The organism is Symbiopectobacterium sp. (assembly GCF_047692315.1).
GTDB lineage: Bacteria > Pseudomonadota > Gammaproteobacteria > Enterobacterales > Enterobacteriaceae > Symbiopectobacterium.
The window spans coordinates 1-85604 of the sequence record NZ_JBLLJS010000001.1 but is presented as its reverse complement, the minus strand read 5'-3'; the positions used below and the strand labels follow the sequence as shown (position 1 = coordinate 85604).

Genomic DNA, 85604 nt, shown 5'->3' with positions numbered 1-85604 from the left:
AACCAGAGAACCAGAGAACCAGAGAACCAGAGAACCAGAGAACCAGAGAACCAGAGAACCAGAGAACCAGAGAACCAGAGAACCAGAGAACCAGAGAACCAGAGAACCAGAGAACCAGAGAACCAGAGAACCAGAGCGTTCAATGTGACCAAAAGCTGGGGTTTCCTGCCCTGCCAGCAGTCGTAGCAGTCGTGTTTTTCCGCTGCCGTTACGCCCCACCAAACCGCACAATGAGCCATGAGCACTCCTGAATGAAATCAATAACCATCCCCGATAACGCATTCGCGTTACAAGGATCCGAATTCATCAGTCGTGTTTGTTCATTTTCAGTATGCGCTCCGGTGAGACGAGAAGTTCACCGCTACAAAGGTTAACTGACCCCAAGATCTGTCTCAAGGTTATTTTTTATCTCGTTGAGTAAGCAGATAGAAATCACAACAGGCAGTCATTCATATACGTCGCCCTATACGCAAAAAACCCCGCCAAAGCGGGGTTTTGTTGTGAGTGAAGTCGACCGATAAGCCGGGTTCTGTCGTGGACAGTCATTCATCTAGGCCAGTACTCACGCACTGGCTCAAGCAGCCTACCCGGGTTCAGTACGGGCCGTACCATGTGAACCCCTATTTGGCCTTGCTCCGGGTGGAGTTTACCGTGCCGCGAACGGTTACCCGCCGCGCGGTGCGCTCTTACCGCACCCTTTCACCCTTACCTGATCCCGCTTACGCGGGCCATCGGCGGTTTGCTCTCTGTTGCACTGGTCGTAGGTTTTCCCCTCCCAGGAGTTACCTGGCACCCTGCCCTATGGAGCCCGGACTTTCCTCCCCTCCACTCGTCTCCCCCGAAAGGGACAACAATGAAGCGGCGACTGTCTGGTCAACTCCGGCGCGAATGATAGGCGAATTAGCGCTGATTGTCATCCTCTGCGTCGTCATCCGCCTCATTTTGCGCCAGCGCATAACGATACAGGGCGTTCTTCTTCACGCCGTGGATTTCTGCCGCCAGCGCCGCCGCCTTTTTCAGTGGCAATTCAGCGCGCAACAGTTCCAGGGTGCGCAGCGCTTCCGCTGATAGCACACTCTCATCCGACTGAAAGCCTTCCACAATCAGCACCATCTCGCCCTTGCGGCGATTTTCGTCCTCTTTCACCCAGGCCAGCAGTTCCCCCACAGGGGCCCCCTGAATCGACTCCCAGGTTTTGGTCAGCTCGCGCGCCAACACCACATAGCGCGATTCCCCCAGCACCATTGCCAGATCGGCCAGGCTGTCAATCAAACGGTGGGTGGATTCGTAGAAAATCAGCGTGCGTGTCTCTTCAGACAGTTGCAGTAGACGGTCCTGACGCGCTTTGGTTTTAGCGGGCAGAAACCCTTCGTAACAAAAACGATCCGAAGCGATACCCGCCGCCGATAGCGCCGTGATCGCCGCGCACGGGCCCGGCAGTGGCACCACGCGCACCCCCGCTTCACGACAGCGGCGCACCAGATGGTAGCCGGGATCGTTAATCAGCGGCGTACCCGCATCGGATACCAGCGCAATGGATTGCCCTTGCTGGAGCTTCGCCAGCAGTTGCTCCGCCTTTTGTTGCTCATTGTGATCGTGCAGTGCGAACAACCGCGCACTGATGGCAAAATGTTGCAATAGCAAGCCGGTATGGCGCGTATCCTCAGCGGCAACCACATCCACCCCACGGAGTACGCTCAGCGCACGTTCTGTGATATCGCCCAGATTGCCAATTGGCGTTGGCACAATGTAAAGCATGGATGCAGAAATGTCTGCTTGTTGTTCATGATTCATTGTTTCATCCGGGTTGCCGATTTAATATTGAGCATCTTTATAAAAAAACCACAGGATACAGTATGCTTCCCAATCATTTCGTCCGTTCGCAAACAGGGCGTGTCGCCTCTGTTTTATTCGCGGCGCTGCTTCTTGCGGGATGTCCAGGCCAGGCGCCACAGCCGCCTTCACCTGATGTTCAAGGTCAGGCCGGAGCCTCCTCTTACTACTACCTGCAACAAATGGAGCAAAGCCGAGATAATAACAAGGCTGGCTGGCAATTACTTGCGATTCGTGCCCTTATTCAGGAAGGAAAGCTCCCCCAGGCAACTGAGCAGTTCAACGCGTTGCCTGCACAGTTGGCGCAACCACAACAGCGTGAGCAACAACTGCTGAAAGCAGAAATTGCTGCGGCCAACAATGACAGCAACGGGACGGCTGCCGCACTGCAAGGACTTGACGCCAGCGCCCTCTCGGCCGATCAGCAGGCTCGTTACTATCAGGCACAAATTAACGCCCATCAGGGCCAGCCGTCTGCTGACCTGCTGCGCGCCTATATCGCGCAAGAGCCGCAGCTTAAAGGCGACGAGCATCAAAAGAATATCGATCAGACCTGGGTTGCCCTGACACAAATGTCCCCGCAGGCAGCCAGCAGCGTTCTGATTAACGCCAATGAAAACGTGCTGGCCGGGTGGATGGACTTACTCACTACCTACCAGAACAACCGTGAATCGAGCGATCAGTTGAAATCCGCACTGAGCGACTGGCAAACGCGTTATCCGCGCCACCCGGCGGCGCAAACACCGCGAAAAGCGGTCAGGCCAGCATGACGTATAACGCACCTGCCGATAGCACCTCAGCGACGGCAGATAACGGTGCAGCAACGTCAACCAATGCCCCCTATGCCACGCCTGCCAGCGTATCACCGGCACCGGCGGCCATACCTGAAGCCGCCAGCGGCGTGTCAGTGAAAGTCTACGATACCACGTCACAACCCGTAGCCAATCTGGTGGCGCAAGCACAGCGTGACGGCGCATCGATCATCGTCGGGCCACTGCTGAAAAACGACGTAGAGCAGCTCGCCAGTCAACAAACCACCGTGAACATTTTGGCGCTCAATCAGCCGGAGCATGTGTAAAACACCCCGAACATGTGCTTTTTTGCCCTATCACCGGAAGATGAAGCGCGCGATGCTGCGCAATTTATCCACCGTCAAGGCAAACAGCAGCCGCTACTGCTGGTACCGCGCGGCGTCTTGGGCGATCGCGTCATCAATGCATTTGCCCAAGCCTGGCAGGGCCAGGGCGGCAATACGCTGCTGCAACAACGCTTTGGCAATACGGCAGAGCTGAAACAGGCCATCAACAGCGGGGCAGGGCTGAGCCTGAACGGTCAGCCAGTCAACGTGATGTACTCAGCAGCATAACCGGGCACCACCATTGGCGGATTAACCATCCCGACACAGGTTGAGCCGACCATCAGCACCAGCGGCAGCGGCAATGTCGACGCCGTCTACATTCTGGAGACGCCGGATGAACTGGCACTGATTAAACCGATGATCGATATGCGCACCACCTCGCAGTCACGCCCTGCCCTGTACGCCAGCTCGCGTAGCTTCCAGGCAGGGCTGGGGCCGGATTTCCGTCTTGAAATGGAAGGGCTCCAGTTCAGTGAAATTCCTTTGCTGGCAGGCAGCAACCCTGCGCTGATGCAACAGGTCACCAGCCAGTTCAAGAATGACTACTCGCTGGTGCGTCTCTACGCCATGGGGATGGATGCCTGGGTGCTGGCGAATCACTTTACCGATTTGCGTCAAGGATCTGGCCAGCAAATCGCGGGGGCGACCGGGACGTTAACCGCCACCGCCGATTGCGTTATCAATCGCCAATTAACCTGGCTGCAATATCGTCAGGGCCAGTTGGTGCCCGTTCCCTGAACCGACGAACGACAGGCACCCACTATGAACAACAAGCCCGGCACTATCTGGAACAGCACGCCGGGCTGACGTTCGTTGCCGCCAACGTGAGTTACCGCGGCGGTGAGCTGGATTTGATTATGCGGGATGGGAACACCTGGGTCTTTGTCGAGGTACGTTACCGCAAATAATGCAAAATTTGGTTCAGCCGCAGAGAGTGTGACGCCCCGCAAGCAACAACGGTTACGGCTTGCGGCCGCTCTGTGGTTGGCGCAGCGGCAGCAGAGTTTTGACACGGCGAGCTGCCGATTCGATATACTGGCCATTACTGGCGCACACCATGATTGGTTGCCAAACGCCTTTGGCGCGTAGACACCGCACCTGAACGGTGTAATTGTCAGAAAAAAGATCGCTTTTGCTCAATGGATCGCTTGGAAAATAGGTTAACGCAACGTGCTGGATAGAATAAAAGTCTGTTTCACCGAAAGTATTCAAACACAAATCGCCGCAGCGGAAGCCCTGCCCGATGCGATCGCCAGAGCAGCCACTGCACTGGTGCACTCATTACTCAACGGTAACAAAATCCTGTGCTGTGGCAATGGGACCTCCGCCGCTAACGCACAGCATTTTGCCGCCAGCATGATCAATCGCTTTAAAGCAGAACGCCCCAGTTTACCGGCGATTGCACTAAATGCGGATAATGTGGTCTTAACCGCGATAGCGAACGATCGCCTGCATGAAGAAGTGTATGCAAAACAGGTGCGTGCATTGGGGCAAGCGGGAGATATTTTGCTGGCGATCTCTACTCGGGGCAACAGCCGCGATATCGTGAAAGCGGTGGAAGCGGCAGTGACGCGTGATATGACGATTGTCGCCCTGACTGGCTACGACGGCGGGGAATTGGCAGGTCTGCTTGGCCCGCAAGACGTTGAAATTCGTATACCTTCGCACCGCAGTACGCGCGTGCAAGAGGTGCACATGCTGACGGTTAATTGCCTGTGCGATTTGATTGATAATTCCCTTTTTCCACACCAGAACGATTAAGGAGCACCCCCATGAGGATATGTTCTGCATTTGCCGTGCTGTCTATCGCCCTGTTGCTACAAGGCTGTATTGGCGTCGCTGCCGTTGGCGGTGCCGTTGCAACCAAGACTGCGACCGACCCACGCACGGTAGGCACGCAGGTGGATGATGGTACATTGGAAGTCCGTGTCTCCAACGCCATCAGCAAAGACCAGCAGTTGTCCAAAGAGGCGCGCATCGTTGCTACAGCCTATCAGGGCAAGGTGCTGCTGACCGGCCAGGCACCCACCACCGATCTGGCCAGCCGAGCCAAACAGATCGCCATGGGGGTAGACGGTGCCACAGAAGTTTATAACGAAATCCGTAAGGGTACGCCGGTCTCAATGGGTACCGCCTCCATGGATACCTGGATCACCACCAAAGTCCGCTCCCAGTTGCTTGCCACCGATACGGTGAAGTCATCCAACGTGAAAGTGACGACAGAAAACGGTGAAGTTTTCCTCCTCGGTCTGGTCACTCAGCGTGAAGGACGTTCTGCGGCAGAGATCGCCAGCAAAGTGAGTGGCGTTAAGCACGTAACCACTGCCTTCACCTATCTGGAATAGTCGTATTCCCGGTAAGAAAAAGGGCGCCGAGGCGCCCTTTTTCATTCTGCAACACAACCGAATTATGCGCCAGACGCGCTTGCCAGCGAAGAGAGCAGCCAAACGTCACGCCGCGTCTCCTGACCAATCTCGCCGCCCACATCCTGCTTGTCACGCGTCATCCCCAACAGGAAGGTGGAAAATCCCGCTTCTTCAATGCGATTGCGGTAACGCGTATTGCCCTTGGCCTCATCGACCCTGAGCATCAAGGGAATTAACCGCGCGCTTTTCTGATCGAACGATTTGTAAGGCCAGCGGTCATCTTTATCCAGATAGGGGGCCAGGAAATTAAAGGCATTCGCGATACCGCTGCCCTGCGGCGTGCGATAACGCCACAGATCTTCGCTCACCTTATCTGCCAGTATCGCCATATTGGTAATGGCTTGCAGGTTGAAATAGCTGTAGTGGAAGGAGCGAGTACGGGAAAGCTCTTCCGGCTGTGCGCCGTCATCTTGGATCTGATGATTCAGCTTGGTGCGTTGCAGCGCCGCTATCGCAGAGACGACGTCTTTTTTATCGAGATACCAGGCGATACCGGCCACCTGTGCAGCGTACCAGCTACCGTGGTTGTTCTTCGCTTCCGATTCCCGTTTCGCCAGCTTGCTGGCCTGTAACCACTCCAGATACGCCGTCATCCACTCATGCATCTGTGCGTCATCCTCTTTTGTCCATCCCTTGTAATCGCGCAGCATAATGAGCGCATCGACAATACGGGTGGAGAAGTAACGCCCGTCAAGCACCCCCGCACCGCGTCCCGGCGCAATACCGGGTACGCCCTAAGCAAAATCAAGATTGGGGTTCATACGGGTTTCAGGATTGAGGAACCAGGTGCGAATCAGTGAAACGGCCTTATCGGCATAGGCGGCGTTATCGGAGAAGTACCAGGCCAACGTCAGTGTGTAAACCTGCTCGGTAAAATCCTCCAATCGAACGCCGTCGATGTCATCACTCTTGCTGACGGGGTTTATAACGCCGTCACGGCGCACCCAAGGCAATCCATTAGATTTATCGGGCCACCAGTAGACGCTGAGGCTCATATAATCGTGTTTAGAGCCACTGGGTGGCGTCATTCCCTTTTCCGTCACACTGGGATTCGGTTTGTTGAGCGCTTTTTCTGCCTGAGCGATAAGTTCGGTGTAAGCAAGCCGCGTTTGGGGTTTCTCCGAACCCTGTCGCAGTTGCTGCTTGACCGTCATCAGAACCGATTGCTGAAGAAAGGCATAAGGACCATCACGACGTTCCTGTGCCTGTGCCTGTGCCTGTGCCTGTGCCTGCATCACGACACCGCCAATAACCCACAACATCAGCGCACATACGCTTGCCAGCCTGTTAAACATCCCCACCTGCATAACTTCCCCTTTCGACGATAGTCAGACTCACGAATGGCAAAGGCCAAATCAGCCTTCAACGCAGCCCGTTAGTCCGCAGAAACTTTTCGCCCCCTATCTGGGACATTTGACGCAATATCCACTGCTGGCGTTGGCTCACATAGCGTGAAGGCGCATTAACCCGAAAGCGAATCGGGTTTGGCAGCACCGCCGCCAGCAGCGCCTCTTCACCCGCCGTCAAACGACTCGCGGGTTTGTTGAAGAAATGCTTCGCCGCCTGCTGTACGCCAAAAATGCCCGGTCCAAACTCCACAATGTTCAAATAGACCGTCAAAATACGCCGTTTGGTCCATACCAGCTCAACGCCCACCGTAATACCGGCTTCCAGACCTTTACGTAGCCAACTGCGTCCATCCCACAGGAAGAGGTTTTTCACCATTTGCTGTGAGAGCGTCGAACCACCACGCACCCGTGCGCCATCGCGTTCATTGTGCGCCAGCGCGGCCCGGATGGCAGCCATATCAAACCCGGCGTACTCCGGAAATTTTTGATCTTCTGCGGCGATCACCGCCAGCGCCATCACGGGCGCGATCTCATCCATCGGCACCCAGCTTGAGCGCGCAACGTAGGAGAAGTCGCCGCTCTGCCATGACGGCAGAAAACGGCACTGGCACAAACGCAAACAACACAATCCCGGCCAGCCACAGGCCAAGCACCGAGAAAACACCGCGTATCACCCAACGTTTTATTCCGGGGATCACACCGCGTTTTCTGCTACCCCATCTCATTCGGTAAAGCCCAAAACACGTTCAACCAGTTTATCAATGCCTTTGGCCGCTTCGCTAATGGAGTTCGCCAACATGTAGGCAGGCGTCGTCACCACTTTGTGTTGTGCATCAACGACAATATTATCCACCGGGCAAACAATGTGCATGCCACCCATCTCTTCTATGCATTCTGCGGTATCAATATCATTACCAATTGTAACTCTCACCGGTTCACCCAGCAGTTTCGGCAACAGCGCCGGGGCGATACAAATAAAGCCAATTGGTTTATTTTGCTTATAAATTTCTTGTGTGAGTAATGCCAATGATTCGTCAACCTGACACGCCGCGCCTTCGGTAGCGAAATCATTTAAATTCTTCGCCGCACCAAAACTGCCGGGAACAATCAACGCATCCGGTTGGTTGGCGTCGGCCTGGGACAAAGGCTGGATTTTTCCGCGGGCGATGCGCGCAGACTCCACTAAAATATTGCGATTTTCATGAGTTACCTCACCCGTCAGATGACAAATCACATGAAATTGTGGTTTATCTGGCGCAAAGCATATTGCCTGCGCACCCGCGCGACCGACGGCAAGCAGCGTCAGCACTGCTTCGTGAATTTCGGCGCCATCATAGACGCCGCAACCGCTCAGAACGATGCCGACTCGTTTCATCATATTTTCCTTCATTTCATTACATCAACTAATTGATTTTTTGATTGACAAACACTAATCTACATCACACATTTTAATGATTCTTGTAACAAAGATTTCTGCATTTGCTATTTTGTTGCTTGAACGGTTCGTCACCTTACGATGTTGCGAATACTCGCACCTGCTAACTGAAACTGCTGATAATTATCAAGCAGGTGCATAGTTTCCCTAGTGTTGGCGCATAATTCGCGCACCCCGGCCTCGGTCGGGGTCATTTTTTTTTAGGCTCCCGAAAAATCCGTCTCGCCCTCAGCCCATCCTGTTTACACAGCAAAAAATGCATTGGGCTCGCACGTGCCCGCTATTTGCGGGCACGTTTCTCCTGTTCCGCCACCCAGGCTTTCAACACGTCAATATCGTGCTGCCAGTCGTGCTTCAGCTCGTCAATCCACTCCTGCACGTTATCCCACCAGGCTGGCAGCGTCGTGGTCTGGATTTGCTGCGCCACCTGTTGCAAATGGCGCAACCCGACAGAACCTGCGGCACCTTTGATTTTGTGTCCCTCTTCCGCGATGCCTTTCTGATCGCGCGCCGTCATGTTGGAATCCAGCACGGCAAGGTAGCCCGGCATCATCTGCTCAAACATGGCAAGACTCTGATGAATCAGCGACGGCCCGACCAGATCCAGATATTGTTGCAACATGGGAATATCAAGCAACGCTTCTCGAACCGGTTCCTGTACAGCGTCATCCGTCACATCCTGCTCGGGTTCATCCTGATAGTCCCAATATTGTTTGATAACAGCGGTTAACGCAGGCACCGCCAGCGGCTTGCTCAGCACATCGTCCATGCCCGCATCGAGATACTCTTTTTTATCTCGCAACACGTTAGCCGTTAAGGCAATCAGCGGCGGCAGATCTTGCCCGGCGTATTTTTTGCGCAGCTCACGCGCCACGTCCAGCCCGGTCATATCCGGTAGTTGGATATCCAACAGCACCAGATCGAACTCGTCCGGATCGAACATCGTCAGCGCTTCCTGCCCGGTCATCGCCACTTCCACGCTGCTGCCCAGCTTCTCCAACACAGAACGCGCCACCACCACGTTCAGCTCGATGTCTTCCACCAGCAGCACGTTGAGCGCGGGTAACGGTAACTCATCCTCTCCGCCGACTATCACCTCATCTTCCAGCGCAGGGGCAGTGACGGTAAGCGTAAAGCAAGAACCTTTGCCCTGCGTGCTGGTGACATGAATATCGCCGCCCATGTTCTGCGCCAGACGCTTGGACACCGCCAGGCCAATGCCGGTACCGGTCGCCGGTTTACCGCCATGTTTGTCTTTTACCTGATAGTACATGGCGAAGATTTTCTCCAACTCATCTTCGGGAATGCCCATGCCCGAGTCTTCGACATCAAAGCGCAACTGGCTACCCGAGTCATGCCAGACACGCACCACGATGTTCCCTTTCTGAGTAAACTTCGCCGCGTTGCTGAGCAGGTTCCACAGGATTTGGCGCAGACGCGTGCCGTCAGTAATCACTCGCTGTGGCAACGGTGGATGCTGCTCAACGACCAGCTGCAACCCTTTCGGCTGCGCCAGCAGGCCACCAAGATTTTCCAAATCCGCCAGGAAGCCAATAAAATCAATGGGCTGATTATCCAACTGCACCTTACGGCGCTCCTGTTTGTCCATCTCGATCACGTCATTAAAAATATTGCCCAACGTGATAGCGCTGACATGCAGGGTTTTGAGGTATTTTTCTTGTTCCGCATCAAGGTGGGTGTCGAGCAGGATGCGACTAAGGCCAACAATGCCATTAAGCGGCGTACGAAGCTCGTGGCTGATCGTTGAGATAAAAGTGGTCTTCTCCCTGCTGGCGTTCTCTAACGCGTCCTGATAGCGCTTACGCTCGGTTATATCGCGTCCAAAACCCATCAGCCCATGTCGTTTGCCCATTCTGTCGTAGAAAGGCACCTTACGCAGCTCAAAACAGGCTTTACGCCCGTCGGGATAGACCAGCCACTGTTCATAAGTGAGCGACACGTTGTGACGGAAAACTTTCTCATCCGTTTCCATCACTTTTTCCGCTACATCGGGCGTGTAAACGTCTTTTGGAGTCAGGCCAACCAGTTGCTTCTGACTGCGTCCCAACAACAGCTCCATGGCGCGGTTACAGCCGGAGAACTCTTTATTTTCATTATGGTAGTAAACCAGATCCGGCGAGACATCAAGGAACGATCGTAACAATGCCGATTGCTGCTCCAGCTCCACCTGCGCCTGTTCGCGTCCGGCGATCTCCTCTTTCAACTTGCTTAGCATCATCAGGCGCGCCTCTTCCGCTTTTTCGCGATCGGCAATCTCCTGATTGAGCTGGGCGATATTGCCCTTTAGCTGCTCGTTCAGCGTCTGGTCGCGCAGGCGCATCTCCTCAAGCTTCGCCACCAGCTTGGACAGGCGTTGGCGCGACTCCTCCAACTGATCTACCACCACGGAGAGGAAATAGACCGCCCAGGGGGTGATGAACAGGCCGAAAAATACCGAACATACCACATCGATGTCTTCAACCTTGCCGGTCAGCAGCAGCGTCACTGCTATCTGCACGACCATCGCCAGCAGCACCAGCACCGAGGCCAGCAACAATGAAAAACGCACCAGCCCGAGCTTTACCATCAAATCGACGTAGTACTGCGCCAACAACCGGATCTGCTTCATAAAGAATTCCCTTGGATATCCATCGCGCCATCATAACGTAAAACGCCGCATTATGCGGTGAGACAATCACCACAACACGTTCACGTTACCCGAGGATAACCGGTTGATATGGCTGACCGAGCGCAGAGCCTTGCACCCCGTGTGCCTGAAGGTATAAATCCAGCTCGATCATCCCGGTCCAGCGGTTTTCGCACCATAGCGGCGCCAGCAGCGTTGGGCGCCGGGCACTGGCAGAAATGCGGTGGAACACCACCTGCGGCGGTGTATGGCGAATCATTTCGCCCGCCGTGGCGACATAAGTTTCCAGCGGCAATTCATTGAGTCGCCCGGCACGCCAGGCCTTGGCCATGATACTGCCGTCAACGATGTGCAGCGGGTGAAGCTTGATGCCCTCAACGCCGGTGTCCACCACGCGTTGCAGCGTCGTCATGCAGTGATCGGCATTCTCACCGGGCAACCCGACAATCAGGTGGCAGCAGACGCGCAGGCCGCGCTAGTGTGCACGCTTCACCGTTTCCTGATAGCAGGCGAAGTCATGCCCGCGATTGATGCGGTGCAGCGTTTTATCCCAGGCGCTCTGTAGGCCCAGCTCTAGCCATACCTCATACCCTTGCGCATGGTAGCCCGCCAACAGATCCAATACGCTGTCCGGTACACAATCGGGGGCGCATTCCCACGCACAGCCCCACAATCTCCGCTTGTTGCAAGGCTTCCTGATAAAGCCGGTCCAGCATCTGCACTTCACCGTAGGTGCTGGTATAGGCCTGAAAATAGGCCAGATAGCGCTTGGCGCGATTGACCTTGCCCGCCTGCGTGTTCAGTTGCTGTGCGATGCTTTGGCGCCTGCATGGCTTCATCGGTAAAAGAGGCCACATTACAGAACGTGCAACCGCCACGCACGAGCGTGCCATCCCTGTTTGGGCAGTTAAATCCGCCGTGCAGCGTCAGCTTGTGAATCTTTTCCCTATAACGACGTTGCAAATCCCCGCCGAACATATTGATTAATTTTTGCAATTGCATATTCTAACCTACCCCCCGAGGGAAAGCAGACTACCCTTCTCTTCCTGCGTTCGCGATGACCGCGATCAATCACGCACATCCCAATGAAATGAATTTTTATTCGCTTTTAGTGAAAATAAACTCACATTCACACTGATTAAAGTTTCTAATCCCTTACGCGCGCTTCATGAAAAAAAGATGAAGCATTACTTAAAAAGAGTTTCATTAAATATAAAAGTGGATATATACAGCAGAATATTCTATAATGTTAAGAGATAACGCAGCAGGGTGACGAGATGTTCACGCTTTTGCATAGTGATACAGCTCACACTTCATTCGGCAGCCAATGTGCGGCCCAACGGAGTTTTTTCAAAAAAATCATTTATTTTCATAATCATAACTAAAAACCATCCCTTAATCGCACATTTTGCATTGATATTTGACCTGAACTGGCTTTCTCACTAATTTGGGAGTCCGCTGGAAGCTTTCCCGACGAGTCCGCGACTCGTCATATTTTATGCAGTTAGAAAAGAAAGACTCCCTCTTAAAGCAAGTCATAGTCCACTTGTAAGACCGTCACGAGAGGCCGAAGAGAAGAGAACGGCAGAATGCGCGACCCCGTCATCCGCCATCGTTCAACGCCACGGTGCCGAACGAAGTAGGTTGTGAGAGTCACACAGAGCCTGGGGAGGTTCACTGAGATATGTTGTACGATGCATCCCAAGAGAGAGACAACTGTGGTTTCGGATTAATCGCCCATATAGAAGGTGAACCGAGCCATAAGGTCGTGCGTACTGCGATTCACGCACTGGCCCGCATGCAGCACCGTGGCGCGATCCTTGCTGACGGCAAGACCGGCGACGGCTGCGGCTTGTTATTACAAAAACCCGATCGTTTCTACCGACTGGTGGCCGAAGAGCACGGCTGGCGGTTGGCGAAGAACTACGCTGTGGGCATGATGTTCCTGAATCAGGACGAAGATCTGGCCCGCGCGTCGCGTCGCATTGTGGAAGAAGAGCTGCAAAATGAAACCTTGTCCGTGCTGGGATGGCGTGAAGTGCCCACCAATCCGGACATACTCGGTGAAATCGCTCTCTCCTCGCTGCCGCGCATTGAACAGATTTTTGTCAACGCCCCGGCGGGATGGCTGCTGCGCGATATGGCACGCCGCCTGTTCATGGCGCGCCGCCGTATCGAAAAGCGTATTCAGGATAAAGAGTTCTACGTTTGTAGCTTCTCCAACCTGATCAACATCTATAAAGGTCTGTGTATGCCGGCGGATCTGCCGCGTTTTTACCTGGACCTGGCGGACTTACGTCTGGAATCAGCCATCTGCCTGTTCCACCAACGTTTCTCCACCAATACTGTGCCGCGTTGGCCGCTGGCGCAGCCGTTCCGCTATCTGGCGCACAACGGCGAAATCAACACCATCGCCGGTAACCGTCAATGGGCACGGGCGCGTGCGTACAAATTCAAAACGCCGCTGATCCCCGATCTGCAAGACGCCGCGCCGTTCGTCAACGAAACCGGCTCTGACTCCAGCTCGCTGGATAACATGCTGGAACTGTTCCTGAGCGGCGGGATGGATATCGTGCGCGCCATGCGCTTGCTGGTGCCGCCAGCCTGGCAGAACAACCCGGACATGGACCCGGAACTGCGTTCGTTCTTTGACTTCAACTCCATGCACATGGAGCCGTGGGATGGCCCGGCGGGCATCGTAATGTCCGATGGCCGCTATGCGGCCTGTAACCTGGACCGTAACGGCCTGCGTCCGGCGCGCTATGTCATTACCAAAGACAAGTTGATCACCTGCGCCTCCGAAGTGGGAATTTGGGATTATCAGCCGGATGAAGTGGTGGAAAAAGGCCGCGTTGGCCCCGGCGAACTGATGGTTATCGATACCCTCGAAGGCCGCATTCTGCACTCCAACGAAACCGATAACGATCTTAAAAGCCGCCACCCGTATAAAGAGTGGATGGAAAGAAACGTTAAGCGTCTGGTGCCGTTCGAAGAGCTGCCGGACGATCAGGTCGGCAGCCGCAAGCTGGATGACAACCTGCTGGAAACTTACCAGAAGCAGTTCGGCTACAGCAGTGAAGAGCTGGACCAAATCCTGCGCGTACTGGGTGAAAACGGTCAGGAAGCGACCGGTTCAATGGGGGACGACACCCCGTTTGCCGTGCTCTCCAGCCGCCCACGTATCATTTACGACTATTTCCGTCAGCAGTTTGCACAAGTAACTAACCCGCCCATCGACCCGCTGCGTGAAGCACACGTGATGTCATTGGCGACCTGTATTGGCCGCGAAATGAACGTATTTTGTGAAGCTGAAGGCCAGGCGCACCGCTTGAGCTTCAAGTCGCCGATCCTGCTGTACTCTGACTTTACCCAGCTGTTAGCGCAAGATCAGCAGCACTACCGCGCTGAAACGCTGGATCTGACCTTCGATCCGCGCGAGAAATCGTTGCAGCAAACCGTTGAAGCACTGTGTGAAGAAGCTGAGCGCAAAGTGCGTGAAGGGGCCGTGTTGCTGGTTCTTTCGGATCGCGCCATTAGCGAACACCGTTTGCCGGTTCCGGCACCGATGGCAGTGGGTGCCATTCAGCATCGTCTGGTAGAAAAGAGCCTGCGCTGCGACGCCAACCTGATTGTCGAAACCGCCAGCGCCCGCGACCCGCATCACTTTGCTGTGCTGCTCGGCTTCGGCGCTACGGCTATCTATCCGTATCTGGCGTATGAGTCATTGGCACGACTGGTGGATAACCACACCATTGAGAAGCCCTACTGCACCGTAATGCTCAACTACCGCAACGGCATCAACAAAGGGCTGTACAAGATCATGTCCAAAATGGGCATTTCTACGGTTGCGTCGTACCGTTGCTCCAAGCTGTTTGAAGCGGTGGGCCTGCACCAAGAGGTGTCAGCACTCAGCCTCCACGGCGTGGTGAGCCGCATCGGCGGGGCTAACTTCAGCGATTTCGAGCAGGATCTGCAAAACCTGGCAAAACGCGCCTGGCTGAAGCGTAAAACGCTGGAACAGGGCGGCCTGCTGAAGTTCGTGTACGGCGGGGAATACCACGCCTACAACCCGGATGTGGTCAATACCTTGCAACAAGCCGTGAAAAGCGGTGAGTACAGCGACTACCAGCAGTACGCCAAACACGTCAACGAGCGCCCTGTCGCAACGCTGCGCGACCTCCTGGCGATTAAACCGCAGGGAGGCGCAGCTATCCCGGTTGATGACGTTGAGCCCTCCAGCGAGCTGTTTAAACGCTTTGACACGGCGGCCATGTCTATCGGTGCGTTGAGCCCGGAAGCCCATGAGTCGCTGGCAGAAGCGATGAACACGCTGGGCGGCTACTCCAACTCCGGCGAAGGCGGTGAAGACCCTGCGCGTTACGGCACCAACAAAGTGTCACGTATCAAGCAGGTGGCATCGGGTCGCTTCGGTGTCACACCGGCCTATCTGGTCAACGCCGATGTGATTCAGATTAAAGTGGCACAAGGGGCCAAGCCGGGTGAAGGCGGTCAGTTGCCGGGTGATAAGGTTACGCCCTACATCGCCAGACTGCGCTACTCAGTGCCGGGTGTGACGCTGATTTCGCCACCGCCGCATCATGATATTTACTCTATCGAAGATTTGGCTCAGCTGATTTTCGACCTGAAACAGATCAACCCAAAAGCGATGATCTCGGTCAAGCTGGTTTCCGAACCGGGCGTAGGCACCATCGCCACCGGCGTTGCCAAAGCTTATGCCGACCTGATCACCATCGCCGGTTACGACGGCGGCACCGGTGCCAGCCCGCTGACCTCGGTGAAATACGCCGGTTGTCCGTGGGAGCTGGGGCTGGTGGAAACCCAGCAGGCGCTGGTCGCTAACGGTTTGCGCCACAAAATTCGCCTGCAAGTGGATGGCGGGCTGAAAACCGGCGTTGATATTATCAAAGCGGCGATTCTGGGTGCAGAAAGCTTCGGCTTTGGTACTGGCCCGATGGTGGCGCTCGGCTGTAAATACCTGCGTATTTGCCACCTGAACAACTGCGCCACCGGCGTTGCGACGCAGGACGACAAGCTGCGCCGCGATCACTACCACGGCCTGCCAGAACGCGTGATCAACTACTTCAACTTCATCGCGCGGGAAACCCGCGAGCTGATGGCGGAACTGGGTATCAGCAAACTTGTGGAGCTGATTGGTCGTACCGACCTGCTGGTGGAGTTGGATGGGTTCACCGCCAAACAGAACAAACTGGATCTCTCTGCGTTTCTGCAAACCGCGCAGCCGCAGCCGGGTAAAGCGCTGTACTGCACCGAGAGCAACCCGCCGTTCGATGAAGGTTTATTGAACAAGGCGCTGCTGTCTCAGGCACAGCCGCACATCGCGGCGAAACAGAGCAAAGCGCTCTACTTTGATATCCGCAATACCGATCGTTCCGTCGGCGCAACGCTGTCCGGTGCCATCGCCGCTCAGCACGGCGATCAAGGGCTGGCAAGCGATCCGATCAAAGCCAACTTCTCCGGCACCGCCGGACAGAGCTTTGGCGTATGGAATGCTGGCGGCGTCGAACTGACGCTGACCGGGGATGCCAACGACTATGTGGGCAAAGGTATGGCAGGCGGCTGCATCTCCGTGCACCCGCCGGTCGGCTCCGCGTTCCGCAGCCATGAGGCGAGCATTATCGGCAACACCTGTCTGTACGGTGCGACCGGCGGCAAGCTGTTTGCCGCCGGTCGCGCAGGCGAACGTTTCGGCGTGCGTAACTCCGGTGCCATCACCGTTGTGGAAGGCGTAGGCGACAACGGCTGTGAATACATGACGGGCGGTATCGTCTGCGTGCTGGGCCGCACCGGCGTCAACTTTGGCTCGGGCATGACCGGCGGTTTCGCCTACGTGCTGGATGAAGACGGCGAGTTCCGCAAACGCGTCAACCCTGAGCTGGTGGAAGTGCTGTCGGTCGACGATCTGGCGATTCACGAAGAGCACCTGCGCGGCCTGATTACCGAGCACGTGCAACACACGGGCTCGCAACGCGGTGAAGAGATTCTCGCTAACTGGCCGGTCTGGGCATCGCGTTTCGCACTGGTGAAACCCAAGTCGAGTGATGTGAAGGCATTATTAGGGCATCGTAGTCGTTCCGCAGCCGAATTGCGGGTTCAGGCGCAGTAAGAGGGCATTATGAGTCAGAACGTTTATCAATTTATCGACTTACAGCGTGTTGATCCGCCGAAGAAGCCGTTAAAAATTCGCAAAATCGAGTTCGTAGAAATCTACGAACCCTTTTCCGAAAGCCAATCCAAGGCGCAGGCAGACCGCTGCCTCGCCTGCGGTAATCCCTATTGCGAATGGAAGTGCCCGGTACATAACTACATTCCCAACTGGCTGAAACTAGCGAACGAAGGGCGCATTATCGAAGCGGCTGAGCTGTCACACCAGACCAACAGTCTGCCAGAAGTGTGCGGCCGCGTTTGCCCGCAGGACAGACTGTGCGAAGGTTCCTGTACGATCAATGCGGAGTTCGGCGCGGTCACTATCGGCAATATCGAACGCTATATCAATGATAAAGCGATCGAAATGGGATGGAAGCCGAACCTGTCACACGTGAAACCCACCGGCAAGCGTGTCGCCATCGTGGGTGCAGGCCCGGCGGGCCTGGCCTGTGCCGACGTGCTGGCGCGTAACGGTGTACAGGCTGTGGTGTTCGATCGCCATCCTGAAATCGGCGGTTTGCTGACCTTCGGTATTCCGGCATTCAAGCTGGAAAAAGAGGTGATGATCAAGCGCCGTGAAATCTTCAGTGAGATGGGCATCGAGTTCCAGCTCAACACCGAGATTGGCAAAGACATCGCGCTGGAGACGCTGCTCGCCGACTACGACGCGGTATTCCTGGGTGTCGGAACCTATCAATCCATGCGCGGCGGGTTGGAAAATGAGGACGCACCGGGCGTGTATGACGCACTGCCGTTCCTGATTGCCAACACTAAGCAGTTGATGGGCTTTGAAAACGCACCGGATGAACCCTATACCGACATGAGCGGCAAGCGCGTGGTGGTACTGGGTGGCGGCGATACCGCGATGGACTGCGTGCGTACCTCGTTGCGCCATGGCGCAACGCACGTTACCTGTGCCTACCGTCGTGATGAAGTCAACATGCCTGGCTCCAAACGTGAAGTGAAAAACGCACGCGAAGAGGGCGTGGAATTTCTGTTCAACCTACAACCGCTCAGCATCGAAATTAACGGTGCCGGTAAAGCCTGTGGCGTAAGAATGGCGCGCACCGAACTGGGTGCACCGGATGCTAACGGCCGTCGTCGTCCTGAAATCGTCGAAGGTTCCGAGCATGTGCTGGAAGCAGACGCGGTAATCATGGCGTTTGGTTTCCGCCCGCACAAGATGGACTGGCTGGCGAAACACGGCGTGGAACTGGATAGCCAGGGCCGCATCGTGGCGCCCGAGCAGAGCGAAAGCGCTTTCAAGACCAGCAACCCGAAAATCTTCGCTGGTGGCGATGCGGTGCGCGGTTCCGATCTGGTGGTGACCGCCATCGCAGAAGGCCGCAAGGCTGCAGATGGCATCATGAATTATCTGGAAGTGTAATCGGCAACGATAATCAATTAAGGCGGCGCAAGCCGCCTTTTTCTTGAGCGCAATATGCTGATAGCTCAACTGCCGTTGAATTGCTCAAGAATGTCCTGCTCCGTCAGCATGGGGGTTCGCTGAGCGAAATCATAAAAACCCGGTTTGCTTTCAACATAAATCTGGCTCACCAACCGTTTGCGATCGTCAGGGAATATCCCCGCAGACAGCTCATACGTCTGCGTTTCCAGCAACAGGTAATAGAGATGCGTGCCGCAAACCCGGCAGAAGGTACGTTCGGCCCATTCCGACGAACAGTAATGCGTGACATTCTCTTCCCCATGCATAACAAGCCCTTGCTTGCACTCTACGGCCAACAGCGGCCCGCCACTCCATTGGCGGCACATGTTGCAATGGCATACGCTAACATCATGCACGCATTCCCCCGGCACCTCGATAGTCACTGCGCCGCATAGGCACTGGCCTTTGGCCACCTTCATTACTGCCTCCTGCTGCAATCGGTTGAACACTCTTTTTTGCCATAAAAAAGGGGCAAAGCCCACGTTTGCCCCTTTTCTGTGAATATGGTTATTTCACCACGCGCAGCGATGGTCGCCCACCGCGCGGGGCCGGTGGCGGATCGTCATCAGGCGGATTCGCGTCTGTCACGTTATCTTGCTGCCCGTTATCCACAACCGACATCACCACCCCGGGCGTCAATGCTTCACCCTGCGCATCCGTCAGGTTATCCAGCTCATAGGCTGGTTCCGGCTCAAACATGGTGCCAGCGCCATTCTCACGGGCGTATATGGCCAGCACCGCAGCCATAGGTACATAGACCTGACGCGGCACACCACCAAAGCGAGCGTTGAAACGCACACTGTCATCCGCCAACTCCAGGCCGCCCACAGCGCGCTGCGCGATGTTAAGTACTATCTGCCCGTCACGGGCGAACTCCATTGGCACCATCACGCCCGGCAGCGATACATCAACCACCAAATGCGGCGTTAATTGATTATCCAGCAGCCAATCATAAAAAGCCCGCAACAGATACGGACGGCGCGGAGATAGTTGAGACAACGCCATACTGATTTAACCTCGGGTGTGCAAACGGATTTCACGCTCAGCTTCGGTCAAGGATGCCAAAAAGGCATCACGCTCGAAGACGCGCGTCATGTAACCTTTCAGCTCTTTCGCGCCTGCACCGGTCAATTCGATGCCCAGCAGGGGTAACCGCCACAGCAGCGGTGCCAGATAGCAATCGACCAGGCTGAACTCTTCGCTCATGAAATAAGGCGCTTCATTGAACACTGGCGCAACGGCCAGCAACTCTTCGCGCAGTTGTTTACGAGCAGCATCCGCTTCTTGCGCATTCCCCTGCATGATTTTTTTCAGGAGGGAATACCAATCAGATTCGATACGGTGCATCATCAGGCGGCTGGTGCCACGAGCGACCGGATAAACCGGCATCAACGGAGGATGGGGGAAACGCTCATCCAGATATTCCATGATGATACGGGACTCATAAAGCGTCAGTTCACGATCGACTAACGTCGGAACAGAACCGTACGGATTGAGGTCAATAAGATCCTGCGGCAGGTTATCCATATCCACCTGCTCAATCTCGACACTCACGCCCTTTTCCGCCAAAACAATGCGAACCTGATGGCTAAAAATGTCGGACGGACCAGAAAACAGCGTCATCACCGAACGTTTGTTGGCAGCGACAGCCATGAAAACCTCCAAGTTTATCGAGAAATACGACTAATAACTAAACGGCGCTATCCTGCATAGCCCGGACTCACTGTACGTGAATGTCCACAAGAAAAACGTCTGGCGGCATCAACATTCGGGAAAATTACCGGCTGGCATACAGGCACAAAATCGGCAAACAGTTTATCAGATTTTGTGCGTTCTGTGGGGAAAGAAGCGCAATTTCATTGTTAACAATCAGAAAAATAAGATTATTTTTTCATCTTGAAGCATAAAATACAGGCAGAACGAGGTACAGAACACGCGCGTAAGGCAAAAAACCCGGTGTTCGCACCGGGTTTCTTAAGTTGATTTGCAGCGATAAACGCCAGAAATTAACGTTTGGAGTACTGCGGACGGCGACGTGCTTTACGCAGACCAACTTTCTTACGTTCAACTTCACGTGCGTCACGAGTAACGAAGCCCGCTTTACGCAGTTCAGAACGCAGAGACTCGTCATACTCCATCAGCGCACGGGTGATACCATGACGAATGGCACCCGCTTGACCGGAAATACCACCACCTTTAACGGTGATGTACAGATCCAGTTTGCCAACCATGTCGACCAGTTCCAGCGGCTGACGAACTACCATGCGGGCAGTTTCGCGACCGAAGTACTGTTCCAGGCTGCGCTGGTTGATAACGATGTTACCGTTGCCTGGTTTGATGAACACGCGAGCGGCGGAGCTTTTGCGGCGACCAGTGCCGTAGTATTGATTTTCAGCCATTGCCTATAATCCCGATTAAATGTCCAGAACTTGCGGTTGCTGTGCCGCGTGGTTGTGCTCGTTACCTGCGTAAACTTTCAGTTTACGGTACATAGCACGACCCAGCGGGCCCTTCGGCAGCATGCCTTTAACCGCGATTTCAATCACACGCTCAGGACGGCGGGCAATTATCTCTTCAAAGGTCGCTTGCTTGATACCACCGATGTGGCCGGTGTGGTGATAGTAAATCTTGTCGTTACGCTTGTTGCCGGTTACAGCAACTTTGTCAGCGTTCAGAACGATGATGTAATCACCGGTATCGACGTGCGGGGTGTATTCCGCTTTATGCTTACCACGCAGACGGCGAGCCAGTTCAGTAGCCAGGCGGCCCAGAGTTTTACCAGTCGCGTCAACAACATACCAGTCGCGTTTGACGGTTTCTGGTTTAGCTGTAAAAGTTTTCATTAAAAGCTTACCCAATTTAAGTTACACGTTGGTGAATACCCAAACACTTCAATAAGTTCAGAAATAAAGTGTCGAGGTTCACACGGCATCTAGTCCAGCAAACCTACCCCTTCGAATAGCCATGCCGGCGCGATTAACGTTTCGGGAAAAAAACGTTGTTGTAACGTGGGGTCGTAATATTATAGAGAAATCGATAGCAAAGATCGACCCCTTTTCCACTGAGCGCGCGATAAATTACCCGCCGGCCACTTAAGCAAGGTGCGGCTGGCTCAGATATTCTTCACTTTGCATCTCTTGCAGACGTGACGGGCAGCGCTGATATTCGAATTTCAGGTGCTCGCCCTGATAAAGCTCGAACATCGACGTTTGTGCCGCAATCACCAGCTTGACCCGCCGCTCGTAGAACTCATCCACCAGCGCCATAAATCGACGTGCCGCATTTTCCTCCTTTGTTCCCATCACTGTCACATTGTGCAACAGTACTGTGTGATAAAGGCGCGACAGCGCGATGTAGTCATTCTGGCTGCGCGCATCAACACACAGCGTGGCAAAATCGACAGCCAGCACGCCATCACCGGCACTGAGCGTCGGCAAAGGCCGGTGATTAACCTCCAGCACCGGCCCCAGCGCGGCGAATGCCCGGCCAGACAAGCGCGAGAACATCTGGCGCATCGCGGTTTCTGTCTCGGATGACAGCGGTGTCAGGTAAAGGTGCGCCTGCGTTAGCGTGCGCAGACGGTAATCGATACCGGCATCCACATTACGCACCTCGCAGTACTGCTTGATCAGATCGATGGCCGGCAAGAAACGGCTACGTTGCAAGCCGTTACGATAGAGGTTATCCGGAGGGATGTTCGAGGTGGCCACCAACGTGACCCCGCGGGCGAACAAGGCACGCAGCAGTTCCGCCAGCAACATAGCATCGGTGATATCCGTGACGAAAAACTCATCAAAACACAGCACATCAGTCTGCGCCTTGAACCCATCAGCCACCTGCTCCAAGGGATTCGGCTGCCCCTGTAGCTGATTCAGTTCCTCATGCACACGCAGCATAAAACGGTGGAAATGCAGACGCAGCTTACGTTCTGTTGGCAGGCTCTGATAAAACAGATCCATCAGCCAGGTTTTACCCCGCCCAACGCCGCCCCACATATAAAGCCCCTGCACTGGCGTCGCGGGCGTTTTATCCGCCAGTCCCAGCCAGTGTCGCCAGCGGGTAAGCCGCCCGACAGAGGGAGTGTCCTGCGTCGTTGCACGCGCCATCAGAGTCTGATAAATGCCTTGTAGCGCGCTAACCGTTTGCAGTTGAACGTCATCAGGCTGATACTCTCCCGCAGCCACTGCCTGTCGATAGTGTGCCAATGGCCCAGCAAGCGGCAGGGTTGTCGGTTGTATCATCTCTGGTTCTCCATTCATCCGTCATTTCCCGAAAAAAGTTAGTCGTGTTTTATCGCCCGTTACCGGCGATTCGCTCCGCGATCGTCGCATTTTTCCATGATATCACCTGAAAGAGATCCCAATTACCTTACAGCGTCGCGTTTCGGGGCTCCACTCGGGCGGCGTTAGCGGTTATAGTGGCTATTATGAAGTGAAAAAACCCTACGGGACAACGACGTCGAAAGAGGTGTCTTTATGACTTGGGAGTATGCGCTAATAGGATTAGTTGTCGGCATCATCATCGGTGCTGTCGCCATGCGCTTTGGCAACCGTACACTGCGGCAGCAGCAAGCGCTGCAAAGCGAGTTGGAAAAGAGCAAAACGGAACTGGAAACCTACCGTCAGGAGTTGGTGGGTCACTTTGCGCGTAGCACCGAACTGCTGGATAACATGGCGAAAGATTATCGCCAGCTGTATCAACATATGGCGAAAAGCTCCAGCAACTTGCTGCCCGATTTGCCAGTACAGGAAAACCCGTTCCGCTATCGTTTAACCGAAGCGGAAGCCGACAACGATCAAGCACCGGTGGATATGCCACCACGCGATTATTCAGACGGCGCATCCGGACTGCTGCGCGGCGAACGCCCTCTGCGCAAATAATCACTCTGTTCTCTCCTGCGTGAAGGGCAAAATCCTTCACGCAGCTTACGCCCTGTATTTCCCTTCCCTGAACAGCTTTGACGATAGTTACACTCCCTTGACGAAAGAACAGTGAACTTTACACGTTATTCGCTGGTCGACTCTTCACCAGCCGTTTAAGTTTATATATCATCATTTTATTCATAATTGACATTCTGTCGATGGTTCGCAGGTTGTGAGAGATAACTTCAAATGAAGAAAAAATCATTATTATTCAGCGCACTGGCAGTAAGCATGAGTCTCGCATTGTCATCGCTTCCTGCTGCGCACGCCGCCCTGCCCGCCGTAGTGGAGGGTCAACAGTTACCCAGTCTGGCACCGATGTTGGAAAAGGTGCTGCCTGCGGTGGTCAGCGTGCATGTGGAAGGTACGCAAACACAGCGCCGACGCGTGCCAGAAGAATTCAAATTCTTCTTTGGCCCGAATGCCCCTTCGGGAAAACAAAACAGTCGCCCCTTTGAAGGCCTCGGTTCCGGCGTGATTATTGATGCCGCTAAAGGGTATGTCCTGACCAATAATCACGTTATCAACAACGCAGACAAAATTCGCGTACAGTTGAATGACAGCCGGGAATATGAGGCTAAACTGCTCGGTCGCGATGAGCAAAGCGACATCGCGCTGCTGCAACTGAACGATGCCAAGAATCTGCAAGAAGTTAAAATGGCGGATTCTGACCAACTGCGCGTCGGGGATTTCGCCGTTGCCGTCGGTAACCCGTTCGGTCTCGGCCAAACGGCCACCTCAGGCATCATCTCTGCGCTGGGTCGTAGCGGCCTGAATCTGGAAGGGTTGGAAAACTTTATCCAGACCGATGCCTCCATCAACCGGGGTAACTCCGGCGGTGCGCTGGTGAACCTTAAAGGTGAGCTGATCGGGATTAACACCGCGATTCTGGCACCGGGTGGCGGTAACATCGGTATCGGTTTTGCCATTCCCAGCAACATGGCGCAAAACCTGGCGCAGCAACTTATCGAATTCGGTGAAGTAAAACGCGGCCTGTTAGGTATCAAAGGCAGCGAAATGACCGCTGACATGGCGAAAGCCTTCAAGGTGGAAGCGCAACGCGGTGCCTTTGTCAGCGAAGTGTTACCGAAATCCGCGGCGGCCAAGGCGGGAATCAAGGCTGGTGATGTGCTGACATCGCTGGACGGTAAACCCATCAATAGCTTTACTGAACTGCGTGCCAAAATCGGCACCACAGCGCCGGGTAAAACGGTGAAGATTGTCCTGCTGCGCGAAGGCAAACCGCTGGAGCTCTCCGTGGTTCTCGATAACAACACCTCTGCCGCCGCCAGCGCGGAGAGCCTCTCTCCGGCCTTGCAGGGCGCATCGCTGGCGAACGGCCAGACCCAAGATGGCAGCAAAGGGGTACAGATCGAAGAAGTCACCAAAGACACACCGGCAGCACAAGTGGGCTTGCAGAAGGGCGACATCATTATCGGCGTTAACCGTGAGCGGGTAGAAAACATCACCCAGTTGCGCAAAATTCTGGAAAGCAAACCCAGCGTGCTGGCGCTGAACGTGGTACGTGGCGAAGAAACGATTTACTTGCTGTTGCGCTAAACGAGATATTGCTTCAATACCATAAAATCGGACACGGTACATGCCGTGTCCGGTAAACTCATGTTATCCTCCGTCTACCTATCCATTTCCCTGTACGTTTTATGCTCGCAAAACTCTTTCGCTCCGCCATTATTGGTGTGATCGTGGCTGGAATTCTGCTCGCGATCATGCCGTTGCTACGGTCAAATACCGCACTGTTTCCTGCCTCACACAGTATACAGAGCGAAGATGCGCCGCTGAGCTACAATCAGGCCGTTCGCCGCGCCGCACCTGCGGTGGTTAACGTCTATAGCCGAGAATCGACCAGCGAGAACAACGGGGAACTGAATATTCGCCTGCTCGGCTCTGGCGTAATCATGAGCGAAAAAGGGTATGTGCTTACTAATAATCACGTGATCAACAATATCGCGCAGTTGGTTATCTCATTACAGGACGGCCGCGTCTATGAGGCAAGCGTGATCGGCACGGACAAGCTGACCGATCTGGCCGTGGTGAAAGTGGAAGCCTCTAATCTGCCCGTTATCACCATTAACGAGAAACGCACCGCTCATATCGGCGATGTGGTACTGGCTATCGGTAACCCTTATAACCTGGGACAAACCGTCACCCAAGGCATTATCAGCGCCACCGGACGTGTGGGATTGAGCCTGATGGATGGTTCTGGCTCCAGCTTTGGCGGGCGGCAAAACTTTCTGCAAACGGATGCCTCTATCAACCACGGCAACTCTGGCGGTGCGCTGGTCAACACGCTGGGCGAACTGGTCGGCATCAACACCCTGACCTTTGATAAAGGCAGCGACGGAGAAACACCGGAAGGCATTGGTTTCGCCATCCCGGTAGCGCTGGCAACCAAGGTGATGGGAAAACTGATTCGTGATGGTCGCGTGATTCGCGGCTATATCGGCATTAACGGTGCACAGGCGGAAGGCTTGTCACCCAATAGCACGCTGGATGGCAATAAACGCTTGCAAGGCGTGATCGTGATGAATGTTGAACCTGGTGGCCCGGCAGACAAAGGTGGCATGAAAAAAGGCGACGTGCTGCTTACCATGAACAACAAGCCCGCCGTCTCCGTCATTGAAACCATAGATCAAGTGGCTGAAATTCGCCCAGGTACAGCAGTTCCGGTCGCGATTCGCCACGGCGATCAGGAGATGATGCTATCGGTAACGATTCAGGAGTTTCCGGAGAGTTAACGTTGCCAGTATGAGCAGCATCACTGCTGCTCATACTGAAACATGATTATGCGTCGTTGCCGCTCACACGTTCGATGTTCGCACCCAGCCCACGCAGTTTGTCTTCAATGCGCTCATAACCACGATCGATGTGGTAGATACGATCGACGAGGGTTGTACCTTCTGCGATACAGCCCGCCAACACCAGGCTGGCAGAGGCACGCAAATCGGTTGCCATCACCTGAGCACCAGAAAGGGTAGCAACGCCGTGGCAGATCACGGTGTTGCTCTCAATCTCTGCCTGCACCCCCATACGAATCAGCTCCGGCACGTGCATAAAGCGGTTTTCAAAGATGGTTTCAGTGATAACACCGGTGCCTTCTGCTACCAGATTCAACAAGCTGAACTGGGCTTGCATATCGGTAGGGAAACCGGGATGCGGAGACGTACGCACGGTAACCGCTTTTGGCCGTTTGCCATGCATATCCAGGCTGATCCAGTCTTCACCCACTTCGATATCGGCACCTGCATCTCGCAATTTCGCCAACACGGCATCCAGCGTATCCGGGCGAGTGTTACGGCACACAATGCTGCCCCGCGATACGGCAGCAGCCACCAGGAACGTGCCGGTTTCAATACGGTCCGGCAGCACGCGGTAAACGCCGCCACCCAGGCGCTCAACGCCCTCGATAACGATCTTGTCGCTGCCCGCACCGGTAATTTTTGCCCCCATCGCGTTCAGGAAGCCCGCCGTATCAACAATTTCCGGCTCACGCGCGGCATTTTCGATAATGGTGGTGCCTTCTGCCAGCGTTGCCGCCGTCATGATGGTGACGGTCGCCCCGACGCTGACTTTATCCATGACGATGTGCGCGCCCTGCAAACGTCCGTCAACAGTGGCTTTGACATAGCCCTCTTCCAGCACGATCTTGGCACCAAGCTGTTCCAGCCCGGTAATATGCAAATCAACCGGGCGCGCGCCAATCGCGCAACCGCCGGGCAGTGAAACCTGACCCTGACCGAAACGCGCCACCAGCGGCCCCAATGCCCAGATGGAGGCACGCATGGTTTTCACCAGATCGTAAGGTGCGCAGAACACGTTAACGTCACGGGCATCCACATGCACCGAGCCATTACGCGTCACACGAGCCCCTAACTGGCTGAGCAACTTCATCGTGGTGTCGATATCACGCAGCTTGGGAACATTTTGGATTTCTACCGGCGCTTCCGCCAGCAGGGCCGCAAACAGGATGGGCAGGGCGGCATTTTTCGCCCCGGAGATGGTGACTTCACCAGTAAGCCGGGTAGGACCCTGCACACGAAATTTATCCATAGTTAAAGGTTCTCAGCTTGCTAAAAGTATTTCAGGACGCACTGCTATCGCTTAAAAACCGTTCAGCTTGCGATCGCGCTGCCATTCTTCCGGTGTATAGGCCTTGATGGAAAGCGCATGAATGCGGTTGTCCGCAATGTACTCCATCAAGGGCGCGTATACGGTCTGCTGCTGCTTGACACGACGCATACCCGCAAAAATATCCCCCACGGCGACGACCTGAAAGTGGCTGCCATCGCCCGTTACATGGACTTCTTGCAGTGCCAATGCCTTCATCAGCACCTCTTTGATCTCGTTATTTTCCATCGCTCTCGATTCTGTGTTCAGGGGGAGGATTATCAGCCGTGTATCTTAGATGAATACGCCGTTTTCTTAAACAAGGAAATCCCTCTTCGCAGGTGCAAAGAGGGCGGTTTGAAGCTATGCGCAGGAAAGGTAAAGGAAAAATCAAACGACGGGAATAATGTCGTTGAGATTGTAAAGCGCTATCAGCGTTTTTACCCGCTCACTGGCGCCAACAATCGTAAAGGATGCCTGAGAAGTGCTCTGCTGCTGGTAGAGGTGTGTGAGCAATGCCAATCCGGCCGAATCAACCCGCTCCAGCGCGGAGATATCCAACGCGTGCTTGCCCGCTAACAGCGCCTCACGCTGCTGCCAAAACGGCAACAGCGAATCACGATCCAAATCGCCGGACAGCGCCAGCGTCGTGTCTTGCGACGTCCAGCGCAGCGCCTCAGCCATTTTTCTGCTCCAGCGTAATCGGCTGACGCGCGGAGGCTTCCAGCTGTTTTGTCAACCCATCAACGCCTTGCTGACGGAGAATGGCGGCCCATTCGTTTTGCTTGGTAGTGATCATGCTCACCCCTTCAGCGATCATGTCATAGGCCTGCCAGTTACCGGTTTGGCTGTTTTTACGCCATTGGAAATCCAGACGCACCGGCGGTCGGCCGCCATTGTCGATAATCGTCACGCGGATAGGAATGATGTCAGCGCTACCCAACGGTTGCTCAGGTTGAATCTGGTAGTTTTGTCCATGGTAGAGCGCCAACGCCTGACCATAGGCCTGCGCCAAATAGGCTTCAAACGCCTTGAAATAGGCATCACGCTGCGCCGGAGTGGCTTCTTTATAGTAGCGACCCAGCACCAGCGCACCCGCATAGCGAATCTGAACATACGGCAACAGCTCTTCTTGCACGATTTGGCGCAAGTAGTTCGGATCCTGTTTGATACTCGGCTGATCGTTTTTCAAACGTGTGAAGGTTTTTTCCGCTGCATCATTCATCAAGCGGTAAGGGTTGGTTTGATCCACCGCGTTGGCGAAAGGTGCCACAACCAGCAGTGCCACCATCAGTAAACGTTTTAACATGCGGATGTCCTCTTGATTATTGTGCTGCGGCCGGCGCGGAGGCAGACGGCGCTGGTGTCAATGCCGACTCATTTTGCGGCACAGGCTCCGTATTTTCCGTATTGTCAGTGCTATCGCCCCCGCTCTTATATAGGAACTGGCCAATTAAGTCCTCCAGCACCATAGCGGATTTAGTATCCTGGATCACACCGCCATCGGCGAGAATCTTGGTTCCCATCTCTTCATCTTCAAAACCGATATTCAGCGCCAGATACTGCTCCCCGAGCAATCCGGAAGTGCGGATTGCCAGCGAACTGGTGTCAGGAATATGGTCATAGCGGCGTTGGATATCCATGGCAACGCGCGGCAGGTAGGTCTTCGTGTCCAACGAAATATCTGCAACGCGACCGATCACGACACCACCGACTTTTATCGGAGAGCGCGCTTTCAGGCCGCCGATATTGTCAAACTTGGCATACAGCCGATAAGTCTGTTCACTGCCGATAGACTTCACGTCGGCGACTTTCAAACAGAGAAAAATAATGGCGCCCAGGGCGATTAACATGAATACGCCAACCCAGATTTTACTTCGCTTCGTTTGCATCGACTCAGTTCCCAAACATCAGTGCTGTCAGCACAAAATCCAATCCCAATACCGCCAATGACGAGTGTACCACCGTGCGGGTCGTCGCGCGGCTGATCCCCTCTGAGGTCGGGATCGCATCACAGCCATTAAACAACGCAATCCAGGTCACGGTAATCGCGAATACCACACTTTTAATCACGCAGTTCAGCAAATCCTTGCGCCATTCGACCGCGCCCTGCATCGCTGACCAGAAGAAGCCATCGTCGATGCCCTTCCAGCTAACCCCAACCAACGCGCCGCCCCAGATGCCAACCGCTACGAAGATAATCGTCAGCAGCGGCATGCTGATAAGACCCGCCCAAAAACGTGGCGCAACCACGCGCCGCAACGGGTCCACCGCCATCATCTCCATACTGGAGAGCTGCTCAGTGGCTTTCATCAGGCCGATCTCCGCCGTCAGGGCCGATCCCGCGCGACCAGCAAACAACAGCGCCGTCACTACCGGCCCCAGCTCGCGCAGCAAAGAAAGCGCCACCATCATGCCCAGGCTGGCCTCGGCGCTGTAGGTGGTCAACACAAGATACCCTTGCAGCCCCAGCACCATACCGATAAAGAGACCAGACACCAGGATGATCAATAACGACTGAACCCCGACGCTGTGCAGTTGCTTGAGCAGCAGCGGCCCTTGTTTGCGCAGTTCAGGGCGGCCGACCAGAGCATTAAACAACATGAAACCGGCACGACCGAAGGCAGCACCGGTCCGGATTCCCTGGCGTCCAAACGACGCCAATGCTTCTCGTAGCATGAATTGATTAACTCCCGGAGCCTAACAGGCTGGTTTTATAGTCACCAGCAGGAAAGCGAAACGGTACGGGGCCATCGGCAATACCGTCAATAAATTGCCGCACCCGAGGGTCGGTGTTGGCGCGCAGCTCTGCCGCCGAGCCGTGCGCGACAATGTGCTGATCGGCAACGATATAGGCATAATCCGCGATGCTGAGCACTTCCGGCACATCATGAGAGACCACAATGCACGTGACGTCTAGTGCATGGTTCAATTCGTCGATCAGTTTGACCAGCACGCCCATGGTGATCGGATCCTGACCGACAAAGGGTTCATCGAACATGATCATTTGTGGATCGAGCGCGATGGCGCGGGCCAGTGCGGCACGGCGAGCCATCCCACCCGAGAGCTCAGAGGGCATCAGATTGGCCGCGCCGCGCAACCCCACAGCTTCCAGTTTCATCAGCACCGTGCTGCGCAACAGCGCTTCTGGCAGTTGGGTATGTTCACGCAGCGGCCAGGCTACGTTCTCAAATACGGTAAGATCGGTGAACAGCGCACCCGACTGGAACAACATGCTCATCTTTTTGCGCACGTCATACAGCCGGGAACGGGAGAGCGTTGGCACATTCTCTCCGTCAAACCAGATCTCTCCACTGTCCGGTTGGAGCTGGCCGCCAATCAGGCGCAGCAGCGTGGTTTTACCAATACCGGAGGGCCCCATAATGGCGGTCACCTTGCCTTTGGGTACGGTTAATGAAACATCGGTGAAAATGGGCCGCTCGCCACGCGAAAAATTGAGCCCACGAATTTCAACCAGATTAGTAGCATCATGGTTCATGCGATCTTTTCCTTCACTCACTCCCCTTGACGATCGTCGCTGTTATACGTGTATGACGTGCAACGACCGTTGCATTTCCTATCAAGCTTAACGGCAGGTTTCAGGCAAAGCCCGAGTTTTACAAAATATTACCGACAATTCTTACCGAAAAGGGCGGGATCCGGCTGTCATAAGTTTTACTTTTTCTGCCCAGACAGTCAAAATTACTCCTCTACGATGCAATGCAATTTTTGCTCGACATTCGTCCGCGCACCGGTTTGATGCCTAACGAACCGGTGATTATACCTCAATAAAGGACGCTGCATGCTTTTTGCGATAGTTCTCCTGGTTATTGGCTTATTTCTTTTGGTTTATGGCACTGATCGTTTGGTCTATGGCGCAGCCGTTCTTGCCCGCGTGTGGGGCATTTCTCCTTTGATTATCGGCGTGATGATTGTTGGCATTGGCACGTCGCTGCCAGAGTTGGCCGTGTCGGTGACCACTGGGCTGAACCAGCAAACGGACATGGCTGTCGGTAATGTATTAGGTTCGAATATCGCGAATATCTTGTTGATCCTCGTCAGTGCGGCCCTAATCCGCCCGTTGACCTTCCGCTCCGATCTGCTGCGCCGTGAACTGATCCCCATGCTATTGATCACGCTGCTCAGCGGCGGGGTGCTTTACAATGGCTATCTCAGTCGGCTTGATGGCGTCATTCTTCTCGCGGCGGCGGGCGCCTGGATCGTGCTCATGCTGCGTATGGTGCGCCAGGCGCAGCAAGATGGCAGCGACAGCCTGACACGCGAGCAGTTGGCGGAGTTGCCGCAACGGTAACCAAACGGTTGCCGTGCTCTGGCTGCTGCTGGGGTTGATTATTCTGCCGATGGCAGCGCGTATCGTGATTGATAATGCAACCGTGATTGCACGCCATTTCGCCATTGATGAGTTGACCATCGGGTTGACGGTGCTGGCGATCGGCACCAGCCTGCCAGAGTTGGCCACCGCCATCGTGGGCACGCTGAGGACGATATCGCGCTGGGTAACCTGATTGGTTCAAACGTCTTTAATCTGGTTATCGTACTTGGCGTCCCGGCGTTGCTTTCTCCCGGTGCAGTGAATCCTTTGGCATTTCAACGCGATTACGGCGTAATGCTGGGCGCCAGTCTGCTGCTCTGCCTGCGGAAAAAACGCCATATCGGACAAGGTGCCGGAGCGCTGTTACTGTGTATGTTTATCGCTTACCTTGCGACGCTATTTTTGCTGTACTAGCGGCGCACGACTCGTTTCATTGGATAACCCAAATAGTCAGGATTAACAGTTATGTCCAACGTTGAACAACAGCCCGATTTCGATTTTCAACAGGCGGGAAGACACGTTCTCGCCATCGAACGCGACGGGTTGGCCCATCTGGACCAGTATATCGATGACAACTTCTCCCGTGCTTGTCGCACCATGTTCCATTGCCAAGGCAAAGTGGTGGTGATGGGAATGGGGAAATCCGGGCACATCGGCTGCAAGATGGCGGCGACATTCGCCAGCACCGGCACGCCCTCCTTTTTTGTCCATCCGGGCGAGGCCAGTCACGGCGACCTCGGTATGATCACCACACAGGATATCGTGATCGCCATATCCAATTCGGGTGAATCCAATGAAATTCTGGCGTTAATTCCGGTGCTTAAACGCCTGGGCGTATTTCTGATTTGCATCACCAGCAACCCGGAAAGCACCATGGGCAAAGCGGCGGATATTCACCTCTGCGTCCACATGCCGCAAGAAGCCTGTCCGTTGGGGCTCGCCCCTACGTCCAGCACCACGGCCACGCTGGTGATGGGCGATGCGCTTGCCGTCGCCTTGCTACAGGCGCGGGGCTTTACCGCCGAAGATTTTGCCCTTTCTCACCCCGGTGGCGCACTGGGTCGCAAACTTTTGCTGCGCGTAGCAGATATCATGCATACCGGAGACGAGATCCCTCACGTTACGCGGGATGCCTCGCTGCGTGACGCACTCGTGGAGATCACGCGCAAAAGTTTTGGTATGACCGTGATTTGCACGCCGGACATGGTGATCGAAGGCATCTTTACCGACGGCGACTTGCGCCGCATCTTTGATATGCAGATCAACCTGAACGATGCTCGTATCGCCGATCTGATGACGGCAGGCGGCATTCGGGTGACGCCCAATACGCTGGCCGTGGATGCGTTGAATCTGATGCAATCGCGTCATATTACATCGCTACTGGTAGCACAAGGCGATCGGCTGGTCGGCATTGTCCATATGCATGATATGCTGCGCGCTGGCGTGGTGTAACGGTAGACGGGATCGCCGTTCTGGCAATCCCTGATTAATGGTGACATCAAGGATATGTGTTTATGAGTAACCCCCCGGCGCACACCGCCACCTGCTACGGCCCCATCGCTAATCGGGTGTTGGAGAAGGCACAAACCATCAAACTGCTGATTTGCGATGTTGACGGCGTGCTCTCCGACGGCCTGATCTACATGGGCAATCAAGGGGAAGAGCTGAAGGCATTTAACGTGCGCGACGGTTATGGTATCCTCTGTCTGTTAACGTCCGGCATCGAGGTCGCTATCATCACCGGACGTTCCGCGCCATTGGTGGAGGACCGTTGTCGCACGCTGGGTATCACCCACCTTTATCAGGGACAGTCAGATAAGGTTTTGGCCTTCCGCGAACTGTTAGATACACTGTCGCTTTGCGGCGAACAGGTTGCTTATATTGGCGACGATTTGATTGACTGGCCGGTGATGGCACAAGTGGGCCTCAGCGTGGCCGTGGCAGACGCACATCCCCTGCTGCTGCCCAAGGCAGACTACGTGACCAGGATCCCCGGCGGGCGTGGTGCCGTGCGCGAGTTATGCGAGCTTATCCTGCTGGCGCAGGGTAAGCTGGACGAAGCCAAAGGGCTATCGATATGAGTACATCATTACGATGAGTTTGCTACCACCATGAGTACGTTTTTATTATGAATAAGACGAAGCGCTGGCTAACCGCGCTATTGGCGCTCATTGTGTTGATTCTGATTGGCTGGAACCTGACAGATCAGGACAGCGCGCCGCAAACCGAAACGCAGGACAACGCGGGGCCGACCTACACCAGCGATGAAACCACCACGCGCGTGTACAACCCGCAGGGTGGCCTGAACTATCGGCTCGTGGCGCAAAAAGTGGAGTATTTTAACGCGGAACAGCTCACCTGGTTTACGGCGCCTGTCGCTACGCTGTTTAACGAACAGGGTATCGCCACCTGGTCGGTGCAAGCCGACCGTGCCAAGCTGACCAAGGATAAAATGTTGTTCTTATATGGGCACGTAGAAGTCAACAGTCTGACCAATGACTCACAATTACGGCAGATAAAAACCGATAATGCGCAAGTTAACCTGGTGACACAGGATATCACTTCCGATGACGAGGTGACGCTGTACGGAGCCAGTTTCCTCTCCAATGGGATGAAAATGCGCGGCAATTTGCGTAACAAAACTGCCGAATTGATTGAAAAGGTAAAAACCTCTTATGAAATTCAACACCAATAATGCCTGGCGTCGCGCCGCCATCGCCAGCGCGCTGTTAGCGGCAAGCCTGCCTGCGCTTGCTGTGACAGGCGATACCAGTCAACCGATTCACATTGATTCCGCACAGCAGTCATTGGACATGCAAGGCAATACCGTGACCTTTACCGGCAACGTGGTGGTCAAGCAAGGGACGATTGAAGTGAAGGCCGAGAAGGTCGTGGTCACGCGCCCGCAAGGGTCGCAGGGTCAGGAAGTGATCGAAGCCTTTGGTAATCCAGTCACTTTCTACCAAATGCAAGATAACGGCAAACCGGTAAAAGGGCGCGCGCAAAAGGTTCGCTATGAACTGGCTCAGGATAAGATAACCCTGACGGGCAACGCTTATCTGGAACAGTTGGACAGCAACGTTAAGGGCGATCGCATCACCTATCTGGTGAAGCTGCAGCAGATGGAGGCGGTGAGCGATAAAGGCGGACGCGTGACGACCGTGCTGGTGCCCTCGCAGTTGCAAGACAAGAACGGTAAGGCCACCGCGCCATCGTCCCAAAAAGCAAAGCCGCAACCACAGGCAACTGAATAACCTATGGCAACATTAATCGCAGAAAACCTGGCCAAGGCCTATAAAGGCCGTCGTGTGGTCGAAAACGTAAGCTTAACGGTCAACTCCGGTGAAATCGTCGGGTTGCTCGGGCCGAATGGTGCGGGAAAAACCACGACATTTTATATTGTTGTCGGCATTGTCCAGCGCGATTCCGGGCGGATCGAGATTGATGATGAAGAGATAAGCCTGCTGCCGTTACATGAGCGTGCCTGCCGTGGTATTGGCTATCTGCCGCAGGAGGCTTCCATTTTTCGCCGTTTGAGCGTTTACGACAACCTGATGGCGGTGTTGCAGATTCGCCAAGACCTGACGCCGGAGCAGCAGGACGATCGCGCCAATGAGTTAATGGAAGAATTCCATATTATTCATTTACGCGATAGTCTGGGACAATCCCTGTCCGGCGGCGAACGTCGTCGCGTAGAGATCGCTCGCGCACTGGCGGCCAATCCCAAATTTATTTTGTTGGATGAGCCGTTTGCCGGTGTCGATCCGATTTCGGTGCTCGACATAAAAAAAATCATTGGGCACCTGCGCGACAGCGGCCTGGGCGTGCTGATTACTGATCACAACGTGCGTGAAACGTTGGACGTGTGTGAACGCGCCTATATCGTCAGCCAGGGGCAGCTGATTTCCCACGGTTCACCCAGCGAAATCCTGGCGGATGAGCAGGTGAAACGCGTCTATCTGGGCGAAGGCTTCCGACTTTGATACTGTAACGTTTGCAATGGGCGTTACATTTAAGGGAAAGTGACACGAGTTATGAAGCAAGGTTTGCAACTCAGGCTAAGTCAACAACTGGCCATGACGCCACAACTTCAGCAAGAGATCCAACAGGCGCTGGAAAGCAACCCGTTGCTTGAACAAACCGACAGCCACGATGAAATCGATGCTCAGGAAACGAGCGACAGTGAATCACTAGATACACGCGAAGCCCTTGAACAAAAAGACATGCCGGAAGAACTGCCGCTGGACGCCACCTGGGATGAAATCTACTCCGCAGGCACGCCCTCAGGCACCGGCACTGACTACCGCGATGAAGAACTGCCTGTCTATCAGGGTGAAACCACGCAAACGTTGCAGGATTACCTGATGTGGCAGGTGGAGAGTTGACGCCTTTTCTGACACCGATGCGGCCATCGCCACGTCGATTGTGGATTCGGTAGACACCACTGGCTATCTGACCGTTCCGCTGGAAGACATTCTCGAGAGCATCGGCGGCGACGAAGTGACGCTGGAAGAGGTGGAAGCGGTGCTAAAACGCGTGCAGCGTTTTGACCCGGTCGGCGTGGCAGCGCGTGATTTGCGCGATTGTATGCAAATCCAGCTTTCTCAGTTTGCGCCAGAAACGCCGTGGCTGGCGGAAGCAAAGCTTATCACCGACAGCGTGCCACGTCTGCAAGTCAACCAGCAATACGCCGCACTGGGCCACAGCGCACGTAATGACAGCGCCAGCCAGTTTATCCGCAGCCACTTGCAAGAGGCGCGCTGGCTGATAAAAAGTCTGGAGAGCCGCAACGATACGCTGCTCAAGGTCACGCGCTACATTGTGGAACAACAGCAGGATTTCTTTGAGAAGGGTGAAGAGGTTATGAAACCCATGGCGCTGGCGGATATCGCCCAGGCCGTGGACATGCATGAATCCACCATCATCACACGTCACAACCCAGAAATTTCTTCACAGCCCACGCGGCATTTTCGAACTAAAATATTTCTTCTCCAGCCATGTAAATACCGACAGCGGCGGTGAGGTATCTTCAACCGCAATTCGGGCGCTGGTGAAAAAATTGATCGCGGCGGAAAACCCGGGCAAACCCTTGAGCGACAGCAAACTGACGACGCAGCTCGCCGATCAGGGGATCATTGTCGCGCGGCGTACCGTTGCAAAGTACCGAGAGTCTTTATCCATCCCGCCGTCAAACCAGCGTAAGCAGTTGGTTTGATTTCTACAGAGAAGGAAGACGCTATGCAGCTGAATATCACCGGACACCACATCGAAATCACGCCCGCATTACGCGAGTTCGTTAACACAAAATTTGCCAAGCTGGAGCAATACTTTGATCGTATCAACCAGATCAACGTGGTGCTCAAGGTGGAGAAAGTGGAGCAGATTGCCGATGCTACTCTGTTCGTCAACGGCGGTGAACTGCATGCCACATCCGAATCTGAAGATATGTATGCCGCCATCGATCTGCTGATCGACAAACTGGCGCGTCAGTTAAATAAACACAAGGACAAACTCAAACAGCACTGATCGTCATCTCCGCCTCCGGGCGCAGGGAAATACTCCTCTGGCATACCGCCAGAGGAGTGAAGAGATGAGCGGGCCGTTAAGTGAACACAACATGAATAACGATCCCATTTTGCAACTCAGCGCCGTATTACGCCAAGAGTGCACCCGTAGCGCCGTTCATTGCCAAAGCAAGAAACGGGCGCTGGAAATCATCAGCGAATTGGCGGCCAGGCAGTTGAACCTCCCGACACCTTTGATCTTCGAGGCATTATTGACGCGTGAGAGAATGGGCAGCACCGGTATTGGCGGCGGTATCGCCATTCCGCACGGCAAACTCGACGATGATAATGCGTTGGGTGCAACCGGGGTCTTTATCCAGCTTGAACAACCAATTTCCTTTGATACCATTGATAATCAAGGCGTAGACTTGCTTTTTGCCTTGCTGGTTCCCGCAGAACAATGTAAAACCCATCTACATACGCTATCGCTTGTTGCCAAACGTCTGGCTGACAAAAGCGTTTGCCGGCGTTTACGGGCGGCACAGAGTGATGAAGAACTCTACCAAATCATGATGGAAGGGGATTGATTCCCCGCAGAAAACGCGCCGGATTCAAACATTCGCGCCAGGATTTGCGTCACACAGGTGAGTCATACTGTCAGGGTATAACAGAGAAAGGCAATAGCCGGAGGGGAGTCGTCGGATGGTGCTGATGATTGTCAGTGGTCGCTCAGGTTCAGGAAAATCTGTGGCCCTGCACACCCTGGAAGACATGGGGTTTTATTGCGTAGATAACCTGCCCGTCGTGTTATTGCCGGAACTGGCAAACACGTTGGCACAACGCGACATTTCGGCAGCGGTCAGTATTGACGTACGCAATATGCCGGAATCGCCGGAAATCTTCGAGCACGCCATGGATCAGCTGCCGCCAAGCTTTGCGCCGCAGCTCCTGTTTCTGGACGCCGATCGCAATACCCTGATTCGCCGCTACAGCGATACGCGCCGTTTACACCCGCTTTCCAGCAAAAACCTGTCACTAGAGAGTGCCATCGACGAAGAGAACGATCTGCTGGAGCCGTTGCGTTCTCGCGCCGATCTGATCATCGATACCTCAGAAATGTCGGTGCATGAACTGGCAGAAATGTTGCGTACCCGGCTGTTGGGCAAACGCGAGCGTGAACTGACCATGGTGTTCGAATCCTTTGGTTACAAGCACGGTATTCCTATCGATGCCGATTACGTGTTCGACGTGCGTTTCCTACCGAACCCCCATTGGGATCCCAAATTACGTCCGATGACCGGGCTGGACAAACCGGTTGCGGCGTTCCTCGATCGTCATACAGAAGTGCATAATTTTATCTACCAGACACGCAGCTATCTGGAACTGTGGCTGCCAATGCTGGAGACCAACAACCGCAGCTACCTGACGGTCGCCATTGGTTGCACTGGCGGCAAACACCGTTCGGTCTATGCGGCTGAGCAACTGGCTGATTATTTCCGCTCACTCGGTAAGAACGTACAATCCCGCCACCGCACGCTGGAAAAACGCAAATCAAATAATGGCGGTCAAACATACGGTTATCGTCAAAAATAAACTGGGCATGCACGCCCGGCCGGCGATGAAACTGTTTGAACTGGTACAGAGCTTCGATGCCGAAGTGATGCTGCGCAACGAAAGCGGCGTTGAGGCTGAAGCCAGCAGCGTGATCGCCATGATCATGCTGGATTCCGCCCAGGGTAAGCACATTGAAGTGGAGGCCAGCAGCCCGGATGAAGCTGCCGCACTGGCCGCTGTGGTTGAGCTGTTTGAAGCCGGGTTTGACGAAGAGTAACGCGAGACAATAATCCCAAAAATCAACAATGCCATAGGTAATAACGTTGCCTTATGGTATAACTTCGTTACAAGTTATCCCTCATTTTTATCAACACCCCCGCGTCGCTGGCGCGAGGGTGTTGCTTTATAAATGCGGTTCACTTTTTCTCTTGATATTGTTTTTTCATATAAGCAGCACGTGTTTATATCCCTATGAAACCTTGGTCTTATTGCCATGACGTCACGATGTTACCGTCATGGCTTTATCAGGGTTATGTTTTACCAACCTACTGGAGAGGAGTATGACGAAACCTAACCTGACTATCAGCGAGCTGGATGCGGAACGCCTGGATCGGCTGTTGGAACAACCCGCGTTTGCGGGCACACTGATTGTACAAGCGTTGAATGAGGAGCTGGAATCGTGCCGAGATTTTGCCCTCAGAGGAAATCCCGTCAGATGTCGTTACCATGAACAGTCGGGTATGCTTTCGCGATTTAAACACTAACGAAGAGCACACCCGAACACTGGTTTATCCTGCCGCCATGCAAGACAGCAAGGAACAACTTTCCGTGATGGCGCCGCTCGGCGCAGCCCTGCTGGGTCTGCGCGTAGGAAATACCATCACCTAGCAATTGCATAACGGTACAGAAACTCGCGTAGAAGTACTGGAATTGCTCTATCAGCCTGAGGCCGCTGGCGAATATCATCGCTAAGCACGCGCCCACTGCCCTGATTTCAGGGCAGTAATGTCTCCTTCAGAACGGCCACAATAACGACCAGCTCGTCAGTTTATCCGCCAGACCCTGCCACCAAACGCGTGATATCAGATGACTAGCCTTCCTGCGAGGCTCGGTGAGAGATTCCCCTTTTGCCGTTAAGGACTCCCAGGCAGCCCAGCGTACATCAAAGACAAAATCCCGCTGCATCACGTCGCGCAATATCATCAGGCTACGCGGATCCGACTCAGCGCACAATTGTGCCACCAGCGCCAGCCGCTTGCGAAAATCCGTTTTATCCTGCGCCAATCGCTGCGCGAGCTCGGCATCAAACGCGCTGCCGGGCATTGGCATTCCCTGTTTCCTCGACATTCCGTTGTCTAACCTGGCCGTCAGATTATATTCCGGCGATCTTCATACTGGGCAACAGCGCCGAACCACACTGGATATTGCTGCGGGTTTCAATGTCATCCCCCAGAGTCACAATGTCGCGTAGCATAGTTTTCAGGTTACCGGCGATGGTGATTTCACTCACCGGATACTGAATTTCACCATTCTCCACCCAGAATCCTGACGCCCCGCGAGAATAATCGCCGGTAACCGCGCTAACCCCTTGCCCCATCAGCTCGGTGACCAGCAACCCTTTATCCATCTGCTTGAGCATCTGTTTGAAATTCAGTCCCTGACCCGCAATACGCCAGTTGTGGATACCACCGGCGTGACCCGTGCTCTTCATGCCAAGTTTACGCGCCGCGTAGCTGGTCAACAGCCAGGTTTGCAGCACGCCATCTTTAACGATTTCTCGCTGCGCGGTACGTACCCCTTCACTGTCGAACGGGGTAGACGCCAGCCCTTTACGCAGATGTGGCAGTTCTTCGATGGTGAGCCATTCCGGCAGAATCTGCTGGCCCAGTTTATCGAGCAGGAAGGTCGATTTACGGTACACATTGCCACCGCTGATAGCGCCCACCAGATGGCCGAACAGGCCGGTGGCCACTTCTGCGACAAACATCACCGGTGCCCCCATGGTGGGAAGCTTACGCGGCGACAGGCGCGACAGCGTGCGGCGTGCGCACTCTTCCCCTACCCACTCCGGGCTTTGCAAATCGTCCAGCGCGCGCCCTACCGTGTAAGCGTAATCACGCTCCATATCGCCGTTCACTTCGGCAATCACGCAGCTCGACATGGAGTGACGGCTCGACAGATAGCTTTGCAGCAGGCCGTGGCTGTTGCCAAATACTTTGATACCGTAGTGGCTGTTGAAACTGCCGCCTTCGGTATTGGTGATGCGCGCATCTGCTTTTAGCGCCGCCTGCTCGGCGCGTGCGGCCAGTTCAATGCCTTTTTCCGCATCCAACGTGGCCGGGTGAAACAGGTCAAGATCGGGCGCATCGAACGCCAGCAGTTCTTTTTCTGCCGGGCCAGAAAAGGGATCGGGCGAGGTGTAACGGGCAATATCCAGCGCAGCCTGCACGGTGCGGGCAATGGCCACCGGGCTCAGATCGGTCGATGACGCACTGCCTTTACGCTGCTGATGGTATACGGTAATCCCCAACGCGCCATCGCTGTTAAACTCCACATTTTCAACCTCGCCGTAGCGCGTACTGACGCTGATCCCTGTGGTTTTGGAAATGGCCACCTCTGCCGCATCTGAACCGGCACGAGCCAGCTCCAACGCCTGTGCGACTGCCTGCTCCAATGCTTTACGCTGTTCTGCAACCTGAGTGATTATTGTCATCGTTCTGCCATACTGAGTTAAAAGCCGTTCAGAAGCCGGGAAATGGAGTCTGCCTTGCCCCGCTTCTGTGCCTAAAGGTGTATGCTTGAGTCTAACAGGATATCAGGATATCAGGATATCAGGATAATTTCGCAAAAAGCCCAAACCTGTTAGGATCGGCGTCTTTTTTATGGCGTTAACCGCGTCACATGCCCGAACTGTTACGGAAAGAGATGATGAATAAACACCCTGAAGAGTGGCTGGACGACGTACTGGACCCGCACGCCGAAGATGATGAGATCATCTGGGTCAGCAAAAGTGAAATCAAACGCGATGCGGAAGCGCTGAAAGATCTCGGCGTTGAGCTGATTGAGCTCGGCAAAAATGCTCTGGAGCGCATCCCAATGGATGACGATCTGCGTGCGGCTATCGAACTGGCACAGCGCATCAAAAAAGAGGGCCGTCGCCGTCAGGTGCAACTGATCGGTAAACTGCTGCGCGCCCGCGATCCAGAGCCGATTAAAATCGCGCTGGACAAGCTGAAGAACCGCCACAATCAGCAGGTTGCCCTGTTTCACAAACTGGAACAGCTGCGCGACAGGCTGATTGAGGAAGGGGATGATGCGATCCCGGATATTCTGGCACTTTATCCGACCGCTGACCGCCAGCAGTTGCGTTCACTGGTGCGCAATGCGCAAAAAGAGAAAGCCGCCAACAAGCCACCCAAGTCTTACCGCCAGATTTTTCAATATCTGCGCGAGCTGGCTGAAGAGCAGGCTTGATCGCCCCGTGGTGGAGTCGACGTCAGTGTTACTCCATCAGCGCATGCTGATAGCGGTGCAGTATCTCCGTGATACGACCGACCTACCGATCTCCGGCGCGATCTGGCGCTGGCGTAGCGCAACCTGATACTCATCCAGTGTAGTCAGTAACTGGGTAAAAGCATGGCGTCGACGGATATCCCGGCGCGCCTCGCTGACCTGCTCTGCCGCCTGACGAATACGGCGGTGAAACGCCGAAAGTTCAGTGTCCATAGGAAGAACCAGTTGTCGCATACGCTGATGCAGAATAATCAGCGACAACGCCAGACGATATTTGGCGATATCGTTAGGGAATAGGGTCAGCAGCAAATAGAGCTGCTGATAAAGCGCAGGCAAATGGTTCTCACGCCGTTTGGTCGGGTTGGTGGTCAAGGCCGATACCGCACTGTAAACAAAGCGGTTAAGCAGCTCCTGCCCGGTACGGGCACGCGAATTATCGCGAATCAACAAGATCACCAGCCACGCCAGCAGGCAACCGATAATCTGCCCGATCGCGCTATCCAGAAAGTGGCTGAGATTAAACGTCATCGGGTTATCCAGCACCAGAATATTGATGGTGCTGGCCAGCGCGCCCAGAGATCCCATGCGCCGTTTTTGCACCTCAATGCCAATAACAAAGGCCATAATGCCCAGGCTGAGGCACAGCAACAACATACTTTGCTGCGTGGACGGCAGCACAAGCATGAACAACAGCGATCCCAACGGCAAGGCATAGACCGTTCCGACCAGGAAATCGACCGCCATGCGTTTCGGGTTAGGCAGGCGCATCGCCAACGCCGTCACCACGGCAATCATCACCATACAGGCGCTGCCTGATGTCCAGCCGGTGATAAGCCAAAATAAACACCCCACCGCTGTCGCAACCCCGGTACGCCAGCCGTTGATCATCGCGTGATGGCGCTCAGCCGACGCCGCTTTTACCATCACCTCATCGAGCAACAAATCGCCCTCAACCTGCGTCAAGCGGGCGTTGGTCTGAATCCCTTTTGCCAGCAGCAGATAGCACGTCGCGGCAGCCACCCAGCCAATCAGCGTCGGCGGCACACTCTGGCGCTCCCCCGCCGCAATGGCGTGGCGCAGCTGTTTCACCCGCTTACGCACATCTGCCATGGATTCTACCGGCGCATCAATCAGCAGCGCCAGACTGGTTCTTAGCGGCTCGGGTTTATCCTGTAATACCAGATAGGTTTCACACGCTTGAGTAATCAAGGTAAAAGATTGCGCCAGCAGCGCCTTGATGCGGCGATGACTATTTTGCCAACGTGCCGATTCCAGCAACAGTGGGTTGCCCATGCTGCCCAGTGCGGTACTTTTACGCACCGGCAGCGTCAATCTCTTCACGCGTTGCGCCACGGATGCACATTTGCAGCAAGTGATAGTGATCCAGCATCAGCCCTTCCAGACTGCTGTCGATATGCTGCTTGATAGAGCGCGGCGTGAACAGCAAATCGGCCACAATCGCACAGACGATGCCCAGGACAATTTCACTACAGCGCTCAACGGCGAATTGCGGCGTCAACAATGGCGCACTCTGGGTAGAGACGATAATGATTAATGCGGTATAACCCGCCAGACCCCATACGTAGGCATTTTCCACTTTCACCAGCGATGACACCCAGGTGCAGAATCCCGCCCAAATGCAGCACAGCAGCATCACCACGGGCGCACGAATGGTAGCGATAATAATCACCAGCGCACCGATACAACCGATAAAGGTGCCTACAATGCGTAATATCCCGCGATGCCGAATCGCCCCAGAAAAGGGATCACTACCCGCAGCGAAAGCTGGGCCTGCCGCGACAATAGCCACAGTGAGCACTGACCAACGTGGCGTTTCCAACTGAAAGTGAAAACCGAGAAACAGCGACAGCACTACGGCAAAGCTGAGCTTGCAGGCAAAGCGTCAGTGGGGAAAAGCAGGCATTTTCATCATGGCCTCGCCTTAGCCAAACTCACGCAGCCGATAGAGCAAACGAATCAACGGTGAAGGCTGCTTGTTTTGCGGGGCGTCTGCCTGCGTGATCACCACGGTCGCCGTGGTGCCCGCCGGATAAGGAGTATCACGCTGTTGATCCAGCTGGAGCCTCACCGGCACGCGCTGTGCCAGTCGCCCCCATTCCAGATTAGCATCCACGGTCGCCAACCCTTTGCTGTCTACGTTGGCGCTGCTGTTGGTGATCGCCACCTCCACGCTGTCGACCGTGCCGTAGAACAGTTGATCGCTGCCGAGCGGCGTGATCTCGACCCGATCGCCGGGATGAACACTCGCCAGCTTGGTCTCTTTCATATAGGCCACCAGATAGAACGAGCCCTTTTTCACCAGCGCCACAGCCGTTGCACCGCGTGTGATGTATTCACCACGCTGCACGTTGAGGTTGGTTACCCATCCGTCTGCCGGTGCGCGGATCACGGTACGTTCCAGATCCAGCTTCGCCAGTACCAGCGTTGCTTGTGCCTTGGCTAACTGATGCTGCGCGGTTTCCAGCGCGCTGCCAGACTGATCGATAGCTTCTTGCGACATCGCCTGTACGCCGAGGCGCGTACGCCGTCCGGACTCGCGCCGTTTTTCATTCACCAGCGCCAGATAGTAATCCACATCTGCCTGTGCCTCCTGAAAACGGGGCGGGTCGATAACGAAAAGCACATCGCCTTTTTTACCTGCTGATTGTCATGCACCAGCACTTCGGTCAGCAGCCCGCTGACATCAGGCGCAATCGCCACGACATCCGCGCTGAATTTTGCATCTCGCGTCCAGGGTGATTCGGTGTAGAACGCCCAGACGCGCAGCAGCGCAACGGCAGCCAGCAACAGCACGCACAGCGTGATACCCACACGCAGCAGCTTTTTCGTTATCAGCGTGACGAAAGGAAATTTTATAGCAAGGGTTTTCACATTGACCTCAAAGGGAGCAGCGAAAGATCAGATAAAACAGGCAGCAAAACAGTGCGGTATTGAATAGCGCCGGATGCCATACCACGTCATAGATGCCAGTGGGCTGCAAAACACGGTTCAGCACAAAAAACAGCGCCAGCGATACCAGCAGCACGAAGAATACGGGCGGGAATGACAGGCCAAACAGCACCATAACCGGGAGTGAACTCATCCTCTTTTCCTTTTCATTTCAATTGACGAATAAACGATACCGACCGCGTCGCCGTAGACACAGGCATGAGGGTTCATTACCAACGACGACACCAGCCTGTCAGCCATCAAAGCTAAAAGGCATGAAGGGCGTTACACAGATCAAGAGAGATTGCAGGTTGTTTAGTAGAAACGAACGCGACCTGTTACCTAACGGAAACAAGCACAGCGCTGTACACACGCAAGGATAATTTGCCACTCAAAGTGCAACTCTGCATCAATTATATGACGGAGTATTTTAAGAACGTTGCACAGATTTATCAAAGTCATAGAGAAGAGACGCTGGGGAAATTATCATTAACACAAGCATGGTTTAATCTGAAAGTAAAATCCGGTATAGATTATTTTCACTTCGCCCTCGTTATAGTGAAGTTTATTTAACTGGGGGTTCTTATGACAACAGCATTGAATATTTCAGGGAATTGGTTTTCAAGAACGATTACACTTAATGAAATAGAAGGGATAAAAAATGCCAAAAATTCAAATGAAATAAAAAGCCTTTGGGGTAAGATTGCAGACTGGTTTTGTGGAACCGATAAAGAAAATGCCAAAAAGGCTTTATTTGAACTGATAAACAATGATGATACCAATATAAAAATCGACGCGTTTAAAGGCGCATTCACCTATACCAGAACTGCGATAAATGATACCTCGTTTACCGTCAATCTGTCTATTAGCGCCTTGCTATCCACTGGAGAGATCGCTACAGAGGGAAAAACCGTCAGCCTGAATGATCACATCACGACGTTCACTCCAGAATATTTTATCGAGCGCGATATTCATCTGGAACAAGTAAAAAAAGACATACCAAGAAGTGAGATATATTTTTGTCATGACGCGATCAATCATGAACGTATCACAGTTGACATGCCGCCACAGATTGTTAATAACATATCAGAAGAACAGAGAAAATCGTTAAATGTTGCACTCTCTTAAATTGGCGTTATCGATATCAAAAACCAAATTAACCACCACGCAAAAGAGATGTCGCTGCTCGGTGATCCAAATAAAAAATTATATCTTTCCTTAGAGAGCCAAGGAAAAGTCACCGTCGAAATACATATAATTAAAAACCTTGATACTGAAAAACACCAGGTTTATCAAGCAATGTGTCCTGAATCTAAATATCCCTGTCTATACGCAAAAGCCCGTATTGATATCGACATAAACGGCAATTGCAATATCTCTGACATTATCCTCTCACACCCGGGAATTGAGTAGTCACCGTCACGCGTTTTCATAGCAGCATGACGGTGGGGGGCGCGGGCTTACGCCATGCCCCCCACCGTCATGCTGTCCAGTTTCAGCGTCGGTTGTCCAACCCCTACCGGCAGGCTTTGGCCCTCTTTGCCACACACGCCAACGCCTTTATCCAGCGCCAGATCGTTACCCACCATGGATATCTGCTGCATCGCTTCGATGCCGGAGCCAATCAGGGTTGCCCCTTTAACTGGCGCGGTGACTTTGCCATTCTCAATCAGATAGGCTTCGGAGGTTGAGAACACAAACTTGCCGGAAGTGATATCCACCTGACCGCCGCCAAAGTTTGGCGCATAAAGACCGTATTCTACGCTGGCGATAATCTCTTCCGGCGTCGATTTGCCTGCCAACATGTAGGTGTTGGTCATGCGCGGCATCGGCAAATGGGCATAAGACTCGCGCCGACCATTACCGGTGGGTGCAACGCCCATCAAACGCGCGTTGAGCTTGTCCTGCATGTAGCCTTTCAGCACGCCGTTCTCAATCAACACGTTGTACTGCCCGGCCACACCTTCGTCATCCATCGCCAGAGAACCGCGGCGTCCTTCCAGCGTGCCGTCATCTACCACGGAGCAGAGTTCAGAGGCCACCAGTTTGCCCATCTGCCCGCTGAATACCGACGTGCCACGGCGGTTAAAATCCCCTTCCAGCCCGTGCCCGACGGCTTCATGCAGCAATACGCCCGGCCAACCCGCGCCCAGCACCACCGGCATGGTACCCGCAGGCGCGGCAACAGCGGAAAGGTTGACCAGCGCCATGCGCACCGCCTCTTTCGCCCAGGCTTCCACCCGCGCTTCGCCATCCACGACTTGCCAGAAGTAGTCGTAACCCACACGCGCCCCGCCGCCGCTCGCACCACGTTCACGCTTTCCATCCTGCTCGACCAGCACGCTAATCGACAAGCGCACCAGCGGGCGCACATCGGCTGCCAGCGTGCCATCCGTTGCCGCCACCAGCACGTGTTCGTAGACGCCGGTCAGGCTGACGCTCACTTCCTGCACACGCGAATCAGCAGCGCGCGCCACGCTATCAGCCCGTTGCAGCAGCGCGATCTTGTCTTCACGGCTCAGGCTGTCCAGAGGGTTGAGCTGCGGATACAACGCCCGGTGAACGCTTTCTCCCAAAGTACGAACGCTGCCATTTCCCTGCTCGCGCACGATGCTGCGTGCCGCTTGTGCGCTTTGATGCAGCGCATTGAGGGTAATCTGATCGGCGTAGGCAAACCCGGTTTTTTCCCCGCTTACCACCCGAATACCGACCCCTTGATCGATATTGTAGGAACCATCTTTGATGATGCGGTCTTCCAGCACCCAGGATTCATGATAACTGGATTGGAAATAGAGATCGGCGTAATCCAGGCGACGTTCATTCAATACCTCTAACACCGAGAACAGGTCTTGCTGGCTCAAGCTGTTAGCAGTGAGTAACTGTTCACTGACAAACGAAAGACTCATATTTTTTCCACTTTAGTTCACATGAAACCGATGAATAAATGGCACGGAGCCATCAATATGCCGGCGCATTAACGCCGTTCCTGCGCCGCACTTTTCTGCGGTTCGCGCAGGACTTCCTTAATCGTAGGCTGATCCAGACTGCCATGAATCTGGTAACGAATCAGCGAGATTTTGTTCCAGAGTGGTGCCAGCACTTTGCTGGCCGCGAACACGGCGGCACCGATCACCGGGTTGACCACAAAGGCGGTAGCCACCCCAACCGTGGCAGAAATTTCCGGTGCAATCACCGCTTCCATCGCGATCTGCCGGTTAGCCAGATCGACGCAGCCCTTCATGGCGATATCGGCTTCCAATCCGTCCACCAGCAGATCGTTGGTATGCAACACGCCGTCTTTAATCCAGGCCGTGCTGCGGATAGAATCAAAATAGAAGCCTTTACCGAAAGTATCGCTAAAATCAAACTGCAATTTGCGCAGCAGCGCATCAAAGCTCACCAGCCGCAGCAAGCGCCCTGCCTGACCCGTACCGGCATTGACCATGTCTCCCTTACCAATGCGGGTGTGCAAAATACCGCTCAGGCTTGCCAGATGCGGTGCCCACGGCGAACCGCGCCAGTAGAGATCATAGTCAATATCAAAGGTTGCTGCGCGCAGTGGAGTATCAATACTAAACCAGTCAGCATTTTGCTCCAGCGTGCCACCGGTCAAACGCCCTTTGAGTGCAGTGCGAACCCCCTCAGCATTCTCCTGCCAACTGCCGCTGGCGGTCAGCTTGGCTTTGCCGGTATCGATCATTCCGTCGCTCAGGATCAGCTTATCTTTTTCCGGTTGCAGCGTCGCCGTGATTTGGCCCAGATTCTGCCCCGCTATCCAACATTCCCGACAGGCAAGCTGCAATGCGGGCCAATCTTCAAAGCGAATGCTAGGATCGTTGAGCGGTGATTTCTTCTCCGCCAGAGCCACGGGATTGGTCGCTTCATCCCCTTTCCACTGCGGGTTGTAATAGAGATAGCGGATATCAGCACGCCACATTCCGCTCTGCGGAATCGTCAAACTAGCATCAATCTCACGCCCAGTGGCGTGAATTTCATTGCCCCGCGGCGTATTGCGGCTATTGAGTACCACATCATGCCACTGCTGACCCAACAGTTGCAGCGCTGGCGTACGCAGCGTCACGCTTTCCGGCACATGGATACTGCTTTGCGTCCCTTTGCGCAATGCCGCATCGCCACGCAGGGCGGGCAGCAGCGCTAACCAGCGCTCGGCATCCAACGAAGGCAGGGCCAACGCCTCCGGCAGCGCAGGTGGCGTCTGTGCACCCTGCTGCCAGACAGCGCGTGCGAGAGTCAGCGCATCGCCACGCAGCAACCACTGGCTGTTAAACTGCGCGTTTTTTCCCAGACTGCCCGAGAGCGCAAACCCTTTGAGACCCCCTTTAGCGGCGATCTTGAGCGGTAACGCCGCTCCCTGCGCTTTGTTGAACGGCTCAGGTAAGCGAGTACTTACATTTTTTAAATCGGCATCAACGGTGACTTCATAGGTCTCCGTGCCCTTATGAGGCAGATTCACCGTCACATCGCTACGCCAGGCCGCCGTTCCCGACAGCGCGCTTTGCAATGATTTTGGCAGACCGGGGAACTGCGCAGGGGTCCATTCACCGTTTAACCCCACCTTTACCAGAAACGCCTTTTCCTGCTCTTCGGTGTTGAAACTGAACGTAACAGGCTGACCTAGCCAGTTAGCCGCAATGACATCGCTGCTCAGAGTGCCATTGCGGTAATGAAAACGTCCGTTAAGCTGTTTCAGCGTGCTGTTCAGCGGCTTGATATACAAGCTGTTATTACTGAGTTGAATATCACCGCTTGCTTCCACCTCGCCGTGTGCAAGGGGAATATCAAGGTGCAGCGTGCCATTGACGTTGCCGCCAATTTGCAGTTGCTTTAACGCGCTCCCCACGCTGTCTTTGAGCGGCGTTTGCTCAAAGTAATGGCCGACATCTGGCCCTTCGCCCTGAAGCTCGCCGTCAATCAGCAATTTTTCTTTACTGTAGTCAGGAATAGCGGCAAGGATATTTCTTCCGGCCACATTCCCTAGCTGGGCAGAAGGTGCAGACATCCAAAGGCCGTTGTTGGCAAAATTGAGATCGATATCCAGCGGTGATAGCGCGGGCCAGCCGGGCCTAAACTCAAAGGTGGCAGCGCGCAGCGGCACCCACACCTGAAACTGGCCTTCATGATGTTCGAAGGGGAAATGCGACGGATTACCGGCAAAAACCAGCGTGGCGTTGTCGACGTGTCCACCTTTTAACGCACCGGTAAGGTATTCAACCAGTTCCGTGCCCATCAACGGTTCCGGGAAGTAACGCCAGGCGTCAGACGCATTGGTTAACCGAATTCCCGCCAGGATATCCAGACGTGGCTCCCCACTCACCGGGTGGCGGTACTGAAAATCTCCCTGAACCTGTAGCGCACGCGCCTGCACATTCAGCCCTTTACTCCACACTTCCCAGCCGTCGGCAGCATTGCTCCAGTCTACCGCGCCGCCTGCCTGCTGAATCTCGAACGGTGCACGAAACTGATTGCCGCTGGGCAGTACACTTTGCGGCAGCGCAAACGTTATGCGTCCGCGCGCTACGCTACCACTGAGCGTGCCAGACACCTTTTCACCGCCCGGCAGCCACTCCCACGCTTTCCAGCGCAGATCGCGCCATGCCGCCTGAAAACGGCTTTGTTCTGGCTGTTTTAAGGGAATATCGAGTGCCAGCTGCGTCAGAAGCCCTTCGGGTTGCAGCGCCTCCCAGCGCGTTTTAAGCTCAGGGGTCACCGAGGACAACAACGGCGGCAGGTCGCGCAACCGCGCCAGACTCAACTCACTGGCACGCACCCGCAACATGTCTTGCTGTCCAGTAGACGGCGCGGGTAGCCAGCCAGCCGCCAGACTTCCCTTCGGCCAGGCAATGCCATCCGTTGCCAGATTCAAGACAGGCACGGTCACCTGCCAGCCCTCATCCTGTCGCGTGGCGTGCAGCGCCATATCGTCGACGCTCAAACGATGGGTAATTTCCCCGTCTTTCCAGGCCGCCGTGCCCTGCGCCAAAAAAACATCGCTGGCGAACAGCTCCCCGTTGCGCACCTGCAACCAGGCCGCCAGATTGAAATTGGCACTCTCCAGCCCGGTATTGTTTTTTAACCAGCGGCTGATCCAGGGCTTCATATCAATATTGTCGGCTTGCAGATACACGGTGCCGTCGTTCAATCGCCCTTGTATATCCTGCAAATCCATCCTGACCTGCACCACACCGTGCTGCCCATTGAAACTCGACAAACTGATTTGTCCTTCGGCACGGTGTCGATTGTTGCGGTTCAACCAGGTCAATTGCGGGATGGCGAGTTCAGCGCGATCGCCAGAAGGCATGAGAAAGGAGAGATGGCTGTCGCGCAGATCGAAGTGATCGAACTGTTGCAGGAACAGCGTGCTAAGACGATCGGACTCGATCAGGCTACCGTCTGCCCGTTGCCCGGTCAGCGTGGCATCCAGTGTCAGATGCATGCGGTGAAAAGTCAGATCGCGAAACTGCCAGCGCGCATGCAGCAGTGACTGCCACACATCCAGCGCCAGAGTAATCCGCTCCGCCTGCCAGCGCGCGGCTGGCGAAGCGCTTTTCAAATCGTCGATAACAAGCGTAGGCCCGAAAGATTCCCAACTGCCTGAAAGGAGGCCCGCTTCAACCGATACGCCCGTCGTCGACGCAACCCACGCCATGATTTGCGGCCGAAAATGATCGAGCTGCGGCATCGCTAATCGTAAACCACTGACCAGCAGCGCCACGACAACAACGATCGTGGCGCCCGTAATCAGCAGTAGGCCGGGCAGTCGCCTCACACTATTCTCCTTGATCTTCGTCGCAGGCGACGCGGGGAAGTCATTATTATAAGGTGTTCATTGACGTAGGAATTACATCATCACCACATCAAACTGTTCCTGGCTGTACAGCGGCTCAATCTGTACCTTCACCTGCTTGCCGACAAAGATTTCCACTTCCGCCAAGGCGTGGGATTCTTCGCTTTTCAACACCTCAGCCACGGCCGGCGATGCATACACCAGGAAGCGGTCAGTGTCATAAGCATGATGCACGCGCACAATTTCGCGCATGATTTCGTAGCAGACGGTCTCGACGCTTTTCACCGTGCCGCGACCATGGCAAGTCGGACACTCATGACACAGCACATGCTCAATGCTCTCACGGGTGCGCTTGCGCGTCATCTCCACTAATCCTAGTTGAGAGAAGCCGTTAATACTGGTTTTAACGCGATCTTTGGAAAGCGCCTGCTCCAGAGAGTGCAGCACTCGGCGACGGTGGTCTTCATTACTCATATCGATGAAATCAATAATGATAATACCCCCCAGATTGCGCAGTCGCAGTTGGCGCGCGATCGCCTGTGTTGCTTCGATGTTGGTGTTAAAGATGGTTTCATCCAGGTTGCGGTGGCCGACAAAGGCACCGGTATTGATGTCTATCGTCGTCATCGCTTCCGTTTGATCGATGATCAGATAGCCGCCAGATTTCAACTCCACCTTTCTGTCCAACGAACGCTGAATCTCATTCTCCACATCGTAAAGATCGAAAATCGGCTGACGTCCTGCGTAATGCTCCAGCTTATTGGTGGTTTCAGGAATATAGTCGGTAGTGAACTCCAGCAGTGCGTCATAGGTCAGGCGGGAGTCGATACGGATGCGATCCAATGCCGCACCGGCAAAATCACGCAGGATACGCTGCGCCAGCGCCACTTCACCGTACAGCTTGCATTTGGTCTGGTTACGTTTTTTACGCTCGCTGACTTTGGTCCACAAGCGTTTGAGGAACACGGCGTCAGAAGAAAGCTCATCTTCCCCGATACCTTCCGCCGCAGTGCGGATAATAAACCCGCCCTGCTCGTCGCAGTATTCGCTGACGATTTTCTTCAGGCGTTCGCGTTCCACTTCACTTTCAATACGCTGTGAAACGCCAACGTGAGCGGCGCCGGGCATGAAAACCAGATAGCGCGACGGCAGCGTGATATCGGTGGTGAGTCGGGCACCTTTGGTACCGAGCAGGTCTTTTACCACCTGCACCATCAAATCCTGCCCCTGGCGCACCAGCTCAGCGATATCGCGCACGTGGAAATTTTTCTGCTCTTCCCCCGCCACGCATTCGGTGTGGGGCATAATGTCTGACGCATGCAAGAACGCGGCCTTATCCAGGCCGATATCCACAAAGGCAGCCTGCATGCCCGGCAGCACCCGGCTGACACGGCCTTTATAGATATTGCCCACAATCCCGCGTTTCGCTTCACGTTCAATGTGGATCTCTTGCAGGATCCCGCCATCAATATAGGCAACGCGCGTTTCCGACGGCGTCACGTTGACCAGTAACTCAGCTGTCATTTTCTGCCCCTGCCGTTCGTAACTATATAATCTTATTAAACAATTCATGGGTTTCCACCAGCAACAACCCGACAACCGCGTGGTAACTTCCGGCGATCGCTTTCACAAAACAGCCGCCTTTTCCCTGAATACCGTAGGCACCCGCTTTATCCATTGGCTCACCGCTGGCGATATAGCGGGTAATGTCCTGCTGCGTCAGCGCGCGGAACGTCACGTCGGTCACCACCAGCGTGCTGCGCGTCGTGCGGCGATCGGCCAGTGTGACTGCGGCCATCACCTGATGTTGCCGCCCCGAGAGCGCTGCTAACATGCGTGCAGCATGAGCCTCATCACGCGGTTTTTCCAATACCTGACCGTCCAGCACCACGATAGTATCTGCGCCTAATACCGGCAGATCTTGCGGTGCAGCGACAACCCCAGCCTGCGCTTTATCCTTCGACAGGCGACGCACATAGGCGTCTGCCATTTCATGTGCTTCCCGCTGCTCGATAACGTCCACCGGCAGCAGTTGAAAAGGGATTTCCAACAGAGTCAGCAGCTCACGGCGGCGCGGTGAGGCAGAGGCCAGATAGAGCGCAGTCATATTTCCTCTTAATGTAATCTCTCTACATATTCTACTGTGGACGCTCCGGTTATGGACTACGCCCTTATTGATTATTGTACTGTGAACTGACGGCGAATTTTGCGCATTAGCAGGAATAACCAAGGCCACAACACTCCATCAACCACACAGTTCCACAAATTTTCCGGCCGGAACGACACGTTGTTCACCAGGAATTCCGCCCAGAAGACGATTAAATCCATCACCAGTGAGAGCACCATGACAATCAGGGCTTGTTGCCATAACGCCATATTGCGAAACAGTTGAAACTTGAAGGCGACAAGGTAGGCGACAATGCTCAGCGCCAGCGCACGCACGCCGAGCGTGGAACCTAAAATAAGATCCATCACCATTCCCAGCACAAAGCCAGTGCCGACGTTAACCCGATGCGGCAACGCCATCACCCAATAAATCAGAAACAGCGAGAGCCATGAGGGCCGGAAATGATAGAACTGTTCCGGCCAGGGCATGATTTGCAGCACCATGGCAATCAGAAACGATAACCAGGTGATCCAGTTGCCGTGACGGCGATAGCGGTTCATTGGCGTCCTCCCTGTACTGGCGCAGCAGCAGGCGACGTATTCGTTGAGATGGCTGACCTTGAGATTGGCTTGCTCTTGGCGCATTCCCTTGGAAAACATTCCTTTGAGACGAATTACGCACAGGCGTATTTTTCGGCGACACATTGCCTTGTGGCGGCGTAGCCGGTGCCGTAACAGCTGGAGGCGCGGGAGGTCCCATTTCGTCCGGCGAAGGCAGCACCTGCGGCATCATCTGCATCAAACGTTCGTTGGCAACACGGTGCACCTCTTGCGGCGACAACCCTTTGCCCGAAACGTCATCCACGCCCCACAGCAGCAGTAAATAGCGTAAACGTTGCAGACCTGCGGTAGGATGCGCTTTGATGACGGTGTAGGCGCGTTGCGTATCTATCTTCACTTCAGAGACGACGCCGACCGGATAGCCTTCAGGGAACCGGCCGCCCAATCCAGACGTCACCAGCACATCGCCCACGCGAATATCAGTGTTGTTTGGCAAGTGCTCCAGTTGCAGATCATCAGTACAGCCATTACCGGCGGCAATCACGCGAATATCGTTACGTAGTACCTGAATCGGCAGCGCGTGGGAAACATCGCAGATCAGCAGCACGCGGCTGGTCAACTGGCCAACTGCGACAACCTGCCCAACAACGCCCTTGTCGCTGATAACCGGCTGTCCTTCGTAGACACCGTGTTCCTCCCCTTTATCGATCACGACCTGATCGCTATAGGGGTCAGTGCCTGCTGAAATCACCGGTGTCACCATCTTCTGCTCGTCCTGACGCAATGGCGAACCCAGCAGTTCACGCAGGCGGGCATTTTCCTGTTTTAACTGGCCGAGCAGCAGCAGATCGCTGTTACGCAGTTGCAGTTCCTGACGTAACGCACGGTTTTCCAACGCTAACTGATTTTTTGTCACCAGCGATTCCAATACGTTATCCAATACTTCACGCGGCCCGTTGGCAAGAAAATAGAACGGGCTGACTGCCGTATCCATATAGGTACGGATCTTGAGAAACGTCCCCAAGCGGCTGTCGGCGATAATGATCGCCATAGCCGTGAAGACGGCAAGAAAAAGTCGCAATTGCAGGGAAGGCCCCCTGCTAAAAATTGGCTTCATAAAGGTTGCGTATTCCTCAACGCGAATAAAGAACGCCCGACACGCTCGAAACTGAAGATACCATTCATGTTATTCACCGCCGTCATGCCCGCAGAAACGCAGGGGCAGAGGGGCGTCGGGCGCAGGGAATTACGCTAATGGCGATACCCGTGAAAACGGCTCGCCACAGAATAAAAAAAGAGGGGCTACCCTACGGGATGAAAAACAACGCTGTTTCCCCATACGGTTCCCCTTCCTTATTATTCGGCAATATTACTCTTCGCTGAACAGATCACCGCCGTGCATGTCGATCATTTCCAGCGCTTTACCACCGCCGCGTGCAACGCAGGTCAATGGATCTTCAGCAACTACAACCGGAATTCCGGTCTCTTCCATCAGCAGGCGATCCAGGTTACGCAACAGTGCACCACCACCGGTCAACACCATGCCGCGTTCAGAAATGTCGGAAGCCAGTTCTGGCGGGCACTGTTCCAGTGCAACCATCACCGCGCTCACGATGCCGGTCAACGGTTCCTGCAAGGCTTCCAGAATTTCGTTCGAGTTAAGGGTAAAGCCGCGCGGCACGCCCTCAGCCAGGTTACGGCCACGAACTTCGATTTCGCGCACTTCATCGCCCGGATAAGCAGAACCAATTTCGTGCTTGATACGTTCCGCCGTCGCTTCACCGATTAGCGAGCCGTAGTTACGGCGTACATAATTGATGATGGCTTCATCGAATCGGTCACCACCAATGCGCACAGAAGAGGAGTAGACCACGCCGTTCAGGGAGATAACCGCCACTTCCGTGGTACCGCCACCGATATCCACGACCATGGAGCCTGTCGCTTCAGAGACGGGCAGTCCGGCACCGATCGCCGCCGCCATTGGCTCTTCAATCAGGAAAACTTCGCGCGCCCCGGCCCCTTGTGCAGATTCACGAATAGCACGGCGTTCAACCTGCGTGGCACCGACCGGTACACACACCAGCACGCGCGGGCTCGGACGCATAAAGCTGTTGCTGTGCACTTGTTTGATAAAGTGCTGCAACATTTTTTCGGTCACGAAAAAGTCGGCGATAACACCGTCTTTCATCGGACGGATCGCTGCGATATTACCTGGGGTACGACCAAGCATCTGTTTTGCTTCATGACCTACAGCGGCGACGCTTTTCGGCGAACCGGCACGATCCTGACGGATGGCGACCACAGACGGCTCATTCAGTACAATGCCCTGCCCTTTAACATAAATCAGGGTATTGGCGGTACCCAGGTCGATGGACAAGTCGTTGGAAAACATGCCACGAAATTTTTTAAACATAACGAAAGGATAATCCTGCAAGCTGGGGGCGAAAAGAAATCCGCCTACTTTACCAACCACACGGTGCAGCGACAAGGCACGACAGCGCTCTGCATCGGTAAAAAATTCCCCTGTGTTATACGCATCGTATTCCCCTGAAAAACGGTCAGGGCGATATTTCTTTGTGCGGTAAAGCGAGTTACCACTTTTTCACGCAGCTGGATGGCACCTACACAGGACACAAAATCTAACATTTTATCGGCCAGTCCTCGCAATAAGCGCACACTAACCGATTTATAAGCCACGCATTCTACGTCAATTTACCTGCGACATTCACCCTAAACACGACGCCGGGGTGAATATTTTTTCAACGCGTCGCTGACAGGAATCGACGCCGCAAAAAAATCGCCCTGACCACCATAGACACCGCGGCTCGATAGCGTGTTCCACTCTTCCTGGGTTCTGACGCCAGCGGCAAACACTTTGGCAGAGGTTCCCTTGCAAGCTTCTATCAGACTCTGAACAAAAAGCTGATTTTCCGTCCTGCGTTCAAAACGGCGTACCAGACCCGGATGCAACTTGATGATTTCTACCTGTAGCACCTTGATGTAGGATGTAGGTAGTGCTGACTACCGTCAGACCGGCTTGCGTTACCGCCAGCCGACACCCCAATCCCACCAGCGTATTCAGAATCGGACGCAGGCGCTCGATATACTGACACACATCTGACTCAGCAAGTTCAAACAATATGTGTTGACGCTGCTGTCTCGGGCATTGCAACAGCACTTCTTGCAGCCAGCGCAAGAAAGGACGCTGCAACAACGAATCCATATTCACCGGCATCGCCAATGTTTCTTCCGGCCAGGAGGCAGACAGCGCAATAATTTGTGTCACCAGCAGTCGGTCATAATTGGGAGTCAGCCCCAATTGCCGCACCAGCGGCATATATTCTGCGGCCAGCAGCACCTGCTCGCCATCCGTAATACGCGGCATGATTTCCCGATGATGCACCACACCGTCTTGCGTCACCGCCGGTTTTTGGTACAGATGCGGGCCACCTTTTGCCAGCGTTTGTTCCAGCAGTGTGCGCCATTTTACGCTGCCGCGCCCCTTATCCGGCACTTGCCTGTCAAACACGCACCAGCCGTTCCCCCCCTGCAATACCGCATTGCGCGTAGCGTCCTCTACGCTCTCCATCACCTGCTCAGAACTCTGGCCGCTGGCATAGGCACAAATGCCGATATGCAGGACATCTTCACTATCGATAAGCGGAGTGATGGGCAGAATATCCAACGCTTTCACTAACTGCGCGGCGATAATGTCCGCTTCTTTCAGTGCGATGCGGCAGCAGTACGGCGAAATCGCTGTTGAAATAGCGTGCCAGCAGCGAGGAGGGGTAACGCATGACAAACGTCGACAGCATGTTGACCAACGTATTGCGGTAATCGCGCAGCTCGTTGGCATAACCGTGCGTTTCCTGCAAGGTATCGAAATCCGGCAGGCGAATCATCATCACCACGCCGTGGGTGCCGACGTTTTCCGCATCTTCCAACTGTGTGGTGAGTTGGTTATCAAAAAACAGGCGGTTGCTTAATCCGGTTTCTGCATCCTGAGCGGCAAACGCGCGAATCAGCGAGGTCCGCCAGCAAGCGATCGAACGCGCCGCTAGCACTATCGGGCCATTCGTGCACCGAGCCACGTGCCACCGATTCTCGCTCTCCTCGCAGAATGCGGTTTGCGCGCGTTTCCAACTGTTCGTGCCCTGCCACCTTACGGCGAAAGCGCCGCAGCGCTAACACCAGCAGCGCGGGCATGCACGCCATCGCCACCACCATGGCGATGGTGGAGAAAATCCAGCGCGGCGAACCGAGAAAGGGGTCAAGGTACGTGAGATTGACGCGAAAATCTGCATTTTGCATCAGCGGCAGTTGCACCACATGGTGCACATAATCGCCCTCTGCACTTATCATGTCGGGCAATCTCAGTGAATATTGCAGGTTTTGATCGAGGTCACGGATCTCTAGCAGCACCACACCCGCCGCTTTCATCATTGCCGGCAGCCAAAACCGTAACCGCTCAGGAGATTGCACCAACAGCGCCTGATCGATGCTGGTCGCGATGGCGTGAAGCTGGTTGTCCACCTTTTGTAGATTATCATCAACAATGGTGATTAACTATATGATAAATAGCAGAGATATGACGAGTGCCAACGCCATCGTCATCAATGAAGAAAATTTCGTCATTCGCCCATCCCTGCATCCTCTTGCTGCACGAGGTCACATCTCCCGTGCCGTATTCACCGCATGCGTTAATAGTACCTGTTACAAATATAGACACTAAAGGATTTTCCAAGACTTTTCCTCCCCAGTCGCAACGACATGGCGATCGTTGAGGGGCCAGAATTGACAGCTGGCGCTCATCCCATCCCTTTTGGGCCTGTGCAACACTCTGCAATGAACTCTTTTTTGCTCAGGCCGTCTTATCTTCCATACTTAAAGCACCCAGCAGCCGTAACCTGTGGAGCATCACCATTTCTGACTCTCGCCGTCAACGCCAACCGCGTGCCGCCGACGTTACCCCTGAGGGGATTTTTCACCAGCGCCGCACCGTGATGAAAGCACTGGGCATCGCCGCTGCCACTCTCAGCCTGCCACTGAGCGCACTGGCTGATGTGCTGGGCTGGACACGGGCGGCAAAAAAAAGCCGACTGCGCCGCCGCCAATGCCACCCACGTATACACCGGAACCCACTGCTCCGTCGTCACTCACACTGACGCCTGAGGATAAAGTCACGGGCTACAATACCTTCTACGAATTCGGGCTGGATAAAGCTGACCCGGCCGCCAATGCTGGTGGGCTGCGCACTGAAGGCTGGAAGATACAAATAGAAGGGGAAATCGCTAAACCGGTCACGCTGGATATCGACGACATCATCAAGCGCTTTCCGCTGGAAGAGCGTATCTATCGCTTTCGCTGGTCGAGGCTTGGTCGATGGTGATTCCCTGGGTAGGGTTCCCGTTGGCGAAACTGATTCAGTTCGTAGAGCCTACCAGCGCCGCACGCTATGTTGCGTTCCAAACCCTGTACGACCCCGAACAGATACCGGGACAGAAAGATCGCTTTCTCGGAGGCGGGCTTGAGTATCCTTATGTAGAAGGACTCACCATGGAAGAGGCGCTGCACCCCCTGGCCCTGCTGGCACTCGGGGTGTATGGCAAAACGCTGCCGCCGCAGAACGGAGCCCCCATCCGGCTGGTGACGCCGTGGAAATACGGGTTCAAGAACATCAAATCCATCGTGAAAATCCGCTTTACACGCGAACGTCCGCCATCGACCTGGAATCTGGCCGCACCGGATGAATATGGTTTTTACGCCAATGTGAACCCGCGTGTTGACCACCCGCGCTGGTCGCAGGCCAGTGAACGGGTGATTGGCGCAGGTGGACTCCTGAACGTTCAGAGCCAACCGACGCTGCTGTTTAACGGCTATGCCGATCAGGTTGCACACCTGTATCGTGGCCTGAACTTGCGGGATAACTTCTGAATGCGTCTGACACTCCGCCATATGTTTTGGCTGAAAATTGTTTTGGTCACCGCAGGATTACCGCTGCTGTGGCTGTTCTATGCCATTGTTCAAGGGTCGTTCAGCGCCGATCCGGCCAAGGATATTCAGCATTTTACCGGGAGAATGGCGCTAAAATTGCTGCTGGCGACGCTATTGGTCACACCGCTGGCACGCTACGGTAAACAGCCGCTGCTAATCCGTTGCCGACGCTTGCTCGGCCTGTGGTGTTTTGCCTGGGCAACGCTGCACCTTACCAGCTATGCCCTGCTGGAACTGGGGCTCGCCAACCTCACCTTGTTGGGCCAGGAACTGGTTAACCGCCCTTACCTGACACTGGGTGCGCTCTGCTGGCTGTTGCTGTTGGCCCTTGCGGTAACCTCGTTTCAGGCAGCACAACGCGCGCTTGACAAAAACTGGCAGCGCTTGCACAACCTTATCTATGCGATCGCAGTTCTCGCGCCCATTCATTATTTATGGTCGGTAAAAATCTTATCGCCGCAGCCCGTACTCTATGCACTGTGTGCACTGTTCTTGTTAGCGCTGCGTTACAAAAAGTTCCGCCAATGGCGGGGGTAGCGCCGAGATCTCGACACTCACGCAATGCCGCGTGCGGCGGGGGCGTCAAAGCTATTTGCGGAGATAAGACCAGTATTTAGCTGCGAATTGCCACGATATGGTTATAATGCCCGACCTTATCGCCCGGTGAACAATTTACGTTGCCAAAAGGTGACAAACGATGTACTTCGCGCTATGTTGTGCGACACGTTTTTCTACAAACTGGGTGTATCGCGGGAGATAGCGGCACAATGGCAGAGAGATTTCACATTTTGCTCTTGAACGGTCCCAACCTGAATCTGCTGGGAACCCGTGAGCCAGAGAAGTACGACAGCACTACGCTTGCAGAGATCGTCAGCGGTCTGGAACATCAGGCGCAGTCGCTCAATATATGCTTATCCCATGTCCAATCCAATGCTGAGTATGTGCTGATCGATACCATCCATCAGGCACGCGGCAACACGGATTTTATTTTAATTAACCCGGCGGCATTTACCCACACCAGCGTTGCATTACGTGATGCGCTTCTGGCCGTGGAAATCCCGTTTATTGAGATCCATCTGAGCAACGTGCACGCACGCGAGCCGTTCCGTCATCACTCTTACCTGTCCGATGTAGCGGTGGGCGTGATTTGCGGCCTGGGCGCAGAGGGATATGGCTATGCGTTACAGACGGCGGTAAAACGCCTGTCCACGTCAAATTAAACAAACCCATTTCAACAAATGAGTACGGAACCACATCCATGGATATTCGTAAAATCAAGAAACTGATCGAACTGGTTGAAGAATCCGGCATCGCCGAACTGGAAATTTCAGAAGGTGAAGAATCAGTACGTATCAGTCGTGCCCCGGCCGCGCCGAGCTATCCGATGATGCAGCAAGCCTATGCGCCGATGATGCAGCAACCGGCACCTGCACCTGAAGCGGCCGCAGCAGCGCCTGCTGCCGTGATCGGACACATCGTGCGTTCTCCCATGGTCGGTACCTTCTACCGTACCCCGAGCCCGGATGCCAAAGCGTTCGTTGAAGTCGGACAACAGGTCAACGTCGGCGATACCTTGTGCATCGTTGAAGCCATGAAAATGATGAACCAAATCGAAGCCGACAAAGCAGGCGTGGTGAAAGCCATCCTGGTTGAAAACGGCCAACCGGTTGAGTTTGATGAGCCTTTGGTTGTCATTGAATAATCGGTTGTCATCGAATAACGAGGCTTACCATGCTAGATAAAATCGTTATCGCGAACCGCGGAGAGATTGCGCTGCGCATTTTGCGCGCCTGTAAGGAACTGGGCATCAAAACCGTTGCCGTTCACTCCAGCGCGGACCGCGATCTGAAACATGTGTTGCTGGCCGATGAGACCGTGTGTATCGGCCCGGCTCCGTCGACCAAAAGCTATCTGAATATCCCGGCGATTATTTCCGCGGCGGAAATCACCGGTGCCGTGGCGATCCACCCCGGCTACGGCTTTTTGTCCGAGAATGCGGACTTTGCCGAGCAGGTTGAACGTTCTGGCTTTATCTTCATCGGCCCGCGCGCAGACACCATTCGCCTGATGGGTGACAAAGTCTCTGCCATTTCCGCCATGAAGAAAGCTGGCGTGCCGTGCGTGCCGGGCTCTGATGGCCCTCTGGGTGACGACATGGACAAGAACCGCGCCTTTGGCAAACGCATCGGCTACCCGGTGATTATTAAAGCCTCTGGCGGCGGCGGTGGTCGCGGCATGCGCGTGGTGCGCAGCGGGAAAGATCTGGAACAATCCATCATCATGACCCGTGCGGAAGCGAAAGCCGCTTTCAATAACGACATGGTGTATATGGAAAAATACCTGGAAAATCCGCGCCACGTGGAAATTCAGGTATTGGCCGATGGTCAGGGTAACGCTATCTATCTGGCGGAACGCGACTGCTCCATGCAGCGCCGCCACCAGAAAGTGGTGGAAGAAGCGCCAGCATCGGGCATCACGGCCGATTTGCGTCGCTACATAGGCGATCGCTGCGCCAAAGCCTGTGTGGATATCGGCTATCGCGGTGCCGGTACCTTCGAATTCCTGTTTGAAAACGGTGAATTCTGCTTTATCGAGATGAACACCCGTATTCAGGTTGAGCATCCGGTCACGGAGATGATCACCGGCGTCGATCTGATCAAAGAGCAGTTGCGCATCGCTGCGGGTCAGCCGCTGTCCATCAAACAGGAAGAAGTCAACGTGCGCGGTCACGCGGTAGAATGCCGTATCAACGCCGAAGATCCTAACACCTTCCTGCCGAGTCCGGGCAAGATCACCCGTTTCCACGCACCGGGCGGTTTTGGCGTACGCTGGGAATCGCACATTTACGCGGGCTACACCGTGCCGCCGTACTACGATTCCATGATCGGCAAGTTGATCACTTACGGTGAAAGCCGCGACATCGCGATTTCCCGGATGAAAAACGCCTTGGCGGAACTGATCATTGATGGTATTAAAACCAACATTGAGTTGCAGTTGAAGATTATGAACGACGAGAATTTCCAACACGGTGGAACCAATATCCACTATCTGGAGAAGAAGCTCGGTCTGCAATAATCACCGCAACGTAATGCACGAAGGCCAGCCATGCTGGCCTTTTTGCTTGTTGGTACCGCTTTATAGGGAAAAACCATGGACAAACGCTTCCCCCAAGCGCACAAAGAGGCGCGCTGGGCACTGTTCCTGACGCTATTTTACCTCGTGGGTTGGGTCGTCACGGCCTACGTGCCTGACAATACCCCAGGGCCGACCGGGCTGCCACGCTGGTTTGAGTTCTCCTGCCTGCTGTTGCCGCTGGTGTTTATCGTGCTGTGCTGGCTGATGACACATCTGGTTTTTCGCGATATCCCACTGGGAGACGATGATGCACAATGATGTGATTCTGCCGCTGGTCGTCTACCTGATGCTGGTGTTCGGGCTGTCGATTTACGCTTACCTGCGCCGCCGCGAAGGCAATTTCCTTAACGAGTATTTCCTCGGTAGCCGTTCGATGGGTGGATTCGTGCTCGCCATGACGCTGATTGGCGCCTATGTCAGTGCTAGTTCATTTATCGGCGGGCCGGGTGCCGCCTATAAATACGGCCTGGGCTGGGTGCTGCTGGCAATCATTCAGGTGCCGACCATGCTGCTTTCTCTCGGCATTCTGGGGAAAAAATTCGCCATTTTAGCCCGGCGCTACAATGCGATTACCCTCAATGACATGCTGTATGCCCGCTATGGCAGCCGTCTGTTAGTGTGGTTTGCCAGCCTGAGCCTGTTGGTGGCCTTTATCGGGGCGATGGCCGTGCAGTTTATCGGCGGCGCTCGCTTACTGGAAACCGCCGCTAACGTGTCCTACGACGTCGGTTTGCTGATTTTCGGCGTGACGATTGCGCTCTATACCACCTTCGGCGGTTTTCGCGCCAGTGTACTCAATGATGCAATACAAGGCATTGTGATGCTGATCGGCACCATCTTGCTCTTAGTGGCGATAATCTCCGCCGCCGGTGGGCTGGGCAGCGCGGTAGAAACGCTGCGTCAGATCGATCCGGCGCTGGTCGACCCGCACGGCAGCGGTCAGACACTCACTTTCCCGTTTATGGCCTCATTCTGGGTGCTGGTGTGCTTTGGTGTCATCGGTCTGCCTAACACCGCCGTGCGCTGCATCTCCTACAAAGACAGCAAGGCGCTGCATCGCGGTATTATTATCGGCACCATCGTGATTACCGTGCTGATGCTGGGCATGCATCTGGCCGGCGTGCTGGGGCGTGCTATCATGCCCAACCTGACCATTCCCGATCAGGTTCTGCCTGAACTGATGGTGAAGGTGCTACCGCCTCTGGCTGCGGGTATCTTTCTTGCCGCGCCAATGTCCGCCATTATGGCCAACATCAATGCGCATTTGCTGCAAGCGTCTGCAACCATCATTAAAGATCTCTACCTGAGCGTGAAACCCCATCAGGTGCAGAATGAACGGCATATCAAATGGCTCTCCAGTGCCACTACGCTGCTGCTGGGCGTGCTAACGCTGCTGGCTTCCTGGCGACCACCTGAAATGATTATCTGGCTCAATCTGCTGGCGTTTGGCGGCCTGGAAGCGGTGTTCCTGTGGCCGCTGGTACTGGGGCTTTATTGGGAACGCGCCAATGCAACCGGTGCGCTCAGCGCCATGATGGTCGGCGCCTTATGCTATACCCTTCTTGCCACCTTTAAGCTGAATCTGGCGGGCTTTCACCCGATTGTCCCTGCCCTTTCATTCAGCCTGCTGGCATTTCTTATTGGTAACCGTTTTGGCAGCAACCCTGCGCCAAACGCTGCCGCAACATCTTCACATTAACGGGAACAGAGGCTGCTATGCCGTGGATTCAACTCAAAATCAATACGACGGGTGCGCAGGCTGAACAACTGGGCGATGCGCTTATCGAGAGCGGTGCAGTGTCCGTCACCTTTCAGGACACCCACGACACACCGGTATTTGAACCGCTGCCGGGCGAAACCCGCTTATGGGGCGATACCGACGTGATTGGGCTGTACGACGCCGAAACCGAGATGCCGGACGTCATTGCCCAACTGGAACAAGAACCGCTGCTTGGAGCCGGTTTTCACCATAAAATCGAGCAGTTGGAAGACAAAGACTGGGAACGGGAATGGATGGACAATTTCCACCCGATGCAGTTTGGCAAACGGTTGTGGATTTGCCCGAGCTGGCGTGAAATTCCGGATCCGAATGCCGTCAATGTGATGCTGGACCCGGGTCTGGCATTTGGCACCGGCACGCATCCCACCACATCGCTGTGTCTGCAATGGCTCGACGGTCTGGATTTGGCGGGCAAAACGGTTATCGATTTCGGCTGTGGCTCCGGCATTCTGGCGATCGCGGCGCTGAAACTGGGTGCGGCACAGGCGATTGGCATCGATATCGATCCTCAAGCCATTCAGGCCAGCCGTGATAATGCGCAGCGTAACGGCGTATCAGAGCGTCTGGCGCTTTATCTGCCGAAAGACCAACCCAGTGACCTCTCAGCCGATGTGGTGGTCGCCAACATCCTTGCAGGCCCACTGCGCGAGCTGGCACCGCTGATTAGCACACTGCCCAAAGCAGGAGGGCATTTGGGACTTTCGGGCATTCTGGCCTCACAGGCGGAGAACGTGGCGGCGGCTTACACCGATCTGTTCGAACTCGACCCTGTCGTGGAGAAAGAAGAGTGGTGCCGAATTACCGGCATTAAGCGCTGACCGTCATGGCGAGCGCCATCAGCCGTTTCACGCTGGCAGGTGGCGCAGACTCAGTCACTGACGCAAGGCCACTGCGCGATAAACCGTCGGTTTCTGCACACCAATACGCCATTGAACACAGCACGGGCGCGCAGAAAAGTTTTATATCGGTATGGTTGGACCAATGAGTGATTTATCTTATAACTTACTGTAATAAAAATATAATTTATAAATTTCATAGTGCAAAGACACATTTCCTTGATCTGTTCCGCTCAATTGCTCAAAGTTTGGCCTTTCATCTGACGTAAAAAATGCGTACTATACGCGCCCTTGCAGACACAGTATGGTCACTCTTTGTCTATGCACATTGGACAATTTCAGCTAGCTAATCGATTGATCGCCGCCCCCATGGCTGGCGTCAGCGATCGCCCGTTCAGGACGCTCTGTCATGACATGGGCGCTGGGATGGCAGTCTCCGAAATGCTCTCTTCCAATCCGGAGGTGTGGAGTTCGGATAAGTCGCGTCTGCGCATGGTACACAGCGATGAACCTGGGATCCGCGCCGTGCAGATTGCCGGAGGCGACCCTGATGAAATGGCGGCGGCAGCCAGAATCAACACCGATTTTGGCGCGCAGATCATTGATATCAACATGGGGTGTCCTGCAAAGAAGGTAAACCGCAAGATGGCGGGTTCTGCGCTGTTGCAGTATCCGGATTTGGTAAAACGAATCCTCCCCGCCGTGGTTAAGGCGGTGGACGTACCGGTCACGCTGAAAATTCGTACTGGCTGGGCACCGGAGCACCGTAACTGTGTAGACATTGCCAGACTGGCCGAAGCCTGTGGTATCCAGGCGCTTACCGTACATGGCCACACTCGTGCGTGCCTGTTCAATGGTGAGGCAGAATACGACAGTATTCAGGCGGTTAAGCAGGCCGTTTCCATTCCCGTTATCGCGAATGGCGACATTACAACCCCGCATAAAGCCAGAGCGGTTCTTGACTACACCGGGGCGGATGCCCTAATGATAGGACGGGCTGCTCAGGGAAGACCCTGGATCTTTCGGGAAATCCAGCATTATCTGGACACGGGGTAGCAGCTACGGCACCGATGCCATTGGCAGAGGTAAAGCGTTTGTTTATTAATCATATACTGGAATTGCACGACTTTTATGGTCCGGGCAAGGGATTCTGTATTGTTCGTAAGCACATATCCAGGTATCTCCAGGAACATGCCCCCAATGACCAGCTTAGGCGCACATTCAACGCCATTGAGGATGCCAGCGAACAGCTGGAGGCGTTGGAGGCATATTTTGAAAATCTTGCGTAAACAGAAAAAGAGCTGACAGAACTATGTTCGAACAACGCGTGAATTCTGACGTACTGACCGTTTCTACCGTAAACTCTCAGGCTCAGGTAACCCAAAAACCCCTGCGCGACCCGGTTAAACAGGCACTGAAGAACTATTTCGCTCAACTTAACGGTCAGGATGTGAATGACCTGTATGAGCTGGTACTGGCTGAAGTTGAACAGCCACTGTTGGACATGGTGATGCAGTACACCCGTGGGAACCAGACCCGCGCTGCCCTGATGATGGGTATCAACCGCGGTACGCTGCGCAAGAAACTGAAAAAATACGGCATGAACTGATACTCGTTCATTACCGTTAGTTTTTAGAAAAACGCCTGCCATTTCTGGCAGGCGTTTTTTGTCTGTAGCGGTGAAACGTCGGCCTTTGAACACTTCACTTTATTCCAACGCAACATGGGCCCTTTCGTTAGAAAGGCTCGATACCAAGCAAATATCCATCTTCTTCTCTGCCCACACAAATATTCACTGGAAGATTCAGTATCTTGGCTATTCTAGCAGTACTGGAAAACTGATCTCTGTATCCTTGCGTTTCTTCTACCTCTTTCAAGATCGCTTTAAACCATTTTTTATCTACTTTTATCTTAAACCCATAATGTTTTTCAGAGATAATTGTTGCTATGGCATACTCTTCGATATGCTTATCTTCGATCATAATATATTTGTTTTCTAATTTATTCAACGTGCATTCACTTTTCAAACTACCGATAGCATGTGTAGATATGATCATTGATAATAATAATATTAACCTAGCCATATTTATCATTTACTACCTCCTTGAAAGTATTTTTAGTCATCCATTATCGCAATGAGAATTTTATATTTTCATTTCCTCCATCGAGCGATATCACTAGTTGTATCTCTTTTAAATACACTTGACATTGAATCAATAGAACAAATAGAACACGCAGAACGCTCACTCGATTCATAACGGGATAAATTTGGAATATAATAATTACCACTATTAGGCCCAGCATCAGCATCAAAATATGCAGGATTCAGGTACTCTGCGATAAATTCCGCCTGTTGATCGGGTCCGCGACTTCGATATGCCCTTGCACTGTAAATTTGCTCAGTGTCTATGCCCCCTAACGCTAGCCACTCCTGTTCATGCATATAATCTAAAATCGTACTTTGAAAGCGCCAATCGTTGGTGCGAACAAAAGCAGCCCGGAGACTATTCACTGAATTATAGAAATTTCTTGTGGGGCGTATCGTATAGAGGTAGTACATCATTCCAACAGGCGTTGCTGACTCCGCCATAACGTGTGCCATTGGCTCTGAAGCCGAAGTAGAAATAAAGTGGGAGGTTGCGTCACCTTCAAAACAGCTGGTTCCCCTTATATGTTCATACATATTTCTGTTATATCCTGAAGGGATAAAACCAATCTTGAAAGCATCTTCAGCATCCACGCTATCATATCGATAGAAAAAAGTCGAATAGGCACCATTACTGAAGAAAAGTATGAAGATAATCAACATGATTTTTTTCATCGCAATCACCCATGAATAGCATCACTGAGATGGAATAAATAACACAAATGATAAGCACTATTATTGATAAGTTTTATTTTTGCGAAGAAGATCGATATTTTTTATTTTCTATTTTTAATCTCGGACAGCAGCACAAAAACGATTAATTTGAAATTAATAATGAAAGTAAAAAATCACCTAAATCTGGCGATCGTTGATAGCATTCTATTGATGTTCACTGTTCAATGAACAATAGCAACATAGAAATGACATCCCAATAAAACGAGCGCCGCACCGCGCCCCACGCAAAAGCGTGTAACAGTGCAGCACTCACATATCAGGCTATTCGGAAAAAAGGAGCTTATAATAGCGCCGAGTCACACCACGGGTAGATCAAATTTCAACGTTAATGCCGTTACGCTTTAACAACGCATTGACGTTATGCAATTCCCAGATGGTTTTTCCCTGCTGAATTTGCGCACGCAGTTTCACTTCTTTTTCATCACGGCTACGCGAAGCGGCAAGCACTTCTTCAATCTTCTCGCGCGGAATGGCAACGATACCGTCATCATCGCCAATAATCAGATCGCCGGGGTTTATCGTCACGCCACCAAAAGAAATAGGCTGATTGATTTCACCGAAGGTTTCTTTAACCGTACCTTTTATGGAAATGGAACGGGAAAAAATCGGGAAGCCCAATTTGTGGATACGTTCTGCATCCCGCACCCCACCGTTGGTCACGGTCACCAATCCGGCAATCCCTCTGCTAAGGGCTGCCGTTGCCATCACATCACCAAATGAACCTTGTTCCGTATAGTCTCCGGCATCGATGACCAATACGTCTCCCGGTTTCGCCAACTGGAGCGCCGCGTGGATGGTGAAATTATCACCGGCAGGGGTCTTCACCGTGAAAGCGGAGCCCAACACGCGCAAGCCGGGATAAATAGGCTTGATGGCGGAGTCTACCGCACCGCGTCGGCCAAAGGCTTCATGTACAGTGGCTGCGGTGATTTCTTTAAAAGCGTCAATCAGTTCCTGGTCTGGGCGAATGAAATCTTGAGTAAGTTTTGACATGGTCGTGTTTTCCGTAAATCAGGCTGGGTTAAATACATTGGGTGCGACGGCAGCGACTTTGCGCGGGAATTCTTCGCGGTAATCACGCAGTCCTTTGCCCGGTAAGGGGCTGTAGGGGCGTTTCTTGAGCTCGTTAATATCCAGATCGATTCCCAGTCCTGGCACTTCAGGCACGTCGGCCCAGCCGCTGGCAATCGTAATGCCCTGACTGGCAATGCTCTGCGTCGGCTCGATCAGGTTGACGAACACTTCTGCAATGTTGAAGTTAGGGATAACCGCTGAGAGATGGACCGTTGCCGCCAGACCCACAATCGGGCTGTTGTAGTTATGCGGTGTTACCGCCACGCCGTGCGGGGCTGCCAGCGCAGCGATTTCCAGCATCGACAGCAAACCGCCAACCGCACAAATATCCGGGTTGATAATATCGGCCGCGTGTTTCTCAAATACCGGCACAAAACCTTCTTTGGTGTAGGGCGCTTCACCCAGCACGATCGGCGTATGAGTGCTGCGCTTGACCTCAACGGTAAGATCGATATTTTCTGGCGGGCAAGGTTCTTCATACCAGCCAATATCATATTCTTCCAGACGTTCAATCACGCGGATCGCATGATTCAGTGCCAGACGGCGGTGCCCGTCAATCAACAGTTCCACATTCGGGCCCACCGCTTCACTCACTGCCTTCACGTTCTCCACAGCAGCAGTTTCATCTGCCCGAGAAATAAAGGTGCGCCACGGACCGGGGAAGGGATTCCATTTGATCGCGTCATAGCCTTGAGCAACCACGTTTAATGCACGCTTCACCGTATCATCAATGCTTTTAGCACCGAACCACCAGCCGTTGGCATTAAAGGCGAATTTTTTCACGCACCGCGCCACCCAGAATACGGTGCAGTGGCAGCCCGGCTTTCTTGCCGACAATGTCCCACAGCGCCAGCTCGATGGCACTCCACGCGCACAGCAGGTCAACGGAATTACGGCGGATAGCAAAATCATCAAGCAGCGTCTGACCAAGATGACGGATATGGTAGGCTGCACGCCCGATAATAAGCGGAGAGATGGCATTGAGATATTCACTGACGACCTTCTCTTTGGTATTCGTCACATAGGCTTCACCCCAGCCATAAATGCCTTCATCGGTCTCCACTTTGATAAAAAGCAGGTTTTTCCCGACCCCCGGATGATAAAAAAGGTTTCTATATTTGTGATTTTCATTGTGGCCCTTATGAGTAAAAAGCTCAGAGCGACAAGATATAACGCAAAATCGATGAATAAACATAGCCAATATTATTCTAACTATTTTCGCTTACTGAATAATCGACACAAAACTTAAAAAAAATACAGAACTGTTTAGCCGTACTAATCTATCAGACTCTTATGCCACATTTAAAAAATAAATAGTCGTTATTTAAATAATGATCTTCTGGATAATCACTAGACAAAAAAATTAATCGTCTTATTCTCGATAGCATTATGTTATTTACCTGCTGTTTATTGTCATATTCATGCCTGCTTAATGGGCATGAATATGTTATTCCCTGTCTGATTTATATATAAAAAACGTATGACAACCTGAAATTGCGATTATCTGGAGATAACCCATTGACCACCGTAATAAATACAGATTTTCCCCGGCCCAATGCGGATCAATTGGCGGCGTTCAAAACAGCCAGTACCGCACTAATTTATCAGGCAGTTGGGCAACGTGGCGCACTGAATTCCGCCATCAAGCCACTGCGTTCAGGTTTTCGGTTGCTGGGTGCCGCGTTCACCGCCGCAGGGTTCCCCGGCGACAACCTGACGGTGGCTGGCGTAGAAATCTCCCCTGGCGATGTGATTGTGGGAGATGACGACGGCGTTATCGCCATTCCCTATGCCCTGCTTGACGACACGATCGCGCGTTTACGGCAGTTACAGGAAGAAAAAACACGCTTGCTACACCGTTTCTCTTCCACAGCACCCCCTGAAGATTGGCAAGCGCTAAAAGCGTGGGAATAGCTAGCTTCATTACTGGTTTAGCACCATACCAACAATAAAACGATTGAGGAGTATCACTTTATGAATACATCGGGGATATTACGCCGAGCGCTGATCATCTCGCGCGGAGATTTAGGTATTTTCGTTCATGAGCCCATCAGCTTAGGGCTATTGATTGCATCGGGATTACTGCTATTAATTACGCTGGCACCAATGGTGCGTCTGGGATGGGACAAAATCTTCGTTGAGTAGTTTGGAAAAAGAAGGTAAAGAAGGTTTGGATACGGAGAGTGAGCGTGAAACTCACTCTCCGTACTTATCAGCGTTCCAGCGATTCACCCAACCGGACGATCAGTTCCGGCGAGGGTGAAAGCTGCCCGCGCTCAATCTGGTGAATAGCATCAATAATCGCGGCATTCGCCGGAGTAGGAACCCCAAACTTTTGGCCTACCTCAACAATAAGGCCGTTCATATAATCGATTTCCGTGCGCCGACGACGGCGAATATCCTGCCCCATGGACGGCCGTTGCCCAGCAGCGCCCGTCCATGGGGCAGGATATTTTGAAAGGTCGGCGCACGGAAATCGATGAAATCTACGGTCTGGTTATCCAGCGTGCCGCAAAAATCGGTATCCCGGTTCCGGCAAACCAAAAAGTGTATGACCGGGTGCGGGACATTGAAAAAAGCACGCTCACGCCCGCACCGGAAAATCTTTTGGACGCCGCAGAGTAACCCCTATTCACTTAACGCATCGGGCTGGCGGTGACGCGCATTTGACTCGCTCACCGCCATCGGCAAGGTCGCCAGCCAACCGGACACCTCCTCGAGGCTTAGCACATCGGCATAGCGGGCATTGAGATCCAACAGGGTGAAATCAAGCAATGACTGGCTGCGATCACCAATCACTTCGCGCGGCAACATAACATGAAATCCCATCTGGAACGCCTCAATGGCAGTGGCACGAATACTGCCGCTGGCGGTAACGCCGCCCAGAATAAGGGTGTCGATACCTTGTTGCTTGAGCCATGCCGCCAAATCATGGCCATAAAAATCGGACACATAGCAGATGGAGTGATTACGCTCAAAGGGTGCATCCGCCAGCGCTTCATCAATTCGGTTCAGGTAGGTATCTTCCGTCAGCGTGGTAATAAACGGGTATTTTTTTCCCCACAGCCAGGAAAACGGATGCTCCGGCCGATAAACCGTGCGGGTAAACACCGTAGGTAGCCCACGCTGTGCCGCCATCGTCAGTAATCGGTGTAGCCCCGCTTTATCGAATGGGGTATCGATCGCTAGCGTCGAGCCGGAATCCATATGGGCGTAGGTAACATCCCGCACCAAAATCGCCGCTTTGGTGCCAAAACCTATCTTGTGGGCAAAACCGGTCTGTGAGAAAACGCGCTGAATCTCGTCCGCAAGGTAACGGCGCTGGCCGCCGGGGGTGTAAACCACCTTCAGCCCATAGGTTTTGACTTCTCCGTTATCTTCCACCGTATGGGTAAAAGCCCCCACGTGATCCAGCGACCAACTGGCGGGAATGACCCCCGCCTTGCTGATGCGCCCATAGGTGGCTTTCAACACCGTCACACCGTTGAACGCCGCCGGACGAGACAACGACCCAGCCGTTTGCGTGCCCAATGCCATCAGCGCCATACGTGCGCCAACGGCAGCGGCAGAACCGCTGCTTGAGCCACCGGGTGTATGCGCCGGGTTCCAGGTATTGCCGGTCTTGGGCGGCGTACCCAGATTCGCAAACTCGGTGGTGGTCAGTTTGCCCAGCAGCAAGGCGCCCATTCCATCGAGCTTGTTGATCACGCTGGCGTTTTCACTGGAGATATTGCCATCCAGCACCTTTGAGCCGCCCTCCGTCGGTAAACCGCGCGTGTGGAAGATATCCTTGGCACCGTAAGGGATGCCAAACAGTGCAGGCTTGCAGGCGATGGCCCCCATTTGTTGGTCTAATTCAAGGGCGCGCTGGCGCGCCCCTTCTTTATCGAGGTACCGCCACGCCTTAATTTCGCCATCGCGTTGCTCGATACGCGCCAGAAAATGGCTTAACAACTCGCTCGGAGAAACCTTGCGCGCTGCCAGTTGCCGCCGGGTGGCGGCTATCATGGCAAAGGGCGAGGTATCCAACATTTTTTCATGCATTCATGTCCTTGTTATAGCTTGGCAGCAAACTGACCGTCAACGATTTGCGCATAAGGCATATCCTGCGTGATGTTGCCGACAAACTTCTGAATATCGATAGCCGTGGTAAAGGCTTGTGGCGAAATGACTGCGTTGGCGGGATAAACATTGCTGTCAATCATCCGCTGCACCGCAGCATCAACCACGCTGCCGTCCAATGCAGCGAACTCCTGACGAGCAACCTGTTTGGCAACATCGGGATGTTGATGGATAAACGCCAGTGATTCTGTTGATGGTCTTAACAAAGCGCTCCACCAGTTGCGGGTTATCGGCAATCATTTTCTCTGAGGTGTTGATGGTAGAGAACGCGTACTCAGGATAGTCGCGGGTGAAATCGTAAATCACTTTCAGCCCTTGCCCCACGCCCTGATCCGCCTGTGGTTCATACACCACGGCGGCATCCGCACGGCCCGCTAACAGTGGCCCCAGTTCCGAACCATTTTGCACTTCGTTAATCGCCACATCCGTCTTCGGGTTTAACCCAGTCTGGCCTAACAGGCGCAACAGCAGCGTGTTAGACGTTCCTGGGGCCAGCTCTACCAACACGCGTTTGCCTTTCAAATCCGCCGGTGAGGTGAACTTGAAATCGGGTTTAGCCACAATCCATACTGGCGCACTGTTGGCCACCGCGCTTACCGCCTTGGCCTTACCGCCTTTTTGCTGGGCGAACCCGACATGCTCCGGACCGTGTACGGAGAACTGTGCTTCACCGGACAGCACCGCCGCCAGCGCGGTCGGGCCTGAGCCCGCCGAGCGAATCGACGTCACATCTACCTGATTTTTTTCGAATAGCCCTTGGTGTTTGGCAACATATACCGATAAGTACAACAAAGAGTGGAACGCCTCCGTCACCAGCACGCGATCGGGCTTCGCATCAGCAGCCGATGCGTTGACGGAACCAGCAGCAAACAGCGCCGCTCACACCCATGCAACGATTTTATTCATCTCACTTTCCTTCTTAACGAGTTAAGGAACAACGGAACGGATACCACTAGCGATGTGTTTGCTGACGCTCCCAGGGCAGCAGCCAGCGTTGCAGTTGAACCACCACCAGATAGAGCACAATGGCGACCACCAACAGCGTAAAGACACCGACCCACACCACATTGAGATTGAAAAGATTGCCTGCAACAAAAATCATTTTCCCCAGACCGTAATCGGAAGAGATGAACTCGCCGCCGATGTCAGCAATCAGGGCAAAACCGATGTTCAGCCGAAAAGCGGCGATAATCCACGGCAGGGTCGAAGGCACCACCACCTTACGGAAAATCTGGTTGCGATTGGCCCCGAGGGAGCGCATTAGGTTTACCTGGCTATCATCAATCTGGTGCGTGCCCTGCCACGCGGAGAGCAGTGCCACGACATAGATGGCGATAAAGGCCAGCTCAATTTTGGAAAACAACCCGGAGCCGAACCAAATGATGATGATAGGCGCCAACGCAATCTTCGGCAGGCTATTGAGCGCGATGAAAAACGGGTCAAGAATGCGCGCCAGCGTCGGTGTATGCCACAGCAACAGCCCGGAAAATGAACCGAGCAAGCTGCCCAGCACAAACCCGGTCACGGTAGCATACACCGTGACATAGGTGTTCTGCAACAGTTCACCGTTGCCCACCAGGCGCACAAACTCCTGCCAGATGCCTGCCGGAGACCCCATGAGAAAGGCATTGACCATGCCAGCATTCACCCCGAACTGCCACAAGGCCACAATGCTGGCGAGCAACAAGGCGCGCCACCCATTGTCACGCAGTAGCGACAGCCAGCGCTTTCTGCGCTGACTTCCCTGACGTGAACGACGCGAGGCCGTTTTATCAGCAACGACGGCAGACTTGTTCATGCATGATCCCCCAGTTGGATATCCATATCAGCCCAGATCGCATCGAAGAAGGATTGGAACTCGGGATCTTTGCGCGCGCCCATGGCGGAACCGTGCCGCTTGGCGAGGCCAATATCGTAGGTTTTCTTGTTCCAGGTTGGCCGCTGTGACATCACGGCAATGCGATCGGACATGGCAATGGCTTCACCAATGTCATGGGTGATCAACACCACGGTTTTTCCGTATTCGTTGAGGATCGACAGGATCTCCTCTTCCAGCACTAATCGGGTTTGATAGTCCAGTGCAGAAAAAGGCTCGTCGAGCAGAATGATGTCAGGATCGATAACCAACGTGCGGATCAACGCCGCGCGTTGACGCATCCCGCCCGAAAGCGTGGCTGGATAGGAGTGGGCAAAATCGCCCAGCCCATATTTATCGAGGTGGGTCATTGCCCGCTCGTGGCGTTCCTTTTTCAGCATCTCGCTGATTTCCAGCCCGAGACAGACGTTATCCAGAATGGTACGCCACGGAAACAGCAGGTCTTTTTGCAACATGTAACCCACGCGTCCTTTGCCGGGCATGGCGTAGTACGGGTCGAACACCTGAATTTCGCCCGCCGTCGGAGGCAGCAGCCCCGCGATAATGTTGAACATGGTGGTTTTGCCGCAGCCGCTCGGCCCGACAATGCTGATAAATTCCTGGTGATAAATATCAAGGGAAATATCTTTGATAACCTCAACGGCGTTATCGTCGTGATCCAAAAACTGTTTTTTTACGCCTTTCATGGCAATCGCCACCGCAGGTGCGGCAGGATCGCCAGAAGGCATTTTTTCTCTTGCAGGTGAAAGGTTCATCATACACTCCTGACTAACGGCGTTATCGACGGCAAAAAACGCGAAGCCGGATAACAAGGATGTCGATTGCGCGCAATCGCCGTTACCTGATGGCCCCGCGCCACCAACTCTTTCAGAATCTTGCTACCGGCCATGCCGGTTGCACCAATCAGAGCAACTTTCATCATGTTCTCCGTAATAAGGTTGTTTCACCAAACTCATAAGCTGAGCTTGCCACTGACCTTAGTGTAAGACATCGCGTGAACAAGATAAGGCCTGATATCCGAGCAGAACTGTTGCATAACTCGTACAAATATCAGCAAATGATGTGCGAGTGAAAAAGGATTGGTACGAAAAAGGAAACAAGCTAAAAGCATACCGACGGTACATCAAACGAATACCGCCGGTATTATCAACAGAACGCATATCCGTTGGAGGCGTATCAGTTGAAAGCCTGGTTCAGCAGAATCGAAGTGATCACGCCCGTTGCCACCGCAATCAGCACGTAATTACCGTCGATATAGCGCCACTGGTGACCGGGAGGCGGGCTGGGCAGGACATAGCCGCGCCAGTCGCGCACCCAGTAGCGATCGCCGCGATACGGGCCAGGGATAGGATGCCCGGCGCGAAAATCATAGCCGCGCCAGCGGAAGTGATCGCGCCGGTCGTCATAGCGGCCCCAGCCGCCTCTTGGGCCATTATCCCAGCGCGGGCCGTGGCCTCGTCCTCGGTCCCAACCGGGGCCACCTTCGCCGCGGGGGCCGCCATTCCTCAGCCCCTGACGCGACTTTACATTGCTTAACGTTTTCCTCACGCAGTTCCTGATAGCAATAGCAAAAAACGCTGTCAAAACGCAGAAATCAGCATCTGGGCTATATTCATTTCAGTTCTAAATCATCGTTAAATGTGATTTAGAACCTCATGGCTTACGTCGTAGATTATTTAGCATCGAACGTTATATAACGTTCTCCACTACACGATAGGTAAACGCAATGAAAACACTGGCTTTGGCAGCATTCACCGGCGCACTGCTGATGGCGGGTACAGCCGCGCAGGCACAAGACGATCTCAGCGCCATCAAGGCCGCTGGCGTACTCAAGATCGGCACAGAGGGCACCTACGCACCTTACTCTTTCCATGACAAATCAGGAAAACTTCAGGGCTTCGATGTGAATATCGGCCGTGCTGTTGCTGAAAAACTGGGTGTAAAAGCCGAATTTGTGGAAGGTCGCTGGGACGGCTTGATTGCTGGTGTGGATGCCAAGCGCTATGACGCCGTAATTAATCAGGTAGGCATCACTAGCCAAATTTGATTTCTCCAAACCGTATATCGATTCCAAAGCTGTGCTGGTAGTGCGTAGCGACAACGATACCATCAAAAGCTTTGCTGACCTGAAAGGCCGCAAATCGGCACAAAGCCTGACCAGCAATTTCTCCAAACTGGCAAGCAGCCACGGAGCTGAAATTGTTCCCACCGACGGTTTTAACCAATCGCTGGAACTGGTGCTGAGCGGGCGTGCAGAAGCGACGTTGAATGACAATCTGTCATACCTGGACTTCAAAAACAGAAACCGGATGCCAAAGTCAAAGTGGCAGCAACCGCTACTGAAGGTGACCCTTCTGGTATTATGGTACGCAAAAACCAGCCGGAACTGGTTGCTGCATTGAACAAAGCGCTGGATAAAATCAAAGCAGACGGTACCTATAAAACGATAGCAGTGCGATACTTTGGGGAAGATGTTTCCCAATAATCGTCAAGTTTTGAAGGTAATCGCCCATGCCACCATGGCTACAACTCATGGCAGACTCCTTTTGGAGTCTGCTTTCTGCTGGGGTACAGTTTACCGTTCCTCTCGCTATTCTCTCTTTTGTGCTTGGGTTAGCGCTGGGCATTCTGGTAGCGTTGATCCGCCTTTGTAGCCATAAGCAACTGAAATTGTTTGATTATTTTACGTGTGGGTGATTCGCGGCACACCGTTGCTGGTGCAGCTGTTTTTAATTTTCTACGGGCTGCCCAATGCAGGCATCACGCTGGATGCTTTTCCGGCTGCGCTGATTGGCTTCACACTCAACGTGGGTGCCTACAGTTCGGAAATCGTGCGCGGTGCTATCCTTTCGGTGGCCAAAGGCCAGTGGAATGCCGCTGCCTCGCTGGGCATGAATCGGCGCCAGACGCTGCGCTGGGTGATTATTCCGCAGTCCATTTTCGTCTCTATACCGCCGTTCTCCAATACCTTTATTTCGCTGATCAAAGACACCTCGCTTGCTGCCGTCATCACTGTGCCGGAGATGTTTCTGGCCGCACAGCGTATTGTTTCCGTCACCTACGAACCGCTGATCCTCTATGTTGAAGCAGCGCTGATTTATTTGCTGTTCAGCACAGTACTGAGCAAGTTGCAAACCCGGCTCGAAACCTACTATCAACGCCACATTCCCCACTGATTTCGCCTGCCTGCCTCGTCTTGGGGCAGGTGGCTTTTCCCACCCCATTTCCTTCACCAGAAAGTGGGCACTTTGCACCCAAATAGCGCATCTTTATAGCGCATCTTTTGCAGCAAAGTGCCATTTAAGTGCACCCCAACCGAATAAACCTTATTGCGGCTCGGCAATTTTTCCATTTTATTGTTATTTATCATCAAAATAAATTATTGGCATCGGTTTTGCTTAACCCTGTCACGGCACGCTACCGTCTGACAAAACAACGGTGCCGACAGACAGGAATGGTGCAGCCGGATGGCTGCTACTGCACAGCAACACACAACGACTGAACTACATAGGATAATTATGAAAAGAATGCTACTTTCCACGCTGGTTGCCGGCGCATCCCTCTTCGCCGCCACCAATCAAGCCCACGCGGGTGCAACATTGGATGCCATTCAGAAAAAAGGATTTGTTCAGTGTAGTATCAGTGACGGCTTGCCTGGCCTCTCCTATGCGGATGCCAGCGGAAAATATTCCGGTATTGACGTAGACGTTTGTCGCGGCGTCGCTGCCGCTGTGTTTGGCGATGCCAACAAAGTGAAATACACCCCGCTGACGGCCAAAGAGCGTTTCACCGCACTGCAATCCGGTGAAGTTGATATTCTGTCGCGTAATACCACCTGGACCTCTTCCCGTGACGCCGGGATGGGCATGCTGTTTACTGGCGTGACTTATTACGATGGCATCGGCTTCCTGACTCATAACAAAGCGGGCCTGACCAGTGCGAAAGAGCTGGACGGCGCTACCATATGTATTCAGGCCGATACCGAACTGAACGTGGCGGATTACTTCAAAACCCACAACATGAAATATACTCCGGTCACCTTCGATCGCTCTGACGAAAGCGCAAAGGCATTGTAGTCCGGCCGCTGCGATACCCTGGCTTCTGACCAGTCTCAACTGTACGCACTGCGTATCAAACTGAGCAAACCGGCTGAATTTATCGTATTACTGGAAGTTATCTCTAAAGAACCGCTGGGACCGGTGGTACGTCGCGGTGATGAAGAGTGGTTCTCGATTGTACGTTGGACTCTGTTCGCCATGCTGAATGCTGAAGAAATGGGTGTGACCTCGAAGAACGTTGACGCACTGGCCGCCAAGCCAACCACGCCGGACATGTCTCACCTGCTGGGTCACGAAAGTAACTATGGCAAAGATCTGAAATTGCCGACGGATTAGGCATTCAAAATCATCAAGCAAGTAGGTAACTACGGTGAAATTTTCGAACGTAACGTCGGTATGAACAGCGAGCTGAAAATCAAGCGTGGCCTGAATGAGTTGTGGAACAAAGGCGGTATCCAGTACGCACCTGCCGTACGTTAATCACAGAAAATGGGTGCCGCGCCAGGGTGCGGCACCTCTGTACTCCCGCTTTTTCCGTGTTCCTGCTATTGAGGCACTCGCATGCAACAACGCCCAACCGTGAAACGTGATTTTTCACTATCAAATCCAGCGGTGCGCGCCTGGCTGTATCAACTTCTCGTCATTGTTATTGTGGTCGCTGTGGCGGGTTATCTGTTGCACAACACCGTAACCAATCTGGCCCAGCGTGGTATTACGTCCGGCTTCGCGTTTCTGAATAACAGCGCGGTTTGGCATTGTTCAGCATCTTATCGACTACCAGCAGGGCGATACCTATGCCCGCGTATTTCTGGTAGGGCTGCTCAACACGCTGCTGGTTTCAGCGCTCTGTATTGTTTTCGCTTCGGTGCTGGGCTTTATGCTCGGACTGGCGCGGCTCTCGGATAACTGGTTGTTACGTAAACTATCCACGATTTATATCGAAACGTTTCGTAATATCCCGCCGATTTTGCAGATCTTCTTCTGGTATTTTGCCGTACTGCGTAACCTCCCCGGCCCGCGTCAAGCGCTTAACACGCTCGATATTGCGTTCCTTAGCAACCGCGACTTGTATATTCCGGCCGGAGAATTTGGTCCCGGCTCGCTGGGCGCTTTCTTCGCGTTGGTCATCCCGTTGGTGGTCGGCATTGTACTGTATCGGCGCAATAAACAGATTCACACCCTTACCGGGCAATATCACCGCACCTGGCCTATCGTTCTGGCGCTGTTAATTGTTCTACTTGGCTTGAGCCATGCGCTGTTTGGCCCTGCCCTGCACTGGGATATCCCGCAGTTGAAGGGGGTTTAACTTCCAGGGTGGCATGGTGCTGATCCCAGAACTGGCCGCGTTGACGCCGGCATTGTCGGTCTACACCTCGGCGTTTATCGCAGAGATCATCCGTTCCGGCATTCAATCCGTGTCATACGGGCAACATGAAGCCGCTCGCTCCCTGGGGCTACCCAATCCGATCACGCTGCGTAAGGTGATTTTGCCGCAGGCGCTGTGCGTCATCATCCCCCCGTTGACCAGCCAGTACCTGAATATCGTGAAGAACTCGTCGCTTGCCGCTGCGATTGGTTACCCGGATATGGTTTCCCTGTTTGCCGGTACGGCGCTCAACCAGACAGGCCAGGCCATTGAAACCATTGCCATCACCATGTCGGTATACCTGATTATCAGCCTGATCATTTCCCTGCTGATGAACCTGTATAACCGTAAAATCGCGCTCGTGGAACGCTAGAGGCCGCTATGACGACATTGTCACAATCACAACCACACCGTCAGGCCCCACTCTTTGCACTGTTGCGTTGGGCCAAAAAGAACCTGTTTTCCAGCATCGCCAATAGCCTGTTAACGCTGTTCTGTTTCTGGCTGCGGTGGCAAATTTTGCCACCGTTGTTCAACTGGGCGCTGCTTCAGGCGAACTGGGTTGGTACTACCCGCCTGACTGCACTCGCGATGGCGCCTGCTGGGTCTTTATTCAGGCACGCTTCGGCCATTTTATGTATGGGCTCTATCCGGCTGAAGAGATCTGGCGCATCAACTTTGCGCTGGTACTGGGTTTACTCAGCATCTTGCCGATGTTCTAGCGCCGTATGCCGCGTCGTGGCCGCTATATAGCTCTGTGGGCGGTGTGCTACCCATTGGTGGCCTGGTGGCTGCTGTATGGCGGATTCGGCGAGCTGACGCGCGTGGAAACGCGTCAGTGGGGCGGACTGACGCTCACTCTGATCATTGCGGCGATTGGTATTGCTGGCGCACTGCCGCTGGGTATTTTGCTGGCACTGGGCCGACGCTCAACCATGCCCGGCGTGGTATTTATTGAATTCTGGCGCGGTGTGCCGCTGATCACCGTGTTGTTTATGTCCTCGGTGATGCTGCCGCTGTTTCTCACCGAGGGCACCAGCATTGATAAACTGCTGCGCGCGCTGGTGGGCGTCATCCTGTTCCAGTCAGCTTACGTTGCAGAAGTGGTCAGAGGCGGGCTGCAGGCCTTGCCGAAAGGGCAATATGAAGCTTCTGCCGCGTTGGGGCTGGGCTACTGGCGTATGCAAGGACTGGTTATCTTGCCTCAGGTGCTAAAACTGGTTATTCCTGGCCTGGTGAATACCATTATCGCGCTGTTCAAGGACACCAGTCTGGTCATCATCATCATCGGCCTGTTCGATCTGTTCAGCAGTATCCAGCAGGCGACCGTCGATCCTACCTGGCTGGGAATGTCGACCGAAGGCTATGTTTTTGCCGCCATGATCTATTGGATCTTTTGTTTCAGCATGTCGCGCTACAGCCAGCATCTGGAAAAACGTTTTAACACCGGACACAAGTCGCATTGAGGCTCTTATGAACCAGAACGCATTAACATCTGATAACTATATAATTACGCTGGACAATGTGAACAAGTGGTATGGTCAATTCCACGTTCTGAAAAACATCAACCTGCAAGTAAAACAGGGAGAGCGCATTGTACTGTGCGGGCCGTCAGGCTCTGGGAAATCGACCACGATTCGCTGCATCAACCACCTTGAAGAGCATCAGCAAGGCAAGATCGTGGTTGATGGCACCGGGTTGGACGGGGATTTACGCAATATCGAGAAGATCCGCGCCGAAGTGGGGATGGTGTTTCAGCACTTTAACCTGTTTCTACACCTGACAGTACTGCAAAACTGCACGCTGGTCCCATACTGGGTGCGCCATATGCCGAAGAAAGAAGCGGAAGAACTGGCGATGCATTATCTGGAACGCGTGCGCATTGCCGCACACGCCCATAACTTTCCTGGCCAGCTTTCCGGCGGGCAGCAGCAGCGTGTGACGATTGCTCGCTCTCTGTGTATGAAACCGAAAATCATGCTGTTCGATGAACCCACGTCTGCGCTCGATCCGGAAATGGTGAAAGAGGTACTGGATACCATGCTCGGGTTGGCGCAAGACGGTATGACCATGTTGTGTGTAACGGCAGATCGGGTAATTTTTATGGATCAGGGAGAGATTGTGGAACAGGCCGCACCTGACGAGTTCTTCAGCAATCCACGCTCAGAACGTACGCGCACTTTCTTGTCGCAGATCCTGCACTAATACGTTTTACGGCCCGCGTCAGGCGTGGGCCGTTATCGTGTTGCCGTCATGGCTGCACAATGCTAGTGACAAAATCTGGCATATCCCAGGTTCCCCCACTACGAATCAGACGGCAACGCCCCGTGTTTCCGGTATAGCTGTGGACAAAGGCCTCACCACTCCATACCCAACTTTCTCTCACCACACAGTCGCCCAGTCCACGCCCACGCTGAAAGAAATCAATTTCACCGTTGTTATACTCTGTGCCACTTTCCGTCACGCGTTGAGCGGGAGTTTTCATCTCATTATCAACCACCCAGAATATCTCACCCCAGTTGTAAGCCGCCATCCAGCAAGAGGCTGAAACCAGAGATTGTCGGTCATTCAATCTGGCGATTTGCCAGGGCAGCTCGGGATTATCAAGACGCTCTTCTGTGCAATCGTTGTTCTTGTTCTCGGCCAGACTTTTCATCAGACGAGGTTTATAAAAGGCCACTTCCTGTGCATTCATCACGCGCAGTTCTTCATCCATGACGCGCGCTTTGGTAATCACAGGGGCCATAATGGGTGCTTTAACACCAGACTCGTCTTTCACACCCTTTTTAAAAATGGTACTACGCGTGTCGATTCTTCCCTGCACATCGTCCATTTTTAACAACACGGCGCTGAAACCCGCGCCGGAAAGAGGGTAAGTGCCCAATTTATCCTGGAAGGTAATTTGGCTGTTACGGCGAAGTGCGTTGAGAAAAGCAGAAAACTGAGTCGCGCTCATACGCCAGCTTTGGCTTTGCCCATCAGCCAATTGAAGCGCTCCCAATGAACGGCCGTCAATCAGTAACTGTGGCGTTCCTCGACGCGGCAGCGCTTCCTCGTTATCCAATAAATCGGTCAGCATCACTTGGTTATCCACCGGTGTGGACGAACCCGCAAGACGTGTCAGTAATACCGCCGCACTATAGAGTTCATTTTCCGGGGAATAACCCTCAGCACGGCAGGTCAAGGTATTGCCACACACCAAATCCCAATGTTTATGAGAGAAGTAGACAGGCATATTCTCAGCAAGTACGACGCTCGGGATCGTAAAACTCAAGGTAAACAGTGCGCCGGCAGCAAGCCAGCGTAAGCGGGAGGAGGCAACATTCATTTAAGGATTCCTTTCCCAAAGGTGAACAGTTATTCCTAATATAATAAGCAAATAAAAAAGCCTTCCATCTTTCGATGGAAGGCTTTTTTATCTATCTGGCAGGGGCGGAGAGACTCGAACTCCCAACACCCGGTTTTGGAGACCGGTGCTCTACCAATTGAACTACGCCCCTAAAATAGGGTGGCGGAACGGACGGGACTCGAACCCGCGACCCCCTGCGTGACAGGCAGGTATTCTAACCGACTGAACTACCGCTCCACCGATACTTTTTCATTACCAGAACTCAGTCTGGTAATCGATATTAAAACCTGACAGTTCCCT

The 85604-nt window shown here is 53.8% G+C and carries 70 protein-coding genes, 2 tRNA genes, 1 other RNA gene and 23 pseudogenes; 46 read left to right on the top strand and 50 right to left on the bottom strand.

Going from position 1 to position 85604, the window contains the following annotated elements; genetic code table 11:
* The 3 genes and pseudogenes from ACMZI0_RS00480 to rsmI all read right to left on the bottom strand — a co-directional run.
* A pseudogene (locus ACMZI0_RS00480) lies at positions 1-246 on the bottom strand (ATP-binding cassette domain-containing protein); the annotation flags it as partial.
* Between the two features lie 256 nt (positions 247-502).
* Positions 503-881: RNase P RNA component class A (rnpB, locus tag ACMZI0_RS00475), an RNA gene on the bottom strand.
* Between the two features lie 19 nt (positions 882-900).
* On the bottom strand, positions 901-1794 hold the full coding sequence (gene rsmI / locus ACMZI0_RS00470; RefSeq protein WP_415671545.1) for a 16S rRNA (cytidine(1402)-2'-O)-methyltransferase: 894 nt from the start codon (positions 1792-1794) through the stop codon (positions 901-903).
* Between the two features lie 62 nt (positions 1795-1856).
* Here rsmI and ACMZI0_RS00465 point away from each other — a divergent pair.
* The 4 genes and pseudogenes from ACMZI0_RS00465 (at position 1857) to dolP (ending at position 5316) form a co-directional block, all read left to right on the top strand.
* Positions 1857-3709: pseudogene (locus tag ACMZI0_RS00465) on the top strand (penicillin-binding protein activator).
* Positions 3706-4060: pseudogene (locus ACMZI0_RS00460) on the top strand (YraN family protein). The pseudogenes ACMZI0_RS00465 and ACMZI0_RS00460 overlap by 4 nt, the downstream one beginning before the upstream one ends.
* An 81-nt stretch (positions 4061-4141) precedes the next feature.
* Positions 4142-4732, top strand: a complete 591-nt coding sequence (gene diaA / locus ACMZI0_RS00455; protein WP_415671544.1) for a DnaA initiator-associating protein DiaA — start codon at positions 4142-4144, stop codon at positions 4730-4732.
* An 11-nt stretch (positions 4733-4743) separates the two neighbouring features.
* A complete protein-coding gene (gene dolP / locus ACMZI0_RS00450) occupies positions 4744-5316 on the top strand; it encodes a division/outer membrane stress-associated lipid-binding lipoprotein (RefSeq protein WP_415671543.1) in 573 nt (190 codons plus the stop codon).
* 62 nt (positions 5317-5378) lie between these two features.
* On the opposite strand, the pseudogene ACMZI0_RS00445 reads toward dolP, so the two are convergent.
* The 5 genes and pseudogenes from ACMZI0_RS00445 to ACMZI0_RS00425 all read right to left on the bottom strand — a co-directional run bounded on the left by ACMZI0_RS00445 (position 5379) and on the right by ACMZI0_RS00425 (position 11830).
* Positions 5379-6392, bottom strand: a pseudogene (locus tag ACMZI0_RS00445) (alginate lyase family protein).
* 367 nt (positions 6393-6759) lie between these two features.
* Positions 6760-7471, bottom strand: a pseudogene (mtgA, locus tag ACMZI0_RS00440) (monofunctional biosynthetic peptidoglycan transglycosylase).
* Complete coding sequence (elbB, locus tag ACMZI0_RS00435) at positions 7468-8121, bottom strand: isoprenoid biosynthesis glyoxalase ElbB (protein WP_415671551.1); 654 nt, start codon at positions 8119-8121, stop codon at positions 7468-7470. Before elbB ends, mtgA begins: the two are co-directional and overlap by 4 nt.
* A gap of 340 nt (positions 8122-8461) precedes the next feature.
* A complete protein-coding gene (arcB, locus tag ACMZI0_RS00430; RefSeq protein ID WP_415671542.1) occupies positions 8462-10810 on the bottom strand; it encodes an aerobic respiration two-component sensor histidine kinase ArcB in 2349 nt (782 codons plus the stop codon).
* An 85-nt stretch (positions 10811-10895) separates the two neighbouring features.
* Positions 10896-11830 (bottom strand): annotated as a pseudogene (locus ACMZI0_RS00425) (TIGR01212 family radical SAM protein).
* A gap of 682 nt (positions 11831-12512) precedes the next feature.
* Between ACMZI0_RS00425 and gltB the strand changes: the two are divergent.
* Together gltB and ACMZI0_RS00415 are read left to right on the top strand one after the other, a co-directional pair.
* On the top strand, positions 12513-16973 hold the full coding sequence (gltB, locus tag ACMZI0_RS00420) for a glutamate synthase large subunit (protein ID WP_415671541.1): 4461 nt from the start codon (positions 12513-12515) through the stop codon (positions 16971-16973).
* Positions 16974-16982: 9 nt separating this feature from the next.
* Positions 16983-18401, top strand: a complete 1419-nt coding sequence (locus ACMZI0_RS00415) for a glutamate synthase small subunit (RefSeq protein ID WP_415671540.1) — start codon at positions 16983-16985, stop codon at positions 18399-18401.
* Positions 18402-18466: 65 nt separating this feature from the next.
* Here the strand turns inward: ACMZI0_RS00415 and ACMZI0_RS00410 are convergent, their stop codons facing one another.
* The 6 genes from ACMZI0_RS00410 to zapE all read right to left on the bottom strand — a co-directional run bounded on the left by ACMZI0_RS00410 (position 18467) and on the right by zapE (position 22702).
* Positions 18467-18880, bottom strand: coding sequence for a GFA family protein (locus tag ACMZI0_RS00410; RefSeq protein WP_415671539.1), 414 nt, complete (start codon positions 18878-18880; stop codon positions 18467-18469).
* A gap of 88 nt (positions 18881-18968) precedes the next feature.
* Positions 18969-19466, bottom strand: a complete 498-nt coding sequence (gene sspB / locus ACMZI0_RS00405) for a ClpXP protease specificity-enhancing factor (RefSeq protein WP_415671538.1) — start codon at positions 19464-19466, stop codon at positions 18969-18971.
* Positions 19467-19472: 6 nt separating this feature from the next.
* Positions 19473-20114: a stringent starvation protein SspA gene (gene sspA, locus ACMZI0_RS00400; RefSeq protein WP_195314296.1), complete on the bottom strand. Its 642-nt coding sequence runs from the start codon at positions 20112-20114 to the stop codon at positions 19473-19475.
* A gap of 353 nt (positions 20115-20467) precedes the next feature.
* Complete coding sequence (rpsI, locus tag ACMZI0_RS00395) at positions 20468-20860, bottom strand: 30S ribosomal protein S9 (protein WP_195314295.1); 393 nt, start codon at positions 20858-20860, stop codon at positions 20468-20470.
* Between the two features lie 15 nt (positions 20861-20875).
* Complete coding sequence (gene rplM, locus ACMZI0_RS00390) at positions 20876-21304, bottom strand: 50S ribosomal protein L13 (protein ID WP_415671537.1); 429 nt, start codon at positions 21302-21304, stop codon at positions 20876-20878.
* Between the two features lie 249 nt (positions 21305-21553).
* The gene (gene zapE / locus ACMZI0_RS00385; protein WP_415671550.1) at positions 21554-22702 is read right to left on the bottom strand and encodes a cell division protein ZapE; all 1149 of its coding nucleotides are present in this window, start codon (positions 22700-22702) and stop codon (positions 21554-21556) included.
* Positions 22703-22936: 234 nt separating this feature from the next.
* Here zapE and zapG point away from each other — a divergent pair, with 234 nt between their 5' ends.
* The 3 genes from zapG (at position 22937) to degS (ending at position 26139) form a co-directional block, all read left to right on the top strand.
* Positions 22937-23341, top strand: coding sequence for a Z-ring associated protein ZapG (gene zapG / locus ACMZI0_RS00380; RefSeq protein WP_415671536.1), 405 nt, complete (start codon positions 22937-22939; stop codon positions 23339-23341).
* Positions 23342-23572: 231 nt separating this feature from the next.
* Positions 23573-24943 carry a serine endoprotease DegQ gene (degQ, locus tag ACMZI0_RS00375; RefSeq protein WP_415671535.1) on the top strand — a complete coding sequence of 457 codons (1371 nt, stop codon included), beginning with the start codon at positions 23573-23575 and terminating at the stop codon, positions 24941-24943.
* A gap of 101 nt (positions 24944-25044) precedes the next feature.
* On the top strand, positions 25045-26139 hold the full coding sequence (degS, locus tag ACMZI0_RS00370) for an outer membrane-stress sensor serine endopeptidase DegS (protein WP_415671534.1): 1095 nt from the start codon (positions 25045-25047) through the stop codon (positions 26137-26139).
* Positions 26140-26185: 46 nt separating this feature from the next.
* Here the strand turns inward: degS and murA are convergent, their stop codons facing one another.
* From murA to mlaF, 7 genes are all read right to left on the bottom strand, one after another.
* Entirely contained in the window at positions 26186-27451 is a 1266-nt protein-coding gene (murA, locus tag ACMZI0_RS00365; RefSeq protein WP_415671533.1) for a UDP-N-acetylglucosamine 1-carboxyvinyltransferase, read from the bottom strand.
* Between the two features lie 51 nt (positions 27452-27502).
* A complete protein-coding gene (gene ibaG / locus ACMZI0_RS00360) occupies positions 27503-27757 on the bottom strand; it encodes a BolA family iron metabolism protein IbaG (RefSeq protein ID WP_415671532.1) in 255 nt (84 codons plus the stop codon).
* Between the two features lie 141 nt (positions 27758-27898).
* Positions 27899-28192, bottom strand: coding sequence for a lipid asymmetry maintenance protein MlaB (gene mlaB, locus ACMZI0_RS00355; RefSeq protein ID WP_415671531.1), 294 nt, complete (start codon positions 28190-28192; stop codon positions 27899-27901).
* Positions 28185-28817 carry a phospholipid-binding protein MlaC gene (mlaC, locus tag ACMZI0_RS00350; protein WP_415671530.1) on the bottom strand — a complete coding sequence of 211 codons (633 nt, stop codon included), beginning with the start codon at positions 28815-28817 and terminating at the stop codon, positions 28185-28187. The genes mlaB and mlaC overlap by 8 nt, the downstream gene beginning before the upstream one ends.
* A 16-nt stretch (positions 28818-28833) precedes the next feature.
* Entirely contained in the window at positions 28834-29400 is a 567-nt protein-coding gene (mlaD, locus tag ACMZI0_RS00345) for an outer membrane lipid asymmetry maintenance protein MlaD (protein ID WP_415671529.1), read from the bottom strand.
* A gap of 4 nt (positions 29401-29404) precedes the next feature.
* Positions 29405-30187, bottom strand: coding sequence for a lipid asymmetry maintenance ABC transporter permease subunit MlaE (mlaE, locus tag ACMZI0_RS00340; RefSeq protein WP_415671528.1), 783 nt, complete (start codon positions 30185-30187; stop codon positions 29405-29407).
* Positions 30188-30194: 7 nt separating this feature from the next.
* Positions 30195-31007, bottom strand: coding sequence for a phospholipid ABC transporter ATP-binding protein MlaF (gene mlaF, locus ACMZI0_RS00335; RefSeq protein WP_415671527.1), 813 nt, complete (start codon positions 31005-31007; stop codon positions 30195-30197).
* 303 nt (positions 31008-31310) lie between these two features.
* Between mlaF and ACMZI0_RS00330 the strand changes: the two are divergent.
* The 14 genes and pseudogenes from ACMZI0_RS00330 (at position 31311) to rnk (ending at position 39871) form a co-directional block, all read left to right on the top strand.
* Positions 31311-32255 (top strand): annotated as a pseudogene (locus tag ACMZI0_RS00330) (calcium/sodium antiporter).
* A 51-nt stretch (positions 32256-32306) separates the two neighbouring features.
* On the top strand, positions 32307-33293 hold the full coding sequence (gene kdsD / locus ACMZI0_RS00325; RefSeq protein ID WP_415671526.1) for an arabinose-5-phosphate isomerase KdsD: 987 nt from the start codon (positions 32307-32309) through the stop codon (positions 33291-33293).
* 62 nt (positions 33294-33355) lie between these two features.
* Positions 33356-33922 (top strand): 3-deoxy-manno-octulosonate-8-phosphatase KdsC, encoded by a 567-nt coding sequence (gene kdsC, locus ACMZI0_RS00320; protein ID WP_415671525.1) that lies wholly within the window; start codon positions 33356-33358, stop codon positions 33920-33922.
* 47 nt (positions 33923-33969) lie between these two features.
* Entirely contained in the window at positions 33970-34536 is a 567-nt protein-coding gene (gene lptC / locus ACMZI0_RS00315; protein ID WP_415671524.1) for an LPS export ABC transporter periplasmic protein LptC, read from the top strand.
* A complete protein-coding gene (lptA, locus tag ACMZI0_RS00310; RefSeq protein ID WP_415671523.1) occupies positions 34517-35095 on the top strand; it encodes a lipopolysaccharide ABC transporter substrate-binding protein LptA in 579 nt (192 codons plus the stop codon). The genes lptC and lptA overlap by 20 nt, the downstream gene beginning before the upstream one ends.
* Before the next feature lie 3 nt (positions 35096-35098).
* Entirely contained in the window at positions 35099-35824 is a 726-nt protein-coding gene (gene lptB / locus ACMZI0_RS00305) for an LPS export ABC transporter ATP-binding protein (RefSeq protein WP_415671522.1), read from the top strand.
* A gap of 51 nt (positions 35825-35875) precedes the next feature.
* Positions 35876-36226, top strand: coding sequence for a hypothetical protein (locus ACMZI0_RS00300; protein WP_415671521.1), 351 nt, complete (start codon positions 35876-35878; stop codon positions 36224-36226).
* A gap of 40 nt (positions 36227-36266) precedes the next feature.
* Positions 36267-36863, top strand: coding sequence for a hypothetical protein (locus ACMZI0_RS00295; protein ID WP_415671520.1), 597 nt, complete (start codon positions 36267-36269; stop codon positions 36861-36863).
* A complete protein-coding gene (locus ACMZI0_RS00290) occupies positions 36751-37056 on the top strand; it encodes a hypothetical protein (RefSeq protein WP_415671519.1) in 306 nt (101 codons plus the stop codon). Before ACMZI0_RS00295 ends, ACMZI0_RS00290 begins: the two co-directional genes overlap by 113 nt.
* Positions 37057-37079: 23 nt before the next feature.
* Positions 37080-37367: a ribosome hibernation promoting factor gene (gene hpf, locus ACMZI0_RS00285; protein ID WP_195314275.1), complete on the top strand. Its 288-nt coding sequence runs from the start codon at positions 37080-37082 to the stop codon at positions 37365-37367.
* Positions 37368-37458: 91 nt separating this feature from the next.
* Positions 37459-37932, top strand: coding sequence for a PTS IIA-like nitrogen regulatory protein PtsN (gene ptsN, locus ACMZI0_RS00280; RefSeq protein WP_415671549.1), 474 nt, complete (start codon positions 37459-37461; stop codon positions 37930-37932).
* A gap of 115 nt (positions 37933-38047) precedes the next feature.
* The gene (rapZ, locus tag ACMZI0_RS00275; RefSeq protein ID WP_415671518.1) at positions 38048-38938 is read left to right on the top strand and encodes an RNase adapter RapZ; all 891 of its coding nucleotides are present in this window, start codon (positions 38048-38050) and stop codon (positions 38936-38938) included.
* The gene (npr, locus tag ACMZI0_RS00270; RefSeq protein ID WP_415671517.1) at positions 38904-39176 is read left to right on the top strand and encodes a PTS phosphocarrier protein NPr; all 273 of its coding nucleotides are present in this window, start codon (positions 38904-38906) and stop codon (positions 39174-39176) included. Before rapZ ends, npr begins: the two co-directional genes overlap by 35 nt.
* A gap of 283 nt (positions 39177-39459) precedes the next feature.
* Positions 39460-39871, top strand: a pseudogene (gene rnk / locus ACMZI0_RS00265) (nucleoside diphosphate kinase regulator).
* Between the two features lie 42 nt (positions 39872-39913).
* Here the strand turns inward: rnk and ACMZI0_RS00260 are convergent.
* Both ACMZI0_RS00260 and pmbA read right to left on the bottom strand, forming a co-directional pair.
* Positions 39914-40228 (bottom strand): hypothetical protein, encoded by a 315-nt coding sequence (locus ACMZI0_RS00260; protein ID WP_415671516.1) that lies wholly within the window; start codon positions 40226-40228, stop codon positions 39914-39916.
* 43 nt (positions 40229-40271) lie between these two features.
* Positions 40272-41612 (bottom strand): metalloprotease PmbA, encoded by a 1341-nt coding sequence (gene pmbA, locus ACMZI0_RS00255; protein ID WP_415671515.1) that lies wholly within the window; start codon positions 41610-41612, stop codon positions 40272-40274.
* Positions 41613-41827: 215 nt separating this feature from the next.
* On the opposite strand from pmbA, the gene yjgA reads away from it, so the two are divergent.
* Entirely contained in the window at positions 41828-42373 is a 546-nt protein-coding gene (gene yjgA / locus ACMZI0_RS00250; protein ID WP_415671548.1) for a ribosome biogenesis factor YjgA, read from the top strand.
* Between the two features lie 28 nt (positions 42374-42401).
* On the opposite strand, the pseudogene aaeB reads toward yjgA, so the two are convergent.
* From aaeB to aaeX, 3 genes and pseudogenes are all read right to left on the bottom strand, one after another.
* Positions 42402-44285: pseudogene (gene aaeB, locus ACMZI0_RS00245) on the bottom strand (p-hydroxybenzoic acid efflux pump subunit AaeB).
* Positions 44286-44354: 69 nt separating this feature from the next.
* Positions 44355-45289 (bottom strand): annotated as a pseudogene (aaeA, locus tag ACMZI0_RS00240) (p-hydroxybenzoic acid efflux pump subunit AaeA).
* Between the two features lie 22 nt (positions 45290-45311).
* Positions 45312-45515, bottom strand: coding sequence for a p-hydroxybenzoic acid efflux pump operon protein AaeX (gene aaeX / locus ACMZI0_RS00235; RefSeq protein ID WP_415671514.1), 204 nt, complete (start codon positions 45513-45515; stop codon positions 45312-45314).
* Positions 45516-45721: 206 nt separating this feature from the next.
* Between aaeX and ACMZI0_RS00230 the strand changes: the two are divergent.
* Positions 45722-45826, top strand: a pseudogene (locus ACMZI0_RS00230) (transcriptional regulator); the annotation flags it as partial.
* A 120-nt stretch (positions 45827-45946) separates the two neighbouring features.
* Positions 45947-46489 (top strand): hypothetical protein, encoded by a 543-nt coding sequence (locus tag ACMZI0_RS00225; protein ID WP_415671513.1) that lies wholly within the window; start codon positions 45947-45949, stop codon positions 46487-46489.
* Between the two features lie 332 nt (positions 46490-46821).
* Here the strand turns inward: ACMZI0_RS00225 and tldD are convergent, their stop codons facing one another.
* From tldD to csrD, 8 genes and pseudogenes are all read right to left on the bottom strand, one after another.
* Positions 46822-48267: a metalloprotease TldD gene (gene tldD, locus ACMZI0_RS00220; protein ID WP_415671512.1), complete on the bottom strand. Its 1446-nt coding sequence runs from the start codon at positions 48265-48267 to the stop codon at positions 46822-46824.
* Positions 48268-48335: 68 nt separating this feature from the next.
* Positions 48336-52148, bottom strand: coding sequence for an AsmA2 domain-containing protein YhdP (gene yhdP / locus ACMZI0_RS00215; RefSeq protein WP_415671511.1), 3813 nt, complete (start codon positions 52146-52148; stop codon positions 48336-48338).
* 72 nt (positions 52149-52220) lie between these two features.
* A complete protein-coding gene (gene rng / locus ACMZI0_RS00210) occupies positions 52221-53690 on the bottom strand; it encodes a ribonuclease G (protein ID WP_415671510.1) in 1470 nt (489 codons plus the stop codon).
* 22 nt (positions 53691-53712) lie between these two features.
* Complete coding sequence (locus tag ACMZI0_RS00205) at positions 53713-54273, bottom strand: Maf family protein (RefSeq protein ID WP_415671509.1); 561 nt, start codon at positions 54271-54273, stop codon at positions 53713-53715.
* Positions 54274-54344: 71 nt separating this feature from the next.
* On the bottom strand, positions 54345-54833 hold the full coding sequence (gene mreD, locus ACMZI0_RS00200) for a rod shape-determining protein MreD (RefSeq protein ID WP_415671508.1): 489 nt from the start codon (positions 54831-54833) through the stop codon (positions 54345-54347).
* A gap of 180 nt (positions 54834-55013) precedes the next feature.
* A pseudogene (gene mreC / locus ACMZI0_RS00195) lies at positions 55014-55950 on the bottom strand (rod shape-determining protein MreC); the annotation flags it as partial.
* A 252-nt stretch (positions 55951-56202) separates the two neighbouring features.
* A complete protein-coding gene (gene mreB, locus ACMZI0_RS00190; RefSeq protein ID WP_004385136.1) occupies positions 56203-57246 on the bottom strand; it encodes a rod shape-determining protein MreB in 1044 nt (347 codons plus the stop codon).
* Positions 57247-57563: 317 nt separating this feature from the next.
* Positions 57564-59396, bottom strand: a pseudogene (gene csrD / locus ACMZI0_RS00185) (RNase E specificity factor CsrD).
* A gap of 359 nt (positions 59397-59755) precedes the next feature.
* Between csrD and msrP the strand changes: the two are divergent.
* From msrP to fis, 11 genes and pseudogenes are all read left to right on the top strand, one after another.
* Positions 59756-60767 (top strand): annotated as a pseudogene (msrP, locus tag ACMZI0_RS00180) (protein-methionine-sulfoxide reductase catalytic subunit MsrP).
* A complete protein-coding gene (msrQ, locus tag ACMZI0_RS00175; RefSeq protein WP_415671507.1) occupies positions 60768-61364 on the top strand; it encodes a protein-methionine-sulfoxide reductase heme-binding subunit MsrQ in 597 nt (198 codons plus the stop codon). It begins immediately after the preceding pseudogene.
* A gap of 230 nt (positions 61365-61594) precedes the next feature.
* Entirely contained in the window at positions 61595-62047 is a 453-nt protein-coding gene (gene aroQ, locus ACMZI0_RS00170; RefSeq protein WP_415671506.1) for a type II 3-dehydroquinate dehydratase, read from the top strand.
* A 38-nt stretch (positions 62048-62085) separates the two neighbouring features.
* Positions 62086-62529 (top strand): acetyl-CoA carboxylase biotin carboxyl carrier protein, encoded by a 444-nt coding sequence (accB, locus tag ACMZI0_RS00165; protein ID WP_415671505.1) that lies wholly within the window; start codon positions 62086-62088, stop codon positions 62527-62529.
* A 29-nt stretch (positions 62530-62558) separates the two neighbouring features.
* A complete protein-coding gene (accC, locus tag ACMZI0_RS00160; protein WP_415671504.1) occupies positions 62559-63902 on the top strand; it encodes an acetyl-CoA carboxylase biotin carboxylase subunit in 1344 nt (447 codons plus the stop codon).
* 75 nt (positions 63903-63977) lie between these two features.
* The gene (locus ACMZI0_RS00155; protein ID WP_415671503.1) at positions 63978-64220 is read left to right on the top strand and encodes a YhdT family protein; all 243 of its coding nucleotides are present in this window, start codon (positions 63978-63980) and stop codon (positions 64218-64220) included.
* A complete protein-coding gene (panF, locus tag ACMZI0_RS00150) occupies positions 64210-65661 on the top strand; it encodes a sodium/pantothenate symporter (RefSeq protein WP_415671547.1) in 1452 nt (483 codons plus the stop codon). Before ACMZI0_RS00155 ends, panF begins: the two co-directional genes overlap by 11 nt.
* A gap of 17 nt (positions 65662-65678) precedes the next feature.
* Entirely contained in the window at positions 65679-66560 is an 882-nt protein-coding gene (gene prmA, locus ACMZI0_RS00145; RefSeq protein ID WP_415671502.1) for a 50S ribosomal protein L11 methyltransferase, read from the top strand.
* A gap of 5 nt (positions 66561-66565) precedes the next feature.
* The gene (locus tag ACMZI0_RS00140) at positions 66566-66727 is read left to right on the top strand and encodes a hypothetical protein (protein ID WP_415671501.1); all 162 of its coding nucleotides are present in this window, start codon (positions 66566-66568) and stop codon (positions 66725-66727) included.
* 172 nt (positions 66728-66899) lie between these two features.
* Positions 66900-67867, top strand: a pseudogene (gene dusB / locus ACMZI0_RS00135) (tRNA dihydrouridine synthase DusB).
* A 23-nt stretch (positions 67868-67890) separates the two neighbouring features.
* On the top strand, positions 67891-68187 hold the full coding sequence (gene fis, locus ACMZI0_RS00130) for a DNA-binding transcriptional regulator Fis (RefSeq protein ID WP_415671500.1): 297 nt from the start codon (positions 67891-67893) through the stop codon (positions 68185-68187).
* Between the two features lie 127 nt (positions 68188-68314).
* Here fis and ACMZI0_RS00125 read toward each other — a convergent pair whose 3' ends face one another.
* The 5 genes from ACMZI0_RS00125 to ACMZI0_RS00105 form a co-directional block, all read right to left on the bottom strand.
* Positions 68315-68587, bottom strand: a complete 273-nt coding sequence (locus ACMZI0_RS00125; RefSeq protein WP_415671499.1) for a hypothetical protein — start codon at positions 68585-68587, stop codon at positions 68315-68317.
* A gap of 143 nt (positions 68588-68730) precedes the next feature.
* On the bottom strand, positions 68731-69399 hold the full coding sequence (locus tag ACMZI0_RS00120; RefSeq protein WP_415671498.1) for an enterotoxin A family protein: 669 nt from the start codon (positions 69397-69399) through the stop codon (positions 68731-68733).
* A 372-nt stretch (positions 69400-69771) separates the two neighbouring features.
* On the bottom strand, positions 69772-70452 hold the full coding sequence (locus tag ACMZI0_RS00115) for a 4-carboxy-4-hydroxy-2-oxoadipate aldolase/oxaloacetate decarboxylase (RefSeq protein WP_415671497.1): 681 nt from the start codon (positions 70450-70452) through the stop codon (positions 69772-69774).
* Positions 70453-70470: 18 nt separating this feature from the next.
* The gene (locus ACMZI0_RS00110; RefSeq protein ID WP_415671496.1) at positions 70471-71316 is read right to left on the bottom strand and encodes a mandelate racemase/muconate lactonizing enzyme family protein; all 846 of its coding nucleotides are present in this window, start codon (positions 71314-71316) and stop codon (positions 70471-70473) included.
* Positions 71297-71728 (bottom strand): hypothetical protein, encoded by a 432-nt coding sequence (locus ACMZI0_RS00105; RefSeq protein WP_415671546.1) that lies wholly within the window; start codon positions 71726-71728, stop codon positions 71297-71299. Before ACMZI0_RS00105 ends, ACMZI0_RS00110 begins: the two co-directional genes overlap by 20 nt.
* A gap of 323 nt (positions 71729-72051) precedes the next feature.
* Here ACMZI0_RS00105 and ACMZI0_RS00100 point away from each other — a divergent pair, with 323 nt between their 5' ends.
* Positions 72052-72447 (top strand): hypothetical protein, encoded by a 396-nt coding sequence (locus ACMZI0_RS00100; RefSeq protein ID WP_415671495.1) that lies wholly within the window; start codon positions 72052-72054, stop codon positions 72445-72447.
* Between the two features lie 60 nt (positions 72448-72507).
* Complete coding sequence (locus ACMZI0_RS00095; RefSeq protein WP_415671494.1) at positions 72508-72678, top strand: hypothetical protein; 171 nt, start codon at positions 72508-72510, stop codon at positions 72676-72678.
* A 67-nt stretch (positions 72679-72745) separates the two neighbouring features.
* Here ACMZI0_RS00095 and ACMZI0_RS00090 read toward each other — a convergent pair.
* A pseudogene (locus ACMZI0_RS00090) lies at positions 72746-72952 on the bottom strand (ketopantoate reductase family protein); the annotation flags it as partial.
* Positions 72953-72963: 11 nt separating this feature from the next.
* Here ACMZI0_RS00090 and ACMZI0_RS00085 point away from each other — a divergent pair.
* Positions 72964-73158, top strand: a pseudogene (locus ACMZI0_RS00085) (ketopantoate reductase family protein); the annotation flags it as partial.
* A gap of 3 nt (positions 73159-73161) precedes the next feature.
* On the opposite strand, the gene ACMZI0_RS00080 reads toward ACMZI0_RS00085, so the two are convergent.
* From ACMZI0_RS00080 to ACMZI0_RS00050, 7 genes and pseudogenes are all read right to left on the bottom strand, one after another.
* Complete coding sequence (locus ACMZI0_RS00080; RefSeq protein WP_415671493.1) at positions 73162-74577, bottom strand: isochorismatase family protein; 1416 nt, start codon at positions 74575-74577, stop codon at positions 73162-73164.
* A gap of 11 nt (positions 74578-74588) precedes the next feature.
* Positions 74589-74774: a hypothetical protein gene (locus tag ACMZI0_RS00075; protein WP_415671492.1), complete on the bottom strand. Its 186-nt coding sequence runs from the start codon at positions 74772-74774 to the stop codon at positions 74589-74591.
* Positions 74755-75444, bottom strand: a complete 690-nt coding sequence (locus ACMZI0_RS00070; protein ID WP_415671491.1) for an ABC transporter substrate-binding protein — start codon at positions 75442-75444, stop codon at positions 74755-74757. Before ACMZI0_RS00070 ends, ACMZI0_RS00075 begins: the two co-directional genes overlap by 20 nt.
* Positions 75445-75607: 163 nt before the next feature.
* The gene (locus ACMZI0_RS00065; RefSeq protein ID WP_415671490.1) at positions 75608-76453 is read right to left on the bottom strand and encodes an ABC transporter permease; all 846 of its coding nucleotides are present in this window, start codon (positions 76451-76453) and stop codon (positions 75608-75610) included.
* The gene (locus ACMZI0_RS00060; protein WP_415671489.1) at positions 76450-77289 is read right to left on the bottom strand and encodes an ABC transporter ATP-binding protein; all 840 of its coding nucleotides are present in this window, start codon (positions 77287-77289) and stop codon (positions 76450-76452) included. Before ACMZI0_RS00060 ends, ACMZI0_RS00065 begins: the two co-directional genes overlap by 4 nt.
* Complete coding sequence (locus tag ACMZI0_RS00055; RefSeq protein WP_415671488.1) at positions 77286-77453, bottom strand: NAD(P)H-binding protein; 168 nt, start codon at positions 77451-77453, stop codon at positions 77286-77288. Before ACMZI0_RS00055 ends, ACMZI0_RS00060 begins: the two co-directional genes overlap by 4 nt.
* 254 nt (positions 77454-77707) lie before the next feature.
* Positions 77708-77926: pseudogene (locus ACMZI0_RS00050) on the bottom strand (RcnB family protein); the annotation flags it as partial.
* Between the two features lie 331 nt (positions 77927-78257).
* On the opposite strand from ACMZI0_RS00050, the pseudogene ACMZI0_RS00045 reads away from it, so the two are divergent.
* The 6 genes and pseudogenes from ACMZI0_RS00045 to ACMZI0_RS00020 all read left to right on the top strand — a co-directional run bounded on the left by ACMZI0_RS00045 (position 78258) and on the right by ACMZI0_RS00020 (position 84160).
* Positions 78258-79016 (top strand): annotated as a pseudogene (locus tag ACMZI0_RS00045) (amino acid ABC transporter substrate-binding protein).
* Positions 79017-79042: 26 nt separating this feature from the next.
* Positions 79043-79707: pseudogene (locus tag ACMZI0_RS00040) on the top strand (amino acid ABC transporter permease).
* Positions 79708-80049: 342 nt separating this feature from the next.
* Positions 80050-81069 (top strand): annotated as a pseudogene (locus tag ACMZI0_RS00035) (amino acid ABC transporter substrate-binding protein).
* Between the two features lie 81 nt (positions 81070-81150).
* A pseudogene (locus tag ACMZI0_RS00030) lies at positions 81151-82328 on the top strand (amino acid ABC transporter permease).
* Between the two features lie 8 nt (positions 82329-82336).
* Positions 82337-83421, top strand: a pseudogene (locus ACMZI0_RS00025) (amino acid ABC transporter permease).
* Positions 83422-83428: 7 nt separating this feature from the next.
* Positions 83429-84160, top strand: a complete 732-nt coding sequence (locus ACMZI0_RS00020) for an amino acid ABC transporter ATP-binding protein (protein WP_415671487.1) — start codon at positions 83429-83431, stop codon at positions 84158-84160.
* A 46-nt stretch (positions 84161-84206) separates the two neighbouring features.
* Here the strand turns inward: ACMZI0_RS00020 and ACMZI0_RS00015 are convergent, their stop codons facing one another.
* The 3 genes from ACMZI0_RS00015 to ACMZI0_RS00005 all read right to left on the bottom strand — a co-directional run bounded on the left by ACMZI0_RS00015 (position 84207) and on the right by ACMZI0_RS00005 (position 85541).
* Complete coding sequence (locus ACMZI0_RS00015; RefSeq protein ID WP_415671486.1) at positions 84207-85283, bottom strand: DUF1176 domain-containing protein; 1077 nt, start codon at positions 85281-85283, stop codon at positions 84207-84209.
* A gap of 96 nt (positions 85284-85379) precedes the next feature.
* Positions 85380-85455: transfer RNA gene (locus ACMZI0_RS00010), tRNA-Trp, on the bottom strand.
* A 9-nt stretch (positions 85456-85464) separates the two neighbouring features.
* A tRNA-Asp gene (locus tag ACMZI0_RS00005) sits at positions 85465-85541 on the bottom strand.
* Positions 85542-85604: the final 63 nt, after the last annotated feature.

What these genes read in the sequence shown, in the direction of transcription:
- mlaB (WP_415671531.1), bottom strand. Translation starts at nt 28,192, where the DNA reads ATGGCTGAGGCGCTGCGCTGGACGTCGCAAGACACGACGCTGGCGCTG.
- degQ (WP_415671535.1), top strand. Translation starts at nt 23,573, where the DNA reads ATGAAGAAAAAATCATTATTATTCAGCGCACTGGCAGTAAGCATGAGT.
- rng (WP_415671510.1), bottom strand. Translation starts at nt 53,690, where the DNA reads ATGACAGCTGAGTTACTGGTCAACGTGACGCCGTCGGAAACGCGCGTT.
- zapE (WP_415671550.1), bottom strand. Translation starts at nt 22,702, where the DNA reads ATGATACAACCGACAACCCTGCCGCTTGCTGGGCCATTGGCACACTAT.
- ACMZI0_RS00140 (WP_415671501.1), top strand. Translation starts at nt 66,566, where the DNA reads ATGGCGAGCGCCATCAGCCGTTTCACGCTGGCAGGTGGCGCAGACTCA.
- sspA (WP_195314296.1), bottom strand. Translation starts at nt 20,114, where the DNA reads ATGGCTGTCGCTGCCAACAAACGTTCGGTGATGACGCTGTTTTCTGGT.
- rplM (WP_415671537.1), bottom strand. Translation starts at nt 21,304, where the DNA reads ATGAAAACTTTTACAGCTAAACCAGAAACCGTCAAACGCGACTGGTAT.
- ACMZI0_RS00065 (WP_415671490.1), bottom strand. Translation starts at nt 76,453, where the DNA reads ATGAACAAGTCTGCCGTCGTTGCTGATAAAACGGCCTCGCGTCGTTCA.
- rsmI (WP_415671545.1), bottom strand. Translation starts at nt 1,794, where the DNA reads ATGAATCATGAACAACAAGCAGACATTTCTGCATCCATGCTTTACATT.
- msrQ (WP_415671507.1), top strand. Translation starts at nt 60,768, where the DNA reads ATGCGTCTGACACTCCGCCATATGTTTTGGCTGAAAATTGTTTTGGTC.
- pmbA (WP_415671515.1), bottom strand. Translation starts at nt 41,612, where the DNA reads ATGACAATAATCACTCAGGTTGCAGAACAGCGTAAAGCATTGGAGCAG.
- aaeX (WP_415671514.1), bottom strand. Translation starts at nt 45,515, where the DNA reads ATGAGTTCACTCCCGGTTATGGTGCTGTTTGGCCTGTCATTCCCGCCC.
- yjgA (WP_415671548.1), top strand. Translation starts at nt 41,828, where the DNA reads ATGAATAAACACCCTGAAGAGTGGCTGGACGACGTACTGGACCCGCAC.
- mlaF (WP_415671527.1), bottom strand. Translation starts at nt 31,007, where the DNA reads ATGAACCATGATGCTACTAATCTGGTTGAAATTCGTGGGCTCAATTTT.
- ACMZI0_RS00155 (WP_415671503.1), top strand. Translation starts at nt 63,978, where the DNA reads ATGGACAAACGCTTCCCCCAAGCGCACAAAGAGGCGCGCTGGGCACTG.
- tldD (WP_415671512.1), bottom strand. Translation starts at nt 48,267, where the DNA reads ATGAGTCTTTCGTTTGTCAGTGAACAGTTACTCACTGCTAACAGCTTG.
- ACMZI0_RS00260 (WP_415671516.1), bottom strand. Translation starts at nt 40,228, where the DNA reads ATGCCAATGCCCGGCAGCGCGTTTGATGCCGAGCTCGCGCAGCGATTG.
- ACMZI0_RS00020 (WP_415671487.1), top strand. Translation starts at nt 83,429, where the DNA reads ATGAACCAGAACGCATTAACATCTGATAACTATATAATTACGCTGGAC.
- kdsC (WP_415671525.1), top strand. Translation starts at nt 33,356, where the DNA reads ATGAGTAACCCCCCGGCGCACACCGCCACCTGCTACGGCCCCATCGCT.
- ACMZI0_RS00105 (WP_415671546.1), bottom strand. Translation starts at nt 71,728, where the DNA reads ATGTTTATTCATCGATTTTGCGTTATATCTTGTCGCTCTGAGCTTTTT.
- prmA (WP_415671502.1), top strand. Translation starts at nt 65,679, where the DNA reads ATGCCGTGGATTCAACTCAAAATCAATACGACGGGTGCGCAGGCTGAA.
- ACMZI0_RS00115 (WP_415671497.1), bottom strand. Translation starts at nt 70,452, where the DNA reads ATGTCAAAACTTACTCAAGATTTCATTCGCCCAGACCAGGAACTGATT.
- ACMZI0_RS00225 (WP_415671513.1), top strand. Translation starts at nt 45,947, where the DNA reads ATGACAACAGCATTGAATATTTCAGGGAATTGGTTTTCAAGAACGATT.
- panF (WP_415671547.1), top strand. Translation starts at nt 64,210, where the DNA reads ATGCACAATGATGTGATTCTGCCGCTGGTCGTCTACCTGATGCTGGTG.
- ptsN (WP_415671549.1), top strand. Translation starts at nt 37,459, where the DNA reads ATGAATAACGATCCCATTTTGCAACTCAGCGCCGTATTACGCCAAGAG.
- murA (WP_415671533.1), bottom strand. Translation starts at nt 27,451, where the DNA reads ATGGATAAATTTCGTGTGCAGGGTCCTACCCGGCTTACTGGTGAAGTC.
- zapG (WP_415671536.1), top strand. Translation starts at nt 22,937, where the DNA reads ATGACTTGGGAGTATGCGCTAATAGGATTAGTTGTCGGCATCATCATC.
- ACMZI0_RS00410 (WP_415671539.1), bottom strand. Translation starts at nt 18,880, where the DNA reads ATGAAGGTGGCCAAAGGCCAGTGCCTATGCGGCGCAGTGACTATCGAG.
- mlaE (WP_415671528.1), bottom strand. Translation starts at nt 30,187, where the DNA reads ATGCTACGAGAAGCATTGGCGTCGTTTGGACGCCAGGGAATCCGGACC.
- hpf (WP_195314275.1), top strand. Translation starts at nt 37,080, where the DNA reads ATGCAGCTGAATATCACCGGACACCACATCGAAATCACGCCCGCATTA.
- sspB (WP_415671538.1), bottom strand. Translation starts at nt 19,466, where the DNA reads ATGGCGTTGTCTCAACTATCTCCGCGCCGTCCGTATCTGTTGCGGGCT.
- lptB (WP_415671522.1), top strand. Translation starts at nt 35,099, where the DNA reads ATGGCAACATTAATCGCAGAAAACCTGGCCAAGGCCTATAAAGGCCGT.
- lptC (WP_415671524.1), top strand. Translation starts at nt 33,970, where the DNA reads ATGAATAAGACGAAGCGCTGGCTAACCGCGCTATTGGCGCTCATTGTG.
- ACMZI0_RS00205 (WP_415671509.1), bottom strand. Translation starts at nt 54,273, where the DNA reads ATGACTGCGCTCTATCTGGCCTCTGCCTCACCGCGCCGCCGTGAGCTG.
- ACMZI0_RS00300 (WP_415671521.1), top strand. Translation starts at nt 35,876, where the DNA reads ATGAAGCAAGGTTTGCAACTCAGGCTAAGTCAACAACTGGCCATGACG.
- ACMZI0_RS00095 (WP_415671494.1), top strand. Translation starts at nt 72,508, where the DNA reads ATGAATACATCGGGGATATTACGCCGAGCGCTGATCATCTCGCGCGGA.
- accB (WP_415671505.1), top strand. Translation starts at nt 62,086, where the DNA reads ATGGATATTCGTAAAATCAAGAAACTGATCGAACTGGTTGAAGAATCC.
- accC (WP_415671504.1), top strand. Translation starts at nt 62,559, where the DNA reads ATGCTAGATAAAATCGTTATCGCGAACCGCGGAGAGATTGCGCTGCGC.
- mreB (WP_004385136.1), bottom strand. Translation starts at nt 57,246, where the DNA reads ATGTTTAAAAAATTTCGTGGCATGTTTTCCAACGACTTGTCCATCGAC.
- ACMZI0_RS00080 (WP_415671493.1), bottom strand. Translation starts at nt 74,577, where the DNA reads ATGCATGAAAAAATGTTGGATACCTCGCCCTTTGCCATGATAGCCGCC.
- rpsI (WP_195314295.1), bottom strand. Translation starts at nt 20,860, where the DNA reads ATGGCTGAAAATCAATACTACGGCACTGGTCGCCGCAAAAGCTCCGCC.
- ACMZI0_RS00015 (WP_415671486.1), bottom strand. Translation starts at nt 85,283, where the DNA reads ATGAATGTTGCCTCCTCCCGCTTACGCTGGCTTGCTGCCGGCGCACTG.
- ibaG (WP_415671532.1), bottom strand. Translation starts at nt 27,757, where the DNA reads ATGGAAAATAACGAGATCAAAGAGGTGCTGATGAAGGCATTGGCACTG.
- ACMZI0_RS00060 (WP_415671489.1), bottom strand. Translation starts at nt 77,289, where the DNA reads ATGATGAACCTTTCACCTGCAAGAGAAAAAATGCCTTCTGGCGATCCT.
- fis (WP_415671500.1), top strand. Translation starts at nt 67,891, where the DNA reads ATGTTCGAACAACGCGTGAATTCTGACGTACTGACCGTTTCTACCGTA.
- mlaD (WP_415671529.1), bottom strand. Translation starts at nt 29,400, where the DNA reads ATGCAAACGAAGCGAAGTAAAATCTGGGTTGGCGTATTCATGTTAATC.
- aroQ (WP_415671506.1), top strand. Translation starts at nt 61,595, where the DNA reads ATGGCAGAGAGATTTCACATTTTGCTCTTGAACGGTCCCAACCTGAAT.
- rapZ (WP_415671518.1), top strand. Translation starts at nt 38,048, where the DNA reads ATGGTGCTGATGATTGTCAGTGGTCGCTCAGGTTCAGGAAAATCTGTG.
- kdsD (WP_415671526.1), top strand. Translation starts at nt 32,307, where the DNA reads ATGTCCAACGTTGAACAACAGCCCGATTTCGATTTTCAACAGGCGGGA.
- dolP (WP_415671543.1), top strand. Translation starts at nt 4,744, where the DNA reads ATGAGGATATGTTCTGCATTTGCCGTGCTGTCTATCGCCCTGTTGCTA.
- elbB (WP_415671551.1), bottom strand. Translation starts at nt 8,121, where the DNA reads ATGAAACGAGTCGGCATCGTTCTGAGCGGTTGCGGCGTCTATGATGGC.
- ACMZI0_RS00120 (WP_415671498.1), bottom strand. Translation starts at nt 69,399, where the DNA reads ATGAAAAAAATCATGTTGATTATCTTCATACTTTTCTTCAGTAATGGT.
- arcB (WP_415671542.1), bottom strand. Translation starts at nt 10,810, where the DNA reads ATGAAGCAGATCCGGTTGTTGGCGCAGTACTACGTCGATTTGATGGTA.
- mreD (WP_415671508.1), bottom strand. Translation starts at nt 54,833, where the DNA reads ATGAACCGCTATCGCCGTCACGGCAACTGGATCACCTGGTTATCGTTT.
- ACMZI0_RS00415 (WP_415671540.1), top strand. Translation starts at nt 16,983, where the DNA reads ATGAGTCAGAACGTTTATCAATTTATCGACTTACAGCGTGTTGATCCG.
- gltB (WP_415671541.1), top strand. Translation starts at nt 12,513, where the DNA reads ATGTTGTACGATGCATCCCAAGAGAGAGACAACTGTGGTTTCGGATTA.
- lptA (WP_415671523.1), top strand. Translation starts at nt 34,517, where the DNA reads ATGAAATTCAACACCAATAATGCCTGGCGTCGCGCCGCCATCGCCAGC.
- npr (WP_415671517.1), top strand. Translation starts at nt 38,904, where the DNA reads ATGGCGGTCAAACATACGGTTATCGTCAAAAATAAACTGGGCATGCAC.
- degS (WP_415671534.1), top strand. Translation starts at nt 25,045, where the DNA reads ATGCTCGCAAAACTCTTTCGCTCCGCCATTATTGGTGTGATCGTGGCT.
- ACMZI0_RS00290 (WP_415671519.1), top strand. Translation starts at nt 36,751, where the DNA reads ATGAATCCACCATCATCACACGTCACAACCCAGAAATTTCTTCACAGC.
- mlaC (WP_415671530.1), bottom strand. Translation starts at nt 28,817, where the DNA reads ATGTTAAAACGTTTACTGATGGTGGCACTGCTGGTTGTGGCACCTTTC.
- ACMZI0_RS00055 (WP_415671488.1), bottom strand. Translation starts at nt 77,453, where the DNA reads ATGATGAAAGTTGCTCTGATTGGTGCAACCGGCATGGCCGGTAGCAAG.